Annotated in this window: 65 protein-coding genes and 4 tRNA genes (1 of these 69 running past the window's edge); 34 read left to right on the forward strand and 35 right to left on the reverse strand. The window is 70.8% G+C overall.

The window, feature by feature from the left end; translation table 11 throughout:
• Positions 1 to 4 precede the first annotated feature (4 nt).
• Positions 5 to 1387 (reverse strand): ALF repeat-containing protein, encoded by a 1383-nt coding sequence (locus F0L68_RS44590; protein ID WP_188316805.1) that lies wholly within the window; start codon positions 1385 to 1387, stop codon positions 5 to 7.
• 390 nt (positions 1388 to 1777) lie between these two features.
• Between F0L68_RS44590 and F0L68_RS24730 the strand changes: the two genes are divergently transcribed.
• Together F0L68_RS24730 and F0L68_RS24735 are read left to right on the forward strand one after the other, a co-directional pair.
• Complete coding sequence (locus tag F0L68_RS24730; RefSeq protein WP_149852192.1) at positions 1778 to 3742, forward strand: S1 family peptidase; 1965 nt, start codon at positions 1778 to 1780, stop codon at positions 3740 to 3742.
• Between the two features lie 912 nt (positions 3743 to 4654).
• Positions 4655 to 6211 (forward strand): ISL3 family transposase, encoded by a 1557-nt coding sequence (locus F0L68_RS24735; RefSeq protein ID WP_438672314.1) that lies wholly within the window; start codon positions 4655 to 4657, stop codon positions 6209 to 6211.
• Positions 6212 to 7512: 1301 nt separating this feature from the next.
• Here the strand turns inward: F0L68_RS24735 and F0L68_RS24740 are convergent.
• The 4 genes from F0L68_RS24740 to F0L68_RS24755 form a co-directional block, all read right to left on the reverse strand.
• A tRNA-Val gene (locus F0L68_RS24740) sits at positions 7513 to 7584 on the reverse strand.
• A 1-nt stretch (position 7585) separates the two neighbouring features.
• Positions 7586 to 7657: transfer RNA gene (locus F0L68_RS24745), tRNA-Cys, on the reverse strand.
• Between the two features lie 54 nt (positions 7658 to 7711).
• Positions 7712 to 7784: transfer RNA gene (locus tag F0L68_RS24750), tRNA-Gly, on the reverse strand.
• A 146-nt stretch (positions 7785 to 7930) separates the two neighbouring features.
• Entirely contained in the window at positions 7931 to 8356 is a 426-nt protein-coding gene (locus tag F0L68_RS24755; RefSeq protein WP_149852193.1) for an SsgA family sporulation/cell division regulator, read from the reverse strand.
• Positions 8357 to 8679: 323 nt separating this feature from the next.
• Here F0L68_RS24755 and F0L68_RS24760 point away from each other — a divergent pair, with 323 nt between their 5' ends.
• The 3 genes from F0L68_RS24760 to F0L68_RS24770 all read left to right on the forward strand — a co-directional run bounded on the left by F0L68_RS24760 (position 8680) and on the right by F0L68_RS24770 (position 10328).
• A complete protein-coding gene (locus F0L68_RS24760; protein WP_223199106.1) occupies positions 8680 to 9279 on the forward strand; it encodes an RNA polymerase sigma factor in 600 nt (199 codons plus the stop codon).
• On the forward strand, positions 9276 to 10124 hold the full coding sequence (locus F0L68_RS24765; RefSeq protein ID WP_149852195.1) for an anti-sigma factor: 849 nt from the start codon (positions 9276 to 9278) through the stop codon (positions 10122 to 10124). Before F0L68_RS24760 ends, F0L68_RS24765 begins: the two co-directional genes overlap by 4 nt.
• A 132-nt stretch (positions 10125 to 10256) precedes the next feature.
• A tRNA-Val gene (locus tag F0L68_RS24770) sits at positions 10257 to 10328 on the forward strand.
• A gap of 483 nt (positions 10329 to 10811) precedes the next feature.
• Here the strand turns inward: F0L68_RS24770 and F0L68_RS24775 are convergent.
• From F0L68_RS24775 to uppS, 3 genes are read right to left on the reverse strand one after another with little or no spacing between them, the layout of a single operon-like run.
• Positions 10812 to 11615, reverse strand: coding sequence for an ABC transporter permease (locus F0L68_RS24775; protein ID WP_149852196.1), 804 nt, complete (start codon positions 11613 to 11615; stop codon positions 10812 to 10814).
• Positions 11612 to 12238: an ABC transporter ATP-binding protein gene (locus F0L68_RS24780; RefSeq protein WP_149852197.1), complete on the reverse strand. Its 627-nt coding sequence runs from the start codon at positions 12236 to 12238 to the stop codon at positions 11612 to 11614. Before F0L68_RS24780 ends, F0L68_RS24775 begins: the two co-directional genes overlap by 4 nt.
• Complete coding sequence (gene uppS / locus F0L68_RS24785) at positions 12235 to 13830, reverse strand: polyprenyl diphosphate synthase (RefSeq protein WP_223199107.1); 1596 nt, start codon at positions 13828 to 13830, stop codon at positions 12235 to 12237. Before uppS ends, F0L68_RS24780 begins: the two co-directional genes overlap by 4 nt.
• A gap of 378 nt (positions 13831 to 14208) precedes the next feature.
• Here uppS and F0L68_RS42640 point away from each other — a divergent pair, with 378 nt between their 5' ends.
• Positions 14209 to 14808 (forward strand): hypothetical protein, encoded by a 600-nt coding sequence (locus F0L68_RS42640; RefSeq protein ID WP_188316806.1) that lies wholly within the window; start codon positions 14209 to 14211, stop codon positions 14806 to 14808.
• A gap of 119 nt (positions 14809 to 14927) precedes the next feature.
• Here F0L68_RS42640 and F0L68_RS24795 read toward each other — a convergent pair whose 3' ends face one another.
• Both F0L68_RS24795 and F0L68_RS24800 read right to left on the reverse strand, forming a co-directional pair.
• Positions 14928 to 16007, reverse strand: coding sequence for a YncE family protein (locus F0L68_RS24795; RefSeq protein WP_149852199.1), 1080 nt, complete (start codon positions 16005 to 16007; stop codon positions 14928 to 14930).
• A gap of 26 nt (positions 16008 to 16033) precedes the next feature.
• The gene (locus F0L68_RS24800; RefSeq protein WP_149852200.1) at positions 16034 to 16705 is read right to left on the reverse strand and encodes a hypothetical protein; all 672 of its coding nucleotides are present in this window, start codon (positions 16703 to 16705) and stop codon (positions 16034 to 16036) included.
• A gap of 441 nt (positions 16706 to 17146) precedes the next feature.
• Here F0L68_RS24800 and F0L68_RS24805 point away from each other — a divergent pair, with 441 nt between their 5' ends.
• Positions 17147 to 17977 (forward strand): RCC1 domain-containing protein, encoded by an 831-nt coding sequence (locus tag F0L68_RS24805; RefSeq protein WP_188316807.1) that lies wholly within the window; start codon positions 17147 to 17149, stop codon positions 17975 to 17977.
• Positions 17978 to 17995: 18 nt separating this feature from the next.
• Here F0L68_RS24805 and F0L68_RS24810 read toward each other — a convergent pair whose 3' ends face one another.
• Complete coding sequence (locus tag F0L68_RS24810; protein ID WP_188316808.1) at positions 17996 to 20242, reverse strand: MMPL family transporter; 2247 nt, start codon at positions 20240 to 20242, stop codon at positions 17996 to 17998.
• Between the two features lie 282 nt (positions 20243 to 20524).
• Here F0L68_RS24810 and F0L68_RS24815 point away from each other — a divergent pair, with 282 nt between their 5' ends.
• The 3 genes from F0L68_RS24815 to F0L68_RS24825 all read left to right on the forward strand — a co-directional run bounded on the left by F0L68_RS24815 (position 20525) and on the right by F0L68_RS24825 (position 23297).
• A complete protein-coding gene (locus F0L68_RS24815; RefSeq protein WP_149852203.1) occupies positions 20525 to 21514 on the forward strand; it encodes a hypothetical protein in 990 nt (329 codons plus the stop codon).
• Between the two features lie 42 nt (positions 21515 to 21556).
• Positions 21557 to 22540 (forward strand): hypothetical protein, encoded by a 984-nt coding sequence (locus F0L68_RS24820; protein WP_149852204.1) that lies wholly within the window; start codon positions 21557 to 21559, stop codon positions 22538 to 22540.
• A 118-nt stretch (positions 22541 to 22658) separates the two neighbouring features.
• Positions 22659 to 23297, forward strand: coding sequence for a hypothetical protein (locus F0L68_RS24825; protein ID WP_149852205.1), 639 nt, complete (start codon positions 22659 to 22661; stop codon positions 23295 to 23297).
• Between the two features lies 1 nt (position 23298).
• Here the strand turns inward: F0L68_RS24825 and F0L68_RS24830 are convergent, their stop codons facing one another.
• From F0L68_RS24830 to F0L68_RS24845, 3 genes are all read right to left on the reverse strand, one after another.
• Positions 23299 to 24954, reverse strand: coding sequence for an aldehyde dehydrogenase family protein (locus F0L68_RS24830; protein WP_149852206.1), 1656 nt, complete (start codon positions 24952 to 24954; stop codon positions 23299 to 23301).
• A 2-nt stretch (positions 24955 to 24956) separates the two neighbouring features.
• Positions 24957 to 32234 (reverse strand): type I polyketide synthase, encoded by a 7278-nt coding sequence (locus F0L68_RS24835; RefSeq protein ID WP_188316809.1) that lies wholly within the window; start codon positions 32232 to 32234, stop codon positions 24957 to 24959.
• 426 nt (positions 32235 to 32660) lie between these two features.
• Entirely contained in the window at positions 32661 to 33848 is a 1188-nt protein-coding gene (locus F0L68_RS24845; RefSeq protein WP_149852208.1) for a hypothetical protein, read from the reverse strand.
• 191 nt (positions 33849 to 34039) lie between these two features.
• Between F0L68_RS24845 and F0L68_RS24850 the strand changes: the two genes are divergently transcribed.
• Together F0L68_RS24850 and ligA are read left to right on the forward strand one after the other, a co-directional pair.
• A complete protein-coding gene (locus tag F0L68_RS24850; protein WP_149852209.1) occupies positions 34040 to 35566 on the forward strand; it encodes an alpha/beta hydrolase in 1527 nt (508 codons plus the stop codon).
• A gap of 150 nt (positions 35567 to 35716) precedes the next feature.
• Positions 35717 to 37708 (forward strand): NAD-dependent DNA ligase LigA, encoded by a 1992-nt coding sequence (gene ligA / locus F0L68_RS24855; RefSeq protein WP_149852210.1) that lies wholly within the window; start codon positions 35717 to 35719, stop codon positions 37706 to 37708.
• A 43-nt stretch (positions 37709 to 37751) separates the two neighbouring features.
• On the opposite strand, the gene F0L68_RS24860 is transcribed toward ligA, so the two are convergent.
• The 5 genes from F0L68_RS24860 to F0L68_RS24880 all read right to left on the reverse strand — a co-directional run bounded on the left by F0L68_RS24860 (position 37752) and on the right by F0L68_RS24880 (position 41839).
• Complete coding sequence (locus F0L68_RS24860; protein WP_149852211.1) at positions 37752 to 38531, reverse strand: alpha/beta fold hydrolase; 780 nt, start codon at positions 38529 to 38531, stop codon at positions 37752 to 37754.
• A 205-nt stretch (positions 38532 to 38736) separates the two neighbouring features.
• Positions 38737 to 39099 carry a nuclear transport factor 2 family protein gene (locus F0L68_RS24865; RefSeq protein ID WP_149852212.1) on the reverse strand — a complete coding sequence of 121 codons (363 nt, stop codon included), beginning with the start codon at positions 39097 to 39099 and terminating at the stop codon, positions 38737 to 38739.
• 137 nt (positions 39100 to 39236) lie between these two features.
• Complete coding sequence (locus tag F0L68_RS24870; RefSeq protein WP_149852213.1) at positions 39237 to 39911, reverse strand: hypothetical protein; 675 nt, start codon at positions 39909 to 39911, stop codon at positions 39237 to 39239.
• Positions 39912 to 40100: 189 nt separating this feature from the next.
• On the reverse strand, positions 40101 to 41018 hold the full coding sequence (locus F0L68_RS24875; RefSeq protein WP_149852214.1) for a patatin-like phospholipase family protein: 918 nt from the start codon (positions 41016 to 41018) through the stop codon (positions 40101 to 40103).
• A gap of 218 nt (positions 41019 to 41236) precedes the next feature.
• A complete protein-coding gene (locus F0L68_RS24880; protein WP_149852215.1) occupies positions 41237 to 41839 on the reverse strand; it encodes a TetR family transcriptional regulator in 603 nt (200 codons plus the stop codon).
• Positions 41840 to 41986: 147 nt separating this feature from the next.
• Between F0L68_RS24880 and F0L68_RS24885 the strand changes: the two genes are divergently transcribed.
• Positions 41987 to 43216, forward strand: coding sequence for an alpha/beta fold hydrolase (locus tag F0L68_RS24885; RefSeq protein ID WP_149852216.1), 1230 nt, complete (start codon positions 41987 to 41989; stop codon positions 43214 to 43216).
• 210 nt (positions 43217 to 43426) lie between these two features.
• The gene (rph, locus tag F0L68_RS24890) at positions 43427 to 46036 is read left to right on the forward strand and encodes a rifamycin-inactivating phosphotransferase (RefSeq protein WP_149852217.1); all 2610 of its coding nucleotides are present in this window, start codon (positions 43427 to 43429) and stop codon (positions 46034 to 46036) included.
• A gap of 42 nt (positions 46037 to 46078) precedes the next feature.
• On the opposite strand, the gene F0L68_RS24895 is transcribed toward rph, so the two are convergent.
• From F0L68_RS24895 to F0L68_RS24925, 7 genes are all read right to left on the reverse strand, one after another.
• Positions 46079 to 47242 (reverse strand): ARPP-2 domain-containing protein, encoded by a 1164-nt coding sequence (locus F0L68_RS24895; RefSeq protein ID WP_149852218.1) that lies wholly within the window; start codon positions 47240 to 47242, stop codon positions 46079 to 46081.
• Positions 47239 to 48651 carry a hypothetical protein gene (locus F0L68_RS24900; RefSeq protein ID WP_149852219.1) on the reverse strand — a complete coding sequence of 471 codons (1413 nt, stop codon included), beginning with the start codon at positions 48649 to 48651 and terminating at the stop codon, positions 47239 to 47241. The genes F0L68_RS24895 and F0L68_RS24900 overlap by 4 nt, the downstream gene beginning before the upstream one ends.
• Positions 48652 to 48871: 220 nt before the next feature.
• Complete coding sequence (locus tag F0L68_RS24905; protein WP_149852220.1) at positions 48872 to 49363, reverse strand: GNAT family N-acetyltransferase; 492 nt, start codon at positions 49361 to 49363, stop codon at positions 48872 to 48874.
• Positions 49364 to 49503: 140 nt separating this feature from the next.
• On the reverse strand, positions 49504 to 51333 hold the full coding sequence (locus tag F0L68_RS24910; RefSeq protein ID WP_223199108.1) for an AfsR/SARP family transcriptional regulator: 1830 nt from the start codon (positions 51331 to 51333) through the stop codon (positions 49504 to 49506).
• A 241-nt stretch (positions 51334 to 51574) separates the two neighbouring features.
• The gene (locus F0L68_RS24915) at positions 51575 to 52159 is read right to left on the reverse strand and encodes a hypothetical protein (RefSeq protein ID WP_149852222.1); all 585 of its coding nucleotides are present in this window, start codon (positions 52157 to 52159) and stop codon (positions 51575 to 51577) included.
• Entirely contained in the window at positions 52156 to 52845 is a 690-nt protein-coding gene (locus F0L68_RS24920) for a TIGR00645 family protein (protein WP_149852223.1), read from the reverse strand. Before F0L68_RS24920 ends, F0L68_RS24915 begins: the two co-directional genes overlap by 4 nt.
• Complete coding sequence (locus tag F0L68_RS24925) at positions 52842 to 53885, reverse strand: DUF4436 family protein (protein WP_149852224.1); 1044 nt, start codon at positions 53883 to 53885, stop codon at positions 52842 to 52844. Before F0L68_RS24925 ends, F0L68_RS24920 begins: the two co-directional genes overlap by 4 nt.
• A 328-nt stretch (positions 53886 to 54213) precedes the next feature.
• Here F0L68_RS24925 and F0L68_RS24930 point away from each other — a divergent pair, with 328 nt between their 5' ends.
• From F0L68_RS24930 to F0L68_RS24940, 3 genes are all read left to right on the forward strand, one after another.
• Complete coding sequence (locus F0L68_RS24930; RefSeq protein ID WP_149852225.1) at positions 54214 to 55731, forward strand: MDR family MFS transporter; 1518 nt, start codon at positions 54214 to 54216, stop codon at positions 55729 to 55731.
• Positions 55732 to 55867: 136 nt separating this feature from the next.
• A complete protein-coding gene (locus F0L68_RS24935; RefSeq protein WP_149852226.1) occupies positions 55868 to 56587 on the forward strand; it encodes an SRPBCC family protein in 720 nt (239 codons plus the stop codon).
• A gap of 69 nt (positions 56588 to 56656) precedes the next feature.
• The gene (locus F0L68_RS24940; protein WP_149852227.1) at positions 56657 to 57043 is read left to right on the forward strand and encodes a hypothetical protein; all 387 of its coding nucleotides are present in this window, start codon (positions 56657 to 56659) and stop codon (positions 57041 to 57043) included.
• A 53-nt stretch (positions 57044 to 57096) separates the two neighbouring features.
• On the opposite strand, the gene F0L68_RS24945 is transcribed toward F0L68_RS24940, so the two are convergent.
• Together F0L68_RS24945 and F0L68_RS24950 are read right to left on the reverse strand one after the other, a co-directional pair.
• A complete protein-coding gene (locus F0L68_RS24945) occupies positions 57097 to 57582 on the reverse strand; it encodes a carboxymuconolactone decarboxylase family protein (protein WP_149852228.1) in 486 nt (161 codons plus the stop codon).
• A gap of 127 nt (positions 57583 to 57709) precedes the next feature.
• Positions 57710 to 58582: a LysR family transcriptional regulator gene (locus tag F0L68_RS24950; protein WP_149852229.1), complete on the reverse strand. Its 873-nt coding sequence runs from the start codon at positions 58580 to 58582 to the stop codon at positions 57710 to 57712.
• 82 nt (positions 58583 to 58664) lie between these two features.
• Between F0L68_RS24950 and F0L68_RS24955 the strand changes: the two genes are divergently transcribed.
• On the forward strand, positions 58665 to 59558 hold the full coding sequence (locus tag F0L68_RS24955) for an MBL fold metallo-hydrolase (RefSeq protein WP_149852230.1): 894 nt from the start codon (positions 58665 to 58667) through the stop codon (positions 59556 to 59558).
• A 61-nt stretch (positions 59559 to 59619) separates the two neighbouring features.
• Here F0L68_RS24955 and F0L68_RS24960 read toward each other — a convergent pair whose 3' ends face one another.
• Positions 59620 to 60495, reverse strand: coding sequence for a LysR family transcriptional regulator (locus F0L68_RS24960; protein ID WP_149852231.1), 876 nt, complete (start codon positions 60493 to 60495; stop codon positions 59620 to 59622).
• Between the two features lie 79 nt (positions 60496 to 60574).
• Between F0L68_RS24960 and F0L68_RS24965 the strand changes: the two genes are divergently transcribed.
• Both F0L68_RS24965 and F0L68_RS24970 read left to right on the forward strand, forming a co-directional pair.
• Positions 60575 to 61531, forward strand: a complete 957-nt coding sequence (locus F0L68_RS24965; RefSeq protein ID WP_497857161.1) for an EamA family transporter — start codon at positions 60575 to 60577, stop codon at positions 61529 to 61531.
• On the forward strand, positions 61528 to 62160 hold the full coding sequence (locus F0L68_RS24970; protein WP_149852232.1) for an NAD(P)-dependent oxidoreductase: 633 nt from the start codon (positions 61528 to 61530) through the stop codon (positions 62158 to 62160). The genes F0L68_RS24965 and F0L68_RS24970 overlap by 4 nt, the downstream gene beginning before the upstream one ends.
• 25 nt (positions 62161 to 62185) lie before the next feature.
• On the opposite strand, the gene F0L68_RS24975 is transcribed toward F0L68_RS24970, so the two are convergent.
• From F0L68_RS24975 to F0L68_RS24995, 5 genes are all read right to left on the reverse strand, one after another.
• Entirely contained in the window at positions 62186 to 62662 is a 477-nt protein-coding gene (locus tag F0L68_RS24975; RefSeq protein WP_149852233.1) for a (2Fe-2S)-binding protein, read from the reverse strand.
• 10 nt (positions 62663 to 62672) lie between these two features.
• Positions 62673 to 65003, reverse strand: a complete 2331-nt coding sequence (locus tag F0L68_RS24980; protein ID WP_149852234.1) for a molybdopterin cofactor-binding domain-containing protein — start codon at positions 65001 to 65003, stop codon at positions 62673 to 62675.
• A gap of 217 nt (positions 65004 to 65220) precedes the next feature.
• A complete protein-coding gene (locus F0L68_RS24985) occupies positions 65221 to 67791 on the reverse strand; it encodes an ABC transporter substrate-binding protein (protein WP_149852235.1) in 2571 nt (856 codons plus the stop codon).
• An 81-nt stretch (positions 67792 to 67872) separates the two neighbouring features.
• On the reverse strand, positions 67873 to 68763 hold the full coding sequence (locus F0L68_RS24990) for an RNA polymerase sigma-70 factor (RefSeq protein ID WP_149852236.1): 891 nt from the start codon (positions 68761 to 68763) through the stop codon (positions 67873 to 67875).
• Entirely contained in the window at positions 68760 to 69908 is a 1149-nt protein-coding gene (locus F0L68_RS24995; RefSeq protein ID WP_149852237.1) for an NAD(P)/FAD-dependent oxidoreductase, read from the reverse strand. Before F0L68_RS24995 ends, F0L68_RS24990 begins: the two co-directional genes overlap by 4 nt.
• Positions 69909 to 70188: 280 nt before the next feature.
• On the opposite strand from F0L68_RS24995, the gene F0L68_RS25000 reads away from it, so the two are divergent.
• Together F0L68_RS25000 and F0L68_RS25005 are read left to right on the forward strand one after the other, a co-directional pair.
• Positions 70189 to 72765 carry an alpha-N-acetylglucosaminidase gene (locus F0L68_RS25000; protein WP_149852238.1) on the forward strand — a complete coding sequence of 859 codons (2577 nt, stop codon included), beginning with the start codon at positions 70189 to 70191 and terminating at the stop codon, positions 72763 to 72765.
• Positions 72766 to 72911: 146 nt separating this feature from the next.
• Positions 72912 to 73157 (forward strand): LapA family protein, encoded by a 246-nt coding sequence (locus F0L68_RS25005; RefSeq protein ID WP_149852239.1) that lies wholly within the window; start codon positions 72912 to 72914, stop codon positions 73155 to 73157.
• Positions 73158 to 73249: 92 nt separating this feature from the next.
• Here the strand turns inward: F0L68_RS25005 and F0L68_RS25010 are convergent, their stop codons facing one another.
• Positions 73250 to 73858, reverse strand: a complete 609-nt coding sequence (locus F0L68_RS25010) for a DinB family protein (protein WP_149852240.1) — start codon at positions 73856 to 73858, stop codon at positions 73250 to 73252.
• 146 nt (positions 73859 to 74004) lie between these two features.
• Between F0L68_RS25010 and F0L68_RS25015 the strand changes: the two genes are divergently transcribed.
• From F0L68_RS25015 to F0L68_RS25070, 12 genes are all read left to right on the forward strand, one after another.
• A complete protein-coding gene (locus F0L68_RS25015; RefSeq protein ID WP_223199112.1) occupies positions 74005 to 74997 on the forward strand; it encodes a sigma-70 family RNA polymerase sigma factor in 993 nt (330 codons plus the stop codon).
• A 262-nt stretch (positions 74998 to 75259) separates the two neighbouring features.
• A complete protein-coding gene (locus F0L68_RS25020) occupies positions 75260 to 76546 on the forward strand; it encodes an alpha/beta hydrolase family protein (RefSeq protein WP_223199109.1) in 1287 nt (428 codons plus the stop codon).
• A 368-nt stretch (positions 76547 to 76914) separates the two neighbouring features.
• The gene (locus tag F0L68_RS25025; RefSeq protein ID WP_223199113.1) at positions 76915 to 79044 is read left to right on the forward strand and encodes an AfsR/SARP family transcriptional regulator; all 2130 of its coding nucleotides are present in this window, start codon (positions 76915 to 76917) and stop codon (positions 79042 to 79044) included.
• A 400-nt stretch (positions 79045 to 79444) separates the two neighbouring features.
• Positions 79445 to 80314 (forward strand): AfsR/SARP family transcriptional regulator, encoded by an 870-nt coding sequence (locus F0L68_RS25030; protein ID WP_223199110.1) that lies wholly within the window; start codon positions 79445 to 79447, stop codon positions 80312 to 80314.
• Positions 80315 to 80530: 216 nt separating this feature from the next.
• Positions 80531 to 85150: a non-ribosomal peptide synthetase gene (locus F0L68_RS25035; RefSeq protein WP_188316811.1), complete on the forward strand. Its 4620-nt coding sequence runs from the start codon at positions 80531 to 80533 to the stop codon at positions 85148 to 85150.
• Complete coding sequence (locus F0L68_RS25040) at positions 85147 to 87447, forward strand: non-ribosomal peptide synthetase (protein ID WP_149852244.1); 2301 nt, start codon at positions 85147 to 85149, stop codon at positions 87445 to 87447. The genes F0L68_RS25035 and F0L68_RS25040 overlap by 4 nt, the downstream gene beginning before the upstream one ends.
• Positions 87444 to 109037, forward strand: coding sequence for a non-ribosomal peptide synthetase (locus F0L68_RS25045; protein WP_149852245.1), 21594 nt, complete (start codon positions 87444 to 87446; stop codon positions 109035 to 109037). Before F0L68_RS25040 ends, F0L68_RS25045 begins: the two co-directional genes overlap by 4 nt.
• A 6-nt stretch (positions 109038 to 109043) precedes the next feature.
• The gene (locus tag F0L68_RS25050; RefSeq protein WP_149852246.1) at positions 109044 to 110318 is read left to right on the forward strand and encodes an MFS transporter; all 1275 of its coding nucleotides are present in this window, start codon (positions 109044 to 109046) and stop codon (positions 110316 to 110318) included.
• A 29-nt stretch (positions 110319 to 110347) separates the two neighbouring features.
• Complete coding sequence (locus tag F0L68_RS25055) at positions 110348 to 111865, forward strand: glycosyltransferase family 39 protein (RefSeq protein WP_223199111.1); 1518 nt, start codon at positions 110348 to 110350, stop codon at positions 111863 to 111865.
• Between the two features lie 98 nt (positions 111866 to 111963).
• Positions 111964 to 113385 (forward strand): class I SAM-dependent methyltransferase, encoded by a 1422-nt coding sequence (locus F0L68_RS25060; RefSeq protein ID WP_188316812.1) that lies wholly within the window; start codon positions 111964 to 111966, stop codon positions 113383 to 113385.
• Positions 113386 to 113391: 6 nt separating this feature from the next.
• Positions 113392 to 114621: a MalY/PatB family protein gene (locus F0L68_RS25065; RefSeq protein WP_149852248.1), complete on the forward strand. Its 1230-nt coding sequence runs from the start codon at positions 113392 to 113394 to the stop codon at positions 114619 to 114621.
• A 100-nt stretch (positions 114622 to 114721) separates the two neighbouring features.
• Positions 114722 to 115343, forward strand: the 5' portion of a protein-coding gene (locus tag F0L68_RS25070) for a thioesterase II family protein (protein WP_149852249.1). It continues 185 nt past the right edge of the window; the window shows 622 of its 807 coding nt (coding positions 1-622); the start codon lies at positions 114722 to 114724; the stop codon falls past the right edge of the window.

The raw sequence follows: 115343 nt of genomic DNA on the forward strand, positions 1-115343 counted from the left end.
CAGTTCAGGTGACCACACACATACGAGCCTGCCCGGCGGCCTCTGCGGCCTTGTTGGCCAAGTCTATGGCGGCGGCGGCGGCTCGGGTGGCCCGTGCGGCATTGGCCTTGGCGGTGGCTGCGGAGGCACGAGCCGTGCTGGCATCAGCGCCGGCGTCCTGGGCGTAGCCGGCTGCGTCCTTAGCCGCGTCCGCGGCGTCATTGGAATGGTTACCGGCGTCGCTGGCGGCTTGAGCGGCCTCGCCTGCCCGTTTCGCGGCGTCCCCGGCGAACTGCGCTGCGTTGGCGGCATCGCTGGCCGAATCGGCGATGGCGCTGGCGTCCTTGGCGGCTTGGCGGGCGGTCGACGCCTTGGTCGCGTCGCTGGCGGCATCCGCTGCGGCGTCGTACGCGCGCGAGGCGGCCTGCCCGGCCTTGGCTGCCGCTGTGGCGGCGCGAGAGGCGGCGCCAGCCGCGACCTGTGCAGCGCCGCTGGCCGCGTTGGCGGCGTCGAGTGCCGCTCGCGCGGCCAGCGCGGCCCCGTTGGCGGCTTCCGCCGCGCGACTGGCCGCGCTGGCGGCCTCACCGGCCTTGCCCTTGGCTGCTGCGGCTGCGTCTCTGGCGTTCTGGGCTGCCTGACGCGCGGCAGCTGCGGCGGTCTCGGCCCGGTCCGCAGCGTCTTTGGCGGCTTGTGTCTGCTGTGAGGCTTGTGCGCCAGCGTCTTGGGCGACGGCGACCAGTTGGCTGATAGTGGCAGTCTCCTGATCGCGGGCCTGTGCCACGGGCCAGTCACGATCGAGGAACTGAGTCAGGGCCTCGGTGGTGTTGGCGGTGAGGGCCTGCTGGGCGACCTTCTTCACCTCGGGGCCGCCGGCAGACATGATCTGGTTGACGCGGATCCGCTGGTCGATCGCCCACGGAATCCGCCAGCCGGAGTCCAGGAACTGCTGTGAGGCTTCGACAGTGTTGGCCTTGAGGGCTTGTTGGGCGGCGTCCTTCACCGACGGCCCACCCGCGGACATCATCTTGTTGACCTGGATCCGCTGGTCGATCGCCCACGACGTGCGCCAGCCAGAGTTCAGGAATTGGGTCAGCGCGTCATCGGTGTTGGCTTTCAGGGCTTGTTGGGCGGCGTCCTTCACCGACGGCCCACCCGCGGACATCATCTTGTTGACCTGGATCCGGTGGTCCATCTGCTCGGACTGCTTGTGTCCGGTGGTAAGGAAGGCCCGTACGTCGGCGTCGGAGCCTGTCAGGGCCGTCTCCGCGTCTTCTCGTGTCACCGGCCCCCCGAAGCGCCACAACGTCAGGACGCGAGCGCGATCGCTGGCCTGCCCCGTGGATGTTGTGTCCGCGCGGGCCGCCGGCACGGCGAGAAGGCTGGCCAGCAGCGCTCCAACGACTGGCATCAGGGTTACGGCCGCAACTGGCCGAAACCTCCACCATCTGTTACTCATGCATACTCCCCATGCATTCAGCGCGCGAAATGATCATCTATTCGCGACGTCATACACTAACCGAAAGACGAGCCATGGTGCCGCCGTCGGCGTGTCATACAGAATCGCCGTCGCCGGACGAGACGAATATCACCATCCCCTTCATGTGTTGACGAGCGGGCGACGCACCCTTACCGTCACCTGGCTACATCAAGACTTGACAAAGAGTTGCGATACTGTTTTTGATATCTCGCAGAACACGGCGTGAGTAGATTTACAGGGGCAAACATGCGATTGTTCTTTCGATTCCTGGCCTTCATTGCCGTTGCTGGGACTGCTGTATCTTTCGGTGCTGCGGTCGCTGTGGCGGCACCCAACAGCACGCCAGCGGCAACCGGTGAGCAGCCGCCTCTGGTCGAGGATTTCACTTACCCCGGCGCGGACAAGATCCTCGCGGACTACGGGGTCCAGTTGATCAGTGGCGACGGGCGCATCGTGTTCGCCGATTGTCCCACCGGACCCGACACGGTCGGCGTGATCCTTGTGAACACCGCGAAACACATCGGTACCGGGCGAAGTGGGAACGTGTGCTTCCAGGTCACCGGTCCGACTGGGCACCTGAGCCTGAAGGTCCCCGCCGTCTATGCCATCCAGGGCGACGGCCTGGGACAGGAGCAAGGGCACGCGCTACGAGCCGCGCTGACCACCGACGCCGGGCAGCACACCACCCTCGACGTCGGGCCCGGCGAGATTAAGCAGGTCGGTATCACAGCCAACCCGCCCACCGCGCCCACAACGCTGCTGCAGTTGGACGCCTCGCCTGCTGGATCCTCGCCGCCGCCCTCGGGGCAGAACACGAGCACCTCGCGCATCGCGAAGATCAGTGTCGGCGCGGCTGGCTACCTGGGAAGCCGGGCTTGTAGCGGCGTGTTGGTCGACCCGCAGTGGGTGGCCACCGCCGCCTCCTGTTTCGCCGACGACCCGGCCAAGGGCTACGCCGTCGCGGCGGGTGCGCCGAAGCAGAAGTCCACCGTCACCCTCGGGCGTGCCAGCCTCGCCGAGGCCGACAAGGGCCAGACCGTGGACATCACCACCCTGGTCCCCCGCAACGATCGCGACCTCGTGCTCGCCAAGCTCGTCACGCCGATCACCGGCATCACGCCGCTGCCCCTGGGTGGCACGGCCCCGGCCTCGGGTGAGGCGTTGCAGATGGCCGGCTACGGCCGCACCGCCACCGAATGGGGCCCCAACCAGACCCACCGCACCGCCGTCGCGGCCGGGGTCGCCGCGGACACCACCCTCGCGGTCACCCCCGCCGCCGGTGGCGTGGGGCCGTGCAAGGGTGACGCCGGTGGCCCCGTCACCCGCGACCTGGCAGGCGGCCAGTCCGAGCTCGTCGCGATCGCCAGCACCGCAACCCAGAACGGCTGCCAGGGCGCGCCGCCGGCCACCGCCCAGGCCGCGACCCTGGCCCGCGTCGACAACGTCGTGGACTGGGTGAAGTCGACGGTCGGGCCGGACAACAGGTTGTCCATCAAGGACGGGAACCTCTACGACAACTGGGTCGACGTCCTTCAGCGCGGCGCGACCACCTTCGAGGTCGACGGCAACCGGATCGCCACCCAGACCCAGGACGGCAAGCTCTGGGTCAAGGAGGGCAACCTCTACGCCGACTGGACCGACCTCAAGAAGGACGGCGTGGTCAAGTTCGCGCTCAGCGGGACTCGGGTGGGTGTGCTCACCAAGGACGGCACGCTGCTGGTCAAGGACGGCGCGCTGGACCAGCCCTGGGTCGAGCAAGGCACCGGTGTCACCGACTTCCGCCTGACTGGCAACCGCATCGGCTGGCTGCACGGCGGGACGCTGACCGTCCGCGAGGGCGGCCTCACCGACAAGCCCATGGACGCCTACAGCGGCGGCCTGGCCAAGTTCGAGATGAACGGCAACCGGATCGCGATCCAGACCACCGACGCCAAGCTCTGGGTCAAGGAGGGCAACCTCTACGCGGACTGGACGAAGATCCTCGACAACGGGGTCGACGACGTCCAGCTCTCCGGTGACCGCATCGGGATGCTGCAGGCCGGCAAGTTCTGGGTCAAGGAAGGCAACCTGTTCCAGCCCTGGACCGAGGTCTACGGGAGCAACGTGGCCAAGTTCCAGCTCAGCGGCGCCCGCGTCGGCGTGCTCCTGACCGACAAGCACCTGTGGGTCAAGGAAGGCAACCTGTTCGAGAAGTGGACGGACCAGGCCGGCGACGTCGTCGACTTCCGTCTGGCCGGCAACCGCATCGGCATCCTCGCCGCCAACGGCAAGGTCGCACTCCGATAGCGGACACAGCCAAGCGACAACGGCCGGCGCCCTGAGGTGAACGCTTCACAACGCCGGCCGTTGTCGTGCCGCGACGTTCGCCGCAGTCCATGCCGTGGCACGGTTAGTGGCACGAAACGGCATGAACCGGTGTGGTCGTGGCGCATCAGCGAGATGCACTGTGTTGGCGAAGTCGCTGGTAGATGACTTGGTCAACACCCTGCCGGCACTTCCTAAACCGTGTCGCAGGTTCGAATCCTGCCGGGGGCACCAAACAGAACTGCGACACGTTGACCAGCGGTTTCATGGTCCATCGCTAGTGATAGCGGCGTCCTTGACGCTGTAGCCGCAGTGACGGAGCCCCACCGCAGCACGCGGTGGGGCTCCTTCTGCTCCACCGAGTTTCAAGCACGTCTTCGTTCCGGCTGGCTGGTGGCAGGCGATCATCTGCATCTGCGGGGAGAGCCTGTTCTGCGACCACGTTGGTTTTGTCCGCCAGTTTCGACCGCGTTTCTCCGCGGGAACTGATCGCACCCCGCTCAGCCAGGAGGCTTGTGCTCGCGAACGGTGACCGCACCCCGCGCCACAGGGCAGAGCTGGACCTTCCTCGATCCTGGATACCTTCGGCTGGTGCGACGTCGCAGGTCCAGGTGGGGCGCCCGCAGCGAAGCGAGGACGAACGACCTGGAGGTGCGAGGAGCATCGCCGACACTTGGGTACGAGGACAGCCCCGGTGCGGTCACCTCTGAGCGACATTGTGTCGTCGGCGGGCGAATGCTGGTTCTGGCACGGTTTCCGTGATGGACCCGGATGGCCGGCTGGACGCGCGGTAGTCAATCATGATCGAAGTGTGTCGATCTTGATCTGGTTCGGGTTCTCTGGCCGCATCTGACTGGCGTGCGGATCGACGCGGTGTGGACGGCAGGCCGCGTGGTGCGGATCGAGGCACGCACCAGCCCGGAATCGGCACCGTGCCCTGGCTGCGGGACAACATCGGGGCGGGTACATAGCCGCTACGACCGCCAACTCTCCGATACCGCCACTGCGGGCCAGGAGGTGCTGATTCGGCTGAGGGTGCGGCGATTGTTCTGCGACAACGCCGAGTGCGCGAGGAAGACGTTCGCTGAGCAGGTGCCCGAGTTGGCGGATCGGCACGCTCGGCGGACCACGGTCTTACAACGAGTGCTGTGCGCGGTCGGGTTAGCGTTGGGTGGCCGTGCCGGCGCCCGGCTGACCAGCCACTTGGCGGCGTCGGTCAGCCGGATGACGCTGCTACGGATACTGCGTGACCTGCCCGACCCGCAATGGCCCACCCCGAGGGTGCTCGGCGTGGACGATTTCGCCCTGCGTCGCGGCCACGACTACGGCACGTTGCTGGTCGACGTCGAGTCCCATCGCCCGGTGGACGTGCTCACCGACCGCACGGCCGCGACGCTGGCTGCATGGCTGCGCGCCCATCCCGGCGTGGAGATCGTCTGCCGGGACCGCGCCAGCGCCTACGCCGAGGGCACCCGAGAGGGAGCACCGGACGCGTTCCAAGTCGCCGATCGCTGGCACATGTGGAACAACCTGGCCGCAGCCGTCGAACGCGCCGTGGCCCGACACCAGAACAGTCTGACCGCCGCCCTGACCGTCCCCGCCGACGGCGGCGTCGACGACGAGACTCACGAAGACCAGCTCAACCTCGGTGCGCCCCCGCAGCCGGCACCACCAGCGCTCACGGCGGCGGACCGGACAGACCGGTGGGCGGTGCGAGCGCGGCAACGGCACGCGGCCGTGCGCGCCTTGCTGGCCGATGGTGTGGCGATCAACGAGATCTGCCGCCAACTCGGCCTCGCGCGCGGCACAGTGCGCCGATTCGCCCGCGCTGACACGGTCGAGGAACTGTTGACCCGTAACGGAACTGGGTACCGCCCCAGCATACTGGAGCCGTTCAAGCCCTACCTGCACCAACGCTGGAACGAAGGATGCACCAACGCTGCCGGTCTGTTCGCCGAGATCACCGCACGCGGCTATCGCGGCGGCCAGAACGTGGTTCGCCACTACCTGCGCCAGTTTCGTGTCGCCCCGCGTGCCCAGCGACCGCCGCGCAAACCGCCGTCAGTCCGTCGCGTCGTCGGTTGGATCATGACCGACCCGCAGAACATGGACGCCACCGACCAACAACGCCTGGATGCCATCCTTGCGGCCAGCACGCACCTGACCGTGCTGGCCGGCCACGTCCGCGCCTTCGCCGCCATGATGTGCGCGCGCCGCGGGCAGGAGCTGGAAGCGTGGATGGCCGCCGTCGATGCCGACGACCAACCAGCCCTTCACTCCTTCGTGCGAGGGCTCCGTAAAGATCAGGACGCGGTCACCGCCGGACTCACCCTGCCCTGGAGCAGCGGGATCGTCGAAGGCCATGTGAACCGTGTGAAGATGCTCAAACGCCAGATGTTCGGCCGCGCCAAGCCCGACCTGCTCCGCAAACGCGTCCTGCTCGCCGACTGAGCCGAACGGCCAGATCACGGAAACCGTGCCAGAACCCGGATTGGACCGTCGTTGACACAGCCCTGCTCTCCACGCATGTGGAGATGGTCCGCAGTACGACTACCGGTGCCCACGCTGCCGCTGCTGCTCTCCACGCATGTGGGGGTGGTCCGGAATCATCTACGCCGACGACCTGCCCCATCGCCTGCTCTCCGCGCATGTTGAGGTGGTCCGATCGTCATTGACGCGATCCGCAACCGCACCAACTGATCTCCACGCATGTGGAGATGATCGATGGCCTGGGCTTTCGCCCAGAGCCAGCGGGCCCTCAGACCGTCGAGACGACAAGATTGGAACTTGCGCCCGCTTGGCCCCCAGGCATTTTGTGGGGTCAAACGACCTGGTTCATGCGGCCGCTGAGCTGGGACGAAACGTCCGGCGACGTCCGTGGACGTCCGCCACGATCCTGCGGGGTTGTCACGCAGTTAGTCACCCACTGGAGGCCCGGCTACCTGCGCACCTTCAGAGGCACAGCATGTGGTGACGGTGTGGCTGTTGCTCACCGTCGCGATGCGTGCCGACTGAACTAGGAGGTACTGCACACGCGGTCGAGTGTCTGCCTGTCCGCGTCGGCGTGTTCCTGAACAGATTCCGAGTTCAGGCCCCGGTTGTTGAAGGTTACCGCGAGTTCGGAGAAGTCGTTGTACAGTGCAGAGAGAGACGAATAGGCTTTACTGTACTACCCGCCGAAAGGCGCAGGATTAAGGACTGCAAGTCCGCAGCTGTCTGGCGTGCAGCGGCTCCACGCATGTACTGGGTATTACCTGCGGTCTGGTAGTAGGTATTGACAATCTGCACTCCCTTGACGCAGCCGAGGTCCTGCAGCGGGGCGACCGTAGGTGGAAGTCCCATTGTCGTGGTCGGCGTTTGGGGCGGTACGGCTATCGACGTCGCGGGGTAGCTATACGGTGGCCGGAGCGGAGCCGTGGTGAACGTCGGTTGCGGTGTTGGTGCGGGATGCGGCGCCTCGTAGGCGAGGAACGCGACAAATAGTCCACCTACTGCTGCTATCGCGCTGACGGCGGCCCAGTTCGTCTTGGACCCCAATCGAGCCTCCTACGCTGTCGACTCGCCCTCCTGCCGAGTATGGCCCTCGACCGGCTGGTGGCGTCAGAGGTCGACCGATGTCACCCGATCGACTGCCGCGTGGAGGTGTTCTGTGTCACCTGCCGCCGGCCAGTCCACCTGACAGGGGCCTGACAAACGATCAAAGGCCTGATCACCGTTGCCGGTGATCAGGCCTTTGACCTGCCATTATCGGGTGGGCGATACTGGGATTGAACCAGTGACCCCTACCGTGTCAAGGTAGTGCTCTCCCACTGAGCTAATCGCCCGAGGCGGAGGCGGGAATCGAACCCGCGTACAGGGCTTTGCAGGCCCTTGCCTAAGCCACTCGGCCACTCCGCCGTTTTCCTGAAGATGATCCCCAGGAGTCTGGCCGGACCTGAGGGGCCGCAGCCGAGCGGATGACGGGACTCGAACCCGCGACCCTCACCTTGGCAAGGTGATGCGCTACCAACTGCGCTACATCCGCATGCTCACTCGGGTTTCTTCTTCCGGCCGATCTTTCCGGCTGGAGTCCGTCCTCCGTGGTGCTGGAGAAACCATATATGACGCCCCGAGTCAGGATCAAATCGGGGTGCCCGTCGAACCTGCTGACGGGCACCCCACCTGGTCTGACTAGGTGAGATCGTTCGAGATCAGGTGGGTCAGCGCCTCGTCAACGTTCACCCACAGATGCTCGTTGCCCGGCACGACGACGTCGTAGGTGCGGTCGAGGAAGTCGGCAAGTTCCTGTGCCGACGCCTCGAACATGGCGTGGCCGGAAGGAGAGCTGAGTTCGATGACGACGACCTCTGGGTCGTCGGTGGCCGGGCGGATCCGAACGTCACCATCGCCCGCCTCGGCGATCAGTCCGTCGGCGAGCAGGTCGCGGGCGAAGACCCACTCCACCCAGCCGGCCCGGCCGGTGCGGAACGCGGCCACGACCGCGTAGGGATCTTTGGTGTCGTATCGGAGCTCCACCTGCACCGGGACCGCTGGGGTCCGTGGCGCCAGCAGGTCGAAGACCGCTGTTGAGCGGAGCGTCACGTGATCGTTGCGCATCGTCGTTACCCTTCTTCTCCCTTCCCGGCCAGGAAACGACCGAGCTCCTCAGTTGTGACGCCGATGTGGTCAGGAACGCTCGCGTATGGGCTCCAGATCACCCATCCGGGCCAGCGATACTTCGTAGGGCTACCGATCCACTCCGCTCCGTGTCTGCCCATCCTCGGCGAACCACATCTTGCTGGGTTTAGCCTGAACCCGGTACCGCTGTTGCGCGAATGTTGGACGTGAGGATTCCTCTGGTGACTGACGGGTCGCCTTCGCCGCCGGCTCGCGAGCCCGTCAGGTCCGGGTCCGAGCGGCCTGCGCAGCCTGACGATCGCGTGGCGGACGCCGAATTGGTGGCGTTGGTCACAACCGGCGACCGTGCCGCCTTCGCGGAGCTCTACGACCGGTACTCCAGGCAGGCGTACTCGCTGGCGCGGCGGATCTGCGTGGATCCAGAACTGGCCGAGGACGCCGTTCAGGAGGCGTATCTCACGCTCTGGCGGAACCCCGGCCGATTCGATGCCGCCAGGGGTGGATTCGGCACCTGGTTGATGACGGTTGTGCATCACAGAGCGGTCGACGCCGTCCGCCGCGAGAACACCCAGCGGCGTAAGAGCGTTCCGCTGACCGACGAACTCTCCGAGCGGGTCGTCCCGCCGGTACCCGGGTCCGATCAGGACGCCCTCGCGGGCGTGGAGGCCGGCGTGGTCCGTGTCGCGCTCGGGAAGTTGCCGGAGGACCAGCGGCAGGTGATCGCCTTGGCCTACTTCGGCGGTTACACACAGTGTGAAGTCGCTGCACTCACCGGAGTTCCACTTGGCACAGTCAAGTCACGCACGTTCGCGGCCGTGCGACGCCTGAGAGTCCTGTTGGCGTCGTTGTTGAACGGAGACGCCGGCGGGACATCGGATCGGACGACGGGAGCGCAGCGGTGAACAGGGAGCAGTGGGACGAGCCCTGCGCCCACGAGGAGCTCGCGGTCGGCTGGGCAATGCACGCGCTGGAGCCGGACGAGGAGGCCGTGCTGCGCGCCCACCTGCCGGGCTGTGCGCGGTGCCAGGAGGCCGTCAGGGCGACCGAGGAGGTCGCGGCGCTGCTCGGTGATGGAGTCGAGCAGGAGGAGCCGCCGGCGAGGCTGCGGGCGAACCTGCTGGCGCGCATCGAGGACGTGCCGCAGGAGACCGAGCTCACGGCGGGCCGGGAGATGATCGAGTCCTCTTCGGACGCTGCCGGTTCGCAGCCGCAGCCCCGACGGTCGTTCACGGAGCCCGGCTCGGCGGCCGCACACCGGCGACGGAGTCGGACGCGGGTGCTGCTCGCCGCAGCCGCGGTCCTCGTGGTGCTGGCCGCAGCAGGCGGGGTCGGCTGGCGAATGAGCCGGCTGTCCGACCAGGTCGCCGCGCAACAGGCGAAGAGCGCTCAGTTGCAGCAGATCTTGCAGGTCGCTGCCGACCCGACGACACACAGGGCGATCCTGCGGACCGACGCCGGCCAGCCTGCCGCGGTGCTGCTCTCCGGCGACACGGAGGCCGCGGTGCTGCCGATGGGCCTACGGCCCAACGATCAGCAGAAGCAGATCTACGTGGTGTGGGGAACCAGCACGCCGAGCCCGGTGCCCCTGGCGACCTTCGACGTGCCGGCGGGCGCCGACCAGGCGGAGGTGCTCAAGTGGTCGACGGATGCCGCCGCGCACAAGGGGTTCGCGATCTCACTGGAACCGGGTCGGGTCGCGCCGGCCGCCCCGTCGACCGTGCTCGCGATGGGGCAGGTGACGAGCTGACCGGGCACGCGCCGTCTTCGCGCTGGTCGAGGCCGGTGTCGAGCGGGGTGGAATGCCGAGCTTAGCCCCGATTTTGATCGTGGCGGGAGCCCCTGTAAGGTATGCATCGCACCGCGAGAGCGGGGCAGACCCGGGCGATTAGCTCAGCGGGAGAGCACTTCGTTCACACCGAAGGGGTCACTGGTTCGATCCCAGTATCGCCCACATTGTGTTTTTGCTGGTCAGACGGCCTGTCGATGTTCTTCATCGGCGGGCCGTTTCTGATTGTGGGGAGCAAACGGGGAGCACGGCCTCCCGACCACAACTCCCAAGCTGACGAGGTCACGCCGCTTTTGGCTCCACGGCGGGGTTTTCGGTCCAGGTCCGCCCGCCATCCTGCTCCCGCCGTTGTTGGAGGCACTGGCCGGGGTCTTCGGCGGGCCGAGTTCCAGCCGTCCCCGCACCTCGTGCAGCGCGCCGAACTTCGAGGCCGCTCGGCCCCTGGGTCGACTGGAGCACGGGCGGACCGTCGAGTGGTCGGTCGCTGGCCGGCTCGGACGGGACAGCCCTCGCGTCTCAGTTCGCGATCCAGGTCCCGGCGCGGCACGCTGGTGGCCTCGCTGGCGAACCCGCCCCGGTCCACACCGGTCGTCTACCCGGGTGCTACCCGCAGGGGAACCTCGCGCGGACGGTCGGTTCGCCCCATGATCACGGCGACAGCACTCGACGCACACTGCTCTCTGGACGCCGGCGCTGCTGGGTTCCGCTGAGGTGAACTCGGGTGTGTGCGAGAAACGCCGCGAGGACGACGAGTCCGAACCCGACGAGCCATCCGCAGCTCAGCGCGAGCTGCCGCGCCGGCAGCACGTCCGTGAACGCCGCGCCGACACACGTCTGCATCGCACCGTAGCTGGGCAGGAACCGGACCAGGCTCGCGGCGGCGTTGGGGCTGGCGATCGGGTTCTGCAACCCGAGTTCGATCACGCTCACCATGATGATCGCGACCATGCCCTCCAGCTCGCCCGGCAGGAACAACGCCAGAAACAGCCCCATCGCCCCGTACACCACTCCCGAGACGAAGATCCCCACGCCCAACACCACCGGCTGCAACGGCGACCAGTAGAATCGGATGCACAGCGTCGCGTAGGCGGCCACCATCCCGGCGGCCACCACCAGCGTCGTCGCCTTGGCCAGGAGCAGGGCGATCCTGGAGTAGCCCGCGGCGATCAGGCGGCGGTCGAAGACACCGGACCGGTGGGCGGCGCTGAACATCATGAACCCCACCAACAGGGCGGCCGCGTTGAGGGAGCCGCTGATCATCGTCATCTTCTCGCCGCCGACCAACAGCACCTCACCGGTGCCCCGGAAGGCGAACGGGACCTCCTCGCGAGTGACCACGAGGTTGACCAGGGTGATGGCCAGCGGAATGAGCCACACCAGCAGCACGATGGCGAGCCTGTTTCTGGCCAACGCCAACAGCGAGTACCCCACCGCCACCCGATAGCTGGTCACACCCGGCCTCCTGCCATCGCGGGTTCGAGCACACCGCCGCGCAGCCGGCGAACCGCGTCAAGACGCTCCGTGTCGTGGGCGAAATGGGAGATCACCACCACCGCGCATCCGTTGTCCCGCAGTGTGGCCGCCAGTTTCCAGAACGCCAGGTAGGTCTCCCAGTCGAATCCCTGGTACGGCTCGTCCAGCAACACGACCTCCGGGTCGTGCATCAGCGCAAGGACCAGGTTCAGCTTCTGTCGCGTGCCGCCGCTGAGCGCTTTGGCCGGCGTGTCCCGGTGCTGGGCCAGGCCCAGGACTGCCAGTAGATCCTCGGTGTGCTGGAGGCTGGCGATCCGGTAGGCCGTCTGGAACAGACGCAGGTGCTGCGCCACCGTCAGTTCGTCGTCCAGAACAGTCCGTTGTGGACAGTATCCCAGCGTGCCGTCGATCGCGATCTCGCCATGGTCCGCGCGCAGCTCCCCGCACAGGACCCGCAGCAGCGTTGTCTTGCCCGCGCCGTTCTCTCCCACTATGCCGACGAGTTCCCCTTGGTGTACCTGGAGATCTACTCCGCGCAGCACCGCTCGCGAACCGTAGGACTTGCGCACGCCCGTGACGCGGAGCACCACTTCGCTCGTCATCGCACCACCTGGTCGGCCTTGGCCTGCGCCCCGAAGCGGCGGTCACGTCTGGCGTACTCGGCGACCGCCTGCCGGAACTGGGCGGGGTCGAAGTCCGGCCACAGCGCCTCCGCGAACACGATCTCGGCGTAGGCCGCTTGCCAGGGAAGGAAGTTGCTGATCCGCTGTTCGCCAGAGGTCCGGATCAGCAGGTCGACATCGGGCAGGTCCGGCTCGTACAGGTAGCGCCGGAAGCCGTCCTCGGTGACCTCGGTGAGCGCGACTCTGCCCTCGGTCGCCTCGACCGCCAGACGTCGTGCGGCGTCGACGATCTCGGTGCGCCCGCCGTAGTCCAGCGCGAAGGTCATGGTGAGCCGGTTGTTCGCCGAGGTGCGCCGCTCCGCATCCTCGAGTTGAGCGCGCAGACTGTCCGCGATCCGGTCGCGCCGCCCACACCACCTGACCCGGATTCCCCGGTCGACGAACCCAGGGAGCTGGCGGCGGACGCTGTCGGACAGCAGCTCCATCAACTCCGCCACCTCCTCCGCTTCGCGCGACCAGTTCTCGGTGGAGAAGGCGAACAGCGTCAGGTGCGACACGCCCAGCACGAGCGCTTCGTCGACCAGCGGCCAGGCGTTGCGTTCGCCTGCGGAGTGCCCGGCCGAGGGCGGAAGGCCCCGCGCGACCGCCCAACGCCGGTTGCCGTCCATGATCACCGCGACGTGTCGGGGCACCGTCGCCGGCAGCGGCGCGAAGCGAGCCGCGACGCGGGAAAGGCCCCGTCGTAGCACACCGCGTTGCCGCGGCACGACAGAGAGTTCCGGCACGGGCACCGTTCTGGGCAGTTGCAGCCTGATCCGCTCCCACAGGACCGCGGACTTGCGCCGCCGCACCTCGTCAAGAAGGGTCCGCATACCCGTGACCGCGCACTGGAGAAACGGCTGGCTGGACGGGTGCATCAACGGCACGGACTCGGCCCCCTCGGCCAGCAGCGCATCCGCCCGGCTCGCCTGCCTGTCGATGAACGCGTCCAGGGCCGGGCTCCGGCGGCCGCGCGTGAGGTCGTGCTGGGTGAGCCCCATGTCTTCGAGGTCGCACTGCGGCAGATAGCACTTGCCGTTGGGCAGGTCCTCGGTGAAGTCCTGGAAGATGTCGGTCATCTGGAACGCCTCACCGAGCACCGACATGAGGCGGGCCGCGGCGGGATCGTCGTCTGTGGGTTCGAGGACGGGCGCGGCGAGTGCGGCCACCGTGCCGCCCACTCCCCTGAGAAACGCACGCAGGTCGTCGAACGTCGCGAACGAGACGGGCCGTCGCAGGTCGTTGTCGTACGCCCCCAGCATCTCCGCGATGACGGCAGCATCCAGGTCCCACATACGCACGGTGTGGACCAGGGCGCGGCGCACCGGATGGGCACTCCGCGATGCGTTCAGGTCGTCCATTGTCCGCGCGCGCCATGCGTCGAACGTCCTGCGTGCGTCCGCCGCGCGCGTGGTGTCGACGATCTGGTCGGTCGCCGCCGCGAACGCGCACAGGGCGTGCAGGTACGGCCTTTTCTGCGCCGACAACAGTTCGACGCCCAGATAGCTGGCCAGGTGCGCCTTCCGGTGCACTCGACGACACGTATCGAATGACTTCTGCAATTCAGCAGAATCAATGCCTGCCAACTCTGGAATTCGCCTCATGCCAGTTCCACCCAGTCATCACCAGCCGACGTGACGCGGCGAGCGTGTCACAGGAAGTCACGCTGTGGCAGGTGAAATCGAGCCTTCACCCCATCTCGACCTGAACGAGTGAAACCTCGGATGCCCGCTGGACAACACTTCCACATCACCGCACGGTGCTAGGTGGGCGCATTCGCGTCCAACGACCTGTTGACATCACGAATCCGTGGAGTGCAAATGTCAGGCGAACCCGAGACATTTCCGGACCAAGCCATGACGGCCCGCCGTCAGCGAGCGAGGCGAGTAAGGCGAGGAGTTTACGCCGCCTTGTTGGCGACCCCGCTGCTGCTGGCGGGACCGGCGTATGTCCTTGCCAAGACGAATGGTCCCGCGCCGCAACAGGACGACTCGCGGCTCTACAAGGCCGCCGCCTTCTGTAAGGGAGTGTCAGCGACCCTCAAGAGCGACAAGCCCATCGGCAAGCAGGACGGCACGTTCAAGCTCACCCTGACCGAGCCGTCCAAGCCCGCCCCGTGCACCGGCGACGAGGCGCAACTGGGCACTGGCGCGGACAAGATCACCCAGATGTCCATCACCAAGGTCGAAGCCAGCTTCACGGGCAACTGCGCGGCAGACGAGACGTCTGGCTCCGCCGACGCCACCCTGAGCTGGCTCAACAGCGCGGGCAAGGAGGTCGCCACCAGCGTGGTCAAGGCCGACCTCGAACTCCTGCGCAACTCCGACGGTTCGCCGAGCGTCAGCATCGAGTCCACCGTGAAGAGCGGCAAGTTCGAGGGCATGGAAGGCCGAGGCGGCCCCGCGCCCGACGACACGACGAAGAAGGCCGCCGACACGTGCGCCAAGGACGGCACCACGTTCGACACCGTGTCGGGGAAGGGCGGCTTCGCGCTCAAGCCCAAGCCATAGACGTACCGACGCAGTATCGCCCCACCGATGACTGGGCCGCCGCGAGGAGATCCTCGTGGCGGCCCAGTTGCCTTGGTGGAGCGGTCTCGACGTCGCGGTGTGCCCAGCGGCAGCCGTGGTCAGCGAATCGTCAGCCCCACCATGGCATCGTCCGAGGGGAAGTCGACAATCTCACCGTCGATCGTGCCGGTGGCGATGTCGATGAAGGTGGCAGCGTGTCCGAAGCCGTGCGCGACGACCAGTTTGCTGCCGTCGGGCGTCAGCACCGTGCCCAACGGGTCCCTGGCCACCCCGATCAGGTCGCCGATCCTGACCGCCTTCGCCGTGTCGATGACCGCGATCTGGTTCGAGTTGCTGCACGACACATAGGCTCGGCCGCCGTCCTTGGTCAGGGCGAGGTACGCGGGTCCGCCGCAGGCCGGCACCGGGTCGCCGACGGGCTTGTCGGTTGCGGCGTCGACGATCTGAATCGCGTCCTTGTCGACCAGCGGCACATACAGTCTCGTGCCGTCCTGGCTGGGTACCGGGGTCATCGGGTGTCCGCCGAGGACCTGCGAGTCGACCGTTCGCGATCCGGTTGCCGCGTCGAAGGTCTCCAGCCTCCTGGTTCCCTTGTGCGCCAGGTGCAGGCGCTTCTGGTCGGGGCTGAGCGCGATGCGGACGTCGCCGAAGTACTTCGGCCCTGGGTCCGGCGTCAGCGTCAGCGGCGCCAAGGGTTTCCAGCCGACGATGTCGATCCTCGTGATCTTGTCGCTGTGGCCTGCGGCGTAGAGCGTCGTGTTGTCCTGGCTGAGGATCACCGAGGTCACCGCGCCCTCGTCCAGCGTGATCGGATCGCCGATCTGCTTGCCGCTGGCCAGGTCGAAGCGCAGGAAGTCCTTGGTCACCTTCGTCGCGTCCTGTGGGTCCTTGAACTCCCGGTACAGCACGGCGGTCTTCCCGTCCTGCGACATCGCCAGCTTTCTGCCGCCCTTGGTCTTCAACTTCGCGCCGACCCAGCTCCTGGTGACGGTGTCCAGCGAGAAGACGGTGTTGTTGTTGACATCGAACACGTACGCCTCCGGCGCGTCGGCGGCCCGGGCGACATGCCACGGCAGGGCCACCGCCGAGGCCGCGAAGACCAGCCCCACGGCGGCAAGCGCCGCCACTGTCCGTCGCCGTGTGCCGACGGCGGCAGCGCGACTGCCGGCAGTGCGCATGGTGTTTCCCTCCTTCGACGGGAACCTCATCGCTTGCCCTTGCTGACCGTGCCGTCGCCGTGTCCGACCGCGATCCGGTCGCCTGGCTGGAAGATGCCGGGACCGAACTTGTCGTCCAGCGCCTTGGCGCCGTCAGCAGTCATCGTGCACGGGGCGTCACTACTGTGCGCGGAGGTACCCGAGATGGTGACGTCGCCACTCTTCTCGGGGCAGGACATGAACTTGACCTTCTTGGCCGGGTCGTGGTCGAGAGTGACGGTGACGTCCCCGCTGGCCAGGTCGTCGGTGACGTCGGAGACCTCGACCTGTTGCCCGGTCGGCTTCTCGCCATCGTCGGTGTCCTCGTCCTGCTCGAACACGACGTCGTCCTGACAGGCCACCGTGCCCTTCATGGAGCCGTCCGAGCCAAGGTGCGCATCGCCCTTGGCTCCCGTGCACAGGGTCTCGCCGGGATCGAGCGTGGCGGCGTCACCGCTCTTCTGCTTCTGCTTGACGCCGGCCTCGTCCTCGGTGAGCTGGGCCCGCCCGGTCAGGGTCACATCGCCCTTGCCGTCCTGCACGGTCTCGTCGTCGTTCGCGGAGACGCTCGCTTGAGCGGTCGCCTGCGGTTGCAGGAAGTCCCGTGGTGCGGTGAGACCCCCGACCGCCATTGTCACGACGGCGGCGGACAGTCCCAACGCGTACTTCCGTGCGCCCATGGCAGTGTTCCTCCGTTCGAGCGCTGTCACACAAACAGACACAATGGACACTGGCAATCGCGCACTCCGGGGGCAAGCCGAACCCACGATGCGGTGCGAAGCCACCTGGGCAAACACGGTGGCGATCCATCCGCGTGGGTTACGTTGCCCCGAACACGACGAGCTCGGAACCGAAGTCCCCACATGGGTGAGACCTGGGTACCGGTCTGGCGTCGTGACCGCGCCCGTAGCACTCTCGACGATGGCAACCCACGTGTTGGGAGCGCGTGACGACGCCGATCGCGCCCCTACACCCGGTGGAGTACTGCGATGTCGACCACGGTGAATCCGAATCCGACGAGCCGCACCAGGCGATTTCTGTGCGGGCTGACAGTGGCGGTTGCGGCGACGGGAACTGGAGTCCTACCGACCACAGCGGGCGCCGTCACCGGCGGTGGCCCGGTGATTTCCTGGGGCTACGACAACAAGGGCCAGGCCACGGTGCCGACAGACCTCGGCCCGGTCGTTGCGGTGTCCGGCGGCGAGTCGCACAGCCTGGCGCTGACGAGTGCCGGCAAAGTGATCGCCTGGGGCGGCAACGACCAGGGTCAGGCCACGGTGCCCAAGGAAGCCACCAGCGACATCACCGCGATCTCCGCGGGCGGCCGCCACAGCCTCGCCCTCACCAAGAACGGCAAGGTCATCGCCTGGGGCGACAACAGCTTCGGCCAGACGAACGTGCCGCCCGAGGCCGCCGCGGACATCACGGCGATCTCCTCGGGCGGATTCCACAGCCTGGCCCTCACCAAACAGGGCAAGGTCATCGGCTGGGGATACGACACCAGCGGGCAGGCCACGGTGCCCAAGGAAGCCACCAGCGACATCACCGCGATCTCCGCGGGCGGCCGGCACAGCCTCGCCCTCACCAAGGACGGCAAGGTCATCGCCTGGGGCGACAACAGGTTCGGCCAGACCACGCTGCCCGACCGCCTGCCAGCCGTCGTCGCGGCGATCGCCGCAGGAGGGTTCCACAGTCTCGCGCTGTCCAAGGACGGCGTCGCCGTCGCATGGGGCAGCGGGAAGAACGAGTGGTCGGTACCGATGTTCGGTTCGCTCAAGCTGACGGCTGTCGCGGCTGGCTGGCTGCACTCCGCCGCGCTGGGGGCTGATGGCCGGGCATACGTCTGGGATGACAACACGTTCGGCCAGCGGGCGGTGCCCGACCAGGCGACGTCCGGCGTGACCGCGATCTCTGCGGGGTCCTTCCACACCCTGACGGTGAAGGGCTCGTAGGCCCTTGGCACGCAATCATCACGCGTCTTGACCTCGGCTGCCCAGCAGGCGGTCCAACGGACGCGGCAGCCACCAGTTCCGGTCACCGAGCAGCCGCATCAGCGTGGGTACCAACAGCATCCTGATCACCGTGGCGTCCACCGCGACTGCCACCGCCAGCGCGAAACCGATCTGCCTGGCCTCGGGTATCCGGTTCGCCAGCAGTCCGGAGAAGATCACGATCATGATGGCGGCCGCAGTCGTGATCGACCGCGCCGTGCGCTGGAGCCCCAGAGCCACCGCGGACGAGTTGTCGCCGGACAGCTGGTACTCCTCATGAATACGGCGGACCAGGAACACCTCGTAGTCCATGGACAGCCCGAACAACATCGTGAACACCACCACCGGCAGGTAGACCTGGACGCTCCCAATGCGGCGCGCTCCCGCCAGAGACGCGCCGAACCCGTGCTGGAACACCAGTGCCGTCAGGCCGAGCGTCGCGGAGATGGCCAGCAGGTTCATCACGATCGCCTTGACCGGCAACACCAGACTGCGGAACACCACCACCAGGTAGCCCAGCGACAGGAGCAGCACCAGGCCGATCACCCACGGCAGCCACCCGGTCACCATGGCGGTGACGTCGTCGAGCAACGCGCTGAACCCGCCGACAACGACCTCGTGACGGGCCTGCCGCACCGGGCGGCTCAGGTCCCCGCGGAGTCGGCGGGTCAGGTCCGCGGCCTGCGCTGAGTCCGGTGCGGCCCTTGGCACCACCGCCAGCATGCTCAGGTCACGCCGGTTGTCGAAGGCGAGGACGGCCGCCACGTCCGGCCGCTGACGCAGGTCGGCGGCCAGGGTCGCGACCTCGGCGGGCTCTCCGGCGCTGATGCGGGGCACCACCACGCTGATCATCCCCATGACACCGCCGGCACCATCGGCGTCCACGATCGCCAGCGCCGCGCCAGAAGGCGTGTCGGCCAGCCCCTGTCTGCCGAGGTCCACTCCCAGACGCAGCCCGGACACGGGCAGAGAAGCCAGCAACAGCACGGCGATCCCGGCGACCGCGTACGGCCACGGACGCCGCATGAGTCGCCTTGCCCACCGCGCCCACCCGCCGCGTTCGGCGGCGTCCGGGTGGGACGGCGCGAACCACGGCAGCCGCCCCCACTCCACCCAGCGGGCCCAGCGCACCAGGATGGCGGGCAACAGGGTCAGCGCCGCGAGCAGGACGACGGCCGTCACCAGGGTCGCGCCCAGCGCAAGTTCCCGACACAGCGGCGAGGGCAACAGCACCATGCTGGCCGCCGCGACGCTGACCACGATGCCCGACAACACCACCGCACGACCACTGGTGGCCGTCGCGCGGCCGACCGCGGCCTCCGGTGGTATCCCGGTCGACAACTCCTCGCGGAACCGGTTCACCACGAACAGGGCGTAGTCGATGCCGATGCCCAGGCCCACCACGGTGACCACGGCGGCGGTGAACGTGTCGAACCGCAGACCGGGCAGGGCCAGCGTCGCAGCGCCAACCAACCCGAAGGTGGTGACGATGGCGGCGCCTGCGGTGAGCAACGGCAGGACCGCCGCGCCAACCGTACCCAGCCCCACCAACAACACCAGCGCCGCCAGCGGAATCGTGACCAGCTCGCCAACCCGCAGGTCGTCCAGCTCCGTCCGGCGCATGTCCTCGTTGACCGTGGACAGCCCGATCAGGTGAGCCTGAACCCGGGCGTCGCTGGCCGCGCGCGCCACGTCCGTCACGGCATCGCGCTGGGCCCGAATGCGGTCCTGACGTTCGGCGCTGTCCCCGTCAAGGGCCACCAGCACGTAGGCGTTGTGCGGATCGTGGTACAGCGTGTACAGCGGAGCGAGCACGTCGTTGTCGGACGCTGCTCGGTCGGATCCCGCAGGCGGCAACGTGAACGCCGCCCGCACACCGGGTTGGCGGCGCAGCGCGGCGGTGGCGTGACCGACGGCGTCCTGGAAGTCCGGGCTCGTCGAGGTGAGAGTGGTCGAGCGGAACGCCACCACGAGCTGTTCGCGGCCCAGCAACGGAAACCCCTTGGCCACCAGCTCGGCCGCCCGACTCGACTCCGAACCGTCGATCTCGATGGCCGGCGCGGCCAGGGCGTGCGTGAAGTGCGGGAGCAACCCGAACGAGGCCGCGACCACCAGCAGCCAGACACCGGCGACGAGGTCGCGCCGGCGCGCCGCCCACCAGCCCAGCCGTTCCACCGCGCCACCGGAGATCGGCCCGCTGGTGGCGGCCGGCCTGACTGGGGTCACGGCGCGGTCGATCACCGGCCGGACGTTCCCAGCAACCACTGCGGCGGGCAAGGCAGATCCCCGATCGTGTCGCAAACCGAAGCAGGAATCGCAACATTGCATAAATAGCCTGATTGCCTCAGAAACGGTAACCATTTGATGGTCTGAAACGATGAATCCGTTAGGCCATTCAGCACCGTGTGGACGGTAATGCGGCGGCGAGGATCCGCCGAGTCCCGCGAGTGTCTCCTATCTCTGCCGCCGCGCGGGCGAATGTCCGTCAGCGCCGAAAGGACCTGGTCGATGCGTCCCAGAACACCTCACCTGCTGGTCGTCGCGACACTCGCGCTCGGCACGATCACCCTCGCCTCCTCCGCAGGGTCAGGGCACGCGGCGGGCGGCCCCGCCGTGATCGACCTATCGGTCAGCGCGAACGAACCCACCGTCAAACCCGGGCAGGACACCGGAACCCAGACCTTCACCGTCACCAACCAGTCCTCTTCGGATGGAATTAGCAACGTCGTCTTCCGTTACACCACACCGATCTTCGTCAACATCGCCGCCCCGCTCCCCGGCGGACCAGGCATCCTCGGCTGCGCCAAGCGCTACACCAACCCCGACCGCTTCGTGCCCGAAGTCCTCGAATGCACCCTCGCCGCGATCAACGCCGGCGCCTCGACCACCATCACCGTCGCGCTCAACGCACCCACTGGCACACCGCCCACGCCGAAGGTCTCCTCCTGGGGCACCGCGTCGGCTCTGCCGGTCCCCGGCGGGGACACCGTGACCGACCCCGCCGATGCCATCATCACCCCGGGAGTCAACATCGACGGCGCCCCGCCGAGCCCAGAGCAGCGCACCTCGCCCGACCTGTACCTGCGCCCGCCCACCGGCGCGGTCTACACGGACGGAACCGACGGGACCCTGACGTTCAGCATCGGCAACGACAAGGCCGCCGGACCCGCCACCCAGCCGCTGCGCCTGGTGTTCAGCCTGCCCCCGTATGTGAAGTTCCACCACGTGGACCCAGTTCAGGGCCTCTACACCCGCTGCACGGGCCTGTTCGACGACCCCGCCGATCCTGCGGTCGCTCAGATCTGGGACTGCGCTGTCGCGCCACCGGTCGGACTCCCGCCGGGCACGGAGGTGTCCACGACGGTCGACATCACCGCACGCCCTGGCGGCCCGTCGGGCAACGTCTGGAGCAGCGCCGTGGCCACGACGACCGGCTCGGACCACAACCAGAACCTCGCCACCGGGATCTTCGCACCCGGGGTCCAGATCATCAGGTGACCGCAATCCCTTCGCACCACAGGAGGAAAGGTAGGGACAACGATGTCCGACACACCAGACCCGCACACCCTGTCACGTCGCACCTTCGTCAGATCAGCGGGAACCGCCGCAGTCGTGGCCGGGCTCGCCCCGACCCTGGTCGGTCGCGCCGCCGCCGCGCCCGTAGCGCTCAACGCCGTCAACCTGTTCATGGAGACCACCTCGCCCGAGATCTCCACGGGCGGCACCGCGACGCTGACACTGCACGTCGGCAACGCGCCCGGCGCCAACACCACCCTCAGTCCTGCCACCGTGTTCATCACGACGCCCTACTTCTACAACCTCGGCAACCTCTCCTCCGTGACCGGGTCTCCCCTGCCGGTCAGCGCGAGCGTGCTCTACAGCAACCCGGCGCCCAACGTGCCCGAGGTCGCCCAGATCACCATCCCCGCCGGCCTGGCTCCAGGAACCCTGGAAACCCTCACCATCCCGCTGGTGCAGTTGCCCAACGCACCCGCCCTGCCAGCCGACGGCCGGGCCACCGTGCACGCAGGCCCGCTGGACACCGACACTGACGTCACCCGCAACTCCCGGGGCTTCCAACCCGTCCTGGATTCCTCGGCCGTTCCTCCGCCGGGAAACCCCGATCTCTACTTCACCTACACCCCAGCGGTGTTCACCAACGCAGCGAGCCCGGCCTCGCTGCACGTCACCGTGTTCAACAACTCCGGACTGCCCCTGGTCGGACTCGGCGCGTTCACCTACGTGACCCCGATCTTCACCAACCTCGGGCCGGTGCAGCCCCTGGGAACCACCGTGCTCTACAGCAACACCGACCCGTTCGCGCCCTCGATCATCCAGGTGTCCACTATCGACCTGGCGCTGTTGCCCTACAGCTTCGCCATTCAGCTTCTGCTGACCCACGGCGCGCCGCGGGGAACGTATGGCACCAACGGGATCGTCTACCCGGCCCGTCCCGCTCCGTCCTTCGACGCCTCCCCCGCCACCCAGTCCATGAGCATCGTCCAACTCGTCCCGCCGTCCTGAACCCAGGCCACCCGAACCGCCGGAGTCCCACCTTCGAGTCAACTGTCGCGCCGAGACCACCGCCAGGCCCGACACTGCTTGTATGGCTATCACCCGACGTGTCTTTGTCAGCGGTGCGATGGCGGCGCCTCTGGCCGCACAACTCGGCGGTCCAGCGGCCACGGCCGCGGTCCAGCAGCTCGGTGACCAGACGCTCACGGTGCTGGGCGGGCTGGCCGAACTGCGACTGACCGACCTCGCCCTCAAGCAGCTCGCCACGCAGGGCATCACGGTGCAGGCGGTGGCGCCGGCCACCGCGATCGTGGGCAGCGACGGCAGCACCGTCGAAGGCGTGCAGCTCACTCCGGAGTACGTCACCGGCACGGTCTCGGCCACCGGCCAGCCGAGCAAGGGCAACGGGCGGGCGCAGGGCGGCGTGGTGCTGTCCAACAGCCGAGCCCGCATGGAGATCACCGAGATCAGGGGCTCGGTGCCCGACGGCGTGGTCCTCGCGTTCCTGAAGGTGAACGACCAGTGGCTGGGCGAACTGCCGCTGTACGTCACGGATCCGAGCAAGGTTCAGATCAGCCTCACCACGGGCGCCCCGGGCCAGCCCGTCGCCGTGCGGGGCAGCGGCATCCCGGTCACGCCCACCCAGCAGGGCGTGGACGCCTTCACCAAGGCGTTCGGCACCGCCCTGTTCACCATGAAGGACACGGTGTTCACCGCGTCCGGCCAGGGCACCGCCTGGCCGCTGCCCGCCCCGCCCACGCACTGACCTACCGACCTGCCGCGGTCCCGAGCACCGCTTCCCTGGGATGGACCCTGGTGGTCGCGATGGCGACCGCCTGGAGGCGGCTGGCGCGCAGGAACGGATAGGCGGCCTCACCGTGGGTGCCTCCGCTGTGCCCGGTGCCGCCGAGGCCTGGCAGGTGGGGCGCGTGGCCCATGTGTGTGTCGTTGACCTTCAGCAACCCACCGTTGGACACGGCGTTGGTGAACCGCTCGATGACCATCGGGTCCTCGGCCCACAGCGAGTTGCGCAGGCCGTAGACGTTGCGGTTGAGGAAGTCGATACCGCGGTCAAGCAGGTCGGGTCCGTCTTCCGGAACCACCACCGGCAGCAGGGGAAAGAAGGTCTCCGCGCGCACGGCGGCGATGGTGTCGGCCAGTTCGAAACCATCGACGCGGATCACGGTCGGTTCGATGAACAGCCCGTGCGGATCGGGTTCGCCGGCGAGGTCCACCTGTCGCCCGCCGCAGATCATCGTGGCCCCGGCGTCGAGCGCCTCGGTCAGGCAACGGTGGAACGCGGTGGCGCGCAGGACGGGACTGAGCACGGTGTCGGAGAGTTCCGGGTCGCCGGGACGCAGCTCGGATGCCGCTGCCCTGAGTCGGTCGAGCAGCTCGTCGGCGACAGCGGGGTGCACGATGGCGTACTTGGGGCTGAAGCAGGTCTGTCCAGAGGCATAGAACGCCTCGATCAGCGCAGCGGCGGCGTAGTCGAGGTCCGCGTCCCGCCACACGAGCACGCCGTCGTTGCCGGACAGCTCCAGGATCGCCTTCTTGCCGCGCTCAACGCACCTGCGCTCCAACGCGAGCCCGTGCTCGCTGGAGCCGAAGTAGTAGATGGTGTTGACCAGCGGGCTGTCCAGCCACTGCTGCATGGTGACCTCGTAGTCCGCGCAGAGCACGTTGAACGCCCCGGCCGGGACGTCTCGCGACTCCAGCACCGGAATGATCACGTTGTGCAGGGCGTAGCTCAGCGAGGTGGCGCAGCTACGCGGCACGCGTACCACCACGGCGTTGCCCGCCAGCAGCACCAGCGACGCGATCAGCCCGAACAACGGCGCGTTCGCCGGTGGGTCGACGCACACCACGCCGTCGGGCTGCCGTTGCAGGACGATGGTGTGCCGGGCGGTGGCGATCTCCTGTCGCAGCAGGGATCGCGCCTGATCGAGGCTCTCCGCACGGACGAGATCGAGGATCACCTCGAACTGGGCTTCGACCAATCGCCCTGGGCAGCCCTCCATGCGCAGGATCCGGGCCAGCTCCGCCCGATGGGCCCGAAAACCCTCGTACAGGTCCTGGATGCAGCTCAGCCGCTCCTCCAGTGGCACCGCGCGCAGCCGCGGCACGGCGCCGGCCGCCGCGCGCAGGGCGGCCTGCCCCAGCTCCGGCGTGGCCAGCGCGACCGAACACAACACGTGCGGGTGCGCGTGCAGTTCCTCCTCGCTGCCCTCGCGCAGCAGGCGGAACAACGTGGCCGTCTCTGGACCGGACGGGTCCAGCACCGCGCGAACACTCATGCCGTAGGCACGTTCCTCGGTGTCGACGCGGTCGCCCCCGATGTAGAGAGGGAAGTGTCGAACGGCGGTCTGCGGGCGCGTCACGTGGTCCGTCCTGTCGTCGGTGTCTCCGGCTGGCGTGGTCACGCTCACTGGTTGTCCTCGCTCTTGAAGTAGGTGACCAGTGACCTGGCCAGGTCGTCGATGCCGCTGCTGGCGACCACCCGCATGAGCGGGATCTCCCGGCCGAAGCGGCGCCTCATCTTGGTGATCAGCTCGGCTCCCATCAGCGAGTCCACGCCGAGGTGATCGAGCGGGCCGTTGCGGTCAATGCGCTCGGGGTCGATGCCGAGCACGTCGGCCAGCGTGTTCGCGATGGTGTCGGCGGTCAGCGCGATCGCCTCCTCCACCGTCGCCTCTCGCAACCGGTCGATCAGGTCGTCGTACTCGTCGTCGTCGCTGTGCTGGCCGCCGACAAGGTCGCCCAGCCGAGGCGTGGTCAGGTGCGAATAGAGCCTGCGCACGAACTCCCCGTCGTGGCTCCACACCACAGCGACCTCCGGCGCCGTCTCCGCGGAGCCGACCAGCTCGTCCAGCGCCCTGCGGATCTGGTGCAACGGCATCAGCCCGAGGCCCGCTCTGGCCACCGTTCGGGCGGTGGCCTCGTTGCGGGCCACGTAGCCGACCTCCCCCAGCGCGCCCCAGGCGATCGCCTGCCCCACCAGTCCACGGGCCCTGCGGGCACGGGCCAGTGCCTCCAGGAACAGGTTCCCAGCGCAGTAGGCGGCCTGCCCCGCGTTGCCGACCACGGCCGCCGCCGAGGAGAACATCAGGAACAGGTCCAGGTCGTGTCCCTCGGTCACTCGGTCCAGCACCAGCGCGCCCGCCATCTTCGGCGCCAGGACGGCCTGGAACCGCTCGGCGGTCAGGTCGGTGACCAACGCGTCGTCAAGCACCATCGCCGCGTGCACCACACCGCGCAACCGTGCTCCTCCCCCGTCGACGGCGGCGACCAGTTCCCGCATCGCGGGTTCGTCGGTGACGTCGGCGGCGTGGACGGACACGTCGACACCGCGCGCCGCCAGCTCGGTGACCAGGTCGCCGGCCTCGGGCACGGCCATACCGCGCCGGTTGACCAGCACGAGGTGCCGCGCCCCTCGGTCAACCAGCCAGCGGGCCGTTTCCGCTCCGAAGCCGCCCGCGCCGCCGGTGACGAGGTAGCTGCCCGTGGGGTCGAGGGCGATCGGGGCAGGGGCGGGCTGCTCGACCCTCGGGCGCTGGTCGAGGGCGACGACCAGCTTGCCGATGTGCCGGGAGTGCTGGATCGACCGCAGCGCCTCGCCCAGCCGGGCCGCGGGGAAGACCCGGTACGGGACGGGCCGGTAGGTATGTGCCTCGGCCTGGGCCACGAACTGGTCGTAGGCCGCGCCGATCTCCTCGATGCGGTGCCTGCCCAGTTGGTCGATGTCGACGGCGAAGTAGCTGATGTTGTTGCGGAACAGCCGCAGCGAGACGTTGCGGTCGCCGTACAGGTCGCGCTTGCCCAGTTCCACGAACCGGCCGCCCAGCCGCAGCAGGTCGAGGCTGCGCGCGATGAACTCCCCGCCAAGCGAGTTGAGCACCACGTCCACGCCCCGGCCGCCGGTGGCGGCGAGCACGTCGGCGGCGAAGCTCAGGTTGCGCGAGTCGAAGACGTGCTCGATGCCAAGCAGCCGCAGGAAGTCCCGCTTCTCGTCGGTTCCCGCAGTGGCGATCACCGTGGCGCCCAGGGCTCGGGCGACCTGGATCGCGGCCAGCCCGACACCGCCAGCCGCGCCGTGCACCAGCACGACCTCACCCCCGGTCAGCCTGGCCAGATGCCGGAGCCCGTACTCGGCGGTGAGGAACGCCACCGGCGCTCCGGCCGCCGCGACCAGGTCGAACCCTGCGGGCAGATGCGCGGCCAGATGCTGCTCGACGACCACGTGCGAGGCGAACCCGCCTGCGCAGAACCCCACCACCTGGTCACCGGGCCTGAACCGCGTCACGCCGGGGCCGACCGCGCTGACCACACCGGACACTTCGAAGCCGACGTGGGTGCCGGCCATTCCGTGCTCCCCCACCCAGTCCGGCAGCATGCCCACCGCGATCAGCGCGTCGCGGTAGTTCAGACCGGTCGCGCGCGCTTCGACGAGCACTTGTCCGGCACCGGGTTCGGGCAGTTCGGTGGCCACCCAGGACAGCCGGTACGCGGGCCCTGTGTCGCGAACGACCATCTGGTAGGCCGTGGACGTGTCGCGCGCCGGGATCGCCGGCAGGTCGGCCAGCCGGGGAACGAATCTGCCCGCTGCGGTGAACACCACCTCGTCGTCCTCGGTGGGGTCCAGCACCTCTCGCACGAGGTGGTCGAGTGGCGCGCCGCGTTCCAGCGAGATCCGGTGCACGGCCAGCGTGTTGCACTCGGCGGCGATGGTGCGCGTCGCGCCCCACAGCGCGGCGTCGACCGGGTTGGTGGCCCGTTCCGGTGCCGGGTTGACGCCGGCTGGCCGGCCGACCAGCCAGAGCCGGGCCGTCGCCCCCGCTGACAGGTCGCCCGAGCTGGTCGCGAGGGCGCGCACCAGCGCGAACCGCCTGGTGGTGGACGCCAGGGCCGCCTCGGGGGTCGGTTCCGTCTCGGCGAGCAGCAGCACCACATCGGTCGACGGCCCGTGCAGCCAGTCGCCGATGTCGCTGTCCCCGGTCGCCCCGATCGCGGTCGCGCCCTGCTTGGCGAGTCTCGCGGTGAGCGCGTCGGCCAGTTCGGCCTCGGTGTCGTCCTCGGCGACGACAACCACCCGTGTGCCCGACGCGGTCGGCAGCACCTCCGGCAGTGGCGTGGTCCTTGGCGCTCTGGTCCCTGTTGTCAGCGAACACGGACCCGACTCAGCCAGGGTCCGCGCCCCGGTGAAGTCGTTGGCGCGCAGCAGGTCTCGCCATGCCGGCGCGGACAGCAGCGGCGAGTGGCGGCGCAGGTCGAGGTCCGTCATCGACCAGAACCCCGGTGCCAGGCCGAACGGCAGGGCCAGCATGCGCGGGTCGTGTGACTCGACGAACAGCAGGCGACCGTGGTCGGCCAGCAGGTCCGACACCGAGCGCAGCGCCGCCCGCACGTCCTTGGCCGCGTGCAGCGCGTTTCCCGCCACCACCAGGTCGAACGCGCCCGGCTCTGCCTCGGGTTGGTCGAGGTCGAGGGTTCGGTACTCGACGAAGTCGTAGGGCGCGAACCGGGCGGCGGCCGGGGCCAGGAACACCGCCGAGACGTCGGTGAACACGTAGTGCGTGCGGTCCGGCGGCAGCACCGGCAGCAGCGCGGCGGTCAGCCCTCCGGTGCCGCCGCCGATCTCCAGCACCCGCAGCGGCCGGTCCTCGGGCCACTGTGCGGCCAGCGCGCGAACCGCCTCGGCCGCGCCCCGGTTCAGCGAGGCCAGAACCGGCAGCAGGTCGTAGTAGTGGGCGAGGGTGTCGCTGCCGTGGGTGGGCAACAGGATGTCGAGCACGTCGCGTTCGCCGCGCAACAGGTCGGCCAGGTGCAGGCCGCACCGCCCGGCCAGCACGAGATCCGTGACGTACTCGGGGAACTCGGCGACGAAATCGTCGAACACGGGCTCGGCGACCGGGTTGAGCCGCCACCGGGACCGACCCTGAAACTCTCCGAGCCAGGTGAGTGCACCATGGTCGACAGCGACGGAGATCAGCAGGTCCACCAGGCGCGCGTAGTCGGGTTTGACGCCCGACGCGAACAGGTCCTCGGTGAAGAAGACCTCCGCGCCGTCGAGCAGCGCGCGGATGGCACGCGCGACGAACGCCGCCGTGTGGGCGAGCTTTCTCTGCCTGATGTCGCCGTACCTGCGGTCAGGTGCCACCGAGCTCTCCGGCAGCAGGTAGTCCACCTCGGCGACCGGCGCGGGGCCGCGTGGCACCGCGCGCAGCACCGTGTGCTGTCGTCGGATCGAGTGCCTGGCGGGCAGAGTGATCCGCAGGAACCGGAAGTCCAGCAGTTCCAGCAGGACCGCGCCCGACTCGTCGGTCATCGTGATGTCGGCGGTGGCCGACGTGGCGGAAACGGCTCGGCAGCGGAAGTGCACGACTCCGGTCGCCGTCGGCGTGCCCCACAACCGCGCTGTGCCGACCACGACGGGCAGATAGGCGGCGTCGCTGGTGACGATGCCGTGCAGCATCCGGCCGAGCTGCACCGCGGCCTGTGGCGCGGCGTCGGTCCAGGCCGGGTGCGCGCCGAACGCGGACAGGTCCAAGTGTGAGCAGTCGTAGTCGGCGAGCACCTCCCTGTCCTCCACCGACAACTGGGAGATCACCTGGAAATCAGGGCCGTAGTCGAGACCGAGCCGCTTGGCGTCGACGTAGTGCGCGGTGCCGTCGACGTGCTGCCCCCGCTCGGCGAATCGAGCGCGCAGCGCCGCCAGGTCCAGCGGCGGTGGCGGCGCGGCCACTCGGCTGCGCACCCTGCCCCTGGCATGGGTCTGCCACTGTTGGTTGTCGCCGTTGCGGGTGGCGACGCGGAACACACCGTCCTCTTCGGACAGTGAGACCTGCATGAGCGGCAGGACCGATTCGTCCTCGGGGGCGGCCATCGGCTTGGTGATGTGTAGCTCGCACACCTCGACCGGCCCGTCCAAGGCGAGTTCTCCCGCGGCCCAGCCCATTTCCAGATACCCGGCAGCCGGCATGATCGCCGTGCCACCCGCTTTGTGTCCGCTCAGCCACGGCAGCCGAGCGGGGTCCACCGTGGACTGCCAGGTCGGGTCGGACACTCTGGCCCGGTCGCCGAGCAACACGTGGTCCGGCGCTGCCGACACTCCGCTCCAGATGTACTTGCTGCCGGCGAAGAACCTCTCGCGCTGCCAGGGGTATCGGGGCAGCGACACCACCTGGCCCGGCTGCGGGAAGTAGCGCTCGGCGCGGCTGTCGACCCCGGCCGCCAGCGCGGACTCCACCACCGTGCGCAGGGCACGCGGTCCGGGATCGGTCATGGTCAGCGTGGGCAGCACGGCGAGCACGCCGTCCCCGGCCGCGCGCTTGAGGTAGGTCTGGAGGACCGGGCGCGGGCCGATCTCGATGATCGTGTCGAACCCGGCGGCCACCAGGTGGTCGGTCGCTTCGGCGAACCGGACGGGCTCGCGGATGTTGCGCCACCAGTACTCCGCGTCCATCCGTTCCCCGAGCAGTGGCCCGCCGGTGACCGTGGACATGAACTCGATCTCGGTCGGTTTCGGCGTGAGATCAGCCAGAGCGGCCAGCACTCCGGGGCGCAACGGGTCCATGGCCGCGCTGTGGAACGGGTAGTCCAGGTCGAGCAGACGGCAGAACACCTCGCGCTCGCTGAGCCGGTCGGCCAGGTCGCGCAGATCGTCGCGGGGGCCGGCGACCGTGACGTCGGTGGCGCTGTTGATCCCGGCGATCTCCACGCGCCCGCCGTACCGAACGAGCTGCGCTTCGGCCTCGTCGGGTGGCAGGTTGATCGCGGCCATGGTGCCGGTGCCCGCGGTGTCGGCCTGTGCCTGGCTGCGCGCCACCACCAGCTGCACAGCCTGCCTCAGGTCATAGACCCCGCCCACGAACGCGGCCGCGATCTCACCGACGCTGTGCCCGTACACGGCCTGCGGGCGCAGGCCGTGCTCGGCCAGCACCGCCGCGATGCCGGCCTGCACCGCGAACAGGACCGGTTGGATCACCCTCGTGTCGGCAAGGCGTGGCCGGACAGCCCGTAGTTCGTCGGCGACCCGCCACCCCACCAGAGGCTCCAGTGTCGCGTCGACCTCGGCGACGGTCGTGGCGAACACCGGGTCGGCGTCGAGCAGGCCGACGGCCATCCCCGGCCAGGTCGCCCCGTGCCCGGAGAACGCGAACGCCACCGTGCCCCGCTCGGTCGCGCGCTGCGGGAGGCCCGGCTCCGCCAACCGGCGGCGCGCCTGTGCCGCTGTGTCGGCGAGCACCACGCGCCGGTACGCGTGCTGGCCCCGCCGCCGCCAGGCCGTGTAGGCGAGGTCACGGAAGTCCGCGCAGCCCGCCAACCGTTCGTCCATCCGGGACAGCGCCTCGGTCAACGCGGCCTCGGTGTGCCCCGACACGACGATCGGCACGGTCGTGCTGTCCCGCTGAGGAGTCGCTGGACTCTCGGGAGGCCCGCTGAGGACGACGTGCACGTTCGTGCCGCCGAACCCGAAGGAGCTGACGCCGACCAGGGAGCCCGCGCCGGTGGGCCGCAGGTGGTCCACCGGAGCCAGGGCCAGGCCCTCGAAGTCGATGTCCTGGCTGCGTGGGCTCGTGTTCGGGGTAGGTGGGATCTGCTGGTGCCGCAGCACCAGGATCGCCTTGCACAGGCCCGCCATGCCCGACGCCGGTTCCAGATGCCCGAGATTGCCCTTGACCGACCCGATCGGCAGCGGCCCGCCCGAGCGGCGGATGCCCAGCGCGTTCCCGATGGCCTGGCACTCGGCGGGGTCGCCGATCGGGGTTCCGGTGCCGTGCGCCTCCACGTAGACCAGCTCGTCCGGGTCCAGAGCGAAGCGTTGGTACACCTGGTGCAGCAGGCTTTCCTGGGCCTGCGCGCTGGGGAGCACCAGCCCGGCCGTGTTCCCGTCGCTGTTGGTGCCCGAGCCCTCGATCACCGCGTGCACTCGATCACCGTCGGCCACCGCGTCGGCCAGCCGCTTGAGCACCAGCACTCCCGCGCCCTCGGCCCGCACATAGCCGTCGGCGTCTGCTGAGAACGGACGGCAGTGACCGGTCGGCGACAGGAAGCCCGCCTTGGCGAACCCCACGAACGCCAGCGGATTGAGCAGGATGTTCACCCCGGCCGCGAAGGCCACCCTGCCGCCGCCGTGCCGCAGGTGCTCGCAGGCCAGGTGCACGGCGTTGAGCGCCGACGCGCACGCGGTGTCCACCTTCAGGCTCGGCCCGTGCAGGTCGAGTTGGTAGGAGAGCCGGTTCGCCGTGTTGGACAGCGCCGAACCGGAGTTCGTGTAGGGGCCGATGGTCTCGGGCGTCACCATCTGCTGCCCGGCGTAGTCCATTACCGACGCGCCAACGAACACCGCGCTGTCGGAGCCGCGCAGGGCGCGTGGATCGATACCGGCGTCGTCCAACGCCTCGACGCCCAGTTCCAGCAGCAGCCGCTGTTGCGGGTCGATGCTCAGCGCCTCACGCGGGCTGATCCCGAAGAAGTCCGCGTCGAACCCGGCGATGTCGTCGAGGTAGCCACCGACGAACGTGTAGGACTTGCCCGGCCGCATCTGGTTGGTGTCGTGGTACCGGTCCAGGTCGAACCGGTCCGTCGGTGGAACACCCACTGCCTCTCGGCCCTCGGACAGCAGCGACCACAGGTCGTCCAGATCCGCTACGCCACCGGGAAACCGACAGGCCACACCCACGATTGCGATCTTGTCAGGCACTCTCGCCATGGTGCCGCTTCCGCGACGCTCTTCAGTCGCTACACCGAGGGTTCACCTGAATCGCCAACCCAAAGGGTGACGACTCGCTGCGCCAAGGAAAGCGCCTGCACGGCGTGGTTCCCGCTGACCGGGAAGTGCGGCGGGCTATCGCGCCGTAGCGGGGGTCGCGCCGGCTCCTGTCCCGGCACCGCTGCCGCCCTGACCCGGGCGACGGCCGGTGCCTGCCCCGCCGCCTGGACCGGATCCGGCGCCGGCGCTCCCGTCGCCGCCCTGGCCAGGACCACGGCCGGGGCCTGCGTTGCCGCCGCCACCGGGGTGCCCCCTTCCCTTGGCGCGGTATTCGTGCGCGGCGGCGGACCGCAGCAGTCGAACCAAAGACCGCGTCGGACAACATCTCCACGGCCCTGCCTCAGGGTCCGCACCCCGTCATGGTCGGCGGAAGGTCACGTCCGCCAGTCCGTTGAGCTTGACCACAAGCTCGAAGTCCTCGGCGCCGAGGCGGAACGACGCCACATAGGTGTCGGCGGCGACCTTCTTCGACGTCGACTGGACCGGCGCGCATGTCGCGTCGACCACGTTGACCACGGCGAAGCCGAGTCCGGGGTCCTCGTAGTAGAACTTGATCGCGCCGAGGGGCTTGCGGTCCCGCAGGAACAGGCCGCCGGTGGGAAACTGCGACAGCCCTGGGTAGACCCTCTCCGCCGTGACACCCTCGGGCAGCTGTTGGACCTCGCCGGTCGAGATCTTCGGTTCCTGCTCGAAGTACAGGTCGGTGCACTTCCCGACGGGCGTCGTGGTCACCACCGTCGTCGGTCGAGAAGAAGTCGGCGCCGTGGTCGTCGGCACCGTCGTGGTCAGGTCGGCGGCAGGCGGGTGGGTCGACGCAGTGTCTGGGTGCCCGGGATTTCCACCTGCGTTCTGATCGCCGCGCCCCGGGACGAGCCAGACCACGCCGACGACGACCAGGACGATCACGGCCGCCGCGACGGCGAGGGCGAGGGCCCGGCGTGGTCGCCGCGGCCGCGACTGATGGCCGGGCAGGTGGATCCAGCCCGTGGCCGTGGTCTCCTTCGTCCGCACCTCGACCTGGTGGAACAGCTCGGCGTCGACGCCGGGGTAGCCGTGCCGGACGACCGAGCCGTGGAAGCGGTCGGACAGGATCGCCGCGACGGTGGCGGTGGCCGGGGCGCGTCGAAGCTCGTCGCGCAGGCGGGCGCTGTCCAACAGCCTGGCCAGAATGACCATCTGCGGGCCGTTGGGGAATCCCGACTCGTCGAGCGTCACGTCGGCGTCGTGCAGGGCCACCCGCACGCGAATCTGGGCCGTCTGACTCGCCCGCTGGTTGTGGGTGCGCAACTCCTGGGCGAGCACCGCGAGAAGGGGGTGCAGCAGGCGCCCTCGGTCGACGGTGTCCGGCACGTCCACGATCATCCCGTCGCCGGTGTCGCGGACCTGAAGCCGCGCGAGGTCGATCCCGCTCGCGGCGAACGCGACCTGTACCGCACGGTGCAACGCCCGCTTCAGCTCATCCCAGGCGACGTTGTCGCGACGGACGTCACCGGAGCGCTCGACGTCCACGGCGAACAACGCACGACGCACCGGTCCGTTGATCACGCTCGGTATCCTACCGACTACAGCTCTGCCGGCGGGCGGCATGGTCGAAACCCACAGCGCCCGCCATCCGGCCGCCGACAATCGGGAGAAAGCCGGCATCTGACCGCAACAAAAGGGCTCCGCGAGAACGTCCATGGGGTGGGGACACCACTACCGGTGTCCCCACCCTTGCTACTGAGCGGAGACAACTGTTGTCAACGATCACGCGAGCGTTAGGGGTCGCGCTCGTCGGTGCGGCGCTGATGCTCGGCGCGCCGGTTGCGCACGCTGAACCGGCCGTGAGCGCCGGGAGCATCGACTGGAAGCCCTGCGCGGACGACGCGACGGCGGAGTGCGGCACTCTGCGGCTGCCCATCGACTACGCCAACCCGTCGGGCGACACGTTCGATCTCGCGGTGGCCCGCCGCAAGGCGACCGACCCGGCCAAACGGGTGGGCGTCCTGCTGGTCAACCCGGGCGGACCGGGGCTGTCCGGCGTCAGTTTCGCCATCCGCCAGAAGAACTACTTCAGCGCGGACGTCCGAGCCCGCTTCGACATCATCGGCTGGGACCCGCGCGGCGTGCGCCTCAGCCAGCCGGTGCGGTGCTCCTCGGACCTGGGGCTGAAGCGGCCATCGGACTACCCGGCCACCGAGGCCGAGTTCGACGCGCTGGTCACGTTCAACCGTGACCTGCGTGCGGACTGCCGCAAGCGCAGCGGGCCGATCGCCGATCACGCCGACAACGGCGCGACCGTCCAGGACATGGACTCGATCCGGCAGGCGCTGGGCGAGAACCAGATCAACTTCTACGGCCTCTCGTACGGCACGTTGATGGGCCAGCAGTACGCCGAGCGCTACGGCGACAAGATCCGGTCCATGGTCATCGACAGCAACATGGACCACAGCATCGGCACCCGCGCCTTCGCCGCCACCTCGGCGCAGACCGCGGAGAGTTCGTTCACCGAGTGGGTGAAGTGGTGCGAGGCCACGACTTCCTGCGCCCTGTACGGCAGGGATGTTACCAAGTTCTGGGACGACCTGCTGGCCAAGGCCGACCGGGGCGAGGTCTTCGAAGAAGGCTACCCGGTCGACGCGAAGAGCATCATCTCCCTGGCGAGCAACGCGTTCTACGGCCCGTACTTCGGGGACTACGCCAAGTGGCTGTCAACGTTGCAGACGGGCACACCCACGCAGCGGCTGTCCGTCCGCGACGTCGCGGAAATCAATCTCCCATGGCAGTCGACGTTCTGTGCCGACTTCAGTCTGCCGGTGCACACGTTCGCCGAGTACCAGTCGCTGTCGGCCATCGAGAACGCCGTGGCGCCGCACATGCGCGGCGGTTCGATCGGGCACAAGTCGATCATCGACTGCGTCGGGATGCCGGAGAAGATCAACAATCCGCAGCACCCGTTGACCATCAGGAACGCGCCCAAGATCCTGATGCTGAACTCGTTGTACGACCCGGCGACCTCCTACCTGTGGGCAGCCAACGCACACCGGCAGTCCAAGGACGCCACCGTGCTGTTGACCTACGAAGGCTGGGGTCACGGTGTTTATGACAAGGGCGACTGCGTCGGCAAGGCGGTCGACGGCTATCTGGCCACGCTGGAGACGCCCGCACAGCCAGCCCGTTGCGCAAGCGTGCCCGCGACCGTGCAGGTGTCCTCGGACCATGATCGAGGAGTTCGACCTTACGGGACCGGATTCGGGCCAGTAATGGGGCACAGCGGGTCCTGACGGCACGAGGTGGCTCGCCTGCGTGTAGGCGGACAAGATCGGCCGTCTCCGCGCAGGCGAGGCACGCAAGTTCGACGGGGTGGCCGGGGTCGACACGGCCGAGGTGACGGTACATGCGGGGCGTCGGTGGGGCGAGGTAGTTTGCGCGTTGTGGACACCGGGGAACGCATCCAGGAACTCGCCGAGCAGGTCGTGGCGCTGCGCGACGCCTACTATCGGGGCTCGCCCCTGGTGGCCGACGCCGAGTACGACGAGGTCGAGGACGAGCTGCGGGCCCTGATCGAGGCGAACCCGGAGCTGGCGCCCGACCCGAACCCGCTGGAGCAGGTCGGCGCCGCGACGGTGCTGCACGCGCCGGTGCGGCATTCGCGGCCGATGCTGTCGCTGGAGAAGGCGACCAGGCCCGACCAGGTCGCCGCGTTCCTCGACCGGTTTCCCGGTCAGCCGGTGGTGGTCATGCCCAAGCTCGACGGGCTGTCCCTGGCGCTGGTCTACCAGGACGGGCGGCTGGCGCGGGCGGTCACCCGGGGCGACGGCACCACCGGCGACGACGTGACCGTGCTGGTCCGCGCACTGGTCGACGGCGTGCCCGAGCGCATCGACGCCCCCGGCAGGGTCGAGGTGCGCGGCGAGGCGGTGATGCTGCGCTCCACCTTCGCCGCCTACAACGCCGCGCACCCGGACAAGCCGCTGATCAACCCGCGCAACGCCGCCGCTGGCACCCTGCGGGCCAAGGACCCGGCCACCGTCGCCGAGCGGCGCCTCCACTTGTTCGCGTTCGACCTGGACACCGCAGCCGGCGGTGCCCCGAGCGAACTGGAGCAGGCCCTGCGTGCGCTCGGGTTGCAGGGTGCGGACATGCGGCTGTGCGTCGACGCCGAGCAGACACAGGCGGTGATCACCCAGATCGAGCAGGGCCGCAACGACCGGGACTACGACCTGGACGGCGCGGTGCTGCGGCTGGCCGACCGGGACGCCTACGCGGCGGCGGGCACGCGGTCCAGCTCGCCGCGCGGGGCGCTGGCGTTCAAGTTCGCCGCCGAGGAGAAGACCACGGTGCTGGCCGACGTGGTGTGGGACGTCGGCAAGACCGGCAAGATCGCCCCGGTGGCCCTGTTGGAGCCGGTGTTCGTGGGCGGCACCACGGTCACCCGCGCGACCCTGGCCAACCAGGAGGTCATCCGGGCGCGCGGCATCCGCATCGGCGACACGGTGCTGGTGCGTCGGGCCGGTGACGTGATCCCGTTCGTCGCCGGGGTGTTGGACGAGTCGCGGCGCACCGGCGCGGAGCGGGAGATCGTGCCGCCGGCCACGTGCCCGTCCTGCCTGGAGCCGCTCACCGAACAGGGCAACAGCCGGGAACTGTTCTGCACCAACGTTTCCTGCCCGGCGCAGACTGTTCGTCGGTTGGTGCACTGGGCCTCGCGCGCGGCGGCCGACATCGACGCCGTCGGTCCGGTGTGGATCGAACGGCTCGCCGAGTCCGGCGACCTGGAGCACCCGTCGGACTTCTACGCCCTGACCAAGGAACGACTGCTGGAGTTCGACCGCATCGGCGAGGTGTCGGCCGCCCGCATGATCGAGTCCATCGCGGCCAGCCGTCAGGTGGGGCTGCGCCGGGCCCTGATCGGCCTGGCGATCCCGATGGCCTCCGAGGGCACCGCGACCCGCCTGTGCCGCGCGGGGTTCGGCTCGCTGGAGGAGGTCGCCGGCGCGGACGAGGAACGCCTCGTTGCCGTGGAGGACATCGGCCCTCGGGTCGCCTCCTCGTTGATCGAGCACCTCACCCGGCTGCGTCCCGAACTTGTCCGGCTGCGGGAACGCGGTGTCTCGCTGGACGTGCGCGAGGAGGACCTCCCGCCCAGGGTTGCCGTGGACGCGCCGCTGGCCGGCAAGACCGTGGTGGTCACCGGCGCGATCAACGACCCGCGCTCCGGCGAGAAGGTGCCCCGCCCCGCCTTCCAGCGTCTGTGCGAGAAGGCGGGCGCGACCATCGCCTCGTCGGTCTCGGCGAACACCGACCTGCTCATCACCGGAGCCGAGGTCGGCGCGAGCAAGCTGGCCAAGGCCGAGAAGCTCGGCGTCCAGACCGCCGAACAGGGCCAGATCTGGCAACAACTCATCGACGCCGGCATCGCGTGAACGGCGACTCATCGGCCCTCGCGTGAGCGGAGGTCTTCCCCGGTCAGCGGAGGAAGTCCAGGACCTGGCGCCCGAACGCGTCGGCGTACTGGAACAGGAACGCGTGCCCGGACCGGCCGTACACGGTCAGGGTGGCGTCGGGCAGCCGTTGTGACATCGCGTAGCTGAGATAGGGGTGGGCCATCACGTCCTGCGCGCCGGCGGCGACCAGGACGGGCAGATCCAGGTCGGGCAGTCGGTCCCAGGCCCCTGAGCCGCTCCACTCCCGGATCGCGGCGAACTGCGCGCGCACTCCGGCGGCCGTCACGTGCGCGCCGGGTCGCAGCCGGCCAAGGGACTCGATGCCCGCCGCGCGACCGGCTGGGGACTCCGGGAAGAACAGGTACAGGAAGTCCTCGTCGTCGTTCTCCGGTTTCAGCGCGGTCGGCCACACCCGGTCCGGGGTGGAGGGCGCGTCGGGTACGCCGCCGGGACCGCTGCCGGCGACGACGAGCCTGCGGACCAGGTCGGGGTGGTGCAGGGCGAGGGCCTGGGCGACCATCCCACCCATCGACCAGCCGAGGACGTCGACCTGGTCCGTGCCCAGTGCCCTGAGGAAGGCGGCGGCACCGTCGGCCATGGCGGGTATCGAGTCGGGGACGTCGCCGGGGGTTTGGCCGACGCCGAGGTTGTCGAACACGATCACGTCGCGTTCGCGGGCGAGGACGTCGAGGAGAGCCGGGTCCCAGTGGTCGGTGGTCGCACGGAACCGGTTGGTCAGGAGCAGCGGGACGCCGCCGGTCGGCCCGAACCGGCGGTAGGCGAACGTGTTCGCGTATCTCATGGCCTGAGTATCATTTTGATACTCAGGTATGGCTAGACTTCGGCCATGTTCGAGACTCAGGTCACGCTTTGCTGCTCGTGGTAGGTCGGGCGATGGAGGGGCGGTGCGGGAGCACCGGCACCGGTCCTGGCGAGTGCGCCCCCACACCAGTAGGGGCGCCACGCACAGGATCGGAGACTGTCTGGGCCGGTGGCGCGGTCACGGCTCAGGCGGCCGGGACCTTGTCGAGGAAGCCGTAGACCCTGGCGATGCGGTCGTTCTCGATCACGGCGACGTCGAAGCCGATCACCAGGGGCTCGTCGCCGGGAACGCCCAGGTGCCAGGAGAAACGCGCGGTGTTGTGGTGCGCGTCGACCGGGCCGCCCGAGGTGAATGCCAGGCCGGTGAACTGGGCCTGGGCTCCGGCGATGACCTGGTCGATGACGTCGCGGCCCTCGGCGTCCACCAGGGGATCGGTGTAGCGGGCGTCCTCGGTGAACACCTCGGCCAGCACCGCGGCGCGCTCGGCCGGGTCGGTGGTGTTCCAGGCTTCGAGGTAGCGGGCGACGAGGTTCTCGGTGCTGCTCATGGGTTTCACTCCCTGTTCGGTGCTGATCTCCTGTTGTGAGACAAGCTTCGCCGACCGGGGGTCATGACGTCGATTACCTCAAAGGTAAGCGCGACCGTGATCGCCGCCACGTCCGAGCGCAGGGCTCGGTCGAGGGTTCACCAGTGACGGTTGCAGCATTCGACGTGCAGCTGCGCGAGCGAATTGCGGCGGTCCGGGGTGGGCGGCCGGAAGCGCCCTAGCTCGATCTCCGCGCAACAGTGCGCGGTGGGCGACGCGGCAAGGTGTGCCGGGCAGTCCTCGGCGAGTGCGCGCACCTGGTCGCCCTCAAGTTCATAGGCGAGACGGCTGCCGATGAGGAACAACGTATCGGCGGCGACGGCCCAGCGGAGGTGATCGTGGAACTCGCGGTGGAAGCGCCGCACGTGCTCCTCGCGATCGGCCGTGCGGAACGCCTGGGGTGGCAGCGTCACCGTGTGGGCTACCGACGGGGACAGGCGCGCGCGGACCTGCCTCCACCGCGACACCGGGAACCGGAGGCTGTGGTGCAGCAACACGAGATCGAGCCTCCTCCCGCCGTACTCCGCTCCGCACGAGGAACCACTCGACCGCAGCGGCAGGTACACCAGGCTGTGGCGCGAACGAGCGACCAGCCACCAGGCGAACGCGAGGTCCACGGTCGCGGCCTTGTCCACGGACAGTTGGGCACCCAGCCTGCCTTCGTACAGTGACGCGTGGCCGATCGGACGCGCAGGACGGATCACCCGGTAGCTGTCGCCACCCAACCGCACGGTGTCGATCAGCGTCGGCCACTCCCGCCCATCCAGCCGCACCCTGCCACCTCCCCGAGTCCCGACTTCGGCGACGACACCGTAGACATGGACACCGGTCCGCGACCAGGCAATTGATCGCCGGGCGCCTGAGCGTGGTGCACATCTCCCAGCTCGGCGCGGGGTCGCGGCGGCCGGGCTTGCCAGCCGGACGCCGCGACCGCACACCGCAGAGCGGGAGACGGGCAACCGTCAGAGGAACGTCACGCGGATCGCTTCCCGCTTGCCTTGGGCGTGACCGGCACGGGCGGCGGGGATGCGGGTCGCCGGATCCATCTGGTTCGTGCCCATCGCGGCTCGGGAATCGGCGTCCGGCGTAATCACCTCGACGCGGCTGCCCTGCTTGCGCAGGGCCTCGACCTCGCTGGCCAGATCCGTTCCCCATTCCGGATCTCTGCGCAGACCCTCGAACTGGCCTGCCTGCGGTGACGTCCGGTGCTGTCCGCCGAACGGTGAGAGCACCACGACGTTCGCGAAACCCGAGGCAAGGTCGGTGTTCTCGCCGGAACGCACGCCACCGTTGATGTAGTGAGTTCCGTTGATGTTGTGCGTGGGGGCCATACCGGGCAGCGCGGTGCTCGCGATGACCGCGTCCACCAGGTCGACGCCGGAATCGCGGTCGAACGCGGCCAACTCGCCGGTGTGCGCGTTGACGGCTACCACGATCATCGGCCGATCCGGCCAGTCGGGGTGGGGCAGCCGGGCGGCGACCATTGCGCGCCGCTGGCCCGCCGCGGGGCCGAGTACGGCGTCGCTCTCCAACCCGAACGCGCCCATCGCGCGTTGTAGCTCGGCTGCCGAGGTGGCGGCGGCGCCGATGGCTCGCATCCGCTCGAACACCGTGGCCATCGGCAGGGACGGCGGCCGTTCCTGGTGCTGTCCAACCGGTTGAACCGGCGGGGACGACAACACCGCGGCCAACAGTTCGGCCGCTGGTGTGCCGCTGCGCACGTGCACTGCCGTGGTGGAACCGGACGAGGTGCCGATCACCAGGTCGGCGGCCTCGGTCAGATCGAGATCAGCTTCGGCCAGACCTGCGATGACGCCGATCTGCCACGCCTGTCCGGCAGCCCCACCACCACCGAGAACCAGAGCAACATCGTGAACCATGAGGTTCGCCTTTCGAGAGTGCCTTGTTGTCGAGGCGCTCCCGGCGATACCTACGTCAATCGCCCAACGGTGACAGGGAAGGGGAGCACCCACTTCGATACAACGTTCATGGGTCTCACCTCCTCGGGCAGTGTCACGGTCGACGGCACGCTATCAGCCCGATGCGATCCCGCCCATTCCTTTTCCGTCACGTGATCACGACTCCAACCGGGCTCCGGTCAGTCGAGACCCAGCACGCTCGTGAGCGTTCGCGCCCACCACCGTCGCTGCGCGGTTGGGTCGGCCGCGGCGTCGGCCGCGATGCCGGCGCTGCGCCGAAACGCGGCGCCGTAGGACGGGTCGGTGGCGAGCGCCTGGTGCAGTGCCGCCACGGCCAGCCGCGTGTCCTCGCGGCGCGGGCGCCCGCCTCGGCGGCGGCGAGCCGCGTGCAGGGCCTCGACGACGGGGTCGAGCATGCCCGTGCCCTCGTCGCGCCAGCCGGCGGCATGGAGCGCGACCGCGAGCTCGCCGTAGCCGTCCTCGTAGACCGTGGCGACGCGGTCGACCAGGTACGCGACGGTCTCGCCGTTGGCGACCCAGCCCTCCGTCGCCTGCGCGACCGCGTCGCGAATCCGCCGCCCGCCGTGGCGCAGGAGCTCGACCAGTAGGCCCGCGCGGCTGCCGAAATGGTGTGCGACGCCCGCGTCCGTCATGTCGAGGCGCTGGGCGACGGCGCGCATCTGCACCGCCGAGGGGCCGCCCTCGATGAGGATGCCCTCGGCCGCCTCGAGGATCAGCGCTCGGGCTTCGGCGGGAGAGCGGCGGACGCGGGTGGGCGGCATGACGACGAAGCCTACCTTGACTCACCCAGGTAGGCTCACTACCTTGAGGGGTCAAGGTGAATCGGGACGATCGGAGATCCCCCGCATGCCCATGATCGATCTGACGCCGCCACGAGCCCGCTTCGACCGCCAGGGTCGGGACACCCGGTGACGACCGTCCGAATCGGACGCCCGGGAGCCACGATCGTCAGCGACAGCACGGGATCGGGGCCACCCGTCCTGCTGCTGCACGCCGGCGGCGAGCGACGTCAGGTCTGGGCACCGGTGCAGGACGCGCTCGCGGCGGCCGGCTACCAGGGCATCGCCTTCGACCTACGCGGGCACGGCGCCAGCGGCGGTGTCGGCGGGGATGCCCTCGACGTCATCGCCGGCGACGTGGGCGCCATGATCGACCTGCTCGACGCGGCGCCGGTGGTCGTCGGAGCCTCGCTTGGCGGGTTCGCCGCGCTCCTGGCCCTCGCCGACCGGGAGGCCGCGGTCGCGGGTCTGGTCCTCGTCGACGTCGTTCCCGACCCGCCGCCCGACCGCACGCGGTCCTGGCTGGCACGCACAGTCGGCCCTCTCGCCGACCACCCCCTGGTCGACGACATCCTCCGCAGGGGCCCCGAGCTTCGGCGCGCCGCGGCCACGGTGTCCGCGCCGGTCCTCCTGCTGCGCGGCGAGCGATCCCCGCTGACCGCCGACGATGCCGCGCGGCTGCGCGAACTCGTGCCGCACGCGCGCGAGGCGTCGATCGCCGGAGCGGGACACCTCGTCGCCCGCGATGCCCCTCGGCAGCTCGGTGAGCTCGTGGTCGACCTGCTAGGGGATCCGCTGGTGCGGGCGCGCAGGATCGACAACCACCTGCGCCGCGCAGGCGCCGACGCGATCGCGCACCCGGGCGGCGACCTGCTCAGCCATCTCCGTCGGACCGCCGCGACCCTCGAGCAATGGCAGGCGCCCGCATGGGTCGTGGACGCGGCGCACGTCCATGCCGCGTACGGAACGGACGGCTTCCCGGAGGGGCTCGCCGGCGCGACACGTGACTGTCTCGTCGCGGTCGTCGGAGCGCAGGCCGAAGCGCTGGTCGAGCGCTACGGCTCCTGCGATCGCGCGGCCAGCTACCCGAGCTTCCGCACGCCCGAACCCGTGCACGTCCATCGCGCCACGGGCCGTCGAACCGCGTTCACCGATGTCCAGTTGCGCGCGTTCGCCGAGCTGACGATCGCCAACGAACTCGACGTCTTCGCCCACTCGCCCGAGCTGGCCGCGCGCCACGCGCGCGAAACGATGCGGCTGTTCACTTCCTGGTCGTCGATCGTGCGCGACCCGCCGCGCCGTGCCGTGCGCGAGTGGTGCGCCGCACACCATATCGACGGCATCCACAGGGAACAGTGACGGCCACCGCTCGCCGGGCGGCCTCGACAGGGCAAGGAGAACTCTCCCCTCCACTTCAACGTATAGCGGACCGGGGGGCTTGCCGCAAGACCCGGGTGACGGCGCAGAATCTGCGGCCGATGCCATGACTTGCGGAACGGGGCACTACGTGCGTGTGTTGTTGTCGGCGTATGGGAACGCGATGGGACGTGCTCGACAGGAGGTGTCGCAGTGATCGAGCAGTACGTGGTGGACCTTCGCGAGGTCGACGAGACGCAGGTCGCGGTCGTCGGCGGCAAGGGCGCGCACCTTGGCGGGCTGTCGCGGATCGAGGGCATCCGTGTGCCGAGCGGCTTCTGCGTGACAACGGACGCCTTCCGCCGGATCATGGCGGAAGCGCCGACGATCGACGACCAGCTCGATCAGTTGTCGCGCCTTGACCCGGACGACCGGGCGGCGATCCGCACGCTGAGCGCGCGGATTCGTCTGACCATCGAAGGGATCGCCATCCCGGGCGATCTCGCGGGGGCGATCACCGGCGCGCTCGCCAGGCTCGGCGAGCAGGCCGCCTACGCCGTCCGGTCCAGCGCGACGGCGGAGGACCTGCCGACGGCCTCCTTCGCCGGCCAGCAGGACACGTACCTGAACGTCGTGGGGGCGGCGGCGATCCTCCAGCACGTCAGCCGGTGCTGGGCCTCGCTGTTCACCGAGCGGGCCGTGGCCTACCGCCGGCGCAACGGCATCGACCACCGCACGGTCCACATGGCCGTGGTGGTGCAGCAGCTAGTCCTCCCGCATGCGGCCGGCGTCCTGTTCACGGCCGACCCCGTCACGGGCAACCGTAAGGTCGCCACCGTGGACGCCAGCTTCGGCCTCGGCGAGGCCCTGGTCTCCGGCCTGGTGAACCCGGACGTCTTCACGGTGCGAGACGGCGAGGTCGTCACCAGGGCGATCGCCGTCAAACAGCGTGCCGTGCACGCCCTGCCTACCGGCGGCACCGAGGAAGTGGCGATCGACCCGCAGCGGCAGGAGCAGCCGACGCTGACGGATGCGCAGGTCGTGCGGCTCGTGCAGCTCGGGCGGCGGATCGAAGCGCACTTCGGCCGCCCACAGGACATCGAATGGTGCCTGGTTGATGACGGCTTCCAGATCGTGCAGAGCCGGCCGATCACGACGCTGTTCCCCATCCCCGAGGCCGGTGACCAGGAGAACCACGTCTACGTCTCCGTCGGTCACGGGCAGATGATGACCGACCCCATGAAGCCTCTTGGGCTGTCCGTGTGGCGGCTGACGGCCATGGTGCCGATGCACGAGGCCGGCGGGAGGCTGTTCGTCGACGTCACCCGGCGCCTGGCCGCGCCCGCGAGCCGCGCCGCCCTCCTGGACGTGATGGGCAGGGGCGACCCGCTGATGAGGGACGCCCTGGAGACCGTCCTCGACCGCGACGACTTCGTCCTGTCTCCCCCGGACGCGGGTCCCGGCGCGGGTCCCGGCGGGCGTCCGGCCGGCGGCGCGTCCGCCCCGGCCGAGCCCGATCCGGCGATCGTCGGCGAGCTGATCGAGCGCAGCCGGATGTCCATCGCCGCCCTGGAGCGCGACATCCGGACGAGGACCGGACCGGCGCTGTTCGACTTCCTGCTCGAGGCGTTCGCGGAGCACAAGCGAGTCCTCGGCGATCCCCTGAACATCCAGGCGATCATGGCGGGCATGGACGCCACGCAGTGGCTCAACGACACGCTGTTGGAGTGGCTTGGCGAGAAGAACGCGGCCGACACGCTGACGCTGTCCGCGCCCGACAACATCACGTCGGAGATGGGGCTGGCGCTGCTGGACGTCGCGGACGTGATCCGCCCCCTGCCGGAGGTGGTGACGTTCCTCCAGGGCGTCGAGGACGAGGGCTTCCTGGACGAGCTGGCGAAGCTCGCGGGCGGGATCGAGGCGCGCGACGCCATCGAGGCCTACCTCGACCGGTACGGCATGCGCTGCGTCGGCGAGATCGACATCACGAGGCCGCGGTGGCGCGAGCGCCCCACCATGCTCGTGCCCGTGATCCTCGACAACATCAGGAACTTCGAGCCCGGCGCCGCCGAGCGACGCTTCGAGGAGGGGCGACAGAAGGCGGAGGAGAAGGAACGGGACGTGTTGTCGCGCCTGCGGGCCCTGCCGGACGGGGACCGGAAGGCCGACGAGGCCAAGCGGATGATCGACCGGGTCAGAACCTTCATCGGGTACCGGGAGTACCCGAAGTACGGCATCATCAGCCGCTACTTCGTCTACAAGCGGGCCCTCCTTGCGGAGGCCGAGCGCCTCGTGCGGGCCGGCGTGCTTCCGGAGAAGGAGGACATCTTCTACCTCACGTTCGAGGAACTCCGCGACGTCGCGCGCTCGAACCGGGTGGATGGCAGCCTGATCCAGCAGCGCAAGGACGCGTTCCGGTCCTTCCACGCGCTCACCCCGCCCCGGGTGCTCACCTCGGATGGCGAGGCCGTCACCGGGGCGTACCGGCGCGACGACGCGCCGGCGGGCGCCCTGATCGGCCTACCGGTGTCCGCCGGGACCGTCGAGGGAAGGGCCCGCGTCATCCTGGACATGGCGGACGCCGATCTCGAGGCGGGCGACATCCTGGTCACGACCTTCACGGACCCCAGCTGGTCGCCGCTGTTCGTCGGCATCGCGGGCCTGGTGACGGAGGTGGGCGGCCTGATGACCCATGGCGCGGTGATCGCAAGGGAGTACGGCCTGCCGGCCGTCGTCGGCGTGGACCAGGCCACCCGGCTGATCCGGGACGGGCAGCGGATCCGCGTGCACGGAACCGACGGGTACGTCGAGATCCTGGCCTGACCGACCCACCGACAAGCCACGAAAGGCCGGCCGGCGTGGCTGTCAGCGGCGGCGGTGTCGCGCGCGGTTGGCCGCGATGATGTCCTCGCGAAGGAGGTGACCGAAGCCCGCGCGATCCAGCCTGCGCACGAGTTCGTCCCGGGTGGTGCCCAGCGCGGCGGCGCTCGCGTCGAGGTGCCAGTCGTGCTCGGCCAGAGTGGACAGCAGGTGCCCGCGCCGGACCTGGGCTGTGGAAAGTCGGAACGTCTTGAGGTAGGCCAGTACGCCGGATTCGTCGGTGACGGTCTCGCCGATGTGGTTCTCGACGTCCGGGTCGAACGAGGGCAGGAAGCGCGACAGGGTGAACCGGCCCATCCGGTAGACCTCCCGCGTGCGCAGGCCCTGCGCGTCGAGCAGGCCGTCCGCCATCAGGTGATGGAACGACCGCCACTCCTGGGCCGCCTCGGCCAGCTCGGCGCGCAGCCCGGCCACATCGGTGATCCTGGTGTCGTCGACGCGCACCCGGAAGTCCGGCACGGCCGGATACAGCTGGGTGTACTGGTAGAGCAGTTCGCTGTACATGTCGAGCAGCAGGGTGGGATGCAGCAGGCGGTAGTCGTCCGGGTGCGGGACCACGAACGCGGCGGCCAGGGCGTCGGCGGCGTACAGCACCATGCCGCACTGGTCAGGGTGGATCTCGAAGACACGCAGGGCATCGTCGAGTCCGGCGAGGTCCGCGCCGGCGTAGACCGTCTCCTCGCGGGGCGACAGCCCATGGGCGACGGCCTTGGCGGACCACTCCTCCCAGGCGATGCCCGGCCCACCGAAGTGCAGGGCCAGGTACCCCTCCAGGGCGAGGTGCAACGGCAGGAAGCGCAGCCGGTTCCGGTCCTCGCGGCGGGCCATCCGGCGCCGGAACCGGAGGTTGACGCAGTCCGGACAGCCCGCGCCCCTGCCGGGTGGCACGAGCTGGGTGCCGTAGGCGGCGGCGGGCTTGCCGTCCGAGGTCCAGTCGGCGACGAACGAGTGGGGCACGAGCGCGGTGTAGGTCGCGCCGGAGACGTCGACGACGGACAGCTCGTTCGGGTGGAGCCTCGCGTGCAGCCGCAGGTCGGTGATCGGCTCGGCACGCAGGAGCGGCACGAGGCGCACCGCGCCCCATGCCTGTGCCGGGCCTGCCGTCAGGCCCGTGAGCCCGGTGAACCCGCCGAGGTCGGCGGCCGTCATCGACCGACCTTGTCGACCAGGCCGGCCAGGTGTGCGCGGAGTTCGGCGAAGGTCGCGCTTCCGCTGCCGAACCGGGCGAGTTCGACCAGCGCGGGGATGTCCTCCGCGTCGCGGACACCCACGGTGGCCACACCAGGCTCCAGCCGTCGCACGTCGAACTCCTCGCTGTCGTACACGGGATTGAGGTGCACGATGTCGGTGCGCCGCTCGGGATCCAGCCGTTCCCGCCAGATCCGGAGCACCTCGGCGGCCTGGCCGGGAGGCGCGTTGTCCCAGCCGTCGGAGACGATCACCAGCCGGTCCGGGCGGTGCTCGAGGCCGTCGAGGACGCGCGCGCCAAGACCGGTGGCGCCGACCGGGTGGACCAGCAGCGGATCTCCGCGATGGGTCAGCCACAGGCCGGTGTGGTCGCCCGCCAACTCGGCGAGCAGGTAGTGCGTGGCGAGGGCGATCGCCAACGGCCGTCGGCGCTTGGTCGACGAGCCCGACGAGGAGTAGCTGTCGTCGAGCACGCTGACGACCCGGCCCCAGGTCCCGGCCTGTGCTCCGGCGGTCCGCCGGGCTGACGCGCGCAGCGCCTCGGTCAGTTCCTCGCGACGCCGCGCCCGCTCCGGCCGGGGCAGCGACAGCGCGAAGAGGGCGAGCCGGGTGAGCGGCGCGGTGGCGAGGTCCATCGACACGGACCGGGCGCCGAGGCGTTCCGCCGAGGACTGCAACCGGAGCCGCTCGCGGGCGGTGAGCATGGGCTCGATGCCTTCGAGGAACTTGGCGCGGGTCATGCCGCGCTGGCCGGCGAGTCCCTCGGCGACGGTGTAGGGCAGCTCGAAGATCGCCGTGGTCTCGTAGTGGGCTCGCCGCCAGGACTCCAGGATCGGTGTCTCGTAACGGGCCGGCCGACGCCAGTCGAACAGCGCCGTGCCCACCTCGCCGGTCAGCGCCACGTGGGCGTGCCGGGCGGTCACCGCGAGCGACCGGCGGTACTTGACCGCGTCGAAGGCCAGGTCGGACCGGGCGGACAGCCAGTCGCGAACGATCGCCCTGGTCCGACGGTTGTTCACGCCGTGCGCGCGGAGCTTGCGGAACAGGGCGTACACCCGTTGCGGCGGGAGCCCCGCCAGGCGCCGGGCGATCAGGCGGCCTTCCAGGTCGCGCTGCTCGGCGGTGGCCAGTTTCGCGGTCCGCAGCAGGTTCAGCACGATCAGCGCCGCGTTGAAGTGGTTGATGTCCAGCGCCAGGGTGGCCGCGTACAGCTCCCGGTAGTTGCCAAGGACGTACTCGTGCAGGAAGTCCAGCGACATGCCCTGCTCGGCTGCGCCCGAGCGGAACTCGCGTTGACCGGTGGACGTGATGGCCGCGTTGACGAACATGACGACGTCCTCGCAGCCAACGCGGTCCTGCTCGGTCGTCATCGTCCCCCCCAGCGGATGAATAGGGCCGGCCTGGGAATGGAGGCACGAACTGCGAAGCAACGCTTCAGAGGCGGGTTCCGGAAGTCGCACCGAAGTCCCGAGGCCGGCAGGTCGGATGCTAACCGACGCGGCACGGGGCACGCGATCCAGTTGATGATGAGAGCCCCGTTCGGCGCGCCGCGCGACAGGGCCGGCGACCGCCTCCCGTCCAGTAGCGCCGTCATCGCCCCAGTTGCTTGCGCATCAACGTGCACACCGTCTCGTAGCGCCGGACGGCGCCGTCCGGCCCCAGCTCGTCCCACGCGTCCGGCTCGCTGCCGTAGCTGACATAGCCCAGCCGCTCGTACAGCGCGCGTGCCCTCTGGTTGTCCTCCTCGACGCCGAGTTCGGCGCGGCGCAGGCCTCTGCCGAGGATTCGTTGCTCCGCAGCGTGAATCAGCACCGTGCCGATCCCACACGACTGCAACGCCGGGTGCACGCCCAGCTGCCATATGGTGCCCGCGCCCGGCTTCGCCTGATAGTCCACCCCGCACATGGCTACCGGCAGACCCGACGGCGGACACACCGCGAGGTAGTCGACCTCGTCGCGGCGCGCGCGGTCGAGCGCGCGCGCAACGGCCTCCAGGTGCAGCGCACTCCCCGACCAGGAACACGAACCGAGGTCTGCCTCGGTCAGGTCACGAACCGTCAAGGCCAGCACGACCTCAGCCATCCTCCCCACCTCCGGTCCGCCAGCATGCAGACCAGAACCCCTACGCGCCACCAGGTTTTCCGGTGGCGTGCTGGGGCCGTACCGATCTCCGCGCCACGGGCGACCCACTCGGCGCGACCAGTTCGGGGCCTGAGAAACGGTCAGTTGCGGGCGCCCGACGCCGCCAGCGGGTCGCCCCTGCGGCTCCACAGGTCGACCGGGGCCTCCACCTGTCGCCAGATCGGCGGCCCTTCCTGCCGGTCGATCTGTTGCCTGGCATACAGCTTGAGCAGGCTGTGGTAGCCATACCGGCCGGGCGCCCGCGTGTGCAGCAGGCTGGCGTCGACAAGGGACTCCAACACGTCCTCCGCCTCGCACAGGTCGAGGTCCAGCGCGGCGGCGGCCACCGGCAGCGAGAAGTCCGTCTCCTCCGGCAGCGCCAACAGGCGGAACGCCCTGGCCTGCACGGCGTCCAGCCTGGTGTAGCTGAGCCGGAAGGCCTCCGACACCGCAAGGTCCCCGGTGCGCAGCTCGCGCAGCCGATGCCCTCGGTCCGCCAGTTTTCGCGACAGGCAGGCCACTGTCCACTGCGGACGGGAGGCCAGGCGGGACGCCGCCACGCGGACGGCCAGGGGCAGGAACCCGCACGCGGCCACGACGTCGAGCACCGCGGCCCGCTCACCGACGACCTGCTCGCGGCCGGCCACCCCGACGAACAGCTCAACGGCCTCCTCCGGCTCCAGCACTGCCAGGTCCACCAGCGCGGCGGGCAGCCCGGACAACCTCGTCCTGCTGGTCACCAACACCGCGCAGCCCGGCGCGCCGGGCAGCAGTGGCCGCACCTGGTCCACGCTGTGCGCGTTGTCCAGCAGCACCAACACCTTCCGGTCGGCGACCACCGAACGGAACAACGCGGCCCGCTCCCCAAGGCCGCGCGGAACCGCCGACTCGGCGACGCCTAACGCGCGCAGGAACCCCGCCAGCACCGCGCCCGGCTCGGCCGGCTCCGCCTCGACTCCCTGGAGGTCGACGTAGAGCTGACCGTCCGGGAAGTGCCCGCTGACCGCGTGCGCCACGTGCAGGGCCAGCGTGGTCTTGCCGACCCCGCCGATGCCGGCCACCGCGACAACCGCCACCGCCCGGCCGACGCTGGTGGTCAGCGCGGTCGCGAGCCCGGCGACCGCACCGGCCCTGCCGGTGAAGTCGGCGATGTCGGGCGGCAGCTGCGCAGGGCGCGGCACCGAGGGCCGCACCGTCGCGCCGGCCAGCCCAGGGTCCGCGGCCAACACCCGCCGGTGCAGCTCGGCGAGGTCGGGGCCCGGCTCGATGCCCAGCTCCTCCACCAGAACGCGCCTGGTCTCCGCGAACACACCCAGCGCCTCGGCCTGCCGGCCGCACCGCCACAACGCGAGCATCAGCACGCCCCGCAGGCGTTCCCGCAACGGATGTTCCGCGGCCAATGCGGTCGCCTCGGCGGCGACCTCGGCGTGCCGGCCGAGTTCAAGGTCCAGCTCGAGGCGGGACTCCAGCACCCCGAGCACCCGTTCGGCCAGCCGGTCCCGCTGCCCCCTGGCATAGGGCCCCGGCACCCCCGCCAGCGGCTCGCCGCCGCACAGCGCCAGCGCCGCCACGAGCAGCTCGCGCGCGTCCGCCGGTCGACCGTCCGCCCGCGCCGCACCGGCCGAGGCCACCCGTCGCTCGAACTCGTCGAGGTCGACGGACAACGACCGCAACCGGTAGGTGCGGCCGGCCGACACCAGCACCGAGGGCCCCTCGTCCGGCTCAAGCGCGGCGCGCATCCTGCTCGCGTAGGTGCGCAGCGCGGCGACCGCGCGCGCCGGCGGACCGTCTCCCCAGACCGCGTCCACGAGCTGGTCGAGGGTGACCGCGTGGCCGTGGTTGAGCAGCAGCCTGGCCAGGATCGCGCGCTGCTGCGGGGAGCCGAGGCCTACCTCGACCCCGTCCCGCCACGCCCGAACCGGTCCCAACACGGAAAACCTCAGGCCAGTCGCCGACCAACCGGCCACATCCCCCATCAGTGCCTCTACTCCCCCGCAACGCCGATATTCCCGTCAACCATGGTGGACGGGCGGGGCCGGGGTTGCCTCGTGGAGCCGACCGCAACGTTTACGGTCGGTCCACCGAAACCCGAGGGTGAACGGCTGGCCGTCCGGGGGGAAGGGGCGGCCAGCCGTTCGGCGCGGCCCGGTAGTCGGGCCGATGCGCTGAGTGTCAGCCGCTGATCTTCTTGCAGTTGGGCGCCTTGGACGTCACGTCGTCGAGGGTCTTCGACTTGAGGTCGCCGAAGGACGGCCCGTTGCCGACCTTCTGCATCGCGGTGACGGCCTCGGTCATCGCCTTGGTGAACTGCTCGGGGTTCGCCGGGTCGGCGCTGTCCACATCGGCCTTGGCGGTGTCGAGGGCCTTCTTGGTGTCATCGAGGAAGGAGACCAGCTTCTTCACCACGTCGTCGCCCTCGGGGGCCGGTGCCTTGCCGGCACCCTTGAGGGTGCTCGACCCAGAACCAAGGGTGGTCGAGGCGTCCACGAGGTACTTGGCGATCTCGGTCTTGTTCTGCTTCGGGTCCGCCGCCTCGTCGACCTTCGGCGCCTTGCCCTCGAGAGTGGCCAGCGACACCAGCGAGCCGCACACCTGGTCGGCCCACTTGACGCCGTCACCACCGGCCGCGGCGGCCGGCGCGGAGGCCCCGCCGGTCGAGCCTGCTGGCGTCGCCGAGTCGGACTTCGACCCGCACGCGCCGAGCCCGAGAACGCACACGGCGACCATGACCGCCGTGCCGATGGTGGTGCGCCTCATGAAAGATTCCCCTTCGTGGATACGGTTTCCGGCTCGGCATGGATGCCGGCGCGGTGTTGTCTGGACATGTCCTCGGTGCCGCTCATGATTCGGTCGACAGCAGCGAGACCGATCGCGGAGGCGATGAACAGGGCGTGCAGGACGGCCTGCCACAGGACGGCGGTCACGTCGATCTCGCCGCCCGCGAGCCGGTCCGGCTTGATGAAGGTCCGCAGCAGGTGGATCGAGGAGATGCCGATGATCGCGGTGGCGAGCTTCGCCTTGAGCACGTTGGCGTTGACGTGCGCCAGCCACTCCGGCTCGTCGGGGTGGCCCTTGAGGCGGATCTTCGACACGAAGGTCTCGTACCCGCCGACGATCACCATGATGAGCAGGTTGGAGATCATCACGATGTCCACGAGCTGGAGCACGGTCAGCATCACGTCAGACTCGCTGAAGGAGCCGCCGTCCGCGCCGAGCCCGCTGAAGCCATGCAGCGCGAGTTCCTTGGTCTCCAGCACGAACCGCCAGACGTAGACGGCCTGGGCCACGATCAGGCCAACGTACAGCGGGAACTGGAGCCAGCGGCTGAGGAACAGCGCGTAGCCGAGCTTGTTGGGGCTCTGCCGGCGGTCGTGACGGTAGTCGTCGCGATGGTTGTCGCCGTGGTGGTTGTCGTTGTGCACTGTTGTCGTCTGCTCGCTCATCTGGGATAGGACTGTCCGTCTGTCCACATGGGACGGTTACCGGAGTGCTGGCCCGGCTGCCCCATGGGCGGGTTGGGTGGGTACTGCCCCATGGGCGCGGTCATGGCCATGGGCGGCGGCGGTGGCGCGGCGACCGGCGGGCTCGGCGGCCGCTCCTCCTCCTGCTGCTTCTTCTTCTCGTTCTTGCGTTCGGTGTGGAAGCCGAACACGACCGTCGTGATCAGCGAGATCGAGATCAACGCCTCGGCCATGAAGAACGCGGAGAAGTCGACCACCGAGCCGATGGGCGGCGCGCCAGGCAGCGCGTTGCGCAGGGGCACCAGGGCGAACAGCAGCGCGCCCATGAAGCTCAGGGAGGGCCACAGCAGTCCACGCTTGCCGCCGGTGGCGAACCAGGCCGCGATCACGGCGGCCAGGCTCAGGCCCCACATGAACACCATGATGAAGATGGCGAACGCCATGGTGCCGGTGGAGCGGCTGGCGCTCGCGGAGAACTCCAGCGAGCCGCCGTCGTGCTTCTGCCCGCCGGGCTTGATCTTGAAGAATGAGTCGGCGTTGACGAACGTGACGCTGACCGGGACGACCTCGGTTCCCACCATCGCGACGAACCCGAAGTCCATCGAGTAGCTGTCGAACGGGTAGTCGGTCACGACGCCTTCGTGCAGCGCCATCTTGAGGTCGGACACGCTGATGTTCTTGCCCTGCTTGAAGGACAGCGTGTCACCCTTGATGGCGTTGGTGTAGATGGTGAGGTCGTGCTTGAGCCAGCCCGTCTGCTCGTCGAGCAGCTTGCCCTGAGGGTGCACCTCCACCTGGGCGGAGAGCTCCTGTGCCGAGGCGTCCACCTTCTGCACGAACACGGCGATGTCCAGCCGGTCGGGCGAGTTGCTGTCGCCCATGAGGATCTGGGTCTGGCCGTTGCTGCGTTCGATCGTGTACACCCACAGGCTGACGCCCGTGAGCAGCCCGACGATCGCCACGGCGACGATCGCCCTGACCCATCCTGCCAATCCCCGTTTGGCAGTGCCGTTCGTTGTCATGTCGCCCTTCTCCGGTTCGCAGGTCCGGAGAATGTCTAGTGACGGGCGATAAACGAACGCTCAACGAAAGCCAAACGCGAACAGCGGGTAATCACTCGGTCACCGACGTGGTCGGTCGAGGGGCCGACTCCGGCACCGGTCGAGGGGCCGGCGGGCTCGTGCGCAGGTGAAAATACGGATGAGATCGGCGCGACGATGCGGAACACTAAACCTTGGCCGCGCAGTGCTGCCCGTGTGCCAGTTCTTGTCGGTGTCATCGCCTACCGTTCATTTCGGCGGCCGGTAACCGCCAGGCGACCGTGACCACGAACCCCAGCGAGGTGCTGACATGTCAACCGCGCCCCAGGCACGACCGGCCGCGCGGACGGGCCGCACACCGACGGTGGTCCGCCTGTTGGTGCTGGCCACGTTCGTGGTGATCCTCAACGAGACCATCATGATCAACGCCATTCCGCGTCTGATGGACTCGCTTGGCGTCACCGAGCAGTCGGCGCAGTGGGTGTCCACCGCGTTCATGCTGACCATGGCCGCCGTCATCCCGATCACCGGATGGTTCCTCCAGCGGGTCACCACCCGGCGCGCCTACGCGATCGCGATGGGCGTGTTCCTCACGGGCACCGTCCTGGCGGCCGTCTCGCCGTCCTTCGGGGTGCTGTTGGCCGGCCGGATCGTGCAGGCCGCGGGCACCGCCGTGATGATGCCCCTGCTGATGACCACGTTGATGACCGTGGTGCCCGAGGAGGACCGCGGCAGGGTGATGGGCAACGTCACCCTGTCGATGTCGGTGGCCCCCGCGCTCGGGCCCGCCGTGTCCGGGCTGATCCTCCAGCTCGGCTCCTGGCGGCTGCTGTTCGTGGTCGTCCTGCCGATCGCGGCCGGGGTGACCCTGATCGGGCTGCGGAAGCTGGACAACATCGGCGAGCCGCAGACCAGCTCGATCGACTGGCCCAGCGTCTTCGTGGCGGCGCTCGGCTTCGGCGGCCTGGTGTACGGCCTGAGCCTGCTCGGCGGGAGCGAGGGCACGACCGGGCTCGTCATCGTCGCCGCCGGGCTCGCGGCGATCACGGTCTTCGCGATCCGCCAGCTCAGGCTGCAACGCACCAGCACACCGCTGCTGGACCTGCGCACCCTCGGGTACCGCACCTACAGCCTGTCCCTCGGCCTCATGTCCATCGCGTTCCTCGCGATGCTCGGGGCGATGATCCTGCTGCCGCTGTACCTCCAGAACCTGCGCGGACTCAGCCCGCTGGAGACCGGCCTGCTGGTCATGCCGGGCGGTCTTGCGATGGGCCTGCTGGGACCGACCGTCGGGAAGGTGTTCGACAGGTACGGCAGCCGGCCGCTGGTGCTGCCCGGCTCGATCGGCATGGTGGCCGCCCTCGCCGGGCTCACCCAGATCTCGACGACGATGCCGTACTGGCAGGTGTTGGCGCTGCACGTGCTGCTGATGGTGAGCCTGGCGGCGACGTTCACCCCCGTGTTCACCCTCGGCATGGGTGCACTGCCCCCGCGCCTGTACTCGCACGGCAGCTCGATGCTCGGGACGTTGCAGCAGGTCGCCGCGGCGCTCGGGACCGCGCTCGCGGTGACGGTGATGTCCGCCCGCGCCAGCCACCTGATCGCCAGCGGCGTCGGCGCCGTGGACGCGCAGGTGAGCGGGATGAAGCTGGCCTTCGCCGTCGCGGCCGCCCTCGCCCTGTTGACGATCGTCTTCGCCGCGAGGCTGCCGAACCGGGCCGCGGCCGCGGGCCACCAGGACCACGACAGCGAGAGCGTCGACGCGGAGCCGCCCGTTGAAGGGCGCCCGCACCAGGACGAACTGGTCGCCGACAAGAAGGAGGCGTAGCCGCGCGGTTCGAACCTTAGTTAGACCTTCTCACTCTTTCTATTGACTCTCGCGATGCGTGCGCTATAGCTTCTAACTACAGCAACAGTAGTTAACGCGCAGTCGCCGAGCCAGTCACGGAACGAGGAGAAGAGCCATGATCGACGCCACCCCGACCACCTCGCCGAACCCTGCGACCCCGGTCAGCGCCGGACGCTCCCCCCGTCGCCGGGCCAGGCTGCGCTCCGCCCTGCTCACGATCCCGCTGGCCGCCGCCGGGCTCCTCGGCGCCGCAGCCGCACCGGCCCAGGCCGCCACCGCCGGCCAGAGCGCGACGCCCGACCGCGGCACCCCCGCGGATTCGCTGACCTGCCGGGGCCAGGGCATCGATCCCACCGCCACGCTCCACCACCGGACCGAGACCTTCATCAAGGCGCCGCTGCACACCATCTGGGACCTGCACACCGACGTGACGGGCTGGCCCTCCTGGCAGGCGCCCGTCACCAGCATGACGCGGCTGGATCCCGGGCCACTGCGGAAGGGCTCGCAGTTCCGGTGGACCACCCCGGCGCCCGCCACACCGGCGACCCCCGCCACCACCCTGGTCATCACCTCCACCGTCCAGCAGATCCAGCACGACCAGTGCGTCCGGTGGAGCGGTCCCGCGATCGGCGAGGGACTGCGCATCGACGAGGGCGTGCACGTCTGGAACTTCGTCAAGGTGCGGGGCGGCGTCATCGTCCGCACCGAGGAGAGCTGGACCGGCGGGCAGATCGAGGCCGACCCGGCCACCGCCATCAAATACCTCGCGCCGGGTCTCGACGCCTGGCTGGCCGACCTCAAGACCGCCGCCGAAGCCCGCTCCTACGACCACTGAGCCGCCGAAATCCGCGCAGCAAGCGGACTTCCCAGCCACCGAGGCGACCACGACCCGTAGGAGAAGACGATGATCACCACCATCCCGCGACGCGACCACGCGAACCGGACCGCCCACCGCACCTCGCTCCCCGTCCTCATCGCGGCCTGGGCCGTCCCGGTCCTCGTCCTCGGCCAGTTCGCCCTGATCGCCGGCATTCCCATCGCCGTCGTGCTGATCGGCACCCTGCGCGACACCCGCCTGCGCGCACTCGGCTGGTGGACCGGCGCCCTGACCGCGATCTACGCAGTCCCGTTGGCGCTCTGGGCGTTCGGGCCGAACGGCGCGCCGAGCCTGTCGAAGTACCTGAGCCCCGTCGCCACCGCGCTCGTCGTCGCGGCCGGCCTCGCCGTCGCCGTCGCGCACCACGTCCTGCGCCGACGCTCCGGAGCACCAACCCCCGAACAGGCCGCCTGAACGTTCCGCCCGGGCCCGGATCGAACGATCCGGGCCCGGGATCGGTCCGCCGGTCAGCCCGACACGGCGGCGAACATGCCGGGCTCGTAGGAGCCACCCTTCTGGCGCACGATCACGGCCATCCGGTTGGCCGCGTTGATCTGGGCGACCAGGCAGACCAGCGCGGCGAGCTGGTCGTCGTCGTAGTGCTCGCGCGCCAGGGCCCAGGTCTCGTCGGACACGCCGTGGCTGGCGTCGGCGAGCCTGGTGCCCTCCTCCGCCAGCGCCAGCGCGGCCTGCTCGGCCTCGGTGTACACGGTGGACTCGCGCCAGGTGGCGAGGAGGTTGAGCCGGACCGCGGGTTCCCCCTCGGCCGCGGCCTCCTTGGTGTGGTAGTCCGCGCACCAGCCGCAGCCGTTTATCTGGCTGACGCGCAACGACACCAGCTCCTGGGTGGATTTCGGCAGCGGCGACTGGGCGATTACCAGGCTGGCGTTGCCGAACCGCTTGGCGAACTTGGCGCCGATCTCGTTGTCGAACATGCTGAATCGGGATTCCATGGCTTCGTCCCTCGCTCGTGGTGTCGCGCTGTGCGAACACGAGATGCCGGCGGCCCGATCCCTGTGACAACCCGGCTTCGTGACGCGTGCCACACAGCGGCCGCGGCGTCGGGGCGCGCGATCTCGACTACGTCCGCGCCGACTCGTAGGTGTGCACGGCGATGTGGACGAAGGAGCGGACCAGGGGGCTCTCCTGCTCGGTCGCCCAGGCGACGACCAGGGGGCTCGGGGGCAGGTCGGTCAGCGGCGTCCAGGCCAGGCCCTCGGGCAGGTCGTGGGTGCGCGGCGCGATGCCGACGGTGCCGTTCCAGAGCACGGCCTGCATGCACTCGTTGATGGTGCGCACCACCGGACCGGCGCGCTGCTCGCCGGAGTGCGGCGCCCTGTTCCAGTAGGCGCGCCAGATCGGGTCGGTGCCGTCCGGGAGCTGAAGCCAGGGCCGGTCGGCGAGGTCGGCAAGGCACAGGGTGTGCCGGCCGGCGAGCGGGTCGTCCGCGCGCAGGACGACCCCGATCGCGTCGGAACGCAGCACCCGCATGCTGATTCCCGTGTCGTCGAAGGGCGCCCTGGTGAGCGCCACGTCGACAAGTCCGTTGCGCAGCCCCGTGGTGGGGTCGGTGAAGTCCGCCTCGCGGATCAGGATCGACACCCCGGGATGGTGCCTGCGGAAGGTCGCGGCCAGCCTCGTGCCGGCCTCTCCCGCGCTGTCGGCGAGCGTGCCGATGGTGAGCGTCGCGGTGCCGGCCGCCGCCGTCACTCGCGCCCTGGACTGCTCGGCCTGCTCCAGCAACGTGCGCGCCTCCGCGTACAGCACGGTCCCCGCCGGGGTGAGCTCGGCGCCGGTGGCCGAACGGCGCAGCAGCACCACACCCAGGTCGGTCTCCAGCTGCTTGATGGCCCGGCTCAGCGGCGGCTGCGTCATGTGCAGCCGGGCGGCGGCCCGCCCGAAGTGCTGTTCCTCGGCGAGGGCCACGAAGTAGCGCAGCAGGCGAAGTTCCATCACCAGCGACGATACCCACCCGGTATGGGGGCTGCGGAATCGGTGTTGGACGCCGGGCGCGTGCCGAGGCGAGAGTCGGGACATGCCTTCAGCACCCCTCATCCACGAACCGACCGTCGAGATCACCCAGGTCCGGGAACTCAGCCGCGACCTGGTGGTGATCCCGAACCGCGGTGTCGAGCTGGTGCCCAACATCGGCGTCATCGGCGGCAGCCACTCCGTGCTGGTCGTCGAGACCGGCCTTGGCCCACGCAACGCCGAGAAGGTGCTCGCCTTCGCGACGGAGTACGCCAGGGGCCGCAGGCTCTACCTGACCACGACGCACTTCCACCCCGAGCACGCGTTCGGCGCGCGGACCTTCGCCGGCGAGGCGACCTACCTCGTCAACCGCGCGCAGGCCGAGGACCTGGCCGGCAAGGGGCCTGGCTACCTGGAGATGTTCCTCGGCCTCGGCGCGTCGATCGCGCGGCAGTTGGCCGGTGTCGAGCTGGCCACGCCGGACGTGGTCTACGACGACGAGCACGAACTCGACCTCGGCGGCCGGGTCGTGCGGCTGCGGGCCACGGGACGCGCCCACAGCAGGGGCGACCAGGTGGTGACCGTTCCCGACGCTGGCGTGCTGTTCACGGGCGACCTGGTGGAGGCGGGACAGTTCGCGATCTTCCCGTGGTTCCCGCCGCACGACACCGACGTGTCGGGGCTGCGCTGGATCGAGGTGCTGCGCCGCCTCGCCGCGACCGACCCGGACGTGGTGGTGCCCGGCCACGGCGAGATCTCCGGCGCTGAGGTGCTGACCGAGGTCCGTGACTACCTCGAGCTGCTGCGCGACGAGACCTGGGCACGGCGCGACTCGGCGATGACCGAGGAGACCATGGTCGCGGAGGTCAGGGCGCTGATGATCGAGCGGCACCCGGAGTGGGTCGGCCAGGACTGGATCGAGAAGGGCGTCGGCTGTTTCTGCGCGGAGCACCCGTGACGCGGCGGTAGCCCGGCAGCACCGCCGTCACGGCTCTTCCGCGCGGCGCACTGCTGGGATGTCACGCGACCGGGATGTCAAGCACGGCAAGGAAAGCGGTCGCCGCGGGTGTGCGGCTTGTCGGGCTCCAGACGACGTACTCGATGCGGGCCGGCGCGTCGGAGACCTCGATGGTGACGACGCCGACCAGCTGCGGCGCGTAGGCGGCGGGGAGCATGGCCACGCCGAGGCCCTGTCCGACGAGGCGGGCGATGAAGTCCGCGCTGGACACCTCGAAGGCGACGTCGCGGGCGAGGCATGCGGCCTCGAAGGCCTGGTCGGACTGGACACGTCCGGCCGTCCCGGCCGGTAGGTCCACGAACACCTCGGTGGCCAGCCTGCCCAGGGTGACCACCGGTTCGCCAGCGAGCGGGTGGTCCGGCGCGACCACCGCGACGAGCCGGCCGCGGGCGAGCTCGTGGACGGCGACGCCGTCGGGTCGCGCCGTGGTCGGCAGGCCGAGGAAGGCCACGTCGATGACACCCTCCCTGACCTGCTCGGCAAGGTCGTCGCTCGCGCCGACCCGCAGGCTGATGCGCACGTGCGGGTAGCGCTGGCGGAACTCCCGCAGCGCGCCGGGGAGGTCGACCGCGGCGACCGTGGGGATCAGGCCGACGGCGAGCCGCCCGCGTACCTCACCGACCGCCGCGGCGACCTCGGCGGCTGCGCGCTCGGCGGCGTCGAGACACTGGCGGGCGGCCGGGAGGAACGCCGCACCGGCCGGCGTCAGCCGCACCCGGCGGCTGGTCCGCTCGAAGAGCCGCGCGCCCAGTTCCCGTTCCAGGCGCGCGATCTGGTGGCTGAGGGCGGACTGGACGACAAGGCATCGTTCGGCGGCCCTGGTGAAGCTGTTCGTCTCGGCGACGGCGAGGACGTAGCGCAGCTGTTGGAGCTCCATGGATCAATCTTGTATCGAGATCGATGAGCTGACAAACATGTATTGGACTCATTGATCGCGGAGATCGAGACTTCGAGTCGTGACAAGTCCAGCAACACCAACGGGTTCCGCCGGAACCGCCAGAGCCGCCCCCCGCGGAAACCTGCCTCGCACCGCCCTGACGGCGCTCGCCCCGGCGACGTGGGGCACGACGTACGTCGTCACCACCGAGCTGCTCCCCCAGGGACATCCGCTGTTCGCGGGGCTCCTGCGCGCGCTGCCCGCCGGCCTGATCGCGCTGGCGTTCACCCGGACGCTGCCGCGCGGGGTGTGGTGGGGCAAGGCCGCAGTGCTTGGCGTACTGAACATCGGGCTGTTGTTCCCGCTGCTGTTCATCGCGGCCGAACGCCTGCCCGGCGGCGTCGCCGCCACCCTGACGGCGGTGACGCCGCTCATCGTCGCCGTCCTGGCCGTGACCGTCCTGCACGAGAGCCCCTCAGCTCGGCGCTTCGCCTGGGGGCTGGTCGGCGCGGTGGGCGTCGGCCTGGTCGTGATCGGCCCGAACGCGGCGTTCGATGTGGTCGGCATCGCGGCGGGCCTCGCCGGCGCGGCCGCGATGGCGTTCGGCGTGACCCTCACCAAGCGCTGGGGACGGCCAACCGGTGTCAGCCCCACCGCGTTCGCCGGCTGGCAGCTCACCGCGGGCGGCCTGTTCCTGGCGCCCGTCACCGCCCTCGTCGAGGGGCCGCCGCCCGCGATCGGCCCGACCGCGGCGCTCGGCTACCTGTGGCTCGGTCTGGTCGGCGGCCTGATCACCTTCGTCCTGTGGTTCCGAGGCGTCACCACGTTGCCCGTCACCTCCGTCGCGGTGCTCGGCCTGCTCTCGCCGCTGGTCGCCGCCGTGCTCGGCGCCGTCCTGCTCGGCCAGACGCTCGGTCCGATCCAGCTCGTGGGATTCGGGCTCTCGCTCGCCGCGATCGTCGCGGGACAGCTGCCCGCACCCAACCGCGCACCGCGCTCCGTCGCATCACGCACACCGGAAGGAACACCTCGATGAGGATCGTCGTTGTCGGAGCCACTGGCATGGTCGGCTCGCGCGTCGTCAGCGAAGCCGCGGGACGGGGCCACGACCTCGTCGCGGTGTTCCGGACGACGCGGCCGACCGCCCTGCCGCCCGGCGTGACCGCCGTCGAGGGCGACGCGAACGACCCCGAACGCATGGGCGAACTGTTCAACGGCGCCAACGCGATCGTGGCCGCGACCCGGCCAGCCCCCGGGCTCGAACACACCTTCGCCACGACCACGACGGCGCTGCTCGACGCGGCCGCGACGGCCGGGACGCGCGTCCTCGTGGTCGGCGGCGCCGCCCCGCTCCTGGTCCCCGGCGATCCCGACCGGCTCGTGCTCGACAGCCCGGAGCACGTGCCGCCACAGTGGCGCACCATCGCCGCCGCCAGCGCCGCGCAACTGGACGCCTGCCGAGCGCACCCAGCGAACTGGGTCTATCTCAGCCCGCCCGTCGTCCTCGAACCCGGGCACCGCACCGGACAGTACCGACGCGGCACCACCACCCTCGTCGCCGGCGCCGACGGCACGTCGCGGATCTCGGCCGAGGACCTCGCCGTGGCCGTCCTCGACGAACTCGAGAACCCGCGCGAGGATAGGCACTTCACCGTCGGCGACTAGGCCGCCGGGAGTAGAGCCACCGCCGTCACATGTGCTCGGCGCCGGCCTTGATCGCGGCGCGGATCCTGGAGTAGGTGCCGCACCGGCAGATGTTGCGGATCTCGTCCAGGTCCGCGTCGCCGATCTCGTGGCCGGCCGCCCTGGCCTGCCTGACCTTGGCCACCGCGGTCATGATCTGGCCGGGCTGGCAGTAGCCGCACTGGGCGACGTCCAGGGCCAGCCACGCCTCCTGCATGGGGTGCAGGTCCTTGCCGACCGTCGCGGGCAGCCCCTCGATCGTGGTGATCTCGTCGGTGGGCTTGATCTTGGACACCGGCACCGAGCACGGGTTGAAGGCCTTGCCGTTGATGTGCGAGGTGCAGGACTTGCAGACGTTCAGGCCGCAGCCGTATTTGGGACCGGTGACGCCGAGCAGGTCGCGCAGCACCCACAGCAGCCGCACGTCGTCCTCGGCCTCGACCGTGACCTGCTTGCCGTTGAGCATGAAGGTGTGGCTTGGCACGAAGGGCTCCTCAGTAGGCGAAGTCGAGGCCGTCCACGGGCGACTGCGGGGTCGACGGTTCGAGCGGGTACGGCGTGAAGGCGAGGGTGTCGTGGTTGATCGGGAAGCTGGTCGGCATCGTGCCGGTCGCGCGGGCGTAGGCGCACGCGACGGCCGCGAGTGACGGCGCGACGCCGAGTTCGCCCGCGCCGCCGGGCTTTCCGGTCGTCGGCGGCAGCACGATGACCTTCAGGTCGAGCGGGGTGTTCCACTGCCGCGTGTAGAAGTAGTTGTCCCAGCTGCCTTCCAGCGGGATGCCGTTGTCGATGTGCAGGCTGGAGGTGAGCCCAAGCGCGATCGCGTCGTTCATCGCGCCGATCAGCTGCGCCTCGAGGCCGCGCGGGTTGATGGCGAAGCCGGGGTCGACCACGATCAACGCCCTGGTGACGCGGGGACCGGTGACGCCGTCGGGGACTTTCCGTTGCACGGTCTCCGGCCGGCAGTCGATCTCGACCAGGGACGCGACCGCCGCTCGGTACTCGGCGTGCAGCCCGATGCCCTGTGCCACACCGGGAGGCAGCGACCTGCCCCACTCGCCGGCATCGGCCGCCTTGTCCAGCACGGCCCGCAGCCGGTCGTCCTTGAGGAACTCGCGGCGGAACGCGACCGGGTCCTTGCCCATCCTCGCCGCGAGCTGGTCGACCACGAGTTCCTGGGCGCACACCACGTTGGGAGAGTAGATGTTGCGCATGCTGCCGGTGTTGAACCCCAGCGGCACCTCGTTGAGCAGCTGGGTGGTGACGCCGAAGTCGTAGGGCGAGGACTGGGTCAGCTCGAAGATCGTCTCGGCGAAGCCGAGATTGCCGGCGACGGGAAGCTGCGCGGCCGTCGAGGTGATCATCTCGCCGAGGCCGTGGCTGAAGTCGGTCCGCACGCTGGTGTGCCGCTGCTCGAAGCTGAGCACGGCGCCAAGCAGGTACGTCGCCCGGATCCGTGACGTGCACATCGGGTGGGTGCGGCCGTGCCGGAAGTCGTCGGTGCGCGACCACATCAGCTTGACGGGCTTGCCCATCGCCTTGGAGATCTCGGCCGCCTCGGCGGCCACGTCGTGGAAGAGGTGCCGGCCGAACGAGCCGCCGCCCTGCACCACGTGCACCGTCACCGCGTCCGGCGGCAGCCCGAGCATGGCCGCGATCTCCTGTTGGGCGACGATCGGCACCTTCAGGCTGGACCAGATCTCCGCGCTGTCCTGCCGGACGTCGGCGATCGCGTTGTCGGGTTCCAGCGGGCTGTTGCTGGCGAAGGCGAAGGTGAACTCGGCGTCGACGTGCTGGCTCAGCAGCGGCGGCACGGCCAGCGGCAGCTCCGCCGCCCTGACCTTGCGCAGCACCGTGTCGTCGGACTCGGTGTCCACGGTGCCGGGTCCCCAGGTCACCTCCAGCGCGCGCAGCGCGTCGATGCACTGGCCGAAGGTCTCGCCCCGGACGGCGACGCCGTGCGAGACGACCGCGATGTCGGTGACGCCAGGCATGGCCCGGACCGCGTCCGCGTTCCGCACCGACCCGACGGTGCCGTTGATCGTCGGCGGCCTGCGCACCATGGTCGGCTTCGCGTTCGGGACCCGCAGGTCCATCCCGAACGTCTTGCGTCCGGTCACGATGTCGCGCGCGTCGACGCGGTTCTGCGGCGTGCCAAGGATCCTGAACTGCTCGGGCGACTTGAGCGGCGCCGACACGGCCGTCGTCCTTGTGGCGGCCGCCGCGGCGGCGAGTGAACCGTAGGTGGCGCTGCGGCCGCTGGGGTGCGTGACCACCCCGTCGCGCGTGCCGAGTTCGGCGACGGGCAGGTTCCACTGCCTCGCGGCGGCGGCGACCAGTTGCTGGCGGGCGATCGCCGCCGCGGTGCGGACCGGGACGTACATGCTGCGCATCGAGTTCGAGCCGCCGGTGAGCTGGTTCATCAGCAGCTCGGGCCGCGCGTCGGCGAGCGTGACGATCACCTTGTCCAGCGGCAGGTCCAGCTCCTCGGCGATCATCATCGCGACCGCCGTGGTCATGCCCTGGCCGACCTCCGCTCGTGGCACCGCGAACGACGCGGTGCCGTCGGCGTTGACCTGGACCGAGACCAGGCCGGAGGTCGGCAGCGCGGCCAGGTTCTGTAGATCGCCGAGGTCGAAGAGGTCCTCGGGCTGCGGCAGGGACGGGATCGCGGCCTCGGCGGTCGGCGGGTCGAGCGACTCCGCTCCCCACTGCACGGCGACCGCCAGGGTGGGCGCGGCCAACAGGTAGCCGAGGAACCGGCGACGTCCCAGCCCGCCGGGTTCGGCGTCGGGTCCGTTCGGCGAACGACGGTGTTCTGCCATGGAGCTGTCCTCTCGACGCGCCGTGGCGGAGGGTCGCCCCGGCGCACTACCCGGATGGGTCCACGCCACGGAGTCCGTTTCGGGGGTGGGCCGACCATTGCGCGACGCGGATTCTGTCACGGGACACGCTCCGTCACCCATGGCCGGCACGATCACTTTCGAGTGAACCTGACCGCGTGAACCACCCTGTGTCGCCACGGTCGGTGATCGTGCCGGGTCAGCCGTAGGCGACCACGAACACGGCGACGACGGCGAGGAGGAAGGCCGGGTAGCCGATGCGGGCCGCCCGGCTCAGGGCTCGCTCCGCGGCGTCGCGTTTCGTGCTGGCGAAGCGTTTACGCAGCATCGCGACCAGCACACACATGGCGGCGAGCAGGATGAACGCGTAGTAGCCCCATTCCAGCGCCACGATGTAACTGACCGACGGGAGCTGGGAGGTCACGTTGTTGAGCAGGACCGCGGTGCTGAGGATCGCGGTGACGCCCATCGACACCGGCGCCCCGCTGTCGGATGCCCTGAAGAACAACGTCAGGTAGGCGACGCAGACGAGCAGCACCAGCGGCAGCAGGTTCTTGATCAGGAACGGGAGGACGTCCCGCTGGATCTCGATCTCGCCGGCGTACTGGCTGTAGTAGATGCCGGTCGCGGTGCCAGTGGCCTTGCCGTCGCCGAGCGCGTCGCTGCTGCCGACCGTCTGCCGGAAGAAGTGGACCGAGGAGGCGATCCAGTTCGGGATCCGGTTGATGTCGGCGTCGGCGTCGGCGCCGCTGCGCAGGTACTCGCTCGGATCCTGGTCCAGGATCTCCTTGTCGGTCACGTACGACACCTGGTCGGCGGTCTGTGTCCGGTTCTGCAACAGGACCGTGAGCCGCTGGCGGTCGAACGGGAAGTCGCGGAACTCGAGGCTGCCCTTGAAGCGGTCGGCCACCCGGTAGAGCCGGTAGGTGTGCCCGTTCTCCGTGACGTTGCGCAGCGGCTCGCCCAGCTTCAGGTCGGGCTTGACCGCGTTGACGAACTGCACGTCGGCGGCCACGTCGTCACCGCTGTACTTCAGCCACACGAAGAAGTCGACGAAGTAGGTTCCCGTCGTGGTGTCGAGATCGCGGATCTCGTTGAGGTTGATGCCGGTGCCGACCACCTGGCGGCGACTCAGGTATCGGCCCGCGACCGCGATGACGCTCCCCTTGGCCAGCCCGTCCTTCAGCGCATCGCCGCTCGGCGGCTCGTAGATCGTGAACTGCACCGGAGCCGAGACGAATCGGACCCCGTCACTGGTCACCATCGACACCGCCATCTGCGCGGACCCGTTCGCGTTGAAGTACAACGGCCCCAACAGCGCGGGGAAGGCGTTCTTCCTGTCCTTCAACGATGCCAGCGCGTCGCGCACCCGCTGCCGGTCCTCCGCCCGATGAAGCCCGTCGAAGCCGAGGCCGCCGATCTCCATCGCGTGCAGCCCGACCTTGACCGCCTGACGGGCCGTCGCGGCCTGCCACAGCGGCCGTTCCCCGTACCGGTGTTCGTAGGCGTCCGCCCAGATCTGCGCCGGACCGGACAACGAGTCCTGGGCCATGGGCGTCCCCATGAACAGGTTGGCGGTGAGCGATCCCGGCCGCTTCCGGTCCGCCTCCGCCCTGAGCAACGAGTCGTGGAACGCGATGGAACTGAGCGCCGAGGTTCCCAGGACGGGCGCCGTGACACCGGCCGACCGCAGCCCGTCGATCACCGCGAGACCGGTCTTCTCCTTCAGCGCCAACACGATGGGCGCGGTCGGGCTGTGCGTCCGCAGGGCCTCGACCGCGGCGTCGACCGAGGCGGCCGTGCGGCCGGGCTCGGCGGCGATCGGGAGGTCGGCGGTCACCCGGCCGAACGCGCCGAAGGATTCGCGGAAGGTCTCGTGGGCGGATCGCCCGTCCTCGTCCTCGTCGTAGACCACGGCCGCAGTCGTCGAGCCCAGCACGCGCGAGGCATAGACGGACAGGAAGTCGCTCTGGGTCCGGTTGCCGAACATGCTGCGGAAGTACCACCCGCTGCCGTCGGTGATCCTGGCCGAACTGGCCGACGGGGTGATGGCCGGGATCTTGGCCTGCTGGTAGATCGGCGCCGCCGCGAGCGCGGTGTCGCTGGTGCCGTGCCCGACGACGTAGAGCACCTTGTTGTCCCGGACGATGTCCTTCGCGATGGCGACCGCCTTGTCCGCCCTGCTCTCGTCGTCGTAGACGAGCAGTTCGACCGGGTGCCCAACGATCCCGCCCGCGGCGTTCACGCTGTCCAGGTGCATCCGCACGGCCCGCTCCATGTGCGAGGACGCCAACGCGTTGTCCCCGCTCATCCCGGCCACCAGCGCCACGTAGACCGGCTCGACCCGCGTGCTCCCGAACCCCGCCACCGCGCCCAGCAGCACGCACATGGCGACCACCGCCGCGCCCGCGACCGGCCAGATCCACCTCCGCCGGGTGGTCCGTCCCGCGCCGGCGCCGGAGTCGGCAGCCGGCCGCTCCGGTTCGATCAGGTCGGCGACCTCGGCAGGAGGCCGCGGGGTCACCCTGCCAAGGGCCCTGCGCGCGCGTGCCGTGGCCGGCTCGGCCTTGATCGCGTACGCCCTGTCCAGGCAGAACAGCCGCGCACCGGCGTCATCGACTAACTCGGCAAGCCAACGCCAGGCGGGCTCGTACTCCTCGTCCAACGCCAACGCGACCCCGAGCAGCTCGCGCGCCCGCTCGGGGTCGGACTCGCGGATGCCAAGCGCCCGATGGGTGAGCGCGACCGCGGTGTCGGGTTTCTCCGGCACGACACAACCTCCGTGATTGCTGTGGCCGGCGGGAGCGTAGGAGGTCGTCGGCTGCCCGATCGAGAAACCCCGATCGGCGTACTAGACCGATTCCACTGCTCGCGTGAGTGGGCGGTGTTCGTCGGCCGAACGCAGCTTGTCGGGGTTGCGGACGGCGTAGAGCCGGTGCACGAGGCCGTCGCGGATGTCGAACATGAGGATCGAGTCGAGCCTGCCGTCGACGCTCAACAGCACGGCGGGCAGCGCGTTGTAGGTGGCCAGCTGGGTGTCCCACTCCGACAGGCCGTTCCTGGCGAGCCCGGTGAGGTACTTCGCGACCGGTTCGCGACCCGTGATCGGCCACCGCGCCGCGGCCACCCGGCCGCCGCCGTCGGCGAGCTGGACGACGTCGGGGGCCAGCACGTCCATGAGCGCCTTGACATCGCCGGTCCTGGCCGCGAGCAGGAACCTGCCGACGACGGACCGACTGGTCTGCCGGTCGGGTTCGAAACGCTTCCGCCTGGCGTGCACGTGCGACCTGGCGCGATGGGCGATCTGCCGGACGGTGGCGTCAGACTTGCCGACCATGGCCGCGATCTCCGGGTGGCTGAAGCCGAACACCTCGCTCAGCACGAACACCACCCGCTCGTTCGGGCCAAGCGTCTCAAGGACCAGCAGCATCGCCATCGACACCGACTCGGCGAGGACCGCGTCGTCGCTGGTGTCGGACTCGGTGCGGACGGGCTCGGGAAGCCACGTGCCGACGTAGTCCTCCCGCCGCCTGCGGGCCGCGCGAAGCTGGTTGAGCGACTGCCTGGTGACCACCTGCACGAGGTACGCGCGCGGGTGCGTCACCTCACCGAAGTCGGTGTCGCGCAGGCGCAGGTAGCTGTCCTGCACCACGTCCTCGGCGTCGGTCGCGCTGCCGAGGATCTCGTACGCGATGGTGAACAGCAGCGACCGGTACTCGGCGAAGACCGCGTCGAGTGTCATCGAACCGCCGCTTCCTCCCTGTCGACCCGCGTCGGTGTGGGACCCGACGACCACCGGTAGGCGGCGGGCATGCTCTTGATCGACAGTACCGTCGATCGGCAGACGAGCTCCTTGACCAGGGCGGCGGGCCGGCCGGACAGCACGGCCCCGCGCGGGCTGTCGTCCGCGCGGGCGGCCTGGATTATCGCGGCGCGGCGCCCAAGGCCCACCGCCTGCCCGACGAGCCCGATCGACAGCGGCGTCGGCTCCTCGCCCCGGATCAGGGCCAGCACGGTGTCCGCGCCGTGCGCGCCGAGCGGGATCGCCGCCTGGCAGCTCATCCTGAGGTGTCCGGCCACGCTCGTCGGCGGCGCGACCGCGTCGCCGACGCCGACGATCCTCGGGTGACCGACGCACGCGAGCGTCTCGTCCGTGCGCAGCCTGCCCTGCTCGTCGACCGGAAGACCGCTGCGCAGCGCGAGATCGGGCACCTCGAACGGCCCGGCCCAGATCGTGCAGTCGCTCGAGAGGACACCGCCGTCGGTGTCGACCCGATCGGCGTGGACCGAGGTCGCGGTGGCGGCACGGATCGCCACACCGAGGCGGGTCAGCGTCCGCTCGACGCGAGCGCGGGTGTGCGAGGGCAGGCTCGGCGCGACCATCGGCGAGACCAGCTCCACCCGCAGCGCGGGGAACCGCTCGGCGAGCTCCGCCGACGTCTCGACACCGGTCAACCCGCCACCGACCACGACGACCCGCGCGCCCTGCGGCAGGGCCAGGACGCGCTCGCGCAGCTGGTGCGCCGCACCGAGATCGCCAACGGCGTTGGCGCCGCCGCCCATCCGGCGGCCGGACCGGCTGCCCACCGCGTACACGAGGTGGTCGAACTCCAGGACTTCGCCGTCGGCCAACCGGATCGACCGCTCCGCAATCACGTCCACGGTCGCCACCCGCAGGCGGACCTCGCGACGCAGGACACCGGCCAGCGGGACGACGGCCCGCGCGGTGCCGGCCACGTACTGGTGCAGCCGGATCCGCTCGACGAACTCGGGGCGCGGGTTCACCACGGTCACCTCGACGTCGCGACTCCGCGCCGCGATCCGGTTCGCCGCCATCACCCCGGCGTAGCCGGCTCCGACCACCACGATCCGCGCGCGCTCAGTCATCACGGGTCTTCCTTCCGCCGTTCCGTCCGGTCGACCCTGAGACACCGGGCGGGCCGCGACCGTGACAGGAAGCCGCTGTGTGCTGGGTCATGTCGGGGCTCGCTGGCCTCGACCGCGGCGACCGAAGCCGGGCGCGGTTGGTCCACACCATTGCGCGAAAGAGACTCATTGACTTTGTTCTCGCGCAGTAGTTGACAGGCTTCACGCAGTGACGATTCACTACTGGTGAAGCAGACCACGTGCGGGGTCTCGCCGGCCTCGCCGAGTGCGAGGTGAGTCGATGTTCGCGAGCTCTCGGTGGCGCCTGCGCGTGAGCGCGGTGGCGGTGGCGTCGCTGGTTCCGGCCCTGACCGCGATCGCCGGCCCGGCCTCGGCGACGGCGGCGGTGTTCGACACCGCGCCCGCGGTGGCGAGCCTGCAACGACTGCTGCCGGCGGCGCAGGCCGGGCAGATCACCCTGGTGCCGGCGGCGCGCACCGGCAGACAGGACAGCTACTCGGTGTCCGGTGCGGCCGGCGCCGTCCGGGTCGCCGGCACCTCGCCCGCGACGCTGCTGGCCGGGGTCGGCTGGTACCTGGCGCACGTGGCCATGGTCGACGTCGGGCTGACCGGCGACAGCCTCGGCCGGCTGCCCGCGACCCTGCCCGCGGTGCCCGCGCCCGTGACGCTGACCTCGGCGGTGGCGCACCGGTACGCGCTCAACGACACCGACGACGGCTATTCGGGCCCGTACCGGGACTTCGCCTCCTACCAGCGCGAGATCGACCTGTTGGCGCTGCACGGAATCAACGAGGTGTTCGTCCAGGTCGGCGCGGAACTCCCCTACTACCAGGCATTCCAGCGCTTCGGCTACACCGGGGCCGAGCTGCGCGGCTGGTTCCCCGCGCCGGCGCACCAGCCGTGGTGGCTGCTCCAGAACCTGAGCGGCTTCGGCGGCCCGGAGTCCGACCAGCTCGTCGCCGCGCGCGGGGCGCTCGGCGCGCGGGTGACCGGCCAGCTCCGCGCGCTCGGCATGACACCCGTGCTGCCCGGCTACTTCGGGACCGTGCCGCCGGGGTTCGCCGGCCGCAACCCCGGCGCGAACGTGGTGCCACAGGGCGACTGGGCCGGGTTCGCCCGCCCCGACTGGCTCGACCCGACCAACCCGGTGTTCGCCAGGGTCGCGGCGGCCTACTACGCGGCGCAGCGCGCCGACTTCGGCGACAGCGGGATGTACAAGATGGACCTGCTGCACGAGGGCGGAAACCCGGGTCAGGTCGATGTCGGCAGCGCCGCGCACGCCGTGCAGCAGGCGCTGGTGGCCGCGCATCCCGGCGCCACCTGGGCGATCCTCGGCTGGCAGAACAATCCCTCCGCTGCCCTGCTGTCCGGAGTGGACAGAACGGGAATGCTGATCGTGGACGGCCTTTCCGATCGGTACGACAACCTGGACCGCGAGACCACCTGGCAGGACACGCCTTACGCGTTCGGCAGCATCCCGAACTTCGGCGGCCACACCACGATCGGCGCGAACACCGGGGTGTGGGTGACCAGGTTCCGGCAGTGGCTCACCAAGCCGCACAGCGCGCTGGCCGGCATCGCGTACCTGCCGGAGGGCACCGGCGGCAACCCGGCCGCGTTCGAGCTGCTCGCCGACCTGGCCTGGCAGCCAGGCCAGGTGGACCAGGCGCGCTGGTTCGCGGACTACGCGGCCAGGCGGTACGGCGGCGCGGATCCGTCGGCCGCGGCGGCCTGGGACCAGCTGCGGCGCGGCCCGTACAGCATGCCGTCGGGCGCCTGGAGCGAACCGCAGGACTCGCTGTTCAGCGCGCGACCCGCGCTGACCGTCGGCAGCGCCGCCGCCTGGAGCCCGACCTCGTTGCGGTACGACCCCGGCACGGTGACGGCCGCGCTCCGGCGGCTGCTGGCGGTCGCGCCCGGCCTGCGCGGCACCGACGCGTACCGATTCGACCTGGTGGACACGGCACGGCAGGCGCTCGCGAACCGCAGCAGGACGCTGCTCCCGCTGATCAGCGCCGCGTACACGGCCGGCGACCTGACCAGGTTCCGCGCGCTGGTCGGCGAGTGGGCGCGCGAGGAGGCGTTGCTGGACCAGGTCGTCGGCAGCGACCGCCGCTTCCTGCTCGGTCCGTGGCTGGCCGCCGCGCGCGGCCAGGGCGCGACCCCGGCGGAACGGGACCAGCTCGAGTACGACGCGCGCTCGATCCTGACCACCTGGGGCGCGCGGTCCGGCAGCGAGACCGGCCTGCACGACTACGCGAACCGGGAGTGGTCCGGCCTGGTCGGCGGCCTGTACGCGAAGCGGTGGGACGCCTACTTCGCCAGCCTGGACACCGCGCTGGTCAACCACACCACCCCGGCCGCGATCGACTGGTTCGCCTTCGAGGACGCCTGGGCGCACCAGACCACCAGCTACCCGGTCACGCCCTCCGGCGACCCGGTCGCGCTGGCCTCGGCGGTCGCCGCGCTGGCGCCGACCGGGCCGGTCACCGGCATCGGCGGGGCGTGCGTCGACGTCACCAACGGCAGTTCCTCGGACTCCACCCCGTTGCAGCTGTACGGCTGCAACGGGACCGCGGCGCAGGCATGGACGTTGCCGGGCGACGGCACGGTGCGGGCGCTCGGCTCGTGCATGGACGTGCGCGGTGGCGCGACCACCGCCGGCACGACCGTGCAGCTGTACCAGTGCAACGGGACACCGGCGCAGTCCTGGGCCGCGCAGCCGAACGGCACGCTGCGCAACACCAAGTCCGCCCTGTGCCTCGACGCGTCGGGCGGGTCGTCGGCCGACCACACCCCGCTGATCGTCTGGACCTGCACCGGCACCGCGAACCAGGTCTGGCGGCTGCCGAGCTGACGGAGGCCGGGCCGCGCCGCCGAGCCGAAGTCCGGGACCCCACCCGAACGAGTGAACTTCGCGCGGCGCGACCGCGTGAGTGACCCGAGCACGGTGCCCTACCATCAACGCCCTGTCCACTATGGACTTCCGGCACAGGACGGAGCATGACCGTGGCTCAGGAAAGCGCACCGAGGAAGAGCGGTATCCGTGGTTGGCTCGGCGCGATCTCCGCGCGCCAGTGGGCCGCGATCGTCATCTTCGCCGCAGCGGTGACGTTCGTGCTCCAGAACTACGAGAACGCCAGCGTCCACGTGTTCATGTTGACGGTGACCATGCCGATCTGGCTGCTGCTGACCATCGCGCTCGCGGTCGGCGTGCTGATCGGGACGCTGATGCACCGCCGCAGTTAGCACCCGAACCGAGGCTGCGGCCGATCGCGCCGGCAGCGCCGACCGGGCGAGTGCCCGGTGGCGCGCCGGCGTTTCCCCGTCGTTGACGCGGTTCAGCCGATCCCGCCCGCCTCGCGGGCCGCCTGCTCGATCCGGTCCCGATGCCTCGCCCAGTCCGCCTGGTCCCTCGGCGGCAGGAAGTCGGCGGCCGCCTGCCACCCGGCGGCCCCGTCCACCAGCTCGCGGACGATGTCGGCGTGCCCGGCGTGCCGATGGGTCTCGGCGATCAGGTGGGCGAGGACCCGGTGCAGCGTCGCCGCCCCGTCCCGCTCCGGCCACCACGGCACGCGGCCGGTCGCGTCGAGGTCGAGCGCCTCGATCGTGGCGTCCGCGTGGGCGCACGCCCGTCGGTACACGCCGAGGATGTCCTCACGGGACTCCGTCGCGGTCGCCCACAGGTCGGTGTTGGGTTCCAGGCCGTTGGGCCCGAGGTCCGGGCGGAACCACGGCACCTGCTCGGCGAAGTGCCGGCCGAACACGAAGCCGAGGTAGAGCAGCTCGACGGTGCTCAGGTGCTTGACCAACCCGAGCAGGTTGGTGCCGGTCGGCGTCAGCGGCCGGCGGACGTCGTACTCCGAGAGTCCGTCGAGCTTCCACAGCACGGCGTCGCGGGCCAGCTGGAGATAGCGGCGCAGGTCGGCCTTCTGGTCTGCTTCGGTCATCGCGAGCCTGTCTCCCTTGCGGTGGTTGGTTCTGTCGAGGTGGAGACTCCCGCCGTGCGGCAGACTCATCGCTCGTGACGGAGTTTTCTTCGCCGGCCGCGAGTTCGGCTGCGGACCACACCGAGGACCGCGCCGAGGACGTCGACCTGGACCTGGCGCGCGGCGGCGACGACGCGGCGTTCGCCCGCCTGGTCGGGCCGCTGCGCCGGGAGCTGCACGCGCACTGCTACCGCATGCTCGGCTCCGCGTACGACGCCGACGACGCGCTCCAGGACACCCTGCTGCGGGCGTGGCGGGGGCTCGCACGCTTCGAGGGACGCAGCTCGCTGCGCTCGTGGCTGCACACCGTGGCCACGCACGCCTGCCTCGACGCCGTCGCGACCAGGGGCAGGCGCGCCATGCCCGTCGACCTCGGCCCGGCCAGCGACCGCGTCGTGCTCGACAACCCGCCGCGCGGCGAGATCGCCTGGCTCGGGCCGTATCCCGATGCCGGCCTCGCGCACGAGCTGGCCGGCCCTGCCGCGCGCTACGAGCAGCGGGAGGCCGTCGAACTGGCGTTCGTCGCCGCCCTGCAACACCTGCCTGGCAACCAGCGGGCGGCGCTGCTGCTGTTCGAGGTCCTCGGCTTCTCCGCAGCGGAGATCGCCGCCACGATGGACACCACCGTCGCGTCGGTGAACAGCGCCCTCCAGCGGGCCCGCCGGATCGTCGCCGAGAAGATCCCCGCCAGCACCCAACAGCGGACGCTGCGGGAGATCGACGACGCACGGCTGCGGGAGGTCGTCGCCGAGTACGCCGCCGCGATGGCGCGCGGCGACGCGGACGCGCTGGTCGCGCTGCTGACGGAGGACGTCACCTGGTCGATGCCGCCGCTGGCGCACTGGTATCGCGGCGTCGACGCGGTCAGGGACTTCGCCGAGCGGGTCCCGTTGACCGCGTGCGGTTCCTGGCAACACCTCGCCATCAGCGCCAACGGCCAGCCTGCCGTGGCGTTCTACCTCTGCAACGACGGCGACGGCGCGCACCTCGCGTGGTCGATCACCGTGCTGACGCTGCGCGGCGGGCGCATCGCCGAACTCACCTCGTTCCTCGGCGCGGAGCACTTCACGCATTTCGGGCTGCCCGCCTCGCTCGCCTGAAAGTTGCCACTGTCGAAGTAGTCAAACGCGCTGTGACCAGGCGATTTACCGTCGGCGACGGTATAGGGCAGATATAGACCCTGACACAACAGTCTCGCAGCACCGGGTTTTTCATGATCCACTCCGGACCGCACCACGTCCCTGCCAGGCAACGTCGACGGCGGCTGCCGCGCGCGACGGCGCGTCCCAGCGTCTCCCCGGCACGCCCGCGCGACCCGACGGCGGCTGGCGCTCCTGGCATCTCGACGCAGAGGAGAATTCCTTGTTCCCACACGGAAAACGGCGAGCCGTTCCGATCGTGCTGCTCTCGCTCGTGTCCACGCTGCTGTTCGCCGGTCCCGCCGGTGCCACGGCCCCTGCGGCGGCGGCCACCCCGGTCACGCTGACGCTACCGGCCCCCACCGGACACCATCAGGTGGGGACGACCGAGTTACACCTGGTCGACCCGTCCCGAAGAGACCCGTGGAAGCCGGACCACCAGCGGGAACTGATGGTCTCCGCCTGGTACCCGGCCCGCGACGCCGACCGCTACCCGCTCGCGCCGTGGCTGCCGGCCGGGGTGGCGCCCTACCTCGCCGGCCGGTTCGCGCAGCCCGACATCGGCGTCCCCGCCGGCGGGGTCGACTGGGTCGGCGCGCGCAGCCACGGGCACGTCGGCGCGCCGGTCGCCAGGCGGGCCGGCGGGCTGCCGGTGCTGCTGTACTCCCCCGGTATGGGCAGCCCGAGGGAGCTGGAAACCGGGGTGGCCGAGGAGCTGGCGAGCCGCGGCTACCTGGTGATCACGGTCGACCACACCTTCGAGGCGGCCGCGGTCGAGTTCCCCGGCGGCCGCGTCGAACCGGCCGTCCCGTTCCAGCGGACCCCGGAGTTCTTCAAGACCGCCTTCGACGCGCGGCTGGCCGACGTCCACTTCGTGCTGGACCAGCTCGACGCGCTCGGTGCCGGCGACAACCCGGACGCCGAGCACCGCCAACTGCCCAAGGGCCTGCGCGGCTCCCTCGACCTGTCCGACATCGGCATGTTCGGCCACTCCTGCGGCGGTTTCACCACCGGTGAGTCGATGTACAACGACCAGCGCATCCGCGCCGGTGTCACGCTGGACGGCGTCATGGCGTACGCGCTCGGCGCCAACTACCAGCCCGGCGAGGTGGTCAAGCACGGGCTGGACCGGCCGTTCATGCTGATGGGCAGCCAGCAGAGCCCCGACGGCCGGAACGACGTCGTCGACCACACCGTCCGCAATCCCGCCGACCAGTCCTGGGTGGACTTCTGGGCCAACCAGCGCGGCTGGAAGCTCAACGTGCTGTTGCAGGGTTCCCGGCACTACAGCTACACCGACATGGAGACGGTCGTGTCGCAGCTGGCCGGGCCGTTCCAGCTGCCGGCCGACCGCGTCGAGCACATCATCGGCACGATCCCGGCGGCGCAGGCCACCGGCGCCGAGACCGCGTACCTCCGCGCGTTCTTCGACCGGTTCCTCCGGCACAGGGCCGGTCACCTGCTCGACGGGCCGTCCTCGCGGTACCCGCAGGTCACCTTCGTGGCCTGAGTCCAGTCCCGGCGACACGCGGCGGGCCGGAGCGCGGATCCGGCCCGCCGCATGACCTCGTCGAGTAATCACACTGTGTGATCACGTGGCACCGACGCATCAGGGAACACACCGACGTCCGCCGATCCGTCGGGTCGCACCCCTAGGGGTGGCCTGTGCTTCACCATAGGGCGACGAGGTTGACCCGATCGGCCGCCATATCGGATCCGATTGGGCCGTTCGTCGCAAGTTAACTGCGCTGAACAGTCCAGCAAAAGTATGACAAAGAACCAAGTAGCCCGGTCGCGGTTGACGCGTGGTGTGCCCGCGCATACAGACTGTCCGAACACGAACATTCGGTGCTTGGGGGCGCCTCCGTGACCGCTGGGGTGGTTTTCAGAGTTCTTGGACGTATCGAGGTAAGGGGGAGGAACGGCGCGATCTCGCTTGGCGCGCCGAAACAACGCAGCGTGCTCGCGGGGCTGTTGCTGGAGGCAGGCCAGGTCGTCACCGTGCGCAGGCTCGTTGACCTGCTGTGGGGTTCGACCCCGCCCCGGTCCGCGCGAACCGCCGTGCACGTCTACGTTTCCGGGCTGCGCAGGGCGCTCGCCGAGCTTCCCGAGGCGACGCTGGTGACCTGCGGGCAGGGCTACCAGCTCGACGTCGATCCGCAGCTGGTCGACCTGCACCTGTTCCGCCAGTTGGTGGCCGAGGCGCGGTCGGTCGACGACGACACCAGGGCGAGCGAGCTGTTGCGCGGCGCGCTCGACCTGTGGCACGGGCCCGCGTTGGTCGGCGCCCCGGCCAGCCCGGTGCTCGACCGGATCCGCTCCGGCCTTGCCGACGAGCGCCTCGCCGCGATCGAGGAACGCATCCACCTCGACCTGCGGCTCGGCCGGCACAGCTACGCGCTGAGCAAGCTGGTCGAGCTGGCCGCCGAGCATCCGCTGCGGGAACAGCTCGCCGGCATGCTGATGCTGGCCCTGTACCGGTGCGGCCGGCAGGCCGAGGCGCTGGAGGTCTTCCGCAAGATCCACCGGAGGCTCGTCGACGAGCTCGGCATCGGGCCCGGCCCCGAGCTGGAGAGCCTGCACCAACAGATCCTGGACACCGACGTCGCCCTCGCGGCCGGGCCGGAGCCCGGTGTCGCTACCCAGCAACCCGTGTCGATCGTGCCAAGGCAGCTGCCCGGCGGCCTCGGCCGGATCGTCGGCAGGGACAGGGAACTCGCGGCGCTCGACGCGCTGTTCGACCGGCGGGACCGCGCCAAGCAGGCTGCGGTACCGATCTCGGTGATCAGCGGCATGGCGGGCGTCGGCAAGACCGCGCTCGCCGTGTACTTCGGGCACCGCGTGGTCGACCGATGTCCGGACGGCCAGCTCTACCTCGACCTGCGCGGCTTCGACTCGAGCGGCGCGCCGCTGCACCCGAGTGAGGCGCTCGGCCAGTTCCTGCGCGCGCTCGGCGTGCCCGCGGGTCAGATTCCGGTCGAGCTACCGGAACGCGCCGCCATGTACCGGTCGCTGGTGGCCGGCCGGCAGCTGCTGATCGTGTTGGACAACGCCGCGACCGGCGAACAGGTCCGGCCGCTGCTGCCCGGCACGCCAGGCAGCGTCGTGCTGGTCACCAGCCGGAACCGGTTGGACGGCCTGGTCGCGCACGAGGATGCACACCAGCTGCCGCTCGACACGCTCACCCCATCGGCGTCGGCGGAGCTGCTCGCCTGCGTGCTCGGCGCGCGCCGCGCCGAGGAGGAACCCCGTGCCCTGGCGGAACTCGCGCGGCTCTGCGGCCAGTTGCCGTTGGCGCTGCGGATGGTCGCGGCCAACCTCGCGGCGCGTCCCGGCGGGCGGATCTCCGACGTCGTCGGCAGGATGACCGACGGGAACCAGCTCGCCGCGCTCGGCGCGCTCGACGAGGAGAAGCCGGTCGTGCGGGCCGCGTTCGACGGCTCGTACCGGGGGCTGCGGTTGGAGGCCCGCCAGCTGTTCCGGCGGCTGGGGTTGTTGCCGGGCCCCGAGTTCTCCGCCGACGCCGCCGCGAAACTCGCCGGCGGCACGGTCGCGCAGGCCGTCCGCCAGCTCGACCAGCTCGCCAACGCGCATCTCGTCGAGCACGTCGGGCGGGATCGGTTCCGGCTGCACGAGTTGCTGCACCGCTACGCCCTCGAACGGGTCAGAATCGAGGACAGCCAACCCGATCGAGAGTCCGCCGTGCGCCGCCTGGTCGGCTGGTACCTGCACACCGCCAAGGCCGCCCTGGCGTTCCTGTCGCCCGAGTTCCTCCGGTTGCCCAAGCCCCGCACCGGCGACAGCCCGCCGAAGGCGGTGTTCACCCGAGGCGCGGACGCCACGGCCTGGCTGGACGTCGAGCGGGCCAACCTGCTCGCCGCGCGGGATCTCGCCGCCCGCTGCGGCCCGGACACGGTGGCCGGCGAGTTCGCCGACGTGTTGGCCGGGCTGTTCAGACCGGACCGCAGGCTCGCCGGATGGTGTCCGACCACGGCCGTCCAGGTCTGAGAGCCGAGAACCGGGCGGCGGGTTGCCCGTTGGTGATCTTGAGCACCGCGCGGGCAACCCCGCGCGGTGCATCGGCCCGGCCGCATCGCGCACGGTAGTCGCGGCACACATTCGTGAACTCGCCGTGGTCGACTTCTATATTTCCGCCATATCGCAACCCCTTGGCGCGCCAAGCTAAACCAGGACATCCCGTCGCTTAAGTGAACCTTTAGCAACCCTGGCCTAGGCTCTGCGTCGGTCGAGATTGCCCTTGTAGGACAGGAACCAGAGAGGAATTGGGCAACAGTCGAGCACGTGTCCGGATGACTGAGCTGATGGGGGAAGCTGCACCATGTCGCCGAGATGGAACTCGCCCGCGACAGTCGCGCGTCTTGGGGCCACACGCCTCCCGGCGCTGCACATGGCCATGTCGGAAGTCCCCGACGAACGAGGTCTGCCGAGCACCGCGACGGGCCCCGCGAACCCGCAGCCCGTCTGGGGCGCCGACGTGGAGTTCCGGATCCTCGGCCCGCTTGAGGTGTCCGTCGGCGGCCAGGACGTGTTTCCCGGCGGGTCGAAGCAGCGGACCGTGCTCGCGGCGCTGCTGCTGGCCAGGGGCCGGGTCCTGCCGGACGCGCGGCTGAGCGCGCTGCTGTGGGGCGAGAAGCCGCCAGCGACGTTGAACGCGCAGGTCTACACCTACGTGTCGCGGATCAGGAAGCAGCTCGGCAGCAAGACCAGCGTCTGCCGGCGCGGCCCCGGCTACCTGTTGCAGCTCGGCGACGCGCGCTTCGACTACGCGGAGTTCGAGCGGCTGCGGGACGTCGGCCACAACGCGTTGGTGATGGGCACCTACGACAAGGCCGCGCAGTTCCTGCGGCGCGCGCTCGACCTGTGGCGCGGCCCGGCGCTGGCCGATGTCACCGAATTCCTCGCCGACACCGAACTCGCCGGCATCGAGGAGTCGCACATGGCGGCCGTCGAGGACCGGATCGAGGCGGATCTCGCGCTGGGCCAGCACTTTCCGCTCGTGTCGGAGCTGACCGCGATGGTCGGCAGGAATCCGCTGCGGGAACGACTCCGCGCCCAGCTGATGGTGGCGCTCTACCGCTGCGACCGACAGGCCGACGCGCTCTCCGTCTACCAGGCAGGCCGCCACCTGCTCGCCGAGGAGCTCGGCGTCGACCCAGGCCCCGCGTTGCGCGCGGCGCACCAGGCGATCCTCACCGGGGACCGGCCCTACGGCCTCGACCGGCTCGCCGCGGTCGGGCCGGGCAGCGCATTCGGCTGAGAACTCGCGCGGTCGCTTCACCGGATCACCGATTCATTTTCGCCATTTGTTCGCTGCGATCGCAGTATAGAAAGTCTGTAGAGGCCTGCCGCAGGCTTTGCCGGTGCGGCCGAGGCTCGCGTGACAATGCGCCTTGCGCGAGTTTCGACAGACACCGTGAGAACTGACCGCCCATCGCCGGCCATCCATTAATTGTCGATCACGCGAGGAGCACCTGTGACCCGGCATTCGCTTCTGCATCAACTCTTCGCGCACCGTGCGGCGCAGTTCCCGGACGCGGTGGCCGTCGTGGACGGAAGCCTCCAGGTCACCTATGGAGAACTGGCGGAGCAGGCAGGCGGGCTTAGCCGGTTCCTGCGCGCGCTCGGGGTCGGGCTCGGCGGCCGGGTCGGCGTGTGCCTGCCGCCCGGCGCCGACCTGGTGCGGTCGGTGCTGGCGATCTGGCGGGCGGGCGCGGCCGTGGTGCCGGTCGACCGGGACCGGCCGGCCCCCGATTCCGGCGTCTCAGTGCTGCTGACGCACACCGGGCGGGTGTCCGCGCCGGACGGGATCCGCCTGGTGTGCCTGGACATCGCGGCCGTGCCGACGTTTGCGGACGACGCCGCCGAGGTCGAGGTCACCGGCGCGGACGCGGCGTTCGTGGCTGGCGGTCCCGACGGCGACGCGCTGTTGGTGGGGCACGCGGCGCTCGCCGAGGACGTGCGGTGGCTGGTGCGCCAGCACGAGCTGTCCGCCGAGGACCGGGTCCTGCACGCGGACCAGGCACGGCCAAGGGATCTCGGCGCCGCGCTGGTCGCCGGGGCCACCCTCGTCGTGGCGTCGGGGGGCGCGGAGGCGCGGGCCGTTGTCGAGCACGGTGTCACGGTCCTGCCGGTGACCGGGGAACTCGCCGGCGACCTGGTCGGCCAGGCCGACTGGCCGGACTGCGGCTCGGTGCGGCTGGTGCTGTCCACCGGTGCTGCCCTGGACGCCGAGCTGTGCCGGGAGTTGGTGCGGCACAACAAGGCCGCGCTCTGGCACGCGCACGGGCTCGCCGAGTGCGGGGTGGCCGTGACGGCCCAGCCGTTCGACCCGGCGCAGGAGTCGGATGTGCTGCCGCTCGGCCGGCCGCTGGACCACCTGCGGGTGCTGCTGCTCGACGAGTACGGCGAGCGGGTGCCCGCCGGCGTGCCCGGCGAGCTGCACGTGGCCGGCCTCGGCGTCGCGCCGTGTTATCCCGACGCGCCCGAACTGACCGCCGAGCGGCTCGTGCCCGACGCCGACGGCGAGCCCGGCTGGCGGCTACACCGCACCGGTGACCTGGTACGGGAACGCAACGACGGCACGCTCGAACACCTCGGCCTTGTCGATCCCGACGCCGGCCTCGACCTGTTGTCCGGGCCCGGACTGCTGCTCGACTCGGGGCGACCTGCCTATGTCGCACCGGAAACACCGGCCGAGCTGTCGGTCGCCGAGGTGTGGTCGGAGCTGCTCGAGGTCGACGACGTCGGCCTCGACGACGACTTCTTCCAGCTCGGCGGCTATTCGCTGCTGCTGACCCAGCTCACCCAGCGCCTGCACGCGGCCACCGGCCGGCAGGTCCTGCTCGCCGACCTGTACACCGCCGTCACCGTCCGGGCGCAGGCCGCGCTGGTCTCGGCCGGGGCCGACGAGGTGCCGCCGATCGGCCTCGCGCCGCGCGGGGACGCGCTGCCGCTGTCGTTCGGGCAGCGCAGGCTGTGGTTCCTCGACGAGCTGCACCCGCGCAGCGTGGAGTGGGTGCTGCCGCTGTTCCTTCGGCTTCCCGCCGACCTGTCGACCGACGTCGTGCAGCTCGTGCTGGACGCGCTGGCGGCCCGGCACGAGTCGCTGCGCACCCGCTACCTCAGCCGAGGCGGCGAGCCGAGGCAGCTCGTCGACCCGCCGGGCCGCACCGAGCTGCGCGTGCTGGACGGCCCCGCCGACGACGCGGTGTTCCGCGCGCAGTTCGAGGCCGGCTTCGACCTCGCGTCGGGCCAGGTGTGGCGGGCGTTGTTGGTGCGCGAGGCCGGCGCGGAGCAGCTGCTGTTCGTCACCATCCACCACATCGCCTGCGACGGCTGGTCGTCGACGGTGCTGGAGCGGGAGTTCCGGCAGCTGTGCGCCGGACTGCTGGCCGGTCGCGCGCCGGAACTTCCCGCACTACCGGTGCAGTACGCGGACTACGCGGCCTGGCAACGACAGTGGCGCGGCAAGGAGAAGCTCGGGCAGGAGCTGGACTTCTGGCGGCAGGAGCTGGCGGGCCTGCCGCAGCTGGAGCTGCCGACCGACCGCCCGCGCCCGCCGGAGCGCGACCCGCGCGGCGAGCTGGTGCCGTTCACCATCCCCGCCGCCCTCGCCTCGGCGGTGACCGCGCTCGGGCAGCAGCACCAGGCCACCCCGTTCATGACGCTGCTGACCGCGTTCGGCGCGCTGTTGGGCCGGCACAGCGGGCAGTGGGACCTCGGCGTCGGTGTCCCGGTGGCCGGCCGGAGCCGACCGGAACTGGAGCACGTCGTCGGGTTCTTCCTGAACTCCCTGGTGGTGCGCTGCCGGCTCGACGGCGACCCCGCGTTCGCCGACGCGCTCGACCGGGTGCGCGAGACGAGCCTTGCGGCCTTCGCGCACCAGGACGTGTCCTTCGAGCACCTGGTCGAGGAGCTGCGGCCGGAGCGCGACCTGTCGCGCACCCCGCTGTACCAGGTGGCGTTCAACTTCAACGACGACGAGGTCGGCGGCGGCCTGCCCGACCGGGTCGACGGCGAGACCTTCCTGCACGCCAGGCAGGTCGCCAAGACGGACCTGACGCTGTACGTGCGCCGCGAGGCCGACGGGGCCTGGACCGGCGTGTTCGAGTACGCGACCGCGCTGTTCGAGCGCGGCACCGTCGAGCGCCTCGCGAGCCACTTCCTCGCGCTGCTCGAGGCCGTCACCGGGAAACCGACCGCCCAACTGTCCACAGTGGACCTGCTGTCCGCCGACGAGCGGACCGAGCTGCTGACCGCGTGGAACGACACCGGCAGGGACTGGCCGTCGGCCTCGGTGCTCGACCTGTTCGAGGCGGGGGTTGCGGACCACCCGGACGCGGTCGCGGTGGTCGCCGGCGGGTCGCGGCTCACCTACCGCGCCCTCGACGAGCGGGCCAACCGGATCGCCCACCAGCTGGTGGCGGCCGGGGCCGGGCCGGACGCCCTGGTCGGGGTCTGCCTGAACCGGGGACTGGACCTGGTGCCCGCGCTGCTCGGCGTGTGGAAGGCAGGCGCGGCCTACGTTCCGCTCGATCCCGGCAACCCGGCCGAGCGGCTGCGGCACGTGCTCGCCGACAGCGGCGCGCCCGTCCTCGTCACCGAGTCGGCCCTCGCCGACCAGGTCGAGGGCTACCAGGGCGGCGTCGTGCTGCTCGACCGCGACGCGGCCGCGATCGCCGCGCGGCCGGGCACCCCGCCCGCCCGCACCGGCGACCGGGACCGGCTGGCGTACGTCATCTACACCTCGGGCTCCACCGGGACGCCCAAGGGCGTCATGGTGACGCAGCGCGGGCTGGCCAACCACCTGCGCTGGGCCGCCGAAACCCTGGTGACCGGGGACGGCGGCGCGCCGCTGTTCTCCTCGATCGCGTTCGACCTGCCGGCCACCAACCTGTACGCGCCGCTGATCACCGGCCGGCCGGTGCACGTGCTGCCGCACGACCTCGACCTCGGCGATCTCGGCCGCGCGCTGGCCGAGGCGGGGCCGTTCAGCTTCGTCAAGCTCACCCCCGGCCACCTCGACCTGCTCGCGCACCAGCTCACCGACGACCAGGCGAGCGGTCTCGCCGGGCTGATCCTCGTCGCCGGCGAGGCGTTGCCGGCCAGGACCGCGAACCACTGGCTGGACGTCCTCGGCCCCGGCCGCCTGGTCAACGAGTACGGCCCGACCGAGGCGTCCATCGGCTCGACCACCCATCCCGTCGCCGGGCCGCACGCCGCGACCGTGCCGCTCGGCCTGCCGCTGCCCAACACCACGGCCCACGTGCTCGATGACGCGGGCCGGCCGGCCGCCCTCGGGGTCGCTGGCGAGCTGCACCTCGGCGGCGACGGCGTGGCGCGCGGCTACCTTGACCGGCCCGCGCTGACCGCCGAGCGGTTCGTGCCGGACCCGTACGGAACGGCGGGTTCGCGGCTCTACCGCACCGGCGATCTGGCGCGGCGCCGGTCCGACGGCGCCATCGAGTTCCTGGGCCGCATCGACAACCAGGTGAAGCTGCGCGGCTACCGGATCGAGCTCGGCGAGATCGAGGCAAGGCTCGGCGCGGAGCCCGAGGTCCGCGACGCGGTGGTAATCCTGCGCGAGGACAACGAGAACGCGAAGTCGCTGGTCGCCTACGTGGTGCCGGCAGCGGGGCAAACCGTGGACGCCGGTGTGCTGCGCGACCGGCTCGGCGCCGTGCTGCCCGACTACATGGTTCCGGCCGCGGTCCAGTCGATCGAGGCGATTCCGTTGACGGCCAACGGAAAACTCGACCACCGGGCGTTGCCGAGCGTCGACCTGTCGACCGCGGAGCACCGGCCGCCGAGCACCCCGACCGAGCAGCGGATCGCCGAGATCTGGGGCGAACTCCTCGGGGTGGACGGGATCGGGGTCGAGGACAGCTTCTTCGAGCTGGGCGGGCACTCGATCCTGGCGATCCGGATGGTCTCGAAGCTCCAGGACGAGTTCGACATCGACCTGGCCATCCGCGCGGTGTTCGAACGACCGACGATCAGCGGGCTGGCGCAGGCCGTCGAGGAGCACATCAGGGCCGAGATCGAGGCGCTGTCCGACGCGGAACTGCTGCTGGCGACGGAATCCGAGGCATGAGCGCCGCCGACAGCCAGGTATCGCCGCTCGCCGTGCCGGACAGCTGGGCCGACCTCGCCGGACCCGCGCGCGAGCACCGCGTCGACGTGCCGCACGGGGACCTCGCGGACGGCCTGGCCGCCCTCGCCGCCGAGGCCGGCGCGCCGTTGCGGACGGTGCTGCTCGCCGCGCACCTCGCGGTGCTCGGCGCGCTCACCGTCGAGCCCGCCTTCCTGACCTGGGTATCCGGCGGGGCGCTCACGCACACGCGCGGCGCGCGGACCTGGCGGCAGCTCGTCGCGCGGACCCTGGCCGAGCGGGCCGACGCGCGACCGCTGCCCGTCGCCCCGCATGCCGTGCGGTACCTGGACAACCCGGACGCCCACGACGGTGACCGCGCGGGCTTCGCCCTGTCCGTGTTGGCCGGGGACGGGCGGCTGGAGCTGACCACCGCGACCGACCGGCTCGGCCGCGACCACGCCGACCGGCTCGCCGCGATGTACCGGACCGTGCTCGCCGCCATGGCCGCCGATCCGCACGGCGACGCGACGATCAGCTGCCTGCCGGCGGCCGAGCGCGCCGGGATCCTGGCCATGGGCGACACCCCGCCGACGGCCTGGCCGACCGCGACCGTGCCCGATCTGATCGAGGGGCACGCCGCGGCGACTCCCGACGCGATCGCGGTCACCTCGGGCGGCGAGCGCCTGACTTACCGAGAGCTGGACCGCCGGGCCAACCGGATCGCGCACCGTCTGCGAGCCCTCGGTGCCGGGCCCGACACCCTGGTCGCCTGCCGGTTGCGGCGCGGACCCGACCTGATCCCGGCCCTGCTCGGCATTCTCCGCTCCGGAGCCGCGTACCTGCCGCTGGACCCGAGCGTTCCGGCCGGTCGCCTCGCGCGGATCCTCGCCGACCACCGCGTGCCGATCCTGGTGACCCACGCCGCCCTGACTCCCAAGGCGTACCAAGGAAAGCTGCTCGTCCTCGACGAGGACCGCGCGGCGCTCGCGGACGAGCCGACGACCCCGCCCAGGGCGTGTCCCGCGGATCCATTTCCTGCTGCGCGGGGCCCAGGCGTCCTCTCGCGGCGTTGCGCCCACGCCCCCATCCAACACCGGGATGGCGACGCGGACGCGCCTTGCGAGAGAACGCCTGGATCCCCACTCGCGACGGAAGAGATCCACGGGACACGCCCGCCATCGACCGACCCGGCGCGGTTGGCCTACGTGATCTTCACCTCGGGCTCCACCGGCGCGCCGAAGGGCGTCATGGTCGGGCACGCTGCGCTGACCAACCTGCTGCGGTCCTTCCGGGAGCACACCGGCACGTGGCTCGCCGCGACCTCGGTGTCCTTCGACATCTCGGCGCTGGAGATGTTCCTGCCGCTGAGCACCGGCGGCCACCTCGTCGTGGCCACCGACGAGGAGGTGCGCGATCCCGCCGCGCTGCTCGACCTGATCGGCGCGCACGAGGTCAGCCACGTCCAGGCGACCCCGTCGGGTTGGCGGCTGCTGCTCGCCGCCGGCTTCGACCGACCGGGCTGCGTCGCGCTGGCCGGCGGCGAGGAGCTGCCCGGCCAGCTGGCCGCCGAGCTGCGCGGCCGCGTGCGCCGCCTGGTCAACGTCTACGGCCCCACCGAGACCACGATCTGGTCCTCCGCCTGGGAAGTCCCGGCCGAGACCGCCCCGGTGTCCCTCGGCTCGCCGCTGGCGAACACGCGGCTGCACGTGCTCGACGCGGCGGGCCACCCCGCGCCGCTCGGCGTGGCCGGCGAGCTGCACATCGGCGGCGACGGCCTGGCGCGCGGCTACCTCCACCGCCCCGACCTGACCGCCGACCGCTTCGTGCCCGACCCGCACGGCCCGGCCGGCGCCCGCCTCTACCGCACCGGCGACCTCGCCTGCCGGCTGCCCGACGGCACGCTGCGGTTCATCGGCAGGGTGGACACCCAGGTCAAGATTCGGGGCTACCGCATCGAACTCGGCGAGATCGAGGCCGCGCTCACCGCCCATCCCCTGGTTCGCGACGCCGTCGTGGTGCTCCGCGAACCGACGCCGGGCAACAAGCGGCTCGTCGCGTACCTCGTGCCGAACGGACGGGTCGACGTGGCTGCGCTGCGCGCCCGCCTCGGCGCCGTCCTGCCCGACTACATGATCCCCGCGACGTTCGTCGCCATCGACCGAATTCCCTTGAACACCAGCGGAAAGGTCGATCGCGGCGCACTGCCCGCGCCCGACGTCGCCGGCCGGCGACGGAAGCCGGCCGCCGCACCAGCACGAACCCGCCAGGCCGAACCGGTGAAGGAGCCAAGGGCATGAGCATCGACGACATGCGGTCCGCGAAGCAGGACGCCGCGGCGCTGCGTGAGGAGCTGCTGCGCCGCCGGTTGGCCGGCGGACGCGGTGGCCGCCGCTCGTCGATCGGGCGCGCGGACCGGGACCGGCCGCTGCCGTTGTCCTTCGGGCAGCAGCAGATGTGGTTCCTCAACCGGATGGAGCCCGACAGCGCCGAGTACGTCGTGCCGCTGGTGCTGCGGCTGCGCGGCGCGCTCGACGTCGCCGCGCTGCGCGACAGCTGGCAACACCTGGTCGACCGGCACGAGATCCTACGCACCAGGTACGAGCTGACCGGCAGCGAGCCGACGCAGGTGATCGACGCGCCACGGCCGGTGGACCTCCCGGTCCTCGACCTGACCGACCGGGCCGAGCCGGCCGCCAGGGACCGCGAGGCTCGGGAGCTGGTCGAGCGCGAGGTGGCGCGGCCGTTCGACCTGGCGGCCGAGTGGCCGGTCCGGGCGCTGCTGCTGACGCTGGCCGAGGACGAGCACGCCATCGCCGTGTCCTTCCACCACATCGCCTGCGACGCCTGGTCGATCCGGCTGTTCGCGAACGAGCTCAGCGCGCTGTACCGCTCGTTCACCGAGGGCACGCCGTCGCCGCTCGCGCCGTTGTCCCTCCAGTACGCCGACTTCGCCGCGTGGCAGCGCGAAACCCTGACCGGCCAGGCGCTCGAGGGGCAGCTCGACTACTGGCGGCGGCAGCTCGCCGGCCTCACCCCGTTGGAGCTGCCAACCGACCGGCCGCGTCCCGCGATCCGCAGCTCGGCGGCCGACGCCGTCGAGTTCGCCATCCCGGCCGCGCTCGCCGACCGCGCGCGGGAACTGGGCCGGCAGCACGACACCACGCTGTTCACGGTGCTGCTGACCGCCTTCCAGGTCCTGCTGTCCCGCTACAGCGCCAGCACCGACATCCCGATCGGCGTCACCGTGTCCGGCCGTGGGCGGCCGGAACTCCAGCAGGTGCTCGGCTACGGGATCAACACGCTCGTCGTCCGGGGCCGGTGGGACGGCGCGCCCTCGTTCGGCGACCTGCTCGACGGCACGCGGGGCACGCTGCTCGAGGCGTTCGACCACCAGGCCGTGCCGTTCGCCGCGCTGGTCGACGAGCTCCAGCCGGAACGGGACATGTCCCGCACGCCGCTGTTCCAGGTCGACTTCGTCCTGCACGAGGACCGGGCCACCGCCGTCGACATGCCCGGCCTCGCGGTGGAATCCCTTACCGGGCACCGGATCGCCAAGTTCGACCTCACGCTCGAACTGCACGAGTCGGCGGACGGCTCGCTCACCGCGCAACTCACCTACGCCACCGGCCTGTTCCGGCCGGCCACCGCGCGGCGGATGGCCGAGCACTACCGCACGCTGCTCGGCGCGGCCCTCGACCAGCCTGCGCGCGCGCTCGCGGCGCTGCCCATGCTGACCGAACAGGAGCGGGCCAGCGTCCTCACCGGCTTCAACGACACGGCGGCCGAGTACCCCAGCACCAGCACGCTCGCCGACCTCGTGGAGGCCCGGGTCGCCGCCGCGCCGGACGCGCCCGCGGTCACCTTCGGCGACGTGACCCTCAGCTACGCCGAGTTCAACAGGCGCGCCAACCAGATCGCGCACCGGCTGCGCGAACTCGGCGTCGGCGCGGAAACGGTCGTCGCGGTCTGCGCGGAACGCTCGCACGAGCTGGCCGTCGCGGTGCACGGCGTGGTCAAGGCCGGCGCCGCGTACCTGCCGCTCGACCCCGAGTACCCGGCCGAGCGCCTCGCCATGATGCTCGGCGACGCGAACGCCCCCGTGCTACTCACCCAGCGGCATCTGCTCGACCGGGTGCCCGCGACCGGCGCGCGGTCGCTGCTGCTGGACGACCCGGCCGAGTGGTCGGACCAGCCGGACACCGACCCGCAGCGGGAAACGGGCCCGGAGCACGCCGCGTACGTCATCTACACCTCCGGCTCGACCGGGCGGCCCAAGGGCGTGGTCAACACGCACCGGGGCATCGTGAACCGCCTGCACTGGATGCAGAACGCGTACCGCCTCGCCGAGGACGACGTGGTGCTCCAAAAGACCGCGGCGAGCTTCGACGTCTCCGTCTGGGAGTTCTTCTGGCCGCTGACGGTCGGCGCGCGGCTGGTGTTGGCCGCGCCCGGCGGGCACCGCGATCCGGCCTACCTGCGCGACCTCGTCACCGCCGAGGGCGTCACCACCGTGCACTTCGTGTCGTCCATGCTCGGGCTGTTCCTCGCCGAGCCGGGCGTGCGGGGCTGCACCTCGCTGCGCCGCGTCCTGTGCAGCGGCGAGGCGCTGCCCGTCGATCTCGCCACCCGCTGCCTTGCGACGCTGCCGGCGGAGCTGCACAACCTGTACGGCCCGACCGAGGCCGCCGTCGACGTCACCGCGTGGCAGTGCACCCCCGACGCGCTCGACGGGCTGGCGCGCGTGCCCATCGGCGCGCCCATCGACAACATCCACCTGCTGGTGTTGGACGCGGCGCTGGAGCCGGTGCCCGTCGGCCTGCCGGGCCAGCTGTTCATCGGCGGCGTCGGCGTCGCGCGCGGCTACCTGAACCGGCCAGAGCTGACCGCCGAGCGGTTCGTGCCCGACCCGTTCCGGCCGGGACGCCTCTACGCGACCGGGGACCTGGCCAGGTGGCGGCCCGACGGCACCCTGGACTTCCTCGGCCGCGTCGACAGCCAGGTGAAGCTGCGCGGCCTGCGCATCGAACTCGGCGAGATCGAGGCGGCCCTGCGCGAGCAGCCCGACGCGGGCGAGGTCGCCGTCGTGGTCCGCACGGACGGCGACGACCAGCGCATCGTCGGCTACCTCACCGGCCGGGCCGATCCGACGGCGCTGCGCGACGCGCTCAAGCTCCGCCTTCCGGAGTACATGCTGCCGGCCGCGCTCGTCCGGATCGACGCGCTTCCGCTGTCCCCCAACGGCAAGCTCGACCACCGCGCGCTGCCCGCGCCGGACCGGTCCGCGTTCGCGGCGGCCGGGCGCGTCGCCCCACGCAACCCGCTGGAGGAGCGGGTCGCCGCCGTCTGGTCGGCCGTCCTCGACGTGGCCGAGGTGGGTGTCGAGGACAACTTCTTCGAACTGGGCGGCGACTCCATCCGCGCGGTGCGACTGGCCGCCGAGCTGCGCGAGGCGGGCCACGACGTCACCATCCGCGACATCTTCGAGCACCGCACCATCGCGGAACTCTGCACCCGATTGTCCACACTGGACAGTAACGTTGCGCCGTTCCACGCCGTCGCGCCGTTCGCGCTGATCGGCGAGGAGGACCGGGCCGCGCTGCCGGCCGACGTCGTCGACGCCTACCCACTGTCGCAGATCCAGACCGGCATGCTCGTGGAGATGCTGACCGGGACGGACCGAAACGCCTACGTCAACCTCAACTCCTTCCGCATCCCTGACCCGCGACCGTTCTCGCTAGCCACGCTGCGGGCCGCCGCGGCAGTGGTCGCCGCGCGGCACGACATCCTGCGCACGTCGATGCACCTGGCCGGATACTCCCAGCCGCTGCAACTCGTGCACGCGACCGCCGAGCTTCCGCTTGCGCTGCACGACCTGCGCGGCGCGGACCCGGCGGCGCAGGACGAGGCGCGCCGCGAGTTCGTGGCCGGCGAGCGGGCCGGGCGGTTCGAGCTGACCGCCGCTCCGCTGCTGCGGATGACCGTGCACCTGGAGTCGGACGACGCCTGGCGGCTCACGTTCACGCAGAGCCACGCCATCACCGAGGGCTGGAGCCTCAACTCCCTGCTGATGGAGATTGTCGAGGCCTACCAACACCTCCGCGACGACCGCGACCTCCCGCCTTACCAGACGCCCTCGGTGCGCTACGCCGACTTCGTCGCCGCCGAACTCGCGTCCCTCGACGACGACGGCGACCGCCAGTTCTGGCAGCGGATCACCGACGAGCACGCGCCCTTCGTGCTGCCCGCCGGTTGGGGCGACCGGGACGAGCCGGGGCACTGCCGCGTCCAGGTCCCGTTCGCCGACCTCGAGGAAGGGCTGCGGAACCTCGCCGCCAAGGCGAGGACGTCGTTGAAGAGCGTGCTATTCGCCGCGCACCTCAGGGTGCTCGGCACGCTCACCGCCGAGGCCGCCTTCCACACCGGGCTGGTCTGCCACGGCCGACTGGAGGCGACCGGCTCGGACCGCGTGCTCGGCATGCACCTGAACACCGTGCCGTTCCCGGTGTCGCGCGCCGCACGGACCTGGCGGCAGCTGGTCGAGCAGACCTTCGCCGAGGAGATCGAGATCTGGGGCCACCGCAGGCATCCGCTGCCGGCCATCCAGCGCGCGGCCGGCGGCACCGACCGGCTGATCACCGTGGTGTTCGACTACCTCGACTTCCACCAGGTCGACGCCGAACTCGTGGACGTGCGGGCGGGCGCAGGCGGCGCGGTCAACGAGTTCGCCCTCAACGTGGTCGCCGCCGACGGCCACCTGCACCTCACCGCCGACACCGGCATCCTGAACCGGCACAACACCGAACGCCTCGCCGCGATCTACCGGCGGGTGCTCACCGCCATGGCCGCCGACCCGGACGGCGACGCGACCGCCGCCCACCTGCCCGACGGCGAGCGCAGCAGGCTGCTCACCGAGTGGAACGACACCGAGGGGCCTACAGCCGACCTGCCGGTGCACCAACTGTTCGAGGCGCAGGCGGCAGCGACGCCCGACGCGCTCGCGGTCTCCTGCGCGGACGGCCAACTCAGCTACGCCGAACTCAACGAGCGTGCGAACCAGCTCGCGCACCACCTGCTGGCGCTCGGCCTCGGCCAGGACGCGCTGGTCGGCGTCTGCCTGGATCGCGGACCCGACCTCGTCCCCACGCTGCTGGGCATCCTCAAGTCCGGTGCCGCCTACCTGCCGCTGGACCCCTCCGTGCCGGCCGAACGCCTCGGCTACCAACTCGCCGACACGCGCGCGGCGGTGGTCCTCACCTCCGCCGACCACGCTCCCCTGTTGGCCGGCCTGCACGGCGGCGAGCTGATCGTCCTCGACCGGGAGCGCGCGGCGATCTCCGCGCGCCCGAAGACGAACCCCGCGCCCGTCGGCGACCTGGACACCCTGGCGTACGTGATCTATACGTCCGGTTCCACCGGCACGCCCAAGGGCGTCCAGGCCCACCACCGGGGTCTCGCCAACTATCTACAGTGGACAGTCGATGCCTACGCCGCACACGGCACGGGTGGCGCGCCACTGTTCTCCTCCATCGCCTTCGACCTCGGCATCCCCAACCTCTTCACGCCGCTGATCACCGGGCAGCCGGTTCACCTGCTGCCGCAGGACCTCGACACCGCCGACCTCGGCATCGCACTCGCCGAATCCGGCCCCTACAGCTTCATCAAGCTCACGCCAGGACACCTCGACCTGCTCACCCACCAGCTCAACCCGGCACAGGCCACCGCGCTCGCCGGGTTGGTCATCGCCGCCGGCGACACCTTCCCCACCGCGCTCGTCGAACGCTGGACGAAGCTCGCCGGGCCGAGCGGCACCGCCGTCGCCACCGAGTACGGCCCGACCGAGATCACCATCGGCAACTCCGGCCAGCCCTTCATCCGGTTGCCCGACACCGAACTGACCCCGCTCGGCGCGCCGATTCCCAACACGACGATGTACGTGCTGGACCAGAACCTTCAGCTGGTTCCGCTCGGCGTGCCTGGCGAGATCCACATCGGCGGCACCGGACTCACCCGCGGCTACCTCGGCCGACCCGACCTCACCGCAGACAAGTTCGTACCCAACCCCTATGGGCCGGCCGGTTCGCGGCTCTACCGCAGCGGCGACCTCGGCGCGTACCAGCCCGACGGCTCGCTGGACTTCCTTGGCCGCATCGACAACCAGGTCAAGATCCGCGGCTACCGCGTCGAACTCGGCGAGATCCAGGCCACACTCATCGCGCACCCCGACATCCGGGACTCGGTCGTCACCGCGCGCCAGGACCACACCGGCCAGAAGACCCTCGTGGCGTATCTCGTTGCCGCCGAAGGCATCCTGCCGGACGCGGCGGTGCTGCGGGACGCCCTCGCGGCCACGCTGCCGGACTACATGATCCCGGCCGCATTCGTGTCGATCGACCGCATTCCGTTGACCCCCAACGGAAAGACCGACCACCGCGCCCTGCCAGCGCCCGACCGGTCGGCGTTCGCGGCGGCGCAGCACGTCGACCCGCGCAACCCGACCGAGGAACGCCTCGCCGCCGTCTGGGCCGAGGTGCTCGGCCTCGCGCAGGTCAGCGTCGAGGACAACTTCTTCGACCTTGGCGGCGACTCCATCCGCGCCGTCCGACTCGCCGGCGCGCTCCGCGAGGCCGGCTACGACCTCGGCATCCGCGACATCTTCGAACACCGCACCATCGCGGGCCTCGCCTCGGTCGCGGCCGAGCAGGGCGAGGCGCTCGCGCCGTTCCAAGCGGTCGAGCCGTTCGCGCTGATCGGCGCGGCGGACCGGGCCGCGCTGCCCGAGGACGTCGTGGACGCCTATCCGCTCTCGCAGATCCAGACCGGCATGCTGGTCGAAACGCTCACCGGCGCGGACCGGCGCAGCTACCACAACCTCAACTCGTTCCGGATCCCCGACCGGGTGCCGTTCTCGTTGCCGGCGCTGCGCCGGGCCGTGGACATCGTCACCGCGCGGCACGACATCCTGCGCACGTCGATGCACCTGGACGGGTACGCCCAGCTGCTGCAACTGGTGCACGCGTCCCTGTCCGTCCCGATCGCCGTGCACGATCTTCGCGGCCAGACCGAGCGGCAGCAGGAGCGCGCCGGTCTCGACTTCGCCGACCGCGAGCGCGCCGCCCTGTTCGACCTCGCCGCCGGCCCGCTGCTGCGGGTGGCCGTGCACCTCGAATCGGACGAGGCGTGGCGGCTGACCTTCACGCAGAGCCACGCCATCACCGAGGGCTGGAGCTACCACTCCATGCTGATGGAGCTGCTCGACGCGTACCACCACCTCCGCGACGGCCGCGACCTCCCGCCCTACGACGCTCCTGCCGTGCGCTACGCCGACTTCGTCGCCGCCGAGCTGACCTCGCTCGCCGACGAAGGAGACAAGGCGTTCTGGCGGAACATCACGAACCACCACGCGCCGCTCGCCCTGCCGACCGGCTGGGGCGAGGACGGCGCGGCCGAGCGGTACCGCGTCCAGGTCCCCCTCGCCGACGTCGAGGACGGCCTGCGCGCGCTGGCCGGCCGGGCCAGGGTGTCGCTGAAGAGCGTGCTGCTCGCCGCACACCTCACGGTCATGGGCGGCCTGACCGGCGAGACGGCCTTCCACACCGGGCTGGTCTGCCACGGCCGCCTCGACGTGCCCGGCGGCGAACGCGTGCTCGGCATGCACCTCAACACGCTGCCGTTCCCGGTGTCCCGCACCGCGCGCACCTGGCGTCAGCTCGTCGAGCAGGCGTTCGCGGTGGAGACCGAGCTCTGGGCCCACCGCAGGTATCCGCTGCCGGCGATCCAGCGCGACACGGGCGCCACCGACCGGCTGCTGTCGGTCATGTTCGACTACATCGACTTCCACCACGTGGACACCGCGCTGGTGGACGTCGCCGCGACGCTGGTGGACGGCGCGACCGAGTTCGCGCTGCACGTCTCCGCCGCCGGCGGGCACCTCAACCTGATCAGCTCCACCGACGTGATCAGCCACCGCAACGCCGAACGCCTTGCCGCCATGTACGGACAGGTGTTGCGGGCCATGGCCGCCGATCCCGACGGCGACGCCACCGGCACCTACCTGCCGCCCGCCGAGCGCGCGAAGCTGCTCGCCGACTGGAATCCAGTCGCAAAGCAGCCGCTGGAGTTGTGTGTCCATCGGCTCTTCGAGGACCAGGTCGCCGAGACACCCGACGCGGTCGCGGTGGTCTTCGACGGCGCCGAGCTGACCTACGCGGAGCTGAACGACCGCGCCAACCAGCTGGCGCACCACCTGCGCGCCCTCGGCGCGGGGCCCGACACCCTGGTCGGCGTCTGCCTGGAACGCGGGGCCGATCTCATGCCGACCCTGCTCGGCGTGTTGAAGTCCGGCGCGGCCTACCTGCCGCTGGATCCGGCGAACCCGGCCGACCGCCTCAACTACGTCCTCGCCGACGCGGCCGCACCCATCCTGGTCACGAGGTCCGACCTGGCCGGCCGATTCACCGACTCCTACCGGGGCGACGTCGTTGTCCTCGACCGCGATCGGGACACTGTCGCCGCGAAGCCGACCGCGAACCCCGCGTCCGCAAGCCACCCGGACAACCTGATCTACGTCATCTACACCTCGGGCTCCACCGGACGCCCCAAGGGCGTGTCCCTGACGCACGGCAACGTCGCCAGGCTGTTCACCAGCACCGCGCACCAGTACGGGTTCGGCGTCGACGACGTGTGGTCGCTGTTCCACTCCTACGCCTTCGACGTCTCCGTCTGGGAGATGTGGGGCGCCCTGCTGCATGGCGGCCGGCTCGTCGTGGTGCCCGCCGAAGTCACCCGGTCGCCCGAGGAGTTCCTCGACCTGCTCGTCGCCAACCGGGTCACGATCCTGAGCCAGACGCCGTCCGCATTCCGGGGCCTGGTCTCGTTGGCGGCCGACGGCGACCCGCGCATCGATCGGTTGGCGCTGCGCGCGGTCGTGTTCGGCGGCGAGCGGCTGGAGTTCCACGAGCTGCGCCCGTGGGCGGCCAGGGTCGGCCTCGCCACACCGTCGCTGGTCAACATGTACGGCATCACGGAAACGACCGTGCACAGCACCTTCCACCTGGTCACCGAGGAGGACCTCGGGGCGCACGGCCGCAGCCCGATCGGCCGGCCGATCAGCGACCTGAGCGTGCACCTGCTCGACCCGCGCGGGAACCTCGTCCCTGTCGGCGTGCCAGGCGAGATCCACGTCGGCGGCGACGGTGTGGCCAGGGGCTACCTCAACCGGCCCGACCTCACCGCCGAGAAGTTCGTGCCCGATCCGTTCGGGCCGGCCGGATCCCGCCTCTACCGCAGCGGGGACCTGGCTCGAAGGCTGCCCGACGGGACCCTCGAGTTCCTCGGCCGCATCGACACCCAGGTGAAGATTCGGGGCTACCGCATCGAACTCGGCGAGATCCAGGCCGCCGTCGCCGCGCACCCCGACGTCCGCGACGCCGTCGTCATCGCCCGCGAGGACCAGCCGGGCGAGAAGACGCTGGCCGCCTACCTCGTCGCCGAGGACGGCCGGAGCCCGAGGGCGGCCGAGCTGCGCGGGCACCTCGCCGACACGCTGCCCGACTACATGGTCCCCGCCGCGTTCGTGCTGATCGACCGCATCCCGTTGACGGTCAACGGAAAGCTGGACCACCGGGCCCTGCCGGCACCCGACCGCGCCGCGCTCGCCACTGCGGCGCACGTGCCGCCGCGCAACCCCGTCGAGGAGCGGATCGCCGCCGTCTGGTGCGCGGTGCTCGGCCTGCCGCAGGTCAGCGTCGAGGACAACTTCTTCGCCCTCGGCGGCGACTCGATCCGCGCGGTGCGGCTGGCCGGCGCGCTCCGCGAGGCCGGCTACGACGTCGCCATTCCCGACCTGTTCGCGCACCGGACCATCGCCGCGCTCGGCGCGCTGGTCGGCGAGCTGGACGCGCCGGTTCGGCGGGTCCGCGCGGTGGCGCCGTTCGAGCTGATCGGTGAGGAGGACCGGGCCGCGCTGCCGGCTGACGTCGTCGACGCGTATCCGCTGTCCCAGGTGCAGATCGGCATGCTGGTCGAGACGATCACCGGCGCCGACCGGCAGAGCTACCACAACCTCAACTCGTTCCGGCTGCCCGACGAGCGGCCGTTCTCGCTGGCGGCGCTACGGAGGGCCGTCGACCTCGTCTCGGCGCGGCACGACATCCTGCGCACGTCGATGCACCTGACCGGGTACTCCCAGCCGCTGCAACTCGTGCACGCGACCGCCGAGCTTCCCCTTGTGTTGCACGACCTGCGCGGCGCGGCCGAGGACGAGGTGCACCGGGCCGGGCTCGACTTCCTGGCGCGGGAGCGCGCGACGGGGTTCGAGCTGACCGCCGCCCCGCTGCTGCGCCTCAACGTCCATCTGGGGTCCGACGACGCCTGGCGGCTCACCTTCACCCAGAGCCACACCATCACCGAGGGCTGGAGCCTCAACTCCCTGCTGATGGAGATCGTCGAGGCCTACCAACACCTCCGCGACGACCGCGACCTCCCGCCCTACGACGCGCCTGCCGTGCGCTACGCCGACTTCGTCGCCGCCGAACTCGCCTCGCTCACCGACGAGCGGGACCACGAGTTCTGGCAGCGGGTCACCGACGAGCACGCGCCGCTCGCGCTGCCCGCGAGTTGGCGGGACAACGCCACGACCGAGCCGCAGCACCTGCGAGTGCCCTTCGGCGACCTGGCCGACGGCCTGCGGGACCTCGCCGCGCAGGGCGCGGTGTCGCTCAAGAGCGTCCTGCTCGCCGCGCACCTCAAGGTCATGGCCACGCTCACCAACGAACCCCGGTTCCACACCGGGTTGGTGCTGCACGGCCGGCTTGAGGCCGTCGGCGGCGAGCGGGTGCTCGGCATGCACCTCAACACGGTTCCGCTGCCGCACAACGGCATCGCCCGCTCCTGGCGTCAGCTTGTCGCGGACACCTTCGCGCAGGAGACCCTGATCTGGGCGCACCGCAGGTATCCGCTGCCCGCCATCCAACGCGCCTCCGGGGTCGAGCGCCTGGTCACGGTCCTGTTCGACTACCTGGACTTCCACCAGGTGGACAGCGCGCTGGTGGACGCGCCGACCGGGGGAAGCGGCGCGGTCAACGAGTTCGCCCTCAACGTCATCGTCAGCGGCGGCCACATCGGCCTCACCTTCGGCGCGGGCGTGCTCGGCACGGCCGACGCGGCGCGGCTGGCCGCCACTTACCGCGCGGTCCTGGCGGCGATGGCAGCCGACCCCGACGGCGACGCGACCGGCACGCACCTCGCGACCGAGGACCGCGCCGCGCTCCTGGCCGGCGGCGCTGGCGCGACCGTGGATCGGCCGGCCGGCACGGTGGTCGACCTGTTCGAGGCGCAGGCGGCCGCGACGCCCGACGCCCTCGCGGTCTCCTGCGCGGACGGCCGGCTCAGCTACGCCGAACTCGACACGCGCGCCAACCAGGTCGCACAGCACCTTGCCGCGCTGGACATCGAGCCGGACGCGCTGGTCGGCGTCTGCCTGGATCGCGGCCCCGACCTCGTCCCCACGCTGCTGGGCATCCTCAAGTCCGGCGCCGCCTACCTGCCGCTGGACCCGTCCGTGCCGGCCGAACGCCTCCGCTACCAGCTCGCTGACACCGGGGCGCGGGTCGTGGTCAGCACGTCCGCGCTCGCCGACCGCCTGCTGGCGGACTTCGGCGGCACGCTGGTGCTGCTCGACCGCGAGCGGGCGGCCCTCGCAGCCCGGCCCGTCGCGCCGATCGCGCGGACCGTCGACCCGGACTCGCTCGCGTACGTGATCTACACGTCCGGCTCCACGGGCACCCCCAAGGGCGTCCAGGCCCACCACCGGGGTCTCGCCAACTATCTACAGTGGACAGTCGGTGCCTACGCCGCACACGGCACCGGCGGCGCACCACTGTTCTCCTCCATCGCCTTCGACCTCGGCATCCCCAACCTCTTCACCCCACTCATCACCGGGCAGCCGGTTCACCTGCTGCCCCAAGACCTCGACACCGCCGACCTCGGCACCGCACTCGCCGAATCCGGCCCCTACAGCTTCATCAAGCTCACGCCAGGACACCTCGACCTGCTCACCCACCAGCTCAACCCGGCACAGGCCAACACCCTCGCCGGCCTGGTCATCGCCGCCGGCGACACCTTCCCCACCGCCCTCGTCGAGCGCTGGCAACAGCTCGCCGGACCCGAGGGCACCGCCGTCGCCACCGAGTACGGCCCGACCGAGATCACCATCGGCAACTCCGGCCAGCCCATCACCCGGCTCCCCGACACCGAACTCACCCCGCTCGGCGATCCCATCCCCAACAGCACCATGTATGTCCTCGACGCCGGCCTGAACCTCGTCCAACCCGGTGTGCCGGGCGAGATCCACATCGGCGGCACCGGACTCACCCGCGGCTACCTCGGCCGACCCGACCTCACCGCAGACAAGTTCGTACCCAACCCCTATGGGCCGGCCGGTTCACGCCTCTACCGCACCGGCGACCTCGGCCGGATCCTGGCGGACGGCTCGCTGGACTTCCTCGGCCGGATCGACAACCAGGTCAAGATCCGCGGCTACCGCGTCGAACTCGGCGAGATCCAGGCCGCACTCACCACCCACCCCGACATCCGGGACGCCGTGGTCACCGCGCGCCAGGACCACACCGGCCAGAAGGCCCTCGTGGCGTACGTCATCGCCGAACCGAGCGGCACACAAGACGCGTCGGCGTTGCGCGCGCACCTCGCCGGCACGCTGCCGGACTACATGATCCCGACGGCGTTCGTGCCACTCGACCGGATCCCGTTGACCGTCAACGGAAAGGTCGACCTCCGGGCGCTGCCCGCGCCCGACCGCGCGACCCTGGTGACAGCCGCGCGCCTTGCCCCGCGCAACCCCGTCGAGGAGCGGATCGCGGCCGTGTGGGCCGAGGTGCTCGGGCTGACGGAGGTGAGCGTCGAGGACAACTTCTTCGACCTTGGCGGCGACTCCATCCGCGCCGTCCGACTCGCCGGCGCGCTCCGCGAGGCCGGCTACGACCTCGGCATCCGCGAGATCTTCGAACACCGCACCATCGCGGGCCTCGGCGTGCTCGCCGCCGGGCAGGACGGCCCCGCCGAGCCGTTCCGCGCGGTCCTGCCGTTCAGCATGATCAGCGACGAGGACCGGGCGGCGCTGCCGGACGGCGTCGTCGACGCGTACCCGTTGTCGCTGCTGCAAACGGGCATGCTGGTGGAGATGCTGGCCGACAGCGAGCGGCGCAACTACCTGGACGTCAGCTTCTACCGGATCCCCGACGAGCAGCCGTTCTCGCTGCCCGCGCTCACCGAGGCCGCCAGGATCATCGCGCTGCGGCACGACATCCTGCGCACCTCGGTCGCGCTCACCGAGTACTCCCAGCCGCTCCAGCTCGTGCACGAGACGGCCGATATCCCGATCGCCTTCCACGACCTGCGCGGCATCGACCCCGAGCGGCAGCTGCGCGCCGGGGCCGAGTTCATGGCTGCCGAACGCGCCGAGGGCTTCGACCTGGCCACCGCGCCGCTGTTGCGGATCGGCGCCTACCTGGAGTCCGACGAGTCCTGGCGGCTCAGCTTCACGCACTGCCACGCCGTCACCGAGGGCTGGAGCATGCACTCGCTGACGATGGAGCTGATCGAGGCGTACCACCAGATCCGCGACGGCCGCGACCTCCCGCCCTACGACGTGCCGGCCGTCCGCTACGCCGACTTCATCGCCGCCGAGCTGACCTCGCTCGGCGACGACCAGGACCAGGCGTTCTGGCAGGACATCACCGACCACCACACGCCGCTCGCCCTGCCGACCGGCTGGGGCGAACGGAACCGGCCGCGCGAGCCGCACCGCGCCCAGGTGCCCTACGCGGACCTGGAGGACTCGCTGCGCGCGCTCGCCGCCAGGGCCAACGCCTCGGTCAAGAGCGTGCTGCTGGCCGCGCACCTCCAGGTGATGAGCGCCCTGCACGGCGAGGCTGCCTTCCACACCGGGCTGGTCTACCACTGCCGGCTGGAGGCCGCGGGCGGCGAACGGGTCCTCGGCATGCACCTGAACACGCTGCCGTTCCCGCACATCCGCACCGCAGGCACCTGGCTGGAACTTGTCGAGCGGGTGTTCGCCCAGGAGACCCAGATCTGGGCGCACCGCAGGTATCCGCTGCCGGCCGTGCAGCGCGCCTCCGGCTCGACCGAGCGGCTGATCAGCGTGGTGTTCGAGTTCCTGGACTTCCACCAGGTCGACACCGAGAAGGTCGACGTCGCCGCCGAGTACCACGCGGCCCCGAACGAGTTCGCGCTGAACGTCACGGCGCTGGGCGGGCAGATCTACCTCGCCACCGGCACCGACGTGCTCAGCAGGGAGTTCGCCGACCGGCTCGCCGCGATGTACCGGGAGGTGCTCGAGGCGATGGCCGCCGACCCGACCGGCCGCACCACCGACACCTGCCTGCCGGCGGCCGAGCGCGCCAGGATCCTGGCCGCCGGCAGCACCCCTGCGGTGGACCGGCCAGCAACCACCGTGGTCGACCTGATCGAGGCGCAGGCCGCCGCGACACCCGACGCGGTCGCCGTCGTGTTCGGCGACAGCACGTTGACCTACCGGGAGCTCGACCGCAGGGCCAACCGCATCGCGCGCCACCTCGGGACGCTCGGCGCTGGACCCGACGTGCTGGTCGGGGTCTGTCTCGATCGCGGCCTCGACCTCGTGCCGACGCTGCTCGGCGTGTGGAAGTCCGGCGCGGCCTACCTTCCGCTCGACCCGACCACTCCCGTCGAGCGGCTGCGGCACATGCTGTCCGACACCGCGACACCCGTCCTGGTCACCCAGGCCGAACACGCCGAGGCGCTCGGCGCACTGCACGCTGGCGAGCTGGTCGTCCTCGACGAGGACCGGGTCCGCGACGCGATCGCCGCCAACCAGGCGACGCGGCCCGACCGCGTGATCGAGCAGAACCAGTTGGCGTACGTGATCTACACGTCCGGTTCGACCGGCAAACCCAAGGGCGTGCTGGCGCACCACGCCGGCCTGGCCAACTATCTACTGTGGACGGTTGAGGCCTACGCGGCGCGCGGCACTGGCGGCGCTCCGTTGTTCTCGCCGATCTCCTTCGACCTCGGCATCCCCGACCTGTTCACCCCGTTGATCACCGGGCAGGCGGTGCACCTGCTGCCGCAGGACCTGGACACCGCCGACCTCGGCGCCGCGCTGGCCGAGGCTGGGCCGTTCGGCTTCGTCAAGCTGACGCCGGCGCACCTCGACCTGCTCGCGCACCAGCTGACCCCGGCGCAGGCGAACTCCCTTGCCGGGCTGGTCATCGCGGCGGGCGACGCGTTCCCCGCCACGCTCGTCGAGCGCTGGCGGCGGCTCGCCGGCCCGACCGGCACCCCGCTGGCCACCGAGTACGGCCCGACCGAGATCACCATCGGCAACTCGGGCCAGCCCATCGACCAGCTGCCCGACACCGACCTGATCCCGCTCGGCGACCCGATCCCCAACACCACCATGCACGTCCTCGACCCGTTCGGGCACCTCGCTCCGTTCGGCGTGCCCGGCGAGGTCTGCATCGGCGGGGTCGGCGTCACCCGCGGCTACCTCAACCAGCCCGCGCTGACCGCCGAGCGGTTCGTGCCGGATCCCTTCGGGCCGCCGGGATCCCGCCTCTACCGCAGCGGCGACCTCGGTCAGCGGCGGGTGGACGGCACCCTGGAGACGCTCGGCCGCGCCGACACGCAGCTCAAGATCCGGGGCTACCGCATCGAACTCGGCGAGATCCAGGCCGCGCTCACCGCGCACCCCGGCATCCGGGACGCCGTCGTCGTCGCCCGCGAGGACCAGCCAGGCCAGCAGACCCTGGTGGCCTACCTGGTCGGCGAGAACCCACCGGACGCGGACGAGCTGCGCGACCGGCTCGCCGGCACGCTGCCCGACTACATGATCCCGGCCGCCTTTCTGACCATCGAGCGCATCCCGTTGACGGTCAACGGAAAGCTCGACCGGCGGGCCCTGCCAGCGCCGGACCGGGGCGCGCTGACCACCGCGCAACACGTCGCCCCGCGCACCCCGACCGAACAGGCAATGGCTGCGGTCTGGGCGGACGTTCTCGGCGTCGCGGACATCGGCGTCGAGGACAACTTCTTCGAGCTGGGCGGCGACTCCATCCGCGCGCTCCGGCTCACCGGGGCGCTGCGCGAGGCCGGCTACGAGATCACCATCCGGGACGTCTTCGAGCACCGCACCATCGCCGAACTCAGCGCGGTCGCGGCCGAGCAGGGTTCGGCGGCGACGCCGTACCAGGCCGTCGCGCCGTTCGCGCTGATCAGCGAGGAGGACCGGGCCGACCTGCCGCCCGGTGTCGTGGACGCCTATCCGCTGTCCCAGATCCAGACCGGCATGCTCGTGGAGATGTTGTCGGACAGCGAAAGGAACACCTACCACAGCCTGAACTCGTTCCGGATCCCCGACCAGCGCTCGTTCTCGGCCCCGGCGCTGCGGCGGGCCGTCGACCTCGTGGCGGCCCGGCACGACACGCTGCGCACCTCGATGCACCTGGCGACCTACTCCCAGCCGCTGCAACTCGTGCACGCGGTCGCCGAGATCCCCATCGCGGTGCACGATCTGCGCGGGATCGACCCCGTCGAGCAGGAGCGGATCGGCCGCGAGTACGTCGAGCGCGAGCGCGCCACGCTGTTCGACCTGGACACGGCCCCGCTGCTGCGGATCGGCATCCACCTGGAGTCCGACGCGGCCTGGCGACTGAGCTTCACGCACTGCAACGCGATCACCGAGGGCTGGAGCTACCACTCCCTGCTGATGGAGATCATCGAGGCCTACCAGCACCTGCTCGACGGCGAGGAGCCGCCGCCGTACGAGGCGCCCTCGGTGCGCTACGCCGACTACGTCGCCGCCGAGCTGGAGTCGTTGGCCAGCCAGGAGGACCAGTCCTTCTGGCAGCGGGTCACCGACCGGCACGCGCCGATGGCGATGCCGGAGGACTGGGGCGCGGACGGCCCGGCCGAGCCCTACCGGCTCCAGGTGCCCATCCAGGACCTCGAGACCGGCCTGCGGTCGTTGGCCGCCAAGGCGAAGGTGTCGCTGAAGAGCGTGCTGCTCGCCGCGCACCTCAAGGTGATGAGCACGCTCACCACCGAACGCGCGTTCCACGTCGGCCTGGTCTGCCACGGCCGCCTCGACGCGCCCGGCGCGGACCGCGTGCTCGGCATGCACCTGAACACGCTGCCCTTCCCGCACATCACGGGCGCGGCCACCTGGCTCGACCTCGCGCGGCAGGTGTTTGACAAGGAGATCGAGGTCTGGGGGCACCGCCGCTACCCGCTGCCAGCCATCCAGAGCGCGACCGGCAACCCGCAGCGGCTCATCACCGTGATGCTGGAGTACCACGACTTCCACCAGATCGACACCGACCAGGTGGACGTCAGCGCGGAGCGCAACTCCGTGGCCACCGACTTCGCGTTCCACGTCATCGCCACGGCCGGCGCGCTGAACATCATCAGCTCCACCGACCTGGTCAGCCACCGCAACGCCGACCGCCTCGCCGCCATGTACCGGGAGGTGTTGCTGGCCATGGCCGCCGACCCCGACGGCGACGCCACCGGCGACTGCCTGCCGCCCGCCGAGCGGGCGGTGGTGCTGGCCGCGAGTGCCGCGACCGTGCCGGAGCGACCGGTCACCCTGACCCTGCACGAGATCTTCGCGCAGCGGGCCGCCGCGACGCCGGACGCGGTCGCGGTGGTGTGCGGGGACGACCGGCTGACCTACGCGGAGCTGAACGCGAGCGCGAACCGGATCGCGCACCATCTGCGCTCGGCGGGCGCGGGGCCCGGCACGCTCGTCGGGCTCTGCGTCGACCGCGGCCCCGACCTGATGCCCACGCTGCTCGGCATCCTCAAGGCCGGCGCCGCGTACCTGTCGCTCGACCCGGCCAATCCGATCGGCAGGCTGGCCCAGATCCTGCGCGACACCAAGGCATCCGTCGTGGTCACCACGGCCGGGCACGCCGTTGCCGTTGCCGAGATCCACGACGGCGAGCTGGTCGTGCTCGACGACCCGGCGCGGCGCGCGGCCATCGACGCGGCGCCTGCCACCGATCCGGTCGGCGGCGACGATCCCGCGAACCTGGCGTACGTGCTGTACACCTCGGGCTCGACCGGCGTCCCGAAGGGCGTGTGCGTCACGCACGCCAACATCGTGCGGCTGTTCAACCTGTCGCCGGACGAGTTCACCTTCGACAGCAAGGATGTGTGGGCGCTGTTCCACTCCTACGCGTTCGACTTCGCCGTCTGGGAGATGTGGGGCGCGCTGCTGCACGGCGCGCGGCTGGTCGTCGTCCCCGCGGCGACGGCGCGGTCGCCGCAGGACCTGCTCGATGTGTTGGTTGACCACCAGGTGACCGTCCTCGGCCAGACGCCGACCGCGTTCCGCGGCCTCGCGGGCCTAGCTCAGGAGGGCGATCCGCGCATCGACAAGCTCGCGCTGCGGGCGGTGGTCTTCGCCGGCGAGCGGATCGACATGGCGGAGCTCCAGCCGTGGGTGCGCAGGCTCGGCCTGCACCGGCCCGCGCTGGTGAACCTCTACGGCATCACCGAGACCAGCGTGTTCTCCACCAGGCACCAGCTCGGCGAGCGCGACCTCGCCGAGCCCGGCCGGAGCCTGATCGGCGCGCCCTTCGGCGACCAGCGGGTCTACGTCCTCGACGGGCAGCGGAACCTCGCGCCGCTCGGCGTGCCCGGCGAGATCCACATCGGCGGGGCCAGCGTCGCACCGGGCTACTTCGGCAGGCCGGACCTGACCGCCGAACGGTTCGTGCCCGATCCGTTCGGGCCGGCCGGGTCCCGCCTCTACCGCAGCGGCGACCTGGCCAAAAGGCTGCCCGACGGCGCCATCGAGTTCCTCGGCCGCATCGACACCCAGGTCAAGATCCGCGGCTACCGCATCGAACTCGGCGAGATCACCGCCAGGCTCCGGCAACACCCCGGGGTCAGCGACGGCGCCGTCGTCGCGCGGACCGGCGAGGCGAACGAGAAGTCGCTGGTGGCCTACGTCGTTGGCGAGGACGAACGGATTCCCGAGGTGGCCGACCTGCGCGACCACCTCGCCGCGACCCTGCCGGAGTACATGATCCCGACCGCGTTCGTCGGGCTGCGCGCGCTTCCCCTGAACACGAACGGAAAGCTCGACCACCGCGCGCTGCCGGCCCCCGACCGCGCCGCCTACGCCAGCACCGAGCGGGTTGCCCCGCGCACGCCGATCGAGCGGCGTCTCGCCGAGGTGTGGGCCGACGTCCTCGGCCTGGCCGAGGTGAGCGTCGAGGACAACTTCTTCGACCTCGGCGGCGACTCGATGCGGGCGGTACGGCTGCTGCCGGCCGCGAACCGGGTCGGCGTGCACCTGTCGGTGTGGATGATCTACCAGGCCAAGACGCTGGCCGAGCTGGCGGCGCTCGCGTCGCTGACCGAGGAGCCCGCCGGCACCGATCCCGTTCCCCTCACCCCGCCGCAGCTGCGGGCGATCGAGGACACCGCGGGCAGCTCGACGCTGCGGCTCACCCTCAGCGGCCGGCCCGATCCGGCGCTGCTGGAGGATGCGCTGCGGGACGTCGTCGCACGGCACGACGCGCTGCGGCTGCTGGCGCACCCCGGCGACCGCACCTGGACGACCGCACCGGCCGACGCCGCGCCCGCCGACCTGCTGCGGGTCGTGCGCCTTGACGCGGTGCCGGTCGACGGCCGGCCTGCGGCGATCGAGGCGGCCGTCGCCGAGGCGCGCGGCCTGCTCGACTCCGGCGCCGGGCGGCTGCTGGCGGCCACGCTGTTCCACTTCGACAACGAGACGCTGCTCAACACCGCGCTGCCGCCCGAGCTGTGGCTCACCGCGCACGACCTGGCCGTGGACGGCGACTCCTGGCGGGTGCTGGTCGCGGACCTGAACGCGGCCTACCGCGGGCTCGGCGGCGGAGCGGCGGAGCGGCCGGTCGAGGCTGGTGTCTCGTTCCGGCGCTGGGCCGCGCATCTCGCCGAGGCGTCCGCTCAGCCCGAACTCGTCGACCAGGCGCACCACTGGCTCAACCGGTTGCCCGGCGCGGAACTGCCGCAGGACCACCCGGCCGGCGGGAACACGCACGGCGAGAGCCAGACGGTCACGGCCACGCTGTCGCCCGAGCTGACCGCCGCGCTGTGCGGCGGCGACCTGCCGGAGGCCGCGCTGCTGGCGGCGCTCGGCCGGGTGCTGGCCAGCTGGAGCGGCGGCGATCGCATCGACGTCGAGGTCACCACCGACCCTCGGCACGATCCGGCCGGGCAGCTCGACCTGACGCGGACGGTTGGCCCGCTGGCCGACAGCTATCCGCTGGCGCTCTGGCTGCCGCGCAACCGGGAGCTGCCCGCGCTGCTGCGGTCGGTGTCCCAGCAGCTGGCCGCCGTACCGACGCTGAGGCACGGGTACGGGCTGCTCCGGCACCTCGCGCCCGATCCCGACCTCGCGGCGGACCTGGCCGCGCAGCAACGACCGTCGGTCGGCTTCACCTTCACACCACTGTCTATTGTGGACGATCAGGGTTCGGACGCGCTGGTGTTCCTGCCGCCCCGGCTGTCCCCGACACAAGCGCCCGACGCGCACCGCCCGAGGCTGCTGGACATCCACGCGCACGTCTACGACAGCCAGCTGTACGTGCAGTGGACGCACAGCGCCGCGATCCACGAGCCCGCCACGATCCGGCGGCTCGCCGACGAGCACGTCGCCGCCCTCGCCGAACTGCTGGCCTCGCCGGAACACGGCGCGACCCGCGCCGCGCCGAAATCCTCTGACGCGGTCGCCGACGGACTGGTCGAGGCGATGGCGCGGCACGACGTGCCGGGGGCCAGCCTCGCGGTGATCCGCGACGGCGAGATCGTCGCCGTGCGGGCGTACGGCAGGCTCGCCGCCGACCGGCCCGACCCGGTCACCAGCGGCACGCTGTTCGCGGCGGGCTCCATCAGCAAGCACGTCACCACCGTCGGCTTGCTGCGGTTGGCCGGCCGGGCGAACCTGGACCTCGACGAGGACGTCAACAACTACCTCACCTCGTGGCGGATCCCGGGCGATCCCGCGCCGCGCGTCACCCTGCGGCACCTGCTCAGCCACAGCGCCGGCTTCGCCGTCGACCCGCCGTTTCGGCGCTACGCGCCGACGGAGCCGCTGCCGACGGTCCTGGACATCCTGACCGGACGGCCGCCGGCCGTGGCACCGCACTTCGACCACGCCCCCGGCGAGGTCTTCGCGATGACGGCGGTGAACTTCTCGGTCATCCAGCAGCTCATGGAGGACGTCTCCGGGCAGCCGTTCCCCGCGCTGATGCGGGAACTCGTGCTTGACCCGCTCGGCATGACCGGGTCCGACTTCGACCCGGACTTCCCGAAGAACTCCGGAAATCCCGTCGCGCACGGCCACGAACGGCCCGGCGTGCCGGTGCCGGAGGGATACCAGGTCATGCCGGAGACCGCGGCGGCCGGGCTGTGGACCACCGCTGGCGACCTCGCCAGGTTGGCCGTCGCGGTCCGGGGCTCCTACCTCGACCACCCCGACCCGTTCATCGATCCCGCATACGCGCGGCAGATGCTGTCGCCGCAGTCCAACCGCCCGTACGGGTGGAGCACGATCATCGACAACACCGGCGTCGACCTGGAGATCGGGCACGGCGGGCAGGCCACCGGCTACCAGGCGATGTTCGGGCTGCGGGTGCACTCCGGCGTCGGCTTCGTCCTGCTCACCAACGCCACCACCGGCCGCGAGGTGGTCTCGCCGCTGCTGAGCGCGCTGTGGCCGAGCCAGGACCGGCTGAACACCCTGTGGCAGCAGGCGAACGAGGCCGCCACCGCGCGAGAACAGCGGGAGCGGGACGCCTCGGGGAACACCGGCGAGTAGACGATCATGAGCGAGGACACGACGAACGCGGCGGCCGGCTCGGCCACGGTCGAGCCACCGCCGGTTCCGCTGCGCAGGAACGCGGACTTCATCCGGCTGTGGCTCGGCGCGGGCATCTCCCGCTTCGGCTCCACCGTCGGCATGGTGGCCTATCCGCTGTTGGCGTTGTGGTACACGGGATCCCCGACCGCGACCGGGCTCGTGTCCTTCGCCGCGGCGCTGCCGAACTTCCTCGTGCAGCTGCCGGCCGGCGCGCTGGTCGACCGCCTCGACCGCAGGAAGCTGATGCTGTGGTGCGACATCCTCGGCGGGCTCGCGATCGCCAGCGTCGCCGTCGCGGTGTCCCTCGGCCACGTCTGGATCCCGCACCTGATGGTCGCCGCGTTCCTGGAGATCACCAGGGGCATCTTCTACGACCTCGCCGAGCGGGCCACCGTGCGCAACGTCGTTCCGCCGGAACAACTCTCGGCCGCGCTCGCGCAGAACGAGGCGCGCGGGTACGCCATCGGACTGGTCGGCCAGCCGGGCAGCGCGCTGCTGTTCACCATCGGCAGGTGGATTCCGTTCGCCTTCACGGCGGTGGCCGACGTGGTCGCCGTGGTGTGCGTCCTGCTGATCAGGCGGAGCTTCCGTCCCACGGTCACCGGGCCGCAGGCGAAGCTGCACATCGAGATCAAGGAGGGCATGGTCTGGCTGTGGCGGCACAAGATCGCCAGGATCCTCTCCGGCATGTTCGCCGGCAGCAACCTCGTGTTCCAGGTCCTGTCGCTGGCCGTCATGGTGATCATTCGGGACAACGGCGACTCGCCGACCGTCGTCGGCATCGTCACAGCCGTCGGCGGCATCGGCGGCTTCTGCGGCGCGCTCGTCGCGCCGCGCTGGAACAAGCGCGTCAGCCTGCACCGCACACTCGCCGTCGGGTACGCGGTCTGGACGCTGCTGGTGCCGCTGGTGGCGTTCGTGCGCAGTCCGGTGGCGCTGGCCGCGCTGCTGGCCGGCATCGCCTTCGTCACCAGCGTGTTCAGCGTTGCGGCGTGGACGTTCCAGGTCCAGAACACGCCGGACGAGTTGCAGGGCAGGGTGAACGGCACCGGGCGCTTCCTCGCGTCCGGGGCAAACGCGCTCGGTGCCCTGGTCGGCGGGTTCCTGCTGGAGAAGGCGGGCGTCACCTGGACCGGTGTGCTGCTCGGCGGCGCGGTCCTGCTGATCACGCTGGCGGTCGCCAGCAGCGCCACCCTGCGGGCCGAGGCGCACTCGGACGGCCCTGACCAGACCACCTGAGCCGACACCAGACCACCCGAGGAGTCCCGGTGCACCAGGACACAACCCGAGGCCGGGTCGCGGTCGAGGGCGCTGAAACGGGCGGCGCCGCGCCGTTCGCCAAGGGACCGGTCCTCGGCATCGCCGCCGTCATCGGGAGCATCCTGCTGATCACCAGCGTCGGCTACCGGTATTCGGGCGACGAGCTGTACTTCCTCGCCGCCGGCAGGCATCTCGACTGGGGTTACGTCGACCAGCCGCCCCTGGTGCCGCTGCTCGCCCACCTGATGGACTCCGTCCTGCCCGGCTCGCGGCTGGCGCTGCGGCTCCCCGTGACGGTGCTGGTGCCGTTGACCGCGGTGCTGGCGGCACGGCTCGCCGGGGAGTTGGGCGGCGGCCGGCGCGCGCAGGTGTTGACCTGCGTGACGTTCGCGATCTCACCGACCATCCTGATGGGCAGCCACCGGCTGTCGACGACGATCGTCGACGTGTGCTGTTGGACGGCGGCGACCTGGCTGCTGGTGCGTTGGGTGCGGGTCAGGGACGACCGCCTGTGGCTGGCGATCGGCGCGGTGACGGCGATCGCGTTGCAGGCCAAGTATCTCGTGGTGTTCCTGTGGGTTGCCGTCGGCGTGGCGCTGGTCGCGGCAGGGCCGAGGGAGGTCTTCCGCCGTCCGCTGCTGTGGGCCGGCGCGGCGATCGCCGCCGTCGTCGCCGCGCCGGGTGTCGTGTGGCAGGCCGCGCACGGCTGGCCGCAGGTGGACATGGGTTCGGCGATCGCGGCCGAGGTCGAGGCGGCGGGCGGCAGGGCCGCGTTCCTGCCGATCCTGTTGCTGGGCACCGGGCTCGTCGGCGGCGTGCTGCTCTGCGGCGGCCTGTGGCGGTTGCTGCGGGCTCCCGAGCTGCGTCCCTACCGGTTTCTCGGTTGGACGGTCGTGCTGCTCGCGGTGTTCTTCCTCGTCAGCGACAGTAGGCCCTATTACCTGACCGGGCTGTTCCCGCTCTGCTGGGCCGCCGCGGCGGTCGGCATTGAGCGGCGCCGCCCGGCGCGCTGGTGGCGATGGGTGCCGACCTGGCCGACGTGCCTGGTGACGGTGGTCATCCTGGTGCGCGGCGTGCTGCCGTTGGACGTGGAGTGGCTGTGGGGCGCGGACCGCACCGTGTTGGCGCTGCGGGACTTCGACTGGCCCGCGCTGACCGACGCGGTCGCCGACACCTATCGCGGCCTCGATCCCGCCGAGCGGTCCGACGCGGTCGTCGTCGCCGACGACTACGGGCGGGCCGGGGCGCTGGACCGGTTCGGGCCGGAGCGCGGCCTGCCGCCGGTGTACAGCGGCAGCCGGGGCTACTGGTACTTCGGCACACCGCCCGAGCGGATCGACACCGTCGTCTATGTCGGCCCGCTGCCGGAGGCGCTGCGGCGGGAGTGCGAGAACACCAGGCTGGTCAGGGAGTTCGTCGATCCGTTGGGGCCCACCGCACGCGGCGGGCACGGCGTCCCGATCTGGGTCTGCACCGGCATCCGGCCGCCATGGGCCGAGCTCTGGCCCCGACTGCGGCACCTCTAGTTCGCCGCCTCGGCATATGGGTATAGAGGTCGCATATGCCGCTGCGCTGCACTTCTCCGCAAAGCAGGTCGGGGCGGAACCGAGGAGGCAGGCGGGCGATGGGCGATTCTGTGGTGTCCACCGGCGAAGCGGACACCGGGGCGCGGCCGGCCGCCGGATACGCCGACCGGCTGCGCGCGGTCCTGCTCGCGCAGGACGGCGTCGCGCGGGTCGAGATCACGGGCGACAGGCCGCTGTCCGTCCGGATCGACGTGGCGGAGCGGATCCGCGAGGACGCGCTGGCGCGGCACCTCGACGACGTGGACCAGGTGTTCGGCATGATGGTGGAGACCAGCGAGGCCGACCACGACACGTCCCTCGACACCTCCGTGTGGGTCAGCGGCATCACCCGCCAACCCATGGACACCGAGGTCATGCGCGAGTGGGTGGACGCGACCGTCGCCGCGATCACCGAGCTGCGGCCGCGACGGGTGCTCGAGATCGGCTGCGGCACCGGCCTGCTGCTGTCCAGGATCGCGCCCGACTGCGACCGCTACGTCGGCACCGACATCTCCGACCGGGTGCTCGCCAGGCTGTTGGCGAACCTGGACCGGACCGGTGGTCGGCCGAACGGCCTGCACACGCTGCGCCGGCCGGCGCACGACCTCAGCGGAATCGACGGGCCATTCGACGTCGTGGTGGTCAACTCGGTGGTGCAGTACTTCCCTTCCGTCCCATACCTTTGGTCGGTGCTCGACAGCGCCTGGGACCTGCTGGCCCCCGACGGCGTGCTGTTCGTCGGCGATGTGCGCAGCCAGCCGCTGTTGACCGCCTACCACGCGGAGTCGGTGCTGGCGACCGCGCCGCGCGCCCCGGCTGCGCAGGTGCTCGCGCACGCCAGGCGGCGGGCGGCGCAGGACCCGGAGCTGGTCATCTCCCCCGAGTTGTTCTCGCGGTGGGCCGACCGGCACCCCGACGCGGCCGGCGTGGACGCGCGGCTCAAACGCGGCGGGGACAACGAACTGACCCGCTACCGCTACGACGTGTTCCTGCCGCGTTCCACTGCCACACTGCCGTTCGTCCAGGAGCTGCCCTGGGCGGAGCTCCAGGACGCGGAAGAGCGCTGGCCCGCGCTGGTCGGCGACCGGAGCGTCAGCCTGGTGCTGGACGTGCCCAACCCCCGGTTGAGCGGCCTGCCGCCGCAGGCCGTCGCCGCGGTCGGCGGCGCGGCCGGGCGCGCGCGGGCGGACCGGGCCGCCGGGTTCGTGGACGGCCTGCGCGCGGCCGGCGGCACGGTGCACCTGAGGTGGCCCCGGTCGCAGCGGCCCGGCCTGCTCGACGTGGTGGTCGGCGGCCCAGGGACGACGCCCCGCGACCTGCTGCGCCCGAGCCGGCTGCGCTCCGACGCCGAGCTGTCCCAGCTGGCCAGCGATCCGGTGTTGTCCCGGCTGACCGCGACGCTGGAACGCCGCTGGCACAAGGCCGTCCTCGGCGCGCTGCCTGAGCCGCACCCCCACCTCGACTACGACATCCGGAGCTAAGCTGCGATGACCGCTTCAGGCCAGACATCCCGCATCTCGGCCGACCCGGTCGCCGAGATGGCCGGACTGCGCGGCAGAACCAACGAGAAGTGGCGACGGCACGGCTCCGAGGTCCTGCCGGCCTCCATCGCGGAGATGGACTTCCCGGTCGCCACGGAGGTGCGCGCGGCGATCGGCGCGCGGCTGGCCGCGAGCGACATCGGCTACGCCTTCTCCTACACGCAGGACAGCCCGGCGCAGCGCGCGGTCAGCCAGTGGCTCACCAGCCGGTTCGACTGGCCGGTGCTGCCGAACCACATCGTGTTCTACGCGGATGTCATGCGCGTCATGGAGGCCGGCATCGAGGCGTTCTCCGCGCCGGGCGACGCGGTGGTCACCGACGTGCCGGCCTATCCGTCGTTCTTCGAGGCGGTGCGGGAACGCGGCCGCGAGATCGTCGGCAACCCGATGGTGCTGCGCGACGGCCGCTGGCAGGTCGACCTCGCCGGGCTGGAGCGGGCGTTCCGGGACGGCGCACGCGCGTATCTGTTGTGCAGCCCGCACAATCCGACCGGCGAGGTGCACTCGGTCGCCGAGCTGACCAGGATCGCCGAGCTGGCCAGGGCGCACCGCGTGACGGTGCTCTGCGACGAGGTGCACAGCCCGCTGATCTACCCCGGCCGACGCCACGTGCCCTTCGCCTCGCTGCCCGCCGCGCGGGAGGTCCGCACGCTCACCGCGGTGTCGGCGAGCAAGGGCTGGAACATCGCGGGCCTCAAGTGCGCCTTCGGCATTCCCGGCGACCGCGCGGTCGCCGAGGCGCTGATGGCGCAGCCGGCCAGGATGCGGGACGGCGTCGGCATCCTCGGCGCGGCCGCCAGCGAGGCCGCGTTCACGGTCGGCGACCGCTGGCTGGGCGAGACGATGGGCTACCTGGACGGGAACCGGCGGCTGCTGGCCGGGCTGATCGCCGCCGAGCTGCCCGAGATCAGGCACCACCGCCCCGAGTCGACGTACCTGGCGTGGCTGGACTGCCGCAGGATCGCCGACCGGCTCGGCGAGGACGACCTGACCGGCCGGGTGCTGCGCGAGGCGAACCTCGCGGTCACCGACGGCGCGCTGTTCGGCTCTCCTGGCTTCCTGCGGTTGAACTTCGCCACGCCGAGGCCGCTGGTCGAGGAGACCGTGCGGCGGCTGGCCGTCGGGCTCGCGGCGACGGAACGGCCCGAGATCGCCGTAGCGGTGGCGCACCACTAGCCGCCGCGCGATATGGCCGGAATATAGGCATTGTCACGACGATGGGTCAGCGCCGCACCAGCACTCGTTTGTCGGCTGCCCAGCTCACGGAGGTATCAGAATGGCCGACGACCGGTGGTTCCAGCGTCACGGCAGCGCCACCGACCCCGAACTCCGGCTGGTGTGTTTCCCGCACGCCGGCGGGGCATCGAGCTTCTTCCGCACCTGGCCGCATCACCTGCCCGACGGCATGGAGCTGTTGGCGACCTGCTATCCGGGGCGGCAGGGCAGGTTCGCCGAGCCGCACGCCACCTCCATGGACGACCTCGCCGACTCGATCACCGACGCCCTGTCGTCCTTTGTGGACACTCCGCTCGCGTTGTTCGGCCACAGCATGGGCGCATACGTCGCCTACGAGGTGGCGCTGCGGCTCACCGCGAAGTACGACGTCCGCCCGCTGAAGCTGTTCGTGTCGGGCAGCGCGGCTCCCCAGCTCAACGAGCCGTCCGGGCTCGACCTCGCGGACTCCGACGCGTTGGTCACCTCGGTCCGCGCGATGGGCAGCGTGTCCGGGCAGGTCATCGACAACCCCGAGCTGCTGGAGATGGTGTTGCCCGCGCTGCGGGCCGACTTCCGGCTCACCGAGGGCTACCGCCCGTCGCCGCCGAGCAAGGTGCGCAGCCCGATCGTGGCCTACGTCGGCGACCAGGACCTGGACTGCGATCTCGACGCGGTGCGCGCCT

The sequence above is a fragment of the Solihabitans fulvus genome, assembly GCF_008386585.1.
In the GTDB taxonomy this organism is placed as follows: Bacteria; Actinomycetota; Actinomycetes; order Mycobacteriales; family Pseudonocardiaceae; genus Solihabitans; species Solihabitans fulvus.

Bases quoted from the DNA above. Each gene is read 5' to 3' on its own strand.
- F0L68_RS24980 (WP_149852234.1), bottom strand. From the start codon at position 65,003: ATGGCAGAACACCGTCGTTCGCCGAACGGACCCGACGCCGAACCCGGC.
- F0L68_RS24780 (WP_149852197.1), bottom strand. From the start codon at position 12,238: ATGACGAGCGAAGTGGTGCTCCGCGTCACGGGCGTGCGCAAGTCCTAC.
- F0L68_RS24915 (WP_149852222.1), bottom strand. From the start codon at position 52,159: ATGAGGCGCACCACCATCGGCACGGCGGTCATGGTCGCCGTGTGCGTT.
- F0L68_RS24875 (WP_149852214.1), bottom strand. From the start codon at position 41,018: ATGGTTCACGATGTTGCTCTGGTTCTCGGTGGTGGTGGGGCTGCCGGA.
- F0L68_RS24935 (WP_149852226.1), top strand. From the start codon at position 55,868: ATGATCGACGCCACCCCGACCACCTCGCCGAACCCTGCGACCCCGGTC.
- F0L68_RS24955 (WP_149852230.1), top strand. From the start codon at position 58,665: ATGCCTTCAGCACCCCTCATCCACGAACCGACCGTCGAGATCACCCAG.
- F0L68_RS25040 (WP_149852244.1), top strand. From the start codon at position 85,147: ATGAGCGCCGCCGACAGCCAGGTATCGCCGCTCGCCGTGCCGGACAGC.
- F0L68_RS24825 (WP_149852205.1), top strand. From the start codon at position 22,659: ATGGCGGCGCCTCTGGCCGCACAACTCGGCGGTCCAGCGGCCACGGCC.
- F0L68_RS24755 (WP_149852193.1), bottom strand. From the start codon at position 8,356: ATGCGCAACGATCACGTGACGCTCCGCTCAACAGCGGTCTTCGACCTG.
- F0L68_RS24815 (WP_149852203.1), top strand. From the start codon at position 20,525: ATGCGTCCCAGAACACCTCACCTGCTGGTCGTCGCGACACTCGCGCTC.
- F0L68_RS24945 (WP_149852228.1), bottom strand. From the start codon at position 57,582: ATGGAATCCCGATTCAGCATGTTCGACAACGAGATCGGCGCCAAGTTC.
- F0L68_RS24795 (WP_149852199.1), bottom strand. From the start codon at position 16,007: ATGCGCACTGCCGGCAGTCGCGCTGCCGCCGTCGGCACACGGCGACGG.
- F0L68_RS24930 (WP_149852225.1), top strand. From the start codon at position 54,214: ATGTCAACCGCGCCCCAGGCACGACCGGCCGCGCGGACGGGCCGCACA.
- F0L68_RS24940 (WP_149852227.1), top strand. From the start codon at position 56,657: ATGATCACCACCATCCCGCGACGCGACCACGCGAACCGGACCGCCCAC.
- F0L68_RS24950 (WP_149852229.1), bottom strand. From the start codon at position 58,582: ATGGAACTTCGCCTGCTGCGCTACTTCGTGGCCCTCGCCGAGGAACAG.
- F0L68_RS24905 (WP_149852220.1), bottom strand. From the start codon at position 49,363: ATGGCTGAGGTCGTGCTGGCCTTGACGGTTCGTGACCTGACCGAGGCA.
- F0L68_RS24925 (WP_149852224.1), bottom strand. From the start codon at position 53,885: ATGACAACGAACGGCACTGCCAAACGGGGATTGGCAGGATGGGTCAGG.
- F0L68_RS25005 (WP_149852239.1), top strand. From the start codon at position 72,912: ATGACCGTGGCTCAGGAAAGCGCACCGAGGAAGAGCGGTATCCGTGGT.
- F0L68_RS25050 (WP_149852246.1), top strand. From the start codon at position 109,044: ATGAGCGAGGACACGACGAACGCGGCGGCCGGCTCGGCCACGGTCGAG.
- F0L68_RS25060 (WP_188316812.1), top strand. From the start codon at position 111,964: ATGGGCGATTCTGTGGTGTCCACCGGCGAAGCGGACACCGGGGCGCGG.
- F0L68_RS24990 (WP_149852236.1), bottom strand. From the start codon at position 68,763: ATGACACTCGACGCGGTCTTCGCCGAGTACCGGTCGCTGCTGTTCACC.
- F0L68_RS25000 (WP_149852238.1), top strand. From the start codon at position 70,189: ATGTTCGCGAGCTCTCGGTGGCGCCTGCGCGTGAGCGCGGTGGCGGTG.
- F0L68_RS24880 (WP_149852215.1), bottom strand. From the start codon at position 41,839: ATGCCGCCCACCCGCGTCCGCCGCTCTCCCGCCGAAGCCCGAGCGCTG.
- F0L68_RS24960 (WP_149852231.1), bottom strand. From the start codon at position 60,495: ATGGAGCTCCAACAGCTGCGCTACGTCCTCGCCGTCGCCGAGACGAAC.
- F0L68_RS24920 (WP_149852223.1), bottom strand. From the start codon at position 52,845: ATGAGCGAGCAGACGACAACAGTGCACAACGACAACCACCACGGCGAC.
- F0L68_RS24865 (WP_149852212.1), bottom strand. From the start codon at position 39,099: ATGAGCAGCACCGAGAACCTCGTCGCCCGCTACCTCGAAGCCTGGAAC.
- F0L68_RS25010 (WP_149852240.1), bottom strand. From the start codon at position 73,858: ATGACCGAAGCAGACCAGAAGGCCGACCTGCGCCGCTATCTCCAGCTG.
- F0L68_RS24900 (WP_149852219.1), bottom strand. From the start codon at position 48,651: ATGACGACCGAGCAGGACCGCGTTGGCTGCGAGGACGTCGTCATGTTC.
- F0L68_RS24970 (WP_149852232.1), top strand. From the start codon at position 61,528: ATGAGGATCGTCGTTGTCGGAGCCACTGGCATGGTCGGCTCGCGCGTC.
- F0L68_RS24820 (WP_149852204.1), top strand. From the start codon at position 21,557: ATGTCCGACACACCAGACCCGCACACCCTGTCACGTCGCACCTTCGTC.
- F0L68_RS25045 (WP_149852245.1), top strand. From the start codon at position 87,444: ATGAGCATCGACGACATGCGGTCCGCGAAGCAGGACGCCGCGGCGCTG.
- F0L68_RS25030 (WP_223199110.1), top strand. From the start codon at position 79,445: ATGGCCATGTCGGAAGTCCCCGACGAACGAGGTCTGCCGAGCACCGCG.
- F0L68_RS44590 (WP_188316805.1), bottom strand. From the start codon at position 1,387: ATGCCAGTCGTTGGAGCGCTGCTGGCCAGCCTTCTCGCCGTGCCGGCG.
- F0L68_RS25065 (WP_149852248.1), top strand. From the start codon at position 113,392: ATGACCGCTTCAGGCCAGACATCCCGCATCTCGGCCGACCCGGTCGCC.
- F0L68_RS24895 (WP_149852218.1), bottom strand. From the start codon at position 47,242: ATGACGGCCGCCGACCTCGGCGGGTTCACCGGGCTCACGGGCCTGACG.
- F0L68_RS24860 (WP_149852211.1), bottom strand. From the start codon at position 38,531: ATGAGATACGCGAACACGTTCGCCTACCGCCGGTTCGGGCCGACCGGC.
- F0L68_RS24995 (WP_149852237.1), bottom strand. From the start codon at position 69,908: ATGACTGAGCGCGCGCGGATCGTGGTGGTCGGAGCCGGCTACGCCGGG.
- F0L68_RS24800 (WP_149852200.1), bottom strand. From the start codon at position 16,705: ATGGGCGCACGGAAGTACGCGTTGGGACTGTCCGCCGCCGTCGTGACA.